General features: G+C 64.2%; 91 protein-coding genes, 1 tRNA gene and 1 pseudogene. 41 read left to right on the top strand and 52 right to left on the bottom strand.

Annotated features, from left to right (window positions below; genetic code table 11):
- Positions 1–283: 283 nt before the first annotated feature.
- The 3 genes from AC3WJM_RS11475 (at position 284) to AC3WJM_RS11465 (ending at position 3,817) form a co-directional block, all read left to right on the top strand.
- Complete coding sequence (locus tag AC3WJM_RS11475) at positions 284–1,579, top strand: MFS transporter (RefSeq protein ID WP_253257232.1); 1,296 nt, start codon at positions 284–286, stop codon at positions 1,577–1,579.
- A gap of 32 nt (positions 1,580–1,611) precedes the next feature.
- Entirely contained in the window at positions 1,612–2,868 is a 1,257-nt protein-coding gene (locus AC3WJM_RS11470) for an aminopeptidase P family protein (protein ID WP_492271924.1), read from the top strand.
- A gap of 121 nt (positions 2,869–2,989) precedes the next feature.
- A complete protein-coding gene (locus tag AC3WJM_RS11465; RefSeq protein WP_059388157.1) occupies positions 2,990–3,817 on the top strand; it encodes an IclR family transcriptional regulator in 828 nt (275 codons plus the stop codon).
- Positions 3,818–3,868: 51 nt separating this feature from the next.
- Here AC3WJM_RS11465 and AC3WJM_RS11460 read toward each other — a convergent pair whose 3' ends face one another.
- Positions 3,869–5,002 (bottom strand): LOG family protein, encoded by a 1,134-nt coding sequence (locus AC3WJM_RS11460; protein WP_492271923.1) that lies wholly within the window; start codon positions 5,000–5,002, stop codon positions 3,869–3,871.
- Between the two features lie 63 nt (positions 5,003–5,065).
- On the opposite strand from AC3WJM_RS11460, the gene AC3WJM_RS11455 reads away from it, so the two are divergent.
- From AC3WJM_RS11455 to iolB, 5 genes are all read left to right on the top strand, one after another.
- Entirely contained in the window at positions 5,066–5,845 is a 780-nt protein-coding gene (locus AC3WJM_RS11455) for a gamma-glutamyl-gamma-aminobutyrate hydrolase family protein (RefSeq protein WP_307052803.1), read from the top strand.
- A 127-nt stretch (positions 5,846–5,972) separates the two neighbouring features.
- Positions 5,973–6,377, top strand: coding sequence for a cupredoxin domain-containing protein (locus AC3WJM_RS11450; protein ID WP_216363150.1), 405 nt, complete (start codon positions 5,973–5,975; stop codon positions 6,375–6,377).
- Positions 6,378–6,387: 10 nt separating this feature from the next.
- Complete coding sequence (locus AC3WJM_RS11445) at positions 6,388–6,837, top strand: hypothetical protein (protein WP_492260194.1); 450 nt, start codon at positions 6,388–6,390, stop codon at positions 6,835–6,837.
- Between the two features lie 232 nt (positions 6,838–7,069).
- Entirely contained in the window at positions 7,070–7,810 is a 741-nt protein-coding gene (locus AC3WJM_RS11440) for a GntR family transcriptional regulator (protein WP_059388160.1), read from the top strand.
- A 17-nt stretch (positions 7,811–7,827) separates the two neighbouring features.
- Positions 7,828–8,721 (top strand): 5-deoxy-glucuronate isomerase, encoded by an 894-nt coding sequence (iolB, locus tag AC3WJM_RS11435; RefSeq protein WP_307052800.1) that lies wholly within the window; start codon positions 7,828–7,830, stop codon positions 8,719–8,721.
- A gap of 199 nt (positions 8,722–8,920) precedes the next feature.
- On the opposite strand, the gene AC3WJM_RS11430 is transcribed toward iolB, so the two are convergent.
- The 8 genes from AC3WJM_RS11430 to AC3WJM_RS11395 all read right to left on the bottom strand — a co-directional run bounded on the left by AC3WJM_RS11430 (position 8,921) and on the right by AC3WJM_RS11395 (position 17,146).
- Entirely contained in the window at positions 8,921–9,961 is a 1,041-nt protein-coding gene (locus AC3WJM_RS11430; RefSeq protein ID WP_492260193.1) for a Gfo/Idh/MocA family oxidoreductase, read from the bottom strand.
- Complete coding sequence (locus tag AC3WJM_RS11425) at positions 9,958–10,776, bottom strand: TIM barrel protein (protein ID WP_492271922.1); 819 nt, start codon at positions 10,774–10,776, stop codon at positions 9,958–9,960. Before AC3WJM_RS11425 ends, AC3WJM_RS11430 begins: the two co-directional genes overlap by 4 nt.
- Positions 10,776–11,879, bottom strand: a complete 1,104-nt coding sequence (locus AC3WJM_RS11420; RefSeq protein ID WP_492271921.1) for a Gfo/Idh/MocA family oxidoreductase — start codon at positions 11,877–11,879, stop codon at positions 10,776–10,778. Before AC3WJM_RS11420 ends, AC3WJM_RS11425 begins: the two co-directional genes overlap by 1 nt.
- A gap of 35 nt (positions 11,880–11,914) precedes the next feature.
- Positions 11,915–12,955 (bottom strand): Gfo/Idh/MocA family protein, encoded by a 1,041-nt coding sequence (locus AC3WJM_RS11415; protein ID WP_492271920.1) that lies wholly within the window; start codon positions 12,953–12,955, stop codon positions 11,915–11,917.
- Positions 12,955–13,950 (bottom strand): Gfo/Idh/MocA family oxidoreductase, encoded by a 996-nt coding sequence (locus AC3WJM_RS11410; protein ID WP_284989660.1) that lies wholly within the window; start codon positions 13,948–13,950, stop codon positions 12,955–12,957. Before AC3WJM_RS11410 ends, AC3WJM_RS11415 begins: the two co-directional genes overlap by 1 nt.
- 111 nt (positions 13,951–14,061) lie before the next feature.
- The gene (locus AC3WJM_RS11405; RefSeq protein WP_307052794.1) at positions 14,062–15,015 is read right to left on the bottom strand and encodes an ATP-binding cassette domain-containing protein; all 954 of its coding nucleotides are present in this window, start codon (positions 15,013–15,015) and stop codon (positions 14,062–14,064) included.
- Positions 15,016–15,030: 15 nt separating this feature from the next.
- The gene (locus tag AC3WJM_RS11400; RefSeq protein ID WP_492271919.1) at positions 15,031–16,080 is read right to left on the bottom strand and encodes an ABC transporter permease; all 1,050 of its coding nucleotides are present in this window, start codon (positions 16,078–16,080) and stop codon (positions 15,031–15,033) included.
- A 70-nt stretch (positions 16,081–16,150) separates the two neighbouring features.
- Complete coding sequence (locus AC3WJM_RS11395) at positions 16,151–17,146, bottom strand: substrate-binding domain-containing protein (protein WP_284754399.1); 996 nt, start codon at positions 17,144–17,146, stop codon at positions 16,151–16,153.
- Between the two features lie 259 nt (positions 17,147–17,405).
- On the opposite strand from AC3WJM_RS11395, the gene AC3WJM_RS11390 reads away from it, so the two are divergent.
- Positions 17,406–18,263: a sugar phosphate isomerase/epimerase family protein gene (locus tag AC3WJM_RS11390; protein WP_306964671.1), complete on the top strand. Its 858-nt coding sequence runs from the start codon at positions 17,406–17,408 to the stop codon at positions 18,261–18,263.
- A gap of 181 nt (positions 18,264–18,444) precedes the next feature.
- Positions 18,445–19,539 (top strand): FUSC family protein, encoded by a 1,095-nt coding sequence (locus AC3WJM_RS11385; protein WP_492271918.1) that lies wholly within the window; start codon positions 18,445–18,447, stop codon positions 19,537–19,539.
- On the opposite strand, the pseudogene AC3WJM_RS11380 reads toward AC3WJM_RS11385, so the two are convergent.
- A pseudogene (locus tag AC3WJM_RS11380) lies at positions 19,487–20,282 on the bottom strand (SDR family NAD(P)-dependent oxidoreductase). The gene AC3WJM_RS11385 and the pseudogene AC3WJM_RS11380 sit on opposite strands and share 53 nt — an antisense overlap.
- 171 nt (positions 20,283–20,453) lie before the next feature.
- Between AC3WJM_RS11380 and AC3WJM_RS11375 the strand changes: the two are divergent.
- Positions 20,454–20,792, top strand: coding sequence for a hypothetical protein (locus AC3WJM_RS11375; protein ID WP_306972645.1), 339 nt, complete (start codon positions 20,454–20,456; stop codon positions 20,790–20,792).
- Positions 20,793–21,000: 208 nt separating this feature from the next.
- On the opposite strand, the gene AC3WJM_RS11370 is transcribed toward AC3WJM_RS11375, so the two are convergent.
- The 4 genes from AC3WJM_RS11370 to AC3WJM_RS11355 all read right to left on the bottom strand — a co-directional run bounded on the left by AC3WJM_RS11370 (position 21,001) and on the right by AC3WJM_RS11355 (position 25,582).
- Positions 21,001–21,357 (bottom strand): GNAT family N-acetyltransferase, encoded by a 357-nt coding sequence (locus tag AC3WJM_RS11370; RefSeq protein WP_492271917.1) that lies wholly within the window; start codon positions 21,355–21,357, stop codon positions 21,001–21,003.
- Positions 21,354–22,700 (bottom strand): acyltransferase family protein, encoded by a 1,347-nt coding sequence (locus AC3WJM_RS11365; RefSeq protein WP_476910739.1) that lies wholly within the window; start codon positions 22,698–22,700, stop codon positions 21,354–21,356. Before AC3WJM_RS11365 ends, AC3WJM_RS11370 begins: the two co-directional genes overlap by 4 nt.
- A gap of 240 nt (positions 22,701–22,940) precedes the next feature.
- Positions 22,941–24,155 carry an amidohydrolase gene (locus AC3WJM_RS11360; protein WP_492271916.1) on the bottom strand — a complete coding sequence of 405 codons (1,215 nt, stop codon included), beginning with the start codon at positions 24,153–24,155 and terminating at the stop codon, positions 22,941–22,943.
- A complete protein-coding gene (locus tag AC3WJM_RS11355; protein ID WP_492271915.1) occupies positions 24,152–25,582 on the bottom strand; it encodes an MFS transporter in 1,431 nt (476 codons plus the stop codon). Before AC3WJM_RS11355 ends, AC3WJM_RS11360 begins: the two co-directional genes overlap by 4 nt.
- Before the next feature lie 147 nt (positions 25,583–25,729).
- Between AC3WJM_RS11355 and AC3WJM_RS11350 the strand changes: the two genes are divergently transcribed.
- Positions 25,730–26,731 carry an Lrp/AsnC family transcriptional regulator gene (locus tag AC3WJM_RS11350; RefSeq protein ID WP_492271914.1) on the top strand — a complete coding sequence of 334 codons (1,002 nt, stop codon included), beginning with the start codon at positions 25,730–25,732 and terminating at the stop codon, positions 26,729–26,731.
- Positions 26,732–26,936: 205 nt separating this feature from the next.
- Complete coding sequence (locus AC3WJM_RS11345; protein WP_492271913.1) at positions 26,937–29,819, top strand: aminotransferase class I/II-fold pyridoxal phosphate-dependent enzyme; 2,883 nt, start codon at positions 26,937–26,939, stop codon at positions 29,817–29,819.
- 136 nt (positions 29,820–29,955) lie between these two features.
- On the opposite strand, the gene AC3WJM_RS11340 is transcribed toward AC3WJM_RS11345, so the two are convergent.
- From AC3WJM_RS11340 to AC3WJM_RS11320, 5 genes are all read right to left on the bottom strand, one after another.
- A complete protein-coding gene (locus AC3WJM_RS11340) occupies positions 29,956–30,348 on the bottom strand; it encodes a DUF1304 domain-containing protein (protein WP_492259311.1) in 393 nt (130 codons plus the stop codon).
- A 65-nt stretch (positions 30,349–30,413) separates the two neighbouring features.
- Positions 30,414–31,289 (bottom strand): class II fructose-bisphosphate aldolase, encoded by an 876-nt coding sequence (locus AC3WJM_RS11335; RefSeq protein ID WP_492259312.1) that lies wholly within the window; start codon positions 31,287–31,289, stop codon positions 30,414–30,416.
- On the bottom strand, positions 31,289–32,755 hold the full coding sequence (locus tag AC3WJM_RS11330; RefSeq protein ID WP_059388381.1) for a GntP family transporter: 1,467 nt from the start codon (positions 32,753–32,755) through the stop codon (positions 31,289–31,291). Before AC3WJM_RS11330 ends, AC3WJM_RS11335 begins: the two co-directional genes overlap by 1 nt.
- 107 nt (positions 32,756–32,862) lie before the next feature.
- Positions 32,863–33,762, bottom strand: a complete 900-nt coding sequence (locus AC3WJM_RS11325) for an NAD(P)-dependent oxidoreductase (RefSeq protein WP_492271912.1) — start codon at positions 33,760–33,762, stop codon at positions 32,863–32,865.
- Positions 33,763–33,807: 45 nt separating this feature from the next.
- Entirely contained in the window at positions 33,808–35,295 is a 1,488-nt protein-coding gene (locus tag AC3WJM_RS11320; protein WP_492271911.1) for a four-carbon acid sugar kinase family protein, read from the bottom strand.
- 119 nt (positions 35,296–35,414) lie between these two features.
- On the opposite strand from AC3WJM_RS11320, the gene AC3WJM_RS11315 reads away from it, so the two are divergent.
- Both AC3WJM_RS11315 and AC3WJM_RS11310 read left to right on the top strand, forming a co-directional pair.
- On the top strand, positions 35,415–36,233 hold the full coding sequence (locus AC3WJM_RS11315) for an alpha/beta fold hydrolase (RefSeq protein WP_492271910.1): 819 nt from the start codon (positions 35,415–35,417) through the stop codon (positions 36,231–36,233).
- 28 nt (positions 36,234–36,261) lie between these two features.
- Positions 36,262–36,963 (top strand): FadR/GntR family transcriptional regulator, encoded by a 702-nt coding sequence (locus AC3WJM_RS11310; RefSeq protein WP_059388380.1) that lies wholly within the window; start codon positions 36,262–36,264, stop codon positions 36,961–36,963.
- Between the two features lie 138 nt (positions 36,964–37,101).
- On the opposite strand, the gene mmuM is transcribed toward AC3WJM_RS11310, so the two are convergent.
- Complete coding sequence (gene mmuM, locus AC3WJM_RS11305) at positions 37,102–38,052, bottom strand: homocysteine S-methyltransferase (protein WP_441438113.1); 951 nt, start codon at positions 38,050–38,052, stop codon at positions 37,102–37,104.
- Positions 38,053–38,244: 192 nt separating this feature from the next.
- Here mmuM and AC3WJM_RS11300 point away from each other — a divergent pair, with 192 nt between their 5' ends.
- The 3 genes from AC3WJM_RS11300 to AC3WJM_RS11290 are packed head-to-tail and all read left to right on the top strand — an operon-like array spanning position 38,245 to position 40,240.
- Positions 38,245–38,682, top strand: a complete 438-nt coding sequence (locus tag AC3WJM_RS11300; RefSeq protein WP_306972647.1) for a YqfO family protein — start codon at positions 38,245–38,247, stop codon at positions 38,680–38,682.
- Positions 38,679–39,431, top strand: coding sequence for a cyclase family protein (locus tag AC3WJM_RS11295; protein ID WP_332602606.1), 753 nt, complete (start codon positions 38,679–38,681; stop codon positions 39,429–39,431). Before AC3WJM_RS11300 ends, AC3WJM_RS11295 begins: the two co-directional genes overlap by 4 nt.
- Positions 39,432–39,463: 32 nt before the next feature.
- Positions 39,464–40,240 (top strand): IclR family transcriptional regulator, encoded by a 777-nt coding sequence (locus AC3WJM_RS11290; RefSeq protein ID WP_059388378.1) that lies wholly within the window; start codon positions 39,464–39,466, stop codon positions 40,238–40,240.
- On the opposite strand, the gene AC3WJM_RS11285 is transcribed toward AC3WJM_RS11290, so the two are convergent.
- From AC3WJM_RS11285 to AC3WJM_RS11275, 3 genes are all read right to left on the bottom strand, one after another.
- Complete coding sequence (locus AC3WJM_RS11285) at positions 40,237–41,037, bottom strand: IclR family transcriptional regulator (RefSeq protein WP_059388377.1); 801 nt, start codon at positions 41,035–41,037, stop codon at positions 40,237–40,239. The two genes, AC3WJM_RS11290 and AC3WJM_RS11285, sit on opposite strands and share 4 nt — an antisense overlap.
- A gap of 37 nt (positions 41,038–41,074) precedes the next feature.
- Positions 41,075–41,476, bottom strand: a complete 402-nt coding sequence (locus AC3WJM_RS11280) for an alanine racemase C-terminal domain-containing protein (RefSeq protein ID WP_284990820.1) — start codon at positions 41,474–41,476, stop codon at positions 41,075–41,077.
- A 96-nt stretch (positions 41,477–41,572) separates the two neighbouring features.
- Positions 41,573–43,024 carry an amino acid permease gene (locus AC3WJM_RS11275; protein WP_492271909.1) on the bottom strand — a complete coding sequence of 484 codons (1,452 nt, stop codon included), beginning with the start codon at positions 43,022–43,024 and terminating at the stop codon, positions 41,573–41,575.
- Between the two features lie 317 nt (positions 43,025–43,341).
- Here AC3WJM_RS11275 and AC3WJM_RS11270 point away from each other — a divergent pair, with 317 nt between their 5' ends.
- Genes AC3WJM_RS11270 through AC3WJM_RS11260 form a run of 3 tightly spaced genes read left to right on the top strand, consistent with a single transcriptional unit; the run spans position 43,342 to position 47,222 of the window.
- Positions 43,342–44,394 (top strand): homoserine dehydrogenase, encoded by a 1,053-nt coding sequence (locus AC3WJM_RS11270; protein ID WP_492271908.1) that lies wholly within the window; start codon positions 43,342–43,344, stop codon positions 44,392–44,394.
- Positions 44,387–45,808 (top strand): aldehyde dehydrogenase family protein, encoded by a 1,422-nt coding sequence (locus AC3WJM_RS11265; protein ID WP_492271907.1) that lies wholly within the window; start codon positions 44,387–44,389, stop codon positions 45,806–45,808. The genes AC3WJM_RS11270 and AC3WJM_RS11265 overlap by 8 nt, the downstream gene beginning before the upstream one ends.
- Positions 45,809–45,812: 4 nt before the next feature.
- The gene (locus tag AC3WJM_RS11260) at positions 45,813–47,222 is read left to right on the top strand and encodes an aspartate ammonia-lyase (RefSeq protein WP_492271906.1); all 1,410 of its coding nucleotides are present in this window, start codon (positions 45,813–45,815) and stop codon (positions 47,220–47,222) included.
- 11 nt (positions 47,223–47,233) lie between these two features.
- On the opposite strand, the gene AC3WJM_RS11255 is transcribed toward AC3WJM_RS11260, so the two are convergent.
- The gene (locus AC3WJM_RS11255; RefSeq protein ID WP_059388371.1) at positions 47,234–47,692 is read right to left on the bottom strand and encodes an Lrp/AsnC family transcriptional regulator; all 459 of its coding nucleotides are present in this window, start codon (positions 47,690–47,692) and stop codon (positions 47,234–47,236) included.
- A 74-nt stretch (positions 47,693–47,766) separates the two neighbouring features.
- On the opposite strand from AC3WJM_RS11255, the gene AC3WJM_RS11250 reads away from it, so the two are divergent.
- Positions 47,767–48,489: an HAD hydrolase-like protein gene (locus AC3WJM_RS11250; RefSeq protein WP_492271905.1), complete on the top strand. Its 723-nt coding sequence runs from the start codon at positions 47,767–47,769 to the stop codon at positions 48,487–48,489.
- A 146-nt stretch (positions 48,490–48,635) separates the two neighbouring features.
- Positions 48,636–48,845 carry a dodecin gene (locus AC3WJM_RS11245; RefSeq protein ID WP_059388369.1) on the top strand — a complete coding sequence of 70 codons (210 nt, stop codon included), beginning with the start codon at positions 48,636–48,638 and terminating at the stop codon, positions 48,843–48,845.
- Between the two features lie 82 nt (positions 48,846–48,927).
- Here the strand turns inward: AC3WJM_RS11245 and AC3WJM_RS11240 are convergent, their stop codons facing one another.
- The 3 genes from AC3WJM_RS11240 to AC3WJM_RS11230 form a co-directional block, all read right to left on the bottom strand.
- Positions 48,928–49,200, bottom strand: a complete 273-nt coding sequence (locus AC3WJM_RS11240; protein ID WP_492271904.1) for a hypothetical protein — start codon at positions 49,198–49,200, stop codon at positions 48,928–48,930.
- The gene (locus tag AC3WJM_RS11235; RefSeq protein ID WP_332602613.1) at positions 49,197–49,403 is read right to left on the bottom strand and encodes a hypothetical protein; all 207 of its coding nucleotides are present in this window, start codon (positions 49,401–49,403) and stop codon (positions 49,197–49,199) included. The genes AC3WJM_RS11240 and AC3WJM_RS11235 overlap by 4 nt, the downstream gene beginning before the upstream one ends.
- Before the next feature lie 145 nt (positions 49,404–49,548).
- A complete protein-coding gene (locus AC3WJM_RS11230) occupies positions 49,549–50,469 on the bottom strand; it encodes a helix-turn-helix transcriptional regulator (protein ID WP_284990830.1) in 921 nt (306 codons plus the stop codon).
- Positions 50,470–50,633: 164 nt separating this feature from the next.
- Here AC3WJM_RS11230 and AC3WJM_RS11225 point away from each other — a divergent pair, with 164 nt between their 5' ends.
- Genes AC3WJM_RS11225 through AC3WJM_RS11205 form a run of 5 tightly spaced genes read left to right on the top strand, consistent with a single transcriptional unit; the run spans position 50,634 to position 55,433 of the window.
- Positions 50,634–51,479: an aldo/keto reductase gene (locus AC3WJM_RS11225; protein ID WP_492271903.1), complete on the top strand. Its 846-nt coding sequence runs from the start codon at positions 50,634–50,636 to the stop codon at positions 51,477–51,479.
- A 28-nt stretch (positions 51,480–51,507) separates the two neighbouring features.
- Complete coding sequence (locus AC3WJM_RS11220; protein WP_441438117.1) at positions 51,508–52,479, top strand: aldo/keto reductase; 972 nt, start codon at positions 51,508–51,510, stop codon at positions 52,477–52,479.
- Positions 52,476–53,480, top strand: a complete 1,005-nt coding sequence (locus tag AC3WJM_RS11215) for an SDR family oxidoreductase (protein ID WP_492271902.1) — start codon at positions 52,476–52,478, stop codon at positions 53,478–53,480. The genes AC3WJM_RS11220 and AC3WJM_RS11215 overlap by 4 nt, the downstream gene beginning before the upstream one ends.
- 19 nt (positions 53,481–53,499) lie before the next feature.
- On the top strand, positions 53,500–54,330 hold the full coding sequence (locus tag AC3WJM_RS11210; protein WP_059388362.1) for an aldo/keto reductase: 831 nt from the start codon (positions 53,500–53,502) through the stop codon (positions 54,328–54,330).
- Positions 54,331–54,362: 32 nt separating this feature from the next.
- The gene (locus tag AC3WJM_RS11205) at positions 54,363–55,433 is read left to right on the top strand and encodes a lactonase family protein (RefSeq protein ID WP_492271901.1); all 1,071 of its coding nucleotides are present in this window, start codon (positions 54,363–54,365) and stop codon (positions 55,431–55,433) included.
- Between the two features lie 153 nt (positions 55,434–55,586).
- On the opposite strand, the gene malQ is transcribed toward AC3WJM_RS11205, so the two are convergent.
- Positions 55,587–57,779, bottom strand: coding sequence for a 4-alpha-glucanotransferase (gene malQ / locus AC3WJM_RS11200; RefSeq protein ID WP_492271900.1), 2,193 nt, complete (start codon positions 57,777–57,779; stop codon positions 55,587–55,589).
- Positions 57,780–58,103: 324 nt separating this feature from the next.
- On the opposite strand from malQ, the gene AC3WJM_RS11195 reads away from it, so the two are divergent.
- A complete protein-coding gene (locus AC3WJM_RS11195; protein ID WP_441433752.1) occupies positions 58,104–59,129 on the top strand; it encodes a PHP domain-containing protein in 1,026 nt (341 codons plus the stop codon).
- On the opposite strand, the gene AC3WJM_RS11190 is transcribed toward AC3WJM_RS11195, so the two are convergent.
- From AC3WJM_RS11190 to AC3WJM_RS11150, 9 genes are all read right to left on the bottom strand, one after another.
- Positions 59,126–60,169: a HoxN/HupN/NixA family nickel/cobalt transporter gene (locus AC3WJM_RS11190; protein ID WP_441438120.1), complete on the bottom strand. Its 1,044-nt coding sequence runs from the start codon at positions 60,167–60,169 to the stop codon at positions 59,126–59,128. The two genes, AC3WJM_RS11195 and AC3WJM_RS11190, sit on opposite strands and share 4 nt — an antisense overlap.
- A complete protein-coding gene (locus tag AC3WJM_RS11185; RefSeq protein ID WP_492271899.1) occupies positions 60,169–61,209 on the bottom strand; it encodes an urease accessory protein UreD in 1,041 nt (346 codons plus the stop codon). The genes AC3WJM_RS11190 and AC3WJM_RS11185 overlap by 1 nt, the downstream gene beginning before the upstream one ends.
- Entirely contained in the window at positions 61,206–61,823 is a 618-nt protein-coding gene (ureG, locus tag AC3WJM_RS11180) for an urease accessory protein UreG (protein WP_492271898.1), read from the bottom strand. The genes AC3WJM_RS11185 and ureG overlap by 4 nt, the downstream gene beginning before the upstream one ends.
- A gap of 16 nt (positions 61,824–61,839) precedes the next feature.
- A complete protein-coding gene (locus AC3WJM_RS11175) occupies positions 61,840–62,508 on the bottom strand; it encodes an urease accessory protein UreF (protein ID WP_492271897.1) in 669 nt (222 codons plus the stop codon).
- Between the two features lie 135 nt (positions 62,509–62,643).
- On the bottom strand, positions 62,644–63,129 hold the full coding sequence (gene ureE, locus AC3WJM_RS11170) for an urease accessory protein UreE (protein WP_306964211.1): 486 nt from the start codon (positions 63,127–63,129) through the stop codon (positions 62,644–62,646).
- A gap of 18 nt (positions 63,130–63,147) precedes the next feature.
- On the bottom strand, positions 63,148–64,893 hold the full coding sequence (gene ureC / locus AC3WJM_RS11165; protein ID WP_284990844.1) for an urease subunit alpha: 1,746 nt from the start codon (positions 64,891–64,893) through the stop codon (positions 63,148–63,150).
- The gene (locus tag AC3WJM_RS11160; protein ID WP_492271896.1) at positions 64,890–65,276 is read right to left on the bottom strand and encodes an urease subunit beta; all 387 of its coding nucleotides are present in this window, start codon (positions 65,274–65,276) and stop codon (positions 64,890–64,892) included. Before AC3WJM_RS11160 ends, ureC begins: the two co-directional genes overlap by 4 nt.
- 9 nt (positions 65,277–65,285) lie before the next feature.
- Positions 65,286–65,588: an urease subunit gamma gene (locus AC3WJM_RS11155; RefSeq protein ID WP_284990846.1), complete on the bottom strand. Its 303-nt coding sequence runs from the start codon at positions 65,586–65,588 to the stop codon at positions 65,286–65,288.
- Between the two features lie 204 nt (positions 65,589–65,792).
- On the bottom strand, positions 65,793–66,377 hold the full coding sequence (locus tag AC3WJM_RS11150; RefSeq protein WP_253257239.1) for a DedA family protein: 585 nt from the start codon (positions 66,375–66,377) through the stop codon (positions 65,793–65,795).
- A gap of 120 nt (positions 66,378–66,497) precedes the next feature.
- Between AC3WJM_RS11150 and AC3WJM_RS11145 the strand changes: the two genes are divergently transcribed.
- Complete coding sequence (locus AC3WJM_RS11145; protein WP_492271895.1) at positions 66,498–67,889, top strand: CoA transferase; 1,392 nt, start codon at positions 66,498–66,500, stop codon at positions 67,887–67,889.
- Positions 67,890–67,942: 53 nt separating this feature from the next.
- On the opposite strand, the gene AC3WJM_RS11140 is transcribed toward AC3WJM_RS11145, so the two are convergent.
- Positions 67,943–68,015: transfer RNA gene (locus AC3WJM_RS11140), tRNA-Lys, on the bottom strand.
- A 244-nt stretch (positions 68,016–68,259) separates the two neighbouring features.
- Between AC3WJM_RS11140 and AC3WJM_RS11135 the strand changes: the two genes are divergently transcribed.
- From AC3WJM_RS11135 to AC3WJM_RS11125, 3 genes are all read left to right on the top strand, one after another.
- A complete protein-coding gene (locus AC3WJM_RS11135; protein WP_078106945.1) occupies positions 68,260–68,919 on the top strand; it encodes a hypothetical protein in 660 nt (219 codons plus the stop codon).
- A 238-nt stretch (positions 68,920–69,157) separates the two neighbouring features.
- Positions 69,158–69,775 (top strand): DUF47 domain-containing protein, encoded by a 618-nt coding sequence (locus AC3WJM_RS11130; protein ID WP_234753923.1) that lies wholly within the window; start codon positions 69,158–69,160, stop codon positions 69,773–69,775.
- Between the two features lies 1 nt (position 69,776).
- Complete coding sequence (locus AC3WJM_RS11125; RefSeq protein WP_059388354.1) at positions 69,777–70,790, top strand: inorganic phosphate transporter; 1,014 nt, start codon at positions 69,777–69,779, stop codon at positions 70,788–70,790.
- A 108-nt stretch (positions 70,791–70,898) separates the two neighbouring features.
- Here the strand turns inward: AC3WJM_RS11125 and pstB are convergent, their stop codons facing one another.
- From pstB to pstS, 4 genes are all read right to left on the bottom strand, one after another.
- Positions 70,899–71,678 carry a phosphate ABC transporter ATP-binding protein PstB gene (gene pstB, locus AC3WJM_RS11120; protein ID WP_059388353.1) on the bottom strand — a complete coding sequence of 260 codons (780 nt, stop codon included), beginning with the start codon at positions 71,676–71,678 and terminating at the stop codon, positions 70,899–70,901.
- A gap of 48 nt (positions 71,679–71,726) precedes the next feature.
- On the bottom strand, positions 71,727–72,836 hold the full coding sequence (gene pstA, locus AC3WJM_RS11115; protein ID WP_059388352.1) for a phosphate ABC transporter permease PstA: 1,110 nt from the start codon (positions 72,834–72,836) through the stop codon (positions 71,727–71,729).
- Positions 72,836–73,768, bottom strand: a complete 933-nt coding sequence (gene pstC / locus AC3WJM_RS11110) for a phosphate ABC transporter permease subunit PstC (protein WP_284990886.1) — start codon at positions 73,766–73,768, stop codon at positions 72,836–72,838. Before pstC ends, pstA begins: the two co-directional genes overlap by 1 nt.
- Positions 73,769–73,908: 140 nt before the next feature.
- The gene (gene pstS / locus AC3WJM_RS11105; RefSeq protein WP_059388351.1) at positions 73,909–75,027 is read right to left on the bottom strand and encodes a phosphate ABC transporter substrate-binding protein PstS; all 1,119 of its coding nucleotides are present in this window, start codon (positions 75,025–75,027) and stop codon (positions 73,909–73,911) included.
- A 282-nt stretch (positions 75,028–75,309) separates the two neighbouring features.
- Here pstS and AC3WJM_RS11100 point away from each other — a divergent pair, with 282 nt between their 5' ends.
- Positions 75,310–76,440: an FUSC family protein gene (locus AC3WJM_RS11100; protein WP_492271894.1), complete on the top strand. Its 1,131-nt coding sequence runs from the start codon at positions 75,310–75,312 to the stop codon at positions 76,438–76,440.
- Positions 76,441–76,481: 41 nt separating this feature from the next.
- Positions 76,482–77,855 carry a DNA repair protein RadA gene (gene radA / locus AC3WJM_RS11095; protein WP_307053811.1) on the top strand — a complete coding sequence of 458 codons (1,374 nt, stop codon included), beginning with the start codon at positions 76,482–76,484 and terminating at the stop codon, positions 77,853–77,855.
- A 17-nt stretch (positions 77,856–77,872) separates the two neighbouring features.
- Here radA and AC3WJM_RS11090 read toward each other — a convergent pair whose 3' ends face one another.
- Complete coding sequence (locus tag AC3WJM_RS11090; protein WP_492271893.1) at positions 77,873–78,706, bottom strand: MerR family transcriptional regulator; 834 nt, start codon at positions 78,704–78,706, stop codon at positions 77,873–77,875.
- Between the two features lie 130 nt (positions 78,707–78,836).
- Here AC3WJM_RS11090 and AC3WJM_RS11085 point away from each other — a divergent pair, with 130 nt between their 5' ends.
- Together AC3WJM_RS11085 and AC3WJM_RS11080 are read left to right on the top strand one after the other, a co-directional pair.
- Positions 78,837–79,349: a YybH family protein gene (locus AC3WJM_RS11085; protein WP_492271892.1), complete on the top strand. Its 513-nt coding sequence runs from the start codon at positions 78,837–78,839 to the stop codon at positions 79,347–79,349.
- Positions 79,350–79,469: 120 nt separating this feature from the next.
- A complete protein-coding gene (locus AC3WJM_RS11080) occupies positions 79,470–80,093 on the top strand; it encodes a Pr6Pr family membrane protein (RefSeq protein ID WP_492271891.1) in 624 nt (207 codons plus the stop codon).
- Position 80,094: 1 nt separating this feature from the next.
- On the opposite strand, the gene AC3WJM_RS11075 is transcribed toward AC3WJM_RS11080, so the two are convergent.
- Positions 80,095–81,708 (bottom strand): peptide chain release factor 3, encoded by a 1,614-nt coding sequence (locus AC3WJM_RS11075; RefSeq protein ID WP_059388347.1) that lies wholly within the window; start codon positions 81,706–81,708, stop codon positions 80,095–80,097.
- Positions 81,709–82,042: 334 nt separating this feature from the next.
- Between AC3WJM_RS11075 and AC3WJM_RS11070 the strand changes: the two genes are divergently transcribed.
- Both AC3WJM_RS11070 and disA read left to right on the top strand, forming a co-directional pair.
- Entirely contained in the window at positions 82,043–82,327 is a 285-nt protein-coding gene (locus AC3WJM_RS11070; protein WP_441433761.1) for a hypothetical protein, read from the top strand.
- 235 nt (positions 82,328–82,562) lie between these two features.
- The gene (gene disA, locus AC3WJM_RS11065; protein WP_059388344.1) at positions 82,563–83,639 is read left to right on the top strand and encodes a DNA integrity scanning diadenylate cyclase DisA; all 1,077 of its coding nucleotides are present in this window, start codon (positions 82,563–82,565) and stop codon (positions 83,637–83,639) included.
- Here the strand turns inward: disA and AC3WJM_RS11060 are convergent.
- On the bottom strand, positions 83,636–84,208 hold the full coding sequence (locus AC3WJM_RS11060) for a hypothetical protein (protein ID WP_476910747.1): 573 nt from the start codon (positions 84,206–84,208) through the stop codon (positions 83,636–83,638). The two genes, disA and AC3WJM_RS11060, sit on opposite strands and share 4 nt — an antisense overlap.
- Positions 84,209–84,517: 309 nt before the next feature.
- Between AC3WJM_RS11060 and AC3WJM_RS11055 the strand changes: the two genes are divergently transcribed.
- Entirely contained in the window at positions 84,518–85,504 is a 987-nt protein-coding gene (locus AC3WJM_RS11055) for an HhH-GPD family protein (RefSeq protein ID WP_492271890.1), read from the top strand.
- A gap of 22 nt (positions 85,505–85,526) precedes the next feature.
- Here the strand turns inward: AC3WJM_RS11055 and AC3WJM_RS11050 are convergent, their stop codons facing one another.
- Both AC3WJM_RS11050 and AC3WJM_RS11045 read right to left on the bottom strand, forming a co-directional pair.
- Positions 85,527–86,195 carry a class I SAM-dependent methyltransferase gene (locus AC3WJM_RS11050; protein WP_492271889.1) on the bottom strand — a complete coding sequence of 223 codons (669 nt, stop codon included), beginning with the start codon at positions 86,193–86,195 and terminating at the stop codon, positions 85,527–85,529.
- A 10-nt stretch (positions 86,196–86,205) separates the two neighbouring features.
- Positions 86,206–86,487 carry a hypothetical protein gene (locus AC3WJM_RS11045; RefSeq protein WP_307053804.1) on the bottom strand — a complete coding sequence of 94 codons (282 nt, stop codon included), beginning with the start codon at positions 86,485–86,487 and terminating at the stop codon, positions 86,206–86,208.
- Between the two features lie 184 nt (positions 86,488–86,671).
- Here AC3WJM_RS11045 and AC3WJM_RS11040 point away from each other — a divergent pair, with 184 nt between their 5' ends.
- Complete coding sequence (locus AC3WJM_RS11040) at positions 86,672–86,854, top strand: hypothetical protein (RefSeq protein ID WP_306964184.1); 183 nt, start codon at positions 86,672–86,674, stop codon at positions 86,852–86,854.
- 59 nt (positions 86,855–86,913) lie between these two features.
- Here the strand turns inward: AC3WJM_RS11040 and dhaM are convergent, their stop codons facing one another.
- The 5 genes from dhaM to AC3WJM_RS11015 form a co-directional block, all read right to left on the bottom strand.
- Positions 86,914–87,609 (bottom strand): dihydroxyacetone kinase phosphoryl donor subunit DhaM, encoded by a 696-nt coding sequence (dhaM, locus tag AC3WJM_RS11035; protein WP_492271888.1) that lies wholly within the window; start codon positions 87,607–87,609, stop codon positions 86,914–86,916.
- Positions 87,606–88,256, bottom strand: coding sequence for a dihydroxyacetone kinase subunit DhaL (gene dhaL / locus AC3WJM_RS11030; RefSeq protein WP_284990896.1), 651 nt, complete (start codon positions 88,254–88,256; stop codon positions 87,606–87,608). The genes dhaM and dhaL overlap by 4 nt, the downstream gene beginning before the upstream one ends.
- Before the next feature lie 2 nt (positions 88,257–88,258).
- Positions 88,259–89,260 (bottom strand): dihydroxyacetone kinase subunit DhaK, encoded by a 1,002-nt coding sequence (gene dhaK, locus AC3WJM_RS11025; RefSeq protein ID WP_059388341.1) that lies wholly within the window; start codon positions 89,258–89,260, stop codon positions 88,259–88,261.
- A gap of 504 nt (positions 89,261–89,764) precedes the next feature.
- A complete protein-coding gene (locus AC3WJM_RS11020) occupies positions 89,765–90,274 on the bottom strand; it encodes an amino-acid N-acetyltransferase (RefSeq protein WP_059388339.1) in 510 nt (169 codons plus the stop codon).
- Positions 90,275–90,302: 28 nt separating this feature from the next.
- On the bottom strand, positions 90,303–92,405 hold the full coding sequence (locus AC3WJM_RS11015) for a S9 family peptidase (protein WP_492271887.1): 2,103 nt from the start codon (positions 92,403–92,405) through the stop codon (positions 90,303–90,305).
- Positions 92,406–92,567 lie beyond the last annotated feature (162 nt).

The following is a 92,567-nucleotide window of genomic DNA, read 5'->3' as shown; positions in this document are numbered from 1 at the left end:
CCACCCACCCTCCCAACTAGCTAGCACTTGTTGTCGTTTAGCGCCCTCAAAACGACAACAAGCGCGAGTCAGTTGGGCGACAGCCGAAGACTCTTGACGGTGACGCGCAACACATCTATTCTGGTGCAACAGCGTTGCGTTGAATGCAACCCCAAAAGTTCTTGGTGGATTCATGAAAAACGAAACATCCTCCGTGGCAGCCATCCCGGGAAGCGCTCCTGCCGGATCCAAAGGCGGATCCGGCGACCTTCCCGACGAAGCAGCCATCCAAGGCGGCACATCGATGCCAGCCAATAGCCACACAGTCAGCAAAGACACCCGGCGACGGGTCATCACTGCAAGCTTCATCGGCAATTTCGTCGAATGGTTCGACTACGCCGTCTACGGCTACCTTGCCGGGATCATCTCGACCGTCTTCTTCCCCGCATCGGACCGGCAGACCGCACTGCTCGCCACGTTTGGCGTCTTCGCCGTCTCCTTCTTTGTCCGTCCATTGGGCGGATTCATTTGGGGCCACATCGGTGACCGCCTCGGACGCAAACAAGCACTCTCCCTCTCGATCGTGCTCATGTCCGTGGCTACGTTCTGCATCGCCCTCATCCCCGGCTACAACACCATCGGCGTCATGGCGCCGGTCCTCCTGCTGCTCGTCCGGGTTGTCCAGGGCTTTTCGGCGGCCGGCGAATACGCAGGTGCCTCAGCCTTCCTGGTGGAGTACGCGCCGGCCAATCGGCGCGGACTCTATGCCGCCGTCGTACCTGCCAGCACGGCGGCAGGCCTGCTGCTCGGTTCCCTTCTGGCGGCACTTCTCAGTTCGGTACTGAGCGCCGAGCAGCTCGGCGAATGGGGCTGGCGATTGCCCTTCCTCCTGGCCGCCCCGATGGGCCTGATTGGCCGCTACATCCGTACCAAACTCGAGGACACCCCGGCCTTCCGCGAAATGGCCGCGAAGGACACCGCGGTCAAGGCTCCGGCCTTCGCGATGTTCAAGACGTACCGCAAGCAGCTGATCATCGCGACGGGCGCGGTGCTGCTCAACGCCGTCGGCTTCTACGTGATCCTCAGCTACATGCCGACGTACCTTTCCGAGGAGCTTCATTTCGGTGCAGCCGAATCGTTCCTGGCCACCACCATTGCCCTCCTCAGCTACATCGGATTCATCTTCCTGACGGGTATCGCCTCGGACAGGTTCGGCCGCAAGCGCATGCTCATCACGGCTTCCGTACTGTTCGTGGTGCTGACCGTTCCGGCGTTCATGCTCCTCGACACCGGAAATTTCCTGGTCATTGTCCTGGTCCAGATCCTGCTGGGCGCCATGCTCACCCTCAACGACGGCACCCTGCCCAGCTTCCTTGCCGAGCTCTTCCCCACGAGGGTCCGCTACAGCGGCTTCGCCGTCAGCTTCAATCTCTCCAACGCCCTGTTCGGCGGCACCGCCCCGTTCATGGCAACACTCCTCATCGGCCTGACCCACAACCAGCTGGCCCCCGGCTGGTACCTCGTAGCAGCCTCCGTCATTTCCCTCATCGCGGTCCTCTTCGCTGTGGAGACTTCCAAGAAGCCCCTCCAGCAGGACTGAAAACAACCCACCCATTGAAAGGAACACCACCCATGACCATCACCGAGAATGAAGCCGTAAGCGACGTCGCCAAGCTTGAGCGCCTCAAGGTCCTCAACAACGGAGAGAAAGTCTCCCTGACGTTCTCCGACACAGAGTTTGAACGACGCCTCGCGGGTCTTCGCCGGATCATGGCCGAGAAGGATCTGGACGCCGTTGTCCTGACCAGCTACCACTCCATCAAGTACTACTCCGACTTCCTGTTCACCTACTTCGGCCGTTCCTACGCCATGGTGGTCACGGCCGACGACACCGTCACCGTTACCGCCAACATCGACGCCGGAATGCCGTGGCGCCGCAGCTACGGGGACAACCTTGTCTACACGGACTGGCGCCGGGACAACTACATCTTCGGTATCCAGGAAGTGCTGCGAACCCGCGGGATCACCGTCCGCCGCCTGGGTGTCGAGGACGATTCCCTTCCCCTGGACAACCGCAACAAGATCCAGGCCGCCTTCTCCGGGGCGACGCTAGTGGACGTCGCCCAGGCCGCCATGCGCCAGCGCATGATCAAATCGGCCGAAGAGATCGAGGTCATCAAGCACGGCGCCCGGATCGGCGACCTCGGCGGCGAGGCCATTCGCAACGCCATCACGGCAGGAATCACCGAGTACGAGGTTGCCCTGATCGGCACCGAAGCCATGGTGCACGAGATCGCCCGGACGTTCCCGGACTCCGAGATCCGCGACACCTGGGTGTGGTTCCAGTCCGGCATCAACACGGACGGCGCCCACAACTGGGCCACCACCCGCAAGATCCAGGAACACGACATCCTGTCCCTGAACTGCTTCCCCATGACCTCGGGCTACTACACGGCCCTGGAGCGCACCCTGTTCTACGGCGAACCCGATGCCCGCTCCCTGGAACTGTGGAACATCAACGTGGAGGTCCACAAGCGCGGCCTCGAGCTCATCAAGCCCGGGGCGGTCTGCAAGGACATCGCGGCCGAGCTCAACGAGATCTACGTGGCGCATGGACTTCTCGCCAACCGCACCTTCGGCTACGGACACTCCTTCGGGGTCCTCTCGCACTATTACGGCCGTGAAGCCGGACTGGAACTGCGCGAGGACATCGACACGGTCCTGGAGCCCGGCATGGTGGTCTCCATGGAACCGATGATCACCGTCCTCGATGGCCAGCCGGGTGCAGGCGGGTACCGGGAGCACGACATCCTAGTGGTCGGTGAAGACGGTGCCGAGAACATCACCAAGTTCCCGTTCGGCCCGGAATACAACATCATCGGCGCCTAACCCCCACCTCCCGTGGACATGCCCAGCCTTGCGCCCGAGCAATGGACATATGACTCATATGCTCATTGCTCTCGGCCAAGGCTGGGCATGTCCCCATTAAAAGAGCCATATAGTGACCATCATGACCCCAGCAGAACCGCGTGCAGAACGGCGTGCAACCACCAGCGAAACCCCGGCCAACGGCGATTCCAAAGGCGCTTCGGTACTCGAGAATGCCATTGCCGTGCTCCGCAGCTTCACCGCCGAAGAACCCTTGCTGGGAGTCACCGAGATCGCCGGCAGGATCGGCTTGCACAAGAGCACCGTGTCCCGGATCCTGGCAACCTTCGAACAAGAACATCTGGTGGAGCGCGACCCCGAGTCCCGCCGCTTCCGGCTCGGCTTGGGGATGATCGCCCTTGCCGGCCCCCTCCTTGCCGAACTGGAAGAGCGCCGCGTGGCCTATCCCGTGCTGCGTGAGCTGAGCGAACGGACAGGCGAGACGAGCGCGCTCATGGTGTGGAACGGGAGCGAATCCATGTGCGTAGAGCAAATCGCCAGCCGCCACCAAGTCAAGCACCTCGCTCCGCTGGGTGCCCGCTACAACGAGGCGCTCAGCTCCTCGGTGCAGGTCTTCCTCGCCGCCGAAGACGCCGACCGTGTCCGCAAGCTCCTCCGCAGCGGCTCCATTACATTGCCCGGTCTCGACGAGGAAGCAATCGAGGCCTACCTTCTTCGGCTGCAGGAGTCCGTGACCCGGGGCTGGGCCTTCAATTTCGGCGAAACGTCCATCGAAGAAGTCGGCGTCGCATCGCCCGTCTTTGACCACCGCGGAGACATCGTTGCCTCCGTCCTGATCCCGGCGCCGAAGTTCAGGGTCTCGCAGGACACGCTCGCCAGCCTCGGCGAGGCATGCCAAGACGCAGCCCGCAAAGTCACCACGCGCCTGGGCGGCCGCGCCCCGCACTAACTCCCAAGTAGCTCGCATTTGTTGTCGTTACGAGCCGCCATCACCAAGCAGTTAGCCCGCGACCACGGCGAGCGCTTCCTCGACGCTGTCCACCAGGAAGATCCGGCCCTCCATCACCTTCCCGGCAGCAAGGCTCTGCAACATGGGCCACGCGGGATACTTGTGCTCCCAATGATCGCGCCCTACGAGCACCATGGGCGTGACGGTTTCCGGGGCGCCGTAGAAGTTCTCGCACGCGTCCTGGAAGATTTCCTGCACGGTGCCGGCTGAGCCCGGAAGGAACACGATCCCGCCGTTGCATAGCTCCAGCAGGATCGCTTCGCGCACGGAGTTGGCGAAGTACTTGGCGATGTGGGTCGCGAAGAGGTTGGGCGGCTCGTGTCCGTAGAACCAGGTGGGGATGCCCAGCGACGTCCTTCCGCTCGGATGGTGCCCGACGACGGCGGCCGCCGCCCGCGCCCACGCCGTCACCGAGGGACGGAAACCCGGCACCGCCGCGAGCGACTGCAGCGCGGAGGCGAAGTCGGCGTCGGGCAGTCCGCTCAAGTAGGCACCCAAATTGGCGGCTTCCATGGCACCGGGCCCACCCCCGGTGGCTACCGTGAAGCCGGACAAGGCCAAGAGCCTGCCCAGGAGCGCCGCGTCGTCGAAGTCCTGTGTTCCGCGTTGCGCGACGTGGCCGCCCATGACTCCCACGATCTTGTTCCCCGCGAAATCCCCGTTGCCCAGGAGCTCGTCCAAGGCGTCCCCGATAGCGTGGTCGTGCAGGGCTGCGGCGAGGGTGGCGTCCAGGCTGGTCCGTTGCCCCGGCATGATGCTCCAGTGGTAGACCTGGGCATCCAAGGTGGCTTCGTATTCCGTGGAGTCAATGTCCTCGTACAGTTCGGCGGCGCTGTAAAGGCTGCCCCGGTACGGGTTGAACGGCACCCCACGCAGCTTCGGAAAGATGAGTGCGCCGCGGCTCCGCAGGGAGTCCTCGACGCCGTCGTCGAAAGTACAGCCCAAGAAGATGGCGCCTTGGGGATCCAGCCGCTGCAGGTCCGCCCGTCGGCCCCGTAAGTCCAGCGACTGGGCGTGCCAACCGTGCATCGTTGCGGCACCGGAGCTCAGGAGCCTGTCGAAATGGGCCACGCTCTCAATGTCGAGCGTGCGGGGACTGGGAGTCAGTGCGCGCGACGGATTCATGGCATCAGCGTAAGCCCGCGGTTCCCGTTGCGCAGGAGTCTCCCGTCCAGTGCATCATGGAGCATGCAGACTTCCGAACAGCAGAGCAGCGTCCGGCCCCGGATCGGCATTCCCGTCCGCCTCAGCAGCTCTGAAAGCACGGATCCCCGCGTGGGAGAGGCGAATGAACTCTTCGACTTCATCGTCGAACTAGTGCGAGACGCCGGTGCGGAGCCTGTACTCCTGGACGCCTCCTTTACCGACGAAGCCGGTCCGCTGGCCGCCGAGCTTCGCTCCCTCAACGGGGTCCTGCTGCCCGGCGGCGGAGACCTGGATCCGCGACTCTACGGTGAAGAAGCGACTGACGCCTGCTACGACGTCAACCCTGACCAGGATCGCTTGGACTTGGCGGTGGCCCGTGGATCGCTCGACGCCGGCTTGCCCACCCTCGGAATCTGCCGCGGCCACCAACTCCTCAACGTGGTCTACGGCGGGACGCTCATCCAGGACATGCACCCCTCATCGGTCGAGCACAACGGCCTCAGCCCGGCGGAAGGCGAGCTCAGCGCCTGGGCGTGGCACGACGTCGAACTTTCACCGGAATCCAAAGTGGCTGGACTCTACAACGCACGGGGCTCGGTGCGGATTGCTTCGGGACATCACCAAGCCGTGGCCCGCATAGGCGATGGCCTGGTGGTGACGGCGGTCGCGGAGGACGGGACCGTGGAAGCCCTCGAGGATCCGCAGCGCTGGGTGGCATCCGTGCAATGGCATCCCGAGGCCTCGCAGCTGCCCGACGAGGAACGGCTCGCCCCGTTCAAGGCGTTCGTGGAGGTCTGCAGGACGCTGCGTCCGGTGGGGTGATCGAGCGGGACGCCCCCGCTCGCCGGAAACAATTTCCCGCGCCCGTGAACCTGACCGCTCCGGAATTCGTCTCATCAATGTGGCAAGCACCTTCGCGCCACCGGACACGAGAAGCGGGGAACCAAACATGAGGAGCAACCCCAAGGCCATGATGGTCATCGTTGGAGCGGCAGCCCTGATTGCCGTGAGCGGTTGCGGGGCGTCCGGAACCGGCTACCAGGGCGCATCGTCGAGCCCACCTTCCGCCGCGTCGTCGACTGCTCCGCCGTCGGGGACCTCGCAATCGCTCACTATCACCATCAAGGACTTCGGTTATCAAGGACCTGTCTCGGTCAGCCCGGGCGCCAAAATCACCGTGAAGAACGAGGACACGCAGGCCCACACGGTCACCTCGGACGACGGAAAGGCGTTCGACGCCGCCGTCGACGGCGCAGGCGGAACGGTCCAGTTCACGGCGCCCACCACACCGGGCAGCTACCCCTACCACTGCGCGTACCACTCCAACATGCACGGAACGCTGGTCGTGAAATGAGCACAGCAAAATGAGCACCCGTGAAGCGGCCCGCCGCAAGCCGGCGAGCCGCAAGCCAATGGACATTCTGTTGAGGCTGCTTGTGGCGGCAGCCCTGGTCGTCGACGCCGTGGTGCATTTCGACCTTGCCTCCGGTTACCAGTTGGGTGCCCCTGGCGGAATCGGTGAAGGCAATCTGTTCCGCCTTGAGGGCGCGGTCGCAATCCTCGTCGCCCTGTATGTCCTGGTCCGCGGCAGTCGGCCAGCCTACGCCGCCGCGGTGGTCGTCGCTGGAAGCGCCTTCATTGCGGTCCTCCTCTACCGCTATGTCGACATACCTGCCATCGGTCCGCTCCCGTCCATGTACGAGCCCGTATGGTTTTTCGAGAAGACCCTTAGCGCAGTCGCCGAGGGACTGGGCGCCGTGCTTGCCGCCGTCGGCTACGTCCGTCAACGCAGCAGCGCCCGACGCCGCCGCTGAAGGCGCGCGACGCCGAAAGGCGCACCCGCCGCTGAGGGCGCCAGACGCTCGTCCTGATGTCTGGACATGTCCCAAACAAGACCCCTGAAACGGCGCAATAAACGCGCCTCCAGCACCCTTGACCCGCGCAATGCTCCTGCTATCATCAGTAAAGCAGTATGTCCTATCAAGCGAACATGAACGGACATGCTTGCAACTTCCGGGACGGTCCTGGAATGCGAGGGAGCATGCAATGGCGAATCAACTTGGCCTCACTATCGACCGTTCTTCCCCTGTGCCTTTGTACCACCAGGTGGTCCAGGGCATCGAGGCCGCCATCCACAGCGGAGTGCTGGAGCCCGGAAGCCGTTTGGACAACGAGATAGACCTCGCCGCCCAGCTCAACCTGTCCCGGCCCACCATGCGCAAGGCCATGGACGAGCTCGTCCGCTCGGGCCTGTTGGTCCGCAAGCGCGGCGTCGGCACACAGGTGGTGTCGAGCCAGGTCCGCCGGCCCCTGGAGCTCTCCAGCCTCTACGACGACCTGACCAACAACGGCAAGAAGCCCACGACGCAGGTCCTCAGCTTCTCGCACATGGAGGCGGACGCTGCGACGCTGACTGCCCTCCAGCTTCCGGCCGGTTCCAAGGTGTACCACTTCACGCGCTTGCGCAAAGTGGGCGGCAAGCCCCTGGCGCTCATGGAGAACTGGGTCCGCGACGACATCGCCACCATGGACGAGGCCATGCTCGCGGAAGAAGGACTCTACGCCATCCTCCGCCGCGGCGGCGTCAATTTCCGGCTCGCTTCGCAGCGGATCGGCGCCATGATCGCCAATGACTACCAGGCACCGCTCTTGGAGGCGGAAGTCGGCTCGGCATTGGTCACCATGGAACGGACCGCCGTCGACGACACCGGACGCATGGTGGAAACCGGCCACCACGTGTACCGGGCCGATTCCTACAGCTTTGAAATGACACTCGTACAGCGCTAACGCAAGGACACAACTTCATGGCCAACTGGGTCTATCCACTGGGAACCGCCAACGACGGCGATTGGGACATCTCGCTCGGAACCTCCGATTCCGCGTTGACTGTGGACGGGTGGGCCCACACCGGGCTCAAGGTGGCCACGCTCGCCGCGGGCGCCGCCGTCGAACTCCCCGCCGCAGCTGAGGAGCGGATCATTGTGCCGCTCAACGGCGCCTTCACGGTGACGGTCGACGACGTCGAGTATCCCCTCGCGGGGCGGGCGTCGGTATTCCATGGCCCCAGCGATGTCCTGTATTCCGGCACGAACGCCGCGGTCACCATCAGTTCGCCCGACGGCGGCCGCGTCGCCGTCGCGACTGCCCCCGCCAACGCGTCGTACCCCACCAGGCTCGTGACCGCGGCCGAAACCCCTGTGGAGCTGCGCGGAGCAGGCAACTGCTCCCGCCAGGTCCACAACTTCGGCACTCCCGCCGCCCTTGAGGCCGACCGTTTCATCGTCTGCGAAGTGCTGACGCCCGCAGGCAACTGGTCCTCCTATCCTCCGCACAAGCATGACGAGGAAAAGGACGGCGAAACGGAGCTTGAGGAAATCTACTACTTCGAGACCCGCGTGGCTCAAGGGTCGGGTGCACCCGCCGACGCCGATGCAATCGGCTATCAGCGTGTCTACGCCTCAGATGAACGGCCGATCGATGTGGCCGCGGAGGTTCGCACGGGCGACGTCGTTCTTGTTCCCTACGGCTGGCACGGCCCCGCCATGGCCGCTCCGGGCTACGACTTGTACTACCTGAACGTCATGGCCGGCCCGGGACCTGTGCGGGAATGGCTCATCAGCGACGACCCCCACCACGGGTGGGTGCGGCAGAGCTGGGACGGACAGGACATCGACCCCCGCCTGCCGTTCGGCGCCTAAGGAGCCGCACACCCAATCCCCACCGCCACCCTCGCCTCGCAAGTCCCCGCCGGCTCCCAACCTTCGCAAGCTCAGGCTGGGGCCCTCGCCGGCGGGGCCCCACGGTCAGGGAACCCTGGCGGCGTGGGCCCAAGCAGTTGTTGTCGTTCTGGGCCGTCAAAACGACAACAACTGCGAGCTAGTTGGGACCTGTAATCGCCTAACTCGCCTTCGCCCCCACTAGCGCCACTCTGACGGGAACTCCGCTTGCCAGCGACTCCTGCGCGGCATCCGCCACACGGGAAGCTGCGACGGCGTCCTCGGGGGTGCACGGGTTTTCCCGTTGGCCCAGGACCAGTTCAACGAAGGCCGCCATTTCCGAGCGGTAGGCCTGGTCGAAGCGTTCGGCGAAGGTCTTGTGGGGTTCTCCGGACGGGAAGGCGATCCCGGCCTCGGCTGATTCCATGGCTGTCTTGTCGTCCAGGCCAACCATGATGGAACGCTTGGAGCCTTGGATTTCGAGGCGCACGTCATGCCCTGCACCGTTGTAGCGGGTTGCCGAGACTGTGCCGACCGTCCCGTCGTCGAAGGTGATCAGAGCCAAGGCGGTGTCCACATCGCCCACTTCTCCGATGGCGGGATCGCCGTTGTTGGAACCCTTGGCATAGACCTCTACGATCTCGCGGCCGGTCAGCCAGCGCAGGATGTCGAAGTCGTGGACCGAGCAATCGCGGAACAACCCGCCGGACGTTGCCAGGAACTCCACGGGCGGCGGTGCCATGTCGCAGGTCACGGCGCGCAGTGAGTGGATCCAGCCGAGCTCCCCCGCTTGGTACGCACGCCTGGCTTCAAGGTAGCCGGCATCGAAGCGACGCTGGTGGCCGATCTGCACCACGCCATCGTTGGCGCGGATATGTTCCAGGACAGGCAGCGAATCGGCCACATTCATGGCTACAGGCTTCTCGCAGAACACCGGGATACCGGCGTCCACCCCAGCTCGGATTAGTTCCGGGTGCGTACCCGTGCCGGTTGCGATCACCAGCCCATCCACGCCGGAGGCGATCAACGCCTCCACCGAGGGTAGGAACTCGGCGCCGAGACCAGCTGCGACTCGACGGGCATGGTCTTCAGCCACGTCCGTGAGCCGCAACTCCACGTTGATGCCTTGTCCATTCAATTCCCCGTTGAGGGCCGCGATGTTGCTGGCATGCATGACGCCGATCCGCCCGACTCCAACCAGCCCGAGAACGACGTCCTTCATAGTGCTACCTCCGTTGAAAAAGCTGAGCTGTTGCGGGATTCCGCGGCCTCAACCGTGAACGCCCGCCGGAATGCCTCGAGCGCCTCCATGTCGTCTCCGCTGGCCCATGCCTCCATGCCGACGGTGCCTTCGTAGCCCGCGGCGACGAGCGCCCGAGCCACAGCCAGGTAATTGATTTCGCCGGTGCCGGGTTCACAGCGGCCGGGGACGTCCGCCACCTGGATCTCGCCGATGTGCGGCAAGGCGGTACGCACCAGTTCAATGAGGTTCCCCTCCCCCAATTGAGCGTGGTACAGGTCCAGCATCATCTTCACGTTGGGATGTCCGGCCGCCTCCACGAGCGCCAAAGTGTCCTTGGCCCGTGCGAGCGGAATTCCGGGGTGGTCCAGCACGGTGTTGAGGTTTTCGAGGCAAAACGTCAGTCCGTGCTTTTCCCCGAGCGCGCCAAGGCGTTCAAGGGTCCGGGCACCCGTGATCCACATACTGCCGTTGGCCCGGTAGGCGGGACGGGCTGCTTTGCCGTCGATCAGCTCCGCCGAGTGCACCACCATGCGGCTGACGCCGAGTTCCAAGGCGGTCGGAATCAGCGTCTCGGCCGTCCTCACCACGTCATCGGCGGTGTCGGCGTCAACCAGGCTCCCGGAGGTGTACCCGGTCATGGAGGAAAAGACCGCGCCGCTCGCCTTAAGCGCCGCAATGTCCTTGTTCCTCGAGTCCCAGAGTTCGACGTCGAATCCTGCCTCATGGATCCGACGTACCCGCTCGGCGAACGGCAGTTCCGTGAAGACCATTTCGGCGCAGACAGCCAGCCGCATCAGACACCGGCCTTGCTGTTGCTCGAAACTGCAGGTACCGCCACCGGTCCGCCTTGCTGGACCGACTCGATGCAGGCCAAAGCCATCGCGAGGGCGCGGCGCGCGTCAGCAGCTCCCGGGGTGAGGGTGAAAGCGCCCGACGGCGGTTGCGTGCCATCGCGGCGCGCGCGGACTGCCGCCGCGAAGTCCACGAGCTCAGCGGTGTAGGCATCGCGGAACAGTTCCACGTTGAGCCTCGGAGTCTCAGCGGAAAGGCCCTCTGCCGTGTACCTCAGGGCAGCCGTTTCAGTGGGCCGTCCGGCCTGCACCATGCCCTTGGAACCGAAGACTTCGCCCCTGACGTCATAGCCGTACAGCGCACTGAAGTTGGCTTCCGCCACCGCCAGGGCGCCATTGCTGTAGCGGATGGTGACCACGGCGGTGTCCAGGAATCCCTGGTCACGAAGGCTCGGCTCAACCAGTGCGTCCGCGACGGCGTAGACCTCCACCGGTTCGGCGCCTTCGTTGAACCAGTTCAGAGTGTCGAAATCGTGGATGAGGGTTTCCAGGAAAATCGTCCAGGCCGGAATCCTGGCTGCATGTCCGATGCTCCCGGTACCCGGATCCCTTGTCAACGAGCGCAAGAGCTGCGGCTCCCCTACAATTCCTTCGGCCAGGTCCTTCTTCGCGGCTTGGAAGTCGGTGGCGTAACGGCGATTGAAGCCGATCTGGAAATGTACCCCGGCGGTTTCGACAGCGAGGAGGGCGGCGTCGAGCTCTTCGAGGCTCTGCGCGGCAGGCTTCTCGCAAAATACGTGCTTGCCGGCGGCCGCGGCCTGGGCGATCAGGGAAGCGTGAAAACGCGCCGGACTGGCGATGATGACGGCATCGATGTCAGGATCGGCCAGGATGTCCGCGGCGTCGGGAGTGACCTTCGCCGTACCAAGCTGGGAAGCCACGGACGCGGCGGAGTCCACGTTGGGATCGGCGACGGCGGCCAGGACCGCACCCGGAACCCTGCGAGCTATGCTTTCGCCGTGGAACGCTCCCATCCAGCCGGACCCTATGAGTCCAAGCCGCACAGGCGTGGGGAGACTGGAGGAGTGCTGTTCGATGTAGGCCATGGGCCCGTCCTTTCGATAGTCAGTACAACAATTGCTCAGGCGGCATTGCCTTCGCCCTGGAATTCAATGCCCACTTGGCGGCGGATTTCATCGGCAACATCCATCGTCCGGATGGAGGAGGCCAGGGGCCGTTGTTGGGTTTCCGTCTCACCCGCGGCGATGGCGCGGGCCACCGCTGCGGCTTCGAAGTGCAAGCCTTCCACATGCCCGCCCGCAGCCTCGTTGTGGCGAAGCCGCGTGCCGTCCGGGAAACGGAGCTCGAAACCGCCGGGCATATTGAAGGGGCCGTCGATGGTCAATGTGGCCTCGGAGCCAACGATCGTCGCCGCGGTGGGGGTGAAATTATGCAAGTGCGTATTCATCACGGCCTGGCCCCCGCCCGTGAATTGCATGATGGCGGAGAGTTGGGCGTTGACACCCGATTCGTGGGGCTCGCCGAAAGCGCTCAAGCGTTCCGGGGCGCCGAGGACTTCGGTGATGAGGGCCAGCGGGTAGGTGCCGAGGTCCAGCAATGGCCCGCCAGCCAGAGCGGGATCGAAGATGCGGTGGCCGCGTTCAAAGTGCTCACCGTATTCCGCCAGGACCGTCGTTACGGTACCCAGCGTCCCGGCGTCGAGCACTTGCCGGATCACGTCGAACTTCGGAAGGAAGAAGCTCCACATAGCCTCGGCGGCGAAAACGCCGGCTGCCTTGGCCCGCGCGGCGATATCCCGTGCCTGCGCGGCATTCAGGCCGATCGGTTTCTCGACCAGGACGTGTTTGCCGGCGTCGATGGCCATCAAAGCAGCCGCATGGTGGAAGTTGTGCGGAGTGCACACGTACACAATGTCTATGTCGGGAGCCGCGGCCAGCTCTTCGTAGCTTCCATAGGCGGCGGGCACGCCGAAAGCATCCGCGAACGCCTTGGAGCGGTCCAGGGAGCGGGAGCCGACGGCGGCGATCACTTGCGTTGAGTGGGCCTGCACCGATTCCGCGAAGCGTTCGGCAATCCACCCCGGACCCATGATCCCCCAGCGCAACGCCGGAGCGTCGCGCGAATCCGGCACCCTTGATACTGGCAGACCGGATGAAACCATCAGTAGATCACCTTTGTGTAGGCTCCGTCGCTGTGGAGCGAGCGGATCATCGCTTGTGCGAGCTGCGACGCGCGCAGGCCATCCTCACCCGTGGCGAGCGGCGCCGGCTCTCCCTTTTCGAGGGCGGAGATCCAGGCCTGAAGTTGCAGGCGGTACGCGTCGGCGAAACGTGGACGCCAGTCTGCGGGGATTTCGGAGCTGCGCTTCCCTTCCTGCCGGACATCGAGGGCGGCCGGTTCCGGGAGCGCGGCAGTGCCGAACTCCGAAACAACCTCGCACCGGGTGGTGTAACCGTACTGGGCGTTGAGGAAGAGTTCGAGCGTTGCCAGGGTGCCGTCGGCTGCGCGTAGGAGCATGAAGGCCGGGTCCCGCAGGTCACCCGTGCTGTACCGGGAGCTCCGCCCCGCTTGCCAGGACACCTCAGTGATGGGCGAATCCAACAGCCAGGGGATGATGTCCAGCTCGTGGATGGCCGAGTTGGTGATGGCGGACTCCGAGCTCGCGCCCGGTCCCGCGGATACGGTCCGGCTGGTGCAGTGGACCTGCAAAGGCTCGCCTTGCGTGCGTGCCCGGGTGGCTTCGCGCAAGGCGACATAGCCGGGATCGAAGCGCCTCATGAAGCCCATCGACAGCAGCCGCGCACCCGTTGCGGCCAAGAGGTCGGCTTCGGCCTCCACCACTTCGCGGCTTTCCAGGAGCGTGGGAGCCAACGGCTTTTCGCACAATACCGGGGTCATCGCTTCGAAGCATTCCAGCACCAGTCCCGCATGGGTGGAGTCATGGGAAGCGACGACGACGGCGTCAACGTCGCTGGAGTTGATCAGCTCGGAGGGGTCGGTGGTGATGCGTGCGGATGGCGGCGCCGCAGCTGCCGCACGTCCGGCGTCGAGGTCTGCCACGAAGGTGACTTCGGCCCCGCTGATGGTGGTGGAGAGGTTCCTGATGTGGTCTGCGCCCATGACACCGGCGCCAATAACGCCAACCCGGATCGGCATGCTGTCTTCCCGTCTACTACTTCGTGCACATTCCCGCAGTGGCATGGCGAGCGGGGGCCCGTCCGGTTTTCCGGCGGACCCCCGTCTCCGTCCGCGCTGTCTCCCCGCGCGCTAAGCGTGCCGCGGGCTGCTTTCCCTTGAATTGTCAGCTGCGCCCGCGACGTCGGTCACTTCGGATACCCCGGCGACTTCGGCTTGGACTTCCTTGAGGGCTTGGGTGTGTCCGCCGAGTTGTTCGAGTTCGTGGGCGAGTTCGGCCAGTTCCGCGCCGCCGGCCATCTGGGCGGTGAGTTCGTCCAGGGTGATGTCCTTCTTGTCGTAGTAGCCGATGGACTTGCCGCGCTTGAGCAGCAGGAAACGGTCCCCGACCGGGAAGGCGTGGTGCGGGTTGTGCGTGATGAAAATGACGCCCAGCCCGCGGTCGCGGGCCTGCAGGATGTAACGGAGCACGACGCCGGACTGCTTCACGCCCAGCGCGGCGGTGGGTTCGTCCAGGATCAGCACCTTCGCCCCGAAGTACACGGCCCTCGCGATCGCCACGCACTGGCGCTCCCCGCCGGAGAGCTGGCCGATGGGCTGTTCCACATCGCGCAGGTCGATGCCCATCTGGGCCAGTTCCTTGAGCGTGATGTCCTTCATTTTCTGGACATCCATGGACTTGAACGGGCCCCAGCCGGTGGTCAGTTCCGAGCCGAGGAAGAAGTTCCGCCAGATCGGCATCAACGGCACCACGGCCAGGTCCTGGTACACCGTGGCGATGCCCGCGTCCAGGGCGTCGCGCGGGGAGTTGAACTTCCGCTCCTCCCCCATGATCTTCAGCACCCCGGCGTCGTGCTGGTGCAGTCCGGCGATGATCTTGATCAGCGTGGACTTGCCCGCGCCGTTGTCCCCCAGCACACAGGTGACCCGGCCGTTGTCCACGGCCATGGTCACGTCCCGCAGGGCGATGATGTTCCCGTAGTGCTTGCCCACCCCGTCCAGGGAGAGCAGGTGCACGGGGGTGTGGGTCAGCGGGTCCTTCTCATCCTTGAGCAGGGTCTGCTGGTCGATCTGTTTGGCATTCATTCTCTTGCGCCCCTTCTACTTGAGCTCTGCGCGGCGTTTGACGATGAGGTTCACGATGGTGGCCAGCAGCAGCATCAGGCCCAGGAAGAACTTGAACCAGTCCGGGTTCCACTGCGCGTACACGATGCCCTTGTTCGCCATCCCGAAGATGAACGCACCGATCGCCCCGCCCACCGCGGAACCGTAACCGCCGGTGAGCAGGCAGCCGCCGATCACCGCGGCAATGATGTACAGGAACTCGTTGCCCACGCCCTCACCGGACTGCACCGCGTCGAACGCGAAGAGGTTGTGCATGCCCAGGACCCAGCCGCAGAACCCCACCGCCATGAACAAGCCGATCTTGGTCTTGGTCACCGGGACACCCACGGCGCGGGCAGCGTTCGCGTCACCGCCGGCGGCGAAGATCCAGTTGCCCACCTTCGTGCGCAGCAGCACCCAGGACGCGATGGCGACCAGGATGATCCAGAAGAACACCGTGATCTTCACCTCGACCCCGCCGATGCTGACCGAAGACGCGAACACCGCATGCGCCGACTCGAACCCGTCCAGCTTCGAAATCGACGGCGAGGACACGGACCCGCCGATCAGCCGGGTCAGGGCCAGGTTCAGGCCCGTGAGCATCAGGAACGTCGCCAGCGTCACGATGAAGGACGGCAGCTTCGTCTTGACCAGGATCCAGCCATTGATGAAGCCGATGCCGAGCGAAACGACGAGCGCCAGCACGACGCCGACCCACGCGTTCAGCGAGAAGTTCCAGCTGAACAGCGAGGCAGTCAGTGCCGAGGAGATCACGGCTACACCGGTGGAGAGGTCGAACTCGCCGCCGATCATCAACAGCGACACCCCCACCGCCATGATCCCGATCGTCGAAGAACCATACAGCACGGTCGCGAGCGCGTTCGGCTGCGTGAACGTCTGGGACACCGAAGCGAAGAAAATGAAGAGAACAACGGCCCCCACGAGGGCGCCGACTTCAGGACGGGCCATCAACTTGCTCAACGGGCTCCGCTTCGCGACCCGCTCATCCGCGGCAGTTTTGGGTGCCGGGGCAGTAACTAAAGCCATGAAATACCTTTCTTCTCGATCAGCTCGCGCGGCACGGAAATCGTGCCGCGCGAGCCGAGCGGTCATCGGATTAGCGGATGCCCTGCTGAACGAACTTCAGAACGTCGGAAATGTTGGACTTGTCCACGATCGTCGGGCCCGTGAGGACAGGCTGCCCGCCACCGACCTTGAAACCACCAAGCTTGTTCTGCCAGATCGAGTCAATGGACAAGTAGCCCTGGAGCCACGGCTGCTGGTCCACCGTGAACAGGACCTTGCCATCGTTGATCGCCTGCGCCAGTGCGGGGTTCAGGTCGAAGCTGGCCACCTTGATGGGGCTGTTGGCATCTGCCACGGCTTTGAGAATGGTCAAGGTGAAGGGAGCGCCCAACCCGATGATCACGTCTGCATCCTTGCTGGCCTGCAGTTTCGCCGTCGCAGTGGACTGCACTGCCGTCATATCGGCCCCGTTGACATAGAGGATCTCGGTCCCGGGCACCTTCGTCTTCACGCCTGCGCACCGCTGTTCGAGTTGCACCTGTCCCTGTGACATGATCACGCAGATGGGGTGCTTGTAGCCCTGTGAAGCCAGCTTGGCGCCCACCGCTTCGCCAGCCAGGGTCTCATTGGAACCGAAGTGGGTGAACGCGCCCATCTGCGCGGAGACGTCACCGCCGGCGTTGAAGCTCACCACCGGGATGCCGGCGTCGGTGGCCTTCTTCAGCACGTCCTTCATTGCGCCCGGGTTGGCGATGGTGACGGCGATGCCGTCAACCTTCTGGTCGATGGCCTGCTGCACCAACTGGGACTGGCGCCCCGCGTCGGCGTCGCTCGTATAAAGAACCTCGACGTTGTCCTTCGCGGCCGCCGCCTCCGCGCCTTTGCGGACGATGTCCCAGAACGTGTCCCCAGCCTCGGCGTGGGTGATGAGCGCTACCTTGATCCGGGGAGTGCTGGCGGCTTGTCCGCCGCCGGCGGCGTTGGCGGTGTCAGCCGGCTTCCCGCCTCCGCTGGAACATGCTGCCAGGGCCAGAAGCGGTACTACGGCCAGCGCCACTGCGCCCCGCCGCCAATTGAGCTTTGCCACGTGAAATCTCCTTTGATGTCGCGTACTTCGACCGTCGACCCCGTATCTGTGCCGTCGAAGGCAGGGGACGCCGGAACCATCGAGCTATGAACGGATGTGATCCACTTTTCGCAATGTGATTCAGATCGCTTTGTGGAACGCTCCAACGCTAAATCAAGGCTTGACCAATTGTCAATGGAGCGTTCCAATTAGATTGTGACTGGGTATCCACGCCCTCACCTGCCGTAACTAGCCGCGCACTGTCGCGAGGAGAACGATGATGTACTCAAGCACACCCGAACTAATCGCGACCTGCTGGACCAGCGCAGGAGACGTTGCGCCTTTGACCAACCCCGAGACAAGCCCGGTCCCCCTGGGCGAGCGACTGGAAGCCATCGCCTCCACCGGATGGGCAGGGTTCGGATTGGCGTACGACGACCTGGTGGCCGCAAGGGACACCATCGGCTTCTCCGGGCTCAGGAAACTCATCGATCAAGCAGGCCTCCGCCACGTTGAAGTCGAGCTTCTCAGCAACTGGTGGGACGAATCCCGCTCCCACGAATGGAAGCCGCAATTCGAACTGCTGCTCGAGGCGGCCGAAACACTGGGCGCGCGCTTCATCAAGATAGGAACGGCGTTCGGTGAGCCCCTGGATGATCTCGAATTCCTGGTGGAACCGCTGCGGCACCTGACAAAGGAAGCCTCGCACCGAGGGACCCGCATTGCGCTCGAGCCAATGCCGTTTTCGATGGTCGGTTCGATGCCGGCGGCGGCCGAGCTCATGCGATCTGTCGATATGCCGGACTGCGGTTTGGTGGTTGATTACTGGCATGTCTTCCGGGCGGGAACAAGCTTGGATGAACTGTCCCGCAGCCTCACCGCCGAACAGATTTTCGGCGTCGAGCTCAATGACGCTGATGCGGAAATCAAGGGGACGCTCTTCGAGGACACCCGCGACAATCGCCGCCTTTGCGGCGAGGGTGACCAAGACGTCGCGGGGTTCATCACAACGCTCCAGGCCATCGGCTTCAACGGGCCGTGGGGTGTGGAAATCCTCTCCGAACAACACCGCAAACGTCCCGTTCGCGAAGCGCTGGAATCCGCCCGCTCGACGGCGTTGCGATGCTTCCCGGCCTGACTCGCCTCCCGCCACACCCAACTGACTCGCAGTAGTTGTCGTTTCCGCGCCCCAAAACGACAACAACTGCGAGCTAGTTGGGTGGGGACGCACAAGGAAACGTTGTGACCCAGCTAATGGCGCGGATCCGGGGGTGCTGATAACTTCCCAATGATCGGCTGAGTTGATTGGTGGTGTCCCGTTGCGATCAATCATTGTCCATGCCCGTGCGCTTCATACCGTTCCACCGGCAAGCAACGATCACCTTGCTGCCGTCCGCGTCGCACTGAGCGTCGCCGTGCCGGCCCTTGTGCTTCTTGCGATTGGCCGGGCGGACCTCATCATCTACGCCGTGTTCGGCGCCCTGACCGGCATGTACGGTCGTGCCGAATCGCACCAACTGCGGCTCAAACACCAGGCCCAGGCCGCCGCCGTGCTCCTGGCCGGCGTTTCCGTGGGCACGTTCTTGTCCGTCTCCCATATCCATTCATGGGGATTGGTGGTGATCGAAGGGCTCCTGGCGGGTGTGGGCTCGCTGTTCTCGGACAAGGTGCGGCTCAAACCCAATGGCCCGTTCTTCGGAATCCTGGCCCTCGGAGCATGCGCTTCTGTTCCAGCGCACGTCCCGTTCCTTGCCGCGGTCCTGATCTGCGCGGCATCGGCAGCGTTTTCGATGGTGGTGGGTTTCGCCGGGTGGCTCCGGTACCGGGTGTGGGAACGTGGCGCCGTCCGGGACATTCCGGCATCCTCGGCGCGGCTGCGCCAAGCAGCCGGACTCCACGCAGCCCGGTATGTGCTCGCCGTCGGCGCGGCAGGTGCTTGCGGAGTGCTCACGGGCAGCGGGCATCCGCACTGGGCGATGGCCGCGGCCGCCGTTCCGCTGGCCGGAGCCGATGTGCCGAGCCGCCTGCACCGCGGCATTCACCGTATCGTGGGGACGTTCCTCGGATTGGCGATTGTCGCCGTCGTGCTCTTTCCAGGACCGCTGTCCCCGCTGCACTATTTCCCCGGGCAAACCACCCTCATCCTTGCCCTGCTGGTGATCGGGTTCCAGTTCCCCACCGAGTTGTTCATGGCCCGGCATTACGGCTGGGCCATGGTGTTCTTCACTCCGGTCATTTTGCTCATGACTCAGTTGGCGGCGCCCGCGGATCCCGGCGTGCTCGTCCTGGAACGCGGGGTGGAGACGTTCGTGGGAGCCGTGATCGGGATCGCGGTGGCGGTGCTGGTCCAGGCGCCCCGGCTTACTTCGCGGACCCGGATTGCTTCGCGGCGAGGCGGGGCGGACCCGACGTAAGCTTCGCCGGCAGGAAGCGCATGACGGCGGTGATCGCTTTGTAGCGCTTCGACGGAATGGAAATCCCTTTGCCCTTGGCGTTGTCTTCCAACCCTTCCCGGACAACGCGCTCGGCGTTAAGCCACAAAAAGCGCGGAGCCACCGATTTGTCCATGCCCATGCGATCGTGGAACTCCGTGTGGGTGAAGCCCGGGCACACCGCGGTGACTTTCACGCCGCTGCCGGCATACGCGGTGTTCGCCCAACGGCTGAAGCTGACCTGCCAAGCCTTGGCCGCCGAATAGCTTCCCCGGTTCGCGAATGCCGCAACGCTCGCAACGTTGATGATCCGGCCCGACTTGCGTGCCAACATCACCCCCAACGCCGCGTGGCACAGCTCCATGGGCGTCTGGACATGCAGCCGCAAATGCCGCTTTTCGTCGTCCACATCGTTCTTCTCGAAAGAATTCAGCAAACCGATTCCGGCATTGTTGACCAGCACGTCCACCGGCCGCGAAGCGTCCCGCAGCCTGGCCACGACAGCCGCAACCCCGACGTCGGAGGTCAAGTCGGCGGGCAGCACCTCCACAGAGATGCTGAAGTCCCGTTCAAGCACCTCGGCGCTTGACCTCAGCCGGGTTTCGTCGCGGGCCACGAGGACCAGGTGGTGGCCGGATTCGGCCAGCTGACGGGCGAATCCGGCCACCGAGCCCGGCAGTAGCACCGGTGACCAGGGCGGTGAGATCGTTGGCACGAGTTGTCATGCGCCCAGACTAGCGCCGTTGACGCTCCGTGTGGTGATGCACGTCCCGGCCGTCAAATGCCATCTCGACGGCGGTACTCGTACGTTTTCGGTGCTCGCGGTAGAGTGCCTCAAAAGTGCGCCTTTCGAGCCTCTGTGGGGGCCACGGCACACCAACCGGGAGGAACAGACCATGGACGAGGCTCATGGCAGGATTGAATTCCGCGAAATCGACGAGCACGGGAATGCGCTGGAGCATCACCTAGGCGCGGTCGAGGTACCTCAGCGGAGGGCCGCGGTGAATCCGTTCATCATCGGGCTATGGGTGCTCGAGCTGGCGCTCGTCATAGGCATCATGGTGATCATCAATGAGGCGATGGCCCCGCTCACCCCCACTCCGGGAAATACGATGCCGTTCCCGTTCATCCTGATGAACATGACCCCGCAGCTTCTCCAAGCCACCGCTCTGATCCTGGCGACGCTTCTGTTCTGGCACGCCTGGCAATGGCAGAAAAGGAAGGCACAAAAGTAGGCACCTACACCGCGACGGTGGCCCGCCCGGGGCGGCAGTTCGGCCCGATTACAGCAAAGACGGAAAGTGGCGTGCGGCTGGGGGGTGTGAATCGTGTCGCGAACTTCGCAAATTGTTTCCGAATCAGAGATCGGCTGGCTCAATGCCGGGCCATGACTTAGTCAGCAGGGTGGTCTTCCGGCGTTTTCTTGGGCAAAACCGCGTCTGACTAATCGTTGTCCGGTTCCCCTACGGGCGGTTCCGGCGGCCAATCGACGTCGAGCTCGTATCCCTCATGCCTGCGCAGATAGGCGGCGATGAATGGGCAATGCGGGATGATCCGCTTGCCGGAGGCGACGACGTCGTCCAAGGCAAAGTGCGCCAGGACCTTCGCCAGCCCGCGGCCCTTGAAGTGCGGGCGCGTCTCAGTGTGGAGGAAGTCGATGTGGCCGGGTTTGTCCATAAACTGCGAGATCACGGCTACTTCACCATCGACAAGAAGCTCGTAGCGGTGGAATTTGTCGTTCCTGACCGTTGTCACGTCCGGGCTGAACGACTCTGCGGTTGAATCCGTGAACTCAGTCATGAGTCGAGATTCGCACGTAAACCGGGCTCTGGCAATGGCCCCGCAGGGGCATCGGGAACGGCCGCGGACGGGAGTCCGGCGGGTATCCGTCCCAGGAGCAACACTCCCAGCGCGAAGCACGCCGCTCCCCCACCCAGAAGGGTCAGCGTGAGTCCGTTGAACGCGGCGTCCACCACCGGAATGAAGACCACGACGCCGGCAGTCACCACCGCGACGTGCGTCCTGCCGCGCGCGTGGCTGGCCGCCGTCGGGCGCTCTTCAAGCCTTCCGCACAGCAGCAGGACCGGAAGCAAGAGCAGGAGGACGCCCAGCAGCACCAGCGGGCGGGCCCACCACCATTCGGCCGTACCTGCCGCTGGCTTGGGGAAGTCCGTAAGCAGAAGCAGCCCGGACATGGCTGCGAGCAGCGGCAAATGCCACAAGTAGACCGTCATGGACCGTCGGCCCGCCACGGCCACCATCCAACGGATCCAGCGCACGCCGGCCGCCCAGGCAAGAGCGGGGCGGAGCAATTGGAGGGTTGCAGCCTGGGACAAACCCAGAAGCAGCATGCAGAAGTTGGGCGGGTTCAGGTCCACGATCATGTTTCCTGAGTAGACCCCGATTCCAGTCACGAACCCCAAGAGCAGGTTGCTGCCCACGATCAACCCCGCGAACCAGCCCCGGCTGCGTCCAGCGAAGATGCCGTCAGCGATGAAGAAGCCGAATTGCTGGACCGCGCACCACACGAAGAGCATGTTGACGAAGGCGAGCATCGGGAACGCCCCGCGCAAGGAGTCCAGGGTGATCACGGCGGCAACGAGCCCGCCGAGGGTCAACCACGGGGAATGTCCGTGCAGCCGGGCCAGCACGGGAACGCTCAGTTGGGTGGCGAGGTAGGCGGCCAGGAACCACAAGGGCATGCCCGCGCCGGTCGCGATGAGCTGGACCACTTCCGGGTCGACGCCAAGCAGGCTCGCGGCCCAGAGCCCCACGAACATCGACGCCAGCAGCGCAGTTGCCGGACGGATGAGGCGCAGGAGCCGCAGTTGCGCGTAGTCGATGCCGGATCCTCCGCGCGCACGCAAGCGACGCCACGATTCCAGTCCCGTGATCCCGCCAAGGACGAAGAACAGCGGCATCACCTGGAACACCCACAGGACAGGTTCAAACCAGTGCTGTTCCATGAGTGTGTTTTCGGTGGTGACGGTGCCGTCCGGGTGCAGGACCGGGCTGACCATCATGCAGTGCGAGAGCACCACCAGAACGAGGCAGAAGAACCGGGCGAGATCGATCACGGGATCACGAGGGCGGCCAAATGCGGCCATGCCCGGCGCCGTCTTCTGTTGCCTCGAGAATCCCATTGCACTCCTTCGCGAACTGCTGAGATCATTGTCCGCCCGCTCGCCGGCGGGAACCAGAGCGGGCGACGGGGTGAATTCGTGGGTGCGGCCCGCCCTCCCCGACGCTCGCTCACCTATGACCCGAATATCCCCGACGCTCGCTCACCTATGACTGAAAGCCCCGGGACCGTCGCTCAGATGATCTGAGCGAGGGATCCCGATTTTGGCATCATAAGTGAGCGAGCGTCCCTGCAGGGGAGTTCAGTTGGTTCGGCGGGTTAGCAGCCGTTCCCGTTGCCGCGGATCGCTGGCCGCCGCGCAGGCAGCCAAGGCCAGGCCGAACGCGCCGTCCAAGACCGCCCGGTCCGCGGAGGCCGACGAGCCGTGGGCAGCGAACTCGGCGGTGTGGTGGGCGGCCCCGCCGACGTCGTAGCCGAGCAGCGGATGGATGCTCGGGACCAGTTGCGAGACGTTGCCCATATCTGTGGAAGCTACTGGATCTTCGTTGAACTCAACAGCCCTCCCCCGGGTGGACATTGCTGTCCGGTACGCCTCGGAAAGGTACCGGTCCTGCCTGAGTTCAGCGTAGGCATTGCCCGTGGGGGTGACCTTGAGCGTGCTTCCGCTGGCAAGTGCACCCGCTTCCAGGCAGCGCCGCACGCGTTCCTCGATGACGCGAAGATTCTTGATGCTGGGTGAGCGCATTTCGACGCTCGCCCGTGCCCGCTCGGGTATGACGTTGACGGCGCTCCCGCCTTCGGTCACGATCAGCGAAACAACCGAGCCGGGCGGAAGTTGCTGCCGGGCCAAGGCAATCGCCGTCTGTGCGATCACGAGGGCGTCGAGGGCATTGACACCCTCTGACGGAGCGGCGGCGGCGTGCGCAGGCCGCCCTTCGTAAAGCACGTCCCACATTCCCATGGCCAAGGATGAGCCGCCGACGACGTCCTCGGCGCCGGCGTGGGCCATCATCGCCAGGGACACGTCCTCGAAGAAGCCCTCGCCAATGAGATCGACCTTGCCGCCGCTCGTCTCTTCTGCCGGAGTGCCGAGGACCTTGACTGTGATCCCGAGCTCGTCGGCGACGGAAGCGAGCGCGAGTGCGGCCCCCACGGCGCAGGCGGCGTTCACATTGTGTCCGCAGGCATGCCCGATGGTCGGCAAGGCGTCGTATTCGACGCACAGCGCGACCACCAGCTCACCCGTCCCGAACCTCGCGCTGAAAGAAGCCGGGAGCACAGGCTGCGGATCGTCAAAGCTGAAGCCCGCGCTCCGGAGCAGCCGGCTAACCCGCTTGGCGGCCCGGAACTCCTGCCCGCTGAGCTCGGGATCGGCGTGGATCGCGTGGCTCAGGCCGAGGATTTCCGGCTCCCAGCGTTCCAGCGCTGCGGAGATGGAGCGCCCGACGGCGGCCGAAGAGGTCGTGACGGGCGTTGCGGTTTCGAGGGAGGCGGCTTTCAGAGCCGCGGCTTTCATACGGCGACCCCTGCAGTTGTCGCCGCGGCTTTGCGCTTCGGGTAGCGGGCGGCAGCTGCCGCGGCGACCAAGGCCGCGATGGCCAGGGCAATCCAGATCGACAGGAGCCCGCCCTCGCTGATGTGCCCGGACTGGACTGAAGACGAGGAGATGAGCTTCACGACGGCGGCGCCCACCGCGATGCCAACGGACAGCGCCAGTTCGTTGAGGCCGGCCGCCGTCGAAGTTTCCTCCAGCGGAACGCCCTCAACAGACAGTGCCCGGGTTCCTGCCTGATACATGCCAAGGCTCAAGTTGAACATGGCGAATCCGGTGCAGTAGCCGGCCAGGGAGCCGTGCGCAGCCGCCATGACCAGGAAGCCGCCCGCCAGGAGGAGACCGGCGAACACCAGGGTGGCCCGTTCGCCAAACAGACTGAGCGCCTTTGAGGTCAGAAGCGAGGAGAACAGCGAGAGCACCGATGCGGCAGCCAGGACGATTGCGATGATGAGGGGGCTCAGCGCGAAGCCGTAGCCGGTCTTGTCCGGGTTTGAGTACAGGAAGATCCCGTTGGTGCCGAAGTAGCTGATGGAGGCAAAGCCGAAGAAGAAGGTGGCCAGCGAGACCGTCCGGATCCGCGGGATGGCAAGCATCCGCAGGTCCATGAAGCGCTTCCCGTTGACGCGTCGAGCGTCCAGGACCACCCAATAAGCCAACAGCGCGAACCCGATGATTCCGGATCCCAGGGTCTTGGTATCCAACCAGCCCCAGTCCGGGCCCATCGAAAGCGCCACCACGAAGCCGATGAGTCCCAGGGAACATGCCATGAGCGGCACCAGGGCGAGTCCCTCGCCCGTGGGGGTTCCGGCGTCGGGCAGGACGAAGGAGCAAAGCAGCCCGGCAACCGCGAACGGCACCGCAACCCAGAAACCGAGGGTGGGATCGTCGACGCCGATGATCCCGGCAAGCAGGCCGCCTGCGCCGACCATGATCATGAGCATGCCGATCATCACGCTGACCCCGGTGCGGGTCTGCGCCGGGCTGCTCACGCGCAGGATGCCCATCATTAGAGGGATGAAACCAACCACGCACGTGAGCATGACGACGCCGATCGTCACCGTCCACAGCGACGGCCACATCGCCATCATGACGACGCCGGCCGCGACTACCGCCGTCGACCAGCGCAGGACGAGCCTGTAGCCGTAGCTGTCGCCGAGCCGCGAGATGATCGGCGTGAGCACCGCGAAGCTCACGTTCGAGATGAGGAAAATTCCGTTGATGGTGGGGTCGTCGATCGAAAAGGCCGGCCCCAAGGCGGGGAGGATGGGGTTCAGGTATCCCTGGGTGACTCCGCTGAGGGATTCGATCAGGGCCATCGCCACGATCATGCCGGTGATCGTACGGCGGGCGACGGCCGCAGTCGCCGGAGGTGCTGTCTTGCTTGCCATGTGCTTCCTTGAGTGTTGGGGGGCTTCGTTGCCTGGGTCTTCGGATGCGAGCGGGTGATGCGAGTCACAACGTTAGGTCCGCCGTCTACACTGGCTAGGAATTTGTTTGAAATCATCTGAGAACCGTGAATTTTGAAGGAATCAGCCATGATCTCCGAAACTGACCTTGAAATCGTCAATGCCCTTCAGATCAATCCCCGTGCCGACTGGAGCCGCGTGGGGGATGTCCTGGGCTTGTCCGGGCCAACCGTCGCGCGCCGCTGGAACTCTCTTGCGGAGCAGGGACTGGCATGGATCACCCCGGCCCCGGGTCCGCGCTACCTGAGCGCGGGGTGGTCTGCGTTCATCAGCCTTTCGTCGCTGCCAAGCGAGAACGAAGCCCTGGTCCACAAGCTGTGCGCGGAGCCGGCCTTCGGCACCGTTTCGCTGGTGTCCGGCTCGCACGATCTCTTCATCGACTGCTTCGCCTCAAGCCACGAAGAGCTCATGGAGATCGTCACCGGCTCTTTTGCAGGCCTCCCCGGAGTGACCCACCGGGAGGTCGTTTTCGTCACCAAGCTGTACCGGCAGGCCTCCGACTGGCGCAGCGGCACCCTCGAACCGGCGCGGGCCCGGCTCATGTCGGCGGAACCCCTGCCCGCCCCGACCGCCTACGCTCCCGACCGGCTCGACGCATCCCTCTTGGAGGAACTAGCACGGGACGGGCGGGCCAGTTGGGCGGAACTGGGCGCCGCCTGCGGCGTCGCTCCGCAAACGGCACGACGGCGGGTGGAGCGCTTCCTCGCGTCCGGCTACATGACGCTGAGGTGCGATACGTCCGCTTCAGCCCAACAAGGACTCAGGGAAGTGAGCCTGATCCTCAACGTGCCCGCCCACCACGTTGACGCCGTCGGGCGCTATTTCGCGGCCCTTCCGAATTGCAGGCTCAGCGCCCAGGTTCTGGGCGCCCAGAATCTGCTCGTGACGCTGTGGGTGCGCGACTACCTCGAAGTCCAAAGCCACGAGCGCGAACTGGCGGAGCGAGCGCCAGGAAGCGCCGTCATCTCCCGGCAAGCCGTGGTCCGCAACTACAAACGCCTCGGGCACGTGTTGGAGGAGTCCGGACGCAGCCGCAGCGTGGTCCCCTTGCCCCTGTGGCGCGAAGGCTAGCCGCCCAACCCTCACTCACGTATGACGGCAAATCCCCCGACGCTCGCTCACGTATGACGGCAAATCCCCCAACGCTCGCTCACGTATGACGGGAAGTGCGGCTCCCATCTGGAAACCCAGACGGCAACCCGAACATTTGCCGTACACCGCGACGGCGCGCGGCGTTTAGTAGAGAGTGCTATCAATCCATGACAAAGGAGTCATCGTGGCACGCGCCGATTTCGCGACAGTGCAGTCAGCCCCATTTCCCTTCGCTCCAGCCGGCCTTGCCAGCGGTCAAGCGCTTGGCCCCGGTTCGGCGACGAGGCCAAACGCCGACGACGATTCCGGGTCCGGCGGCGAGGTCCCCAGCAGCGCGTGGCGGGTGCGCGCCGACGCTTGGGAGTTCCTTGGCTACGCCGTCAAACAGCTGGCCGCCGCCCGGTCTCTCACGGGCGCCGGCCGGCCGCCGCGGGAACTGCCAAGGGACGTCCGAAGGTTGTTGCCGCTGCTGGAATCCCTCGAAATGTATTGGGCGTCTCCGGGGCAGCAATATGTCACGGAAATGCGGCGAATCCTGGAGGCTGGAGAATACCTTGAGGCGCTAAGCCTCATCGAACCGGTCGCGCGACGAGTTGCCGGCCACAACCACCACGCCCAGGAACCCGCACAGGACCCGGAACGCGAATCGGAACGGGTGGAAGAACCCGCCGAGTCGCGCAAGCGGTTCGAGGTCCTCGTGATCGATGACGTCTCCAGCGCCGACCGTGAAGCCCTTCAAACAGAACTGCATAGCCAGCGCCGTCCCGCCGACTCCTTCAACTACGAGCTCGTGTTCGTGCCGAGCTTCGAGGACGCCATCGTAGCTGTCCTGCTCAACCCCGACATCCAGGCGTGCGTACTGCGGCCAGGCTTCGTCCCCAACACCAAGCAGCGCCTGGGCCGGGATGTGCGCAGCTTCCTGGACAGGTTCCTGGGGAAGTCGCTCCCCCAGCGACCCCTGGACCGCATCCTGAGCTTGGCGGAGAAGCTGGGCCAACTCCGGCCCGAGCTTGATCTCTACCTTGTGGCGGGCGTGGGGATCGAAGAACTCGCCGGTTCCTTGACCCGCCAATTCCGCCGGATCTTCCGCCGCCAGGATGGGCTGGAGCTCCATTTGTCCTTGCTCGCCGGCATCGCGGAACGGTATGAGGCGCCGTTCTTCCACGCGGTCCAGCAATACAGCCGCAAACCTGCCGGCGTTTTCCATGCCTTGCCCGTGTCCCGGGGCGGATCGGTCATCCATTCCAAGTGGATCAACGATCTGGGTGAGTTCTATGGCCTGAACCTGCTCCTCGCGGAAACCTCGGCCACGTCCGGCGGGCTCGATTCGCTCCTGGATCCGCACGGCTCCCTCAAGCAGGCCCAGAAGCTAGCGGCCCGGGCATTCGGTGCCCAGAAATCGCTCTTTGTCACCAATGGAACGTCAACAGCCAACAAGATCGTGCACCAATCGATCCTGGCTCCCGGCGACGTGGTTCTGGTGGACCGAAACTGCCACAAGTCGCACCACTACGCCCTCATGCTGGCCGGCGCGCAGGTCTCGTATTTGGACGCCTACCCTCTGGACGATTTCTCCTTCTACGGCGCCGTTCCTTTGGAAAGCATCAAGCGGATGCTCCTGGATTACCGCCGGGCAGGCCGGCTCCACGAGGTCAAGATGCTCGCCCTCACCAACTGCACGTTCGACGGCATCGTGTACGACGTCGAACGACTGATGGAGGAGTGCCTCGCCATCAAGCCGGACCTGGTGTTCCTGTGGGACGAGGCCTGGTTCGCCTTCGCGGGCTTCCACCACATCTACCGCCGCCGTACGGCCATGGCTTCGGCCCGGTCCCTCGAGGCAAAGTTCGCGGATCCGGCGTACGCCCGGCGGCACGCCGAACAGCTTCGCGCGCTGGGCGGTGGGGCGGCCGGCGGTTACGACGGCGGCGGCGAGCCCGACGACGGCGGGCCGGGTTCCGGCGTCGGGCACGTCAGCGATGAGCTGCTCCTGAAGACACGACTGCTGCCCGATCCGGCGAAGGCCCGCGTGAGGGTCTACTCAACGCAGTCGACGCACAAGACCCTGACGTCGCTCCGGCAGGGGTCCATGATCCATATCCATGACCAGGACTTCGGCCAGTTGAACGAGGAGAGCTTCCGGGAGGCGTACATGACGCACACCTCCACGTCCCCCAACTACCAGATCCTGGCTTCCTTGGACATGGGACGGCGGCAGGTCGAGTTCGAAGGATACGAACTGGTGCAACGGCAGGCAGATCTCGCGGTCAGCATCGCCCAGGCCGTGGCGAGGCATCCCTTGTTGAAGAAGTACTTCCGCGTCCTCGGCACCAAGGACCTCATACCGCCTCAGTACCGCGAAACGAGCCGGCAAATGCCGCTTCGCGACGGGCTCGCGGCCATGTCGGAAGCCTGGGAGCGCGACGAATTCGTTGTTGATCCGAGCCGTTTGACCCTGCATATCGGCCTCACCGGCGTGGACGGCGATACCTTCAAGCACGACTTCCTGATGGACAAGTACGGGATCCAGGTCAACAAGACGTCGAGGAACAGCGTTCTCTTCATGACCAACATCGGCACCTCGCGGAGTGCCGTCGCCTACCTCGTTGAGGTCCTGGTCAAGCTGGCCGAAACCTTTGAAGATGAGCAATCCGGCCTGAGCGGTCTGGGTCAGCGAGCGCGCCTTGCCCGTGTCGCTGCGCTGACCAGCACACCGCCACCCTTGCCGGACTTCAGCCGCTTCGCCGAACGATTCCGGGTAGATGCGCAGACGCCGGACGGCAACATGCGGGACGCCTACTTCGAGAGCTACAAAGCCGGATCCTGCGAATACTTCAGTGCGGCCGAACTTATGCGAAGGGTCGCCGCGGGAGAGGAAATGGTGTCTGCCTCCTTCGTCACCCCCTATCCGCCCGGATTCCCTGTCTTGGTTCCCGGGCAAGTGATCACGGAGGAGATCCTGGCTTTCATGTCGGCACTGGACACGCGGGAGATCCACGGATTCAATCCGGAACTGGGGTTCAGGGTTTTGACGGGTGAGCTAGCGTCACGCCAAAAGCCTGCATAAGTGAGCGAGCGACTGGCCTGGAGGGCACATATGTGTGCGAGCGTTTGCCTCGTAAGACGCTCGCTCACATCTCACGCCATTTTCGCCAACGCTCGCTCATATCTCACGCCATTTTTGCCAACGCTCGCTCATATCTTTAGCCGAGCGCCACGGCAAGGATGCCGAGCACGACGGCGAGCAGCGGAGTCGTGCCCTGAAGAACCGCGGGGCGGAGGTACTTCTTGCCGCTCAAGGCGAGCACGATTGCCGCCAGCAGCATGGAGCCGCACGAGCTGAAGACGAGGGTCCAGCCGACCTGCGGATGACCAAGAGCGACGATGACGATCCCGGCGATCGCCCCGATGGCAAGGAAGAGGTTGTAGAAACCCTGGTTGTAGGCGAGGCCCTTGGTGGTTTCCGCCTCGGACTGGGAAGCGACGCTAAAGCGCTTCCACGTGGCCGGACGGGTCCAGGTGATGGACTCCATGCTGAAGATGTAGACGTGCAGCAAGCCGGCAAGGAGGGCAAAAATCAGGGAGGCTACGATCATGTGCTGATCCTAGCCTCCCTGCGTTGCGCGGAGGCGCGGCGGCGTGGCCGCCCCGCGAGCCGCGCCTAGCGACTCAGCATGTCCAGTGTTGCTCCGGCGAAGGCCCCTGCCGAGGAACTCCAGCGCCCCAGCAGGCCCTGGAGGTTCTCGCCGTCGGCCCGGTGCGGGGTTGTCTCGGCTTCGAGCGTGGCGAGGATGCCGGTGCGGAGCTCCGTATTGAAGTTCACCTTGCCCACGCGCATTGACGTGGCCTTGACCAGGTCTGCCGCGGGAATGCCCGACGCGCCGTGGAGCACGAGCGGAAGCTCAGTGCGCGATGCAATGTCCTCCAGCACATCCCAGTGCAGCCTGGGCTCGCCGGCGTAACGGCCATGCGCATTCCCCACGGCAACGGCCAGGAGCTGGGCACCAGTGCGGTATACGAATTCCAGTACCTGGCCCGGGTCGGTCAGGCCCGCCGGATGGACACTGGCCGGATGAGCGTGAACGTCAGCACCGAAGGCCTTGTCCTCGTCGCCCGCCAGCCCGCCAAGTTCCGCTTCGATGACGATGTCCGAAGCACCGGCGTCTAGCACGACCTCATGTACGGAGCGGACCAAAGCGATGTTTTCCTCGAATGGGAGGGACGAACCGTCGGCCAGGACGGCGTCGGCACCGGCTGCCACCGAATCACGGATGACCTCGAGGTCCGAGGCGTGGTCCAGCTGCACCGAGACCGGCACGCGGGCGTCGTCGGCCAAGGCGCGCAATGCCCCAATGAGCCGCAAGCCGGACGGGGTGGCCGCGGTCTTCGGAGCAACCAGCAGAATGATTCCGCGGCCGGACTCCTCTGCTGCGGCCACCACCGCGAGGGCGGTGGTGAAGTCGTAGCAGGTGAAGGCCGGGACCGCGGCTCCTCGCTCCAGCGCGGAGCCTACAAGGTCGTCAAGGCGTACACGCATCAGTGGGCCAGGCCTCCCACCAGGATCCAGGCGACATAGCTGAGCAGGAAGCCCGCGACGCCCAGGATGGTGGTGAGCACGGTCCAGGTCTTGAGGCCGTCGGACACCGTGAGGCCGTAGTAGCGCACCACCACCCAGAAACCGGCGTCGGTCACGTGGGACAGGCCCAGTCCGCCGAAGCCGATCGCGATCACGATGACGGCGATCTGCGCGGGGGTGTAGCCGCCTTGGGCGACGGCAGCCGAGAGGAGGCCGGTGGTGGTGACGATGGCGACCGTGGCCGATCCCTGTGCGGCACGCAGTGCCAGGGAAATGATGAAGCCGAGGAGGATGATCGGCACGCCCAGGGAGTCCAGCGTCTGGGACAAGGCCGCGCCGATGCCGGAGACCTGCAGGACGCCGCCGAACACGCCGCCGGCAGCAACCACCATGAGGATCGAGGCGATGGGAGGCAGCGCGCCTTCGAAGATTTCGCCGGTTTCCTTGAGTGACCACTGGCGGCGGACCGCCAGAAGGAAGAACGCGAGCGCAACGGCCACCAGCAGGGCGAAGAACGGGTTGCCCACGAAAGACGCGACGCCGTACCAGTAGTCCTTCTTGTTGATCAGGAGGGTACCGGCTGTGCCGAGCAGGATCTGGACGATCGGGGCGGCGATGAGGAACATGATCAGGCCCGGGCGCGGCGGAGCGACTGCGCTGGCACCGGGACCGTCGTGGCCGACGCGCACCAGGGAATCGGAGCCGAATTCTTCGATCTGGTCGCGGACGCCCGGGAGCAGTTCGTAGTCCTTGCGGTTCATGATGCTGGCAACCCAGTAGGACAGGAAACCGAGCGGCACGCAGATGATGAGCGAAATCATCGCGATGAGTCCGATGTCGGCACCCATCACGCCTGCCCCGGCAACGATGCCCGGGTGGGGAGGAACGGCGACATGGATCGAGAGCATGATGCCGGCCATGGGAAGGCCGAACTTGATGGGGTGCAGCTTGGCGATCTTCGCGAAGGCGTAGACGATCGGCACCAGGACGATGATGCCTACTTCGAAGAACACCGGAATGGCAACGAGGAAGCCGACGGCGGTCAGTGCCACGGCGACGCGCTTGGCACCGAGCTTCTCGGTGAAGTGGTTGGCCAGCGATTGCACGCCGCCGGACACCTCGATCATGCGGCCCAACACGGCGCCGAGGGCAATCAGCAATGCGACTTTGCCCATGGTTCCGCCCACGCCGTTGGCCACGACGGTGAATACGTCCGCCAAGGGGATCTGCGCGGCAACGGCCACCAGGATGCTCACGGCCAGCAATGCCACGAAGGCCTGGATCTTGAAGCGGATGATCATGAGCAACAGCAGCGCGACGCCCGCAACTGCAATGGTCAGCAGCAGCGGGGTCCCAAGGGCTACGGACGGTTTGATGGCGGGGGCATCAGCTGCCCGGACCGCCAAGGAATTGATGAGGGGAATCATCAGGGGTGTCTCCTTTGACAGAGCCGGCCTGGACTCGAGGCCGGCGAGAGGGGCGACGACGGCGGAGGGGGGACCGCCGTCGTCGCACGTTTCTTTGGGGTGCTTTGCTAGACAGTGCGCCTGGTGGGCGCGACGACTTTGATGACTGCGGAGTCGTCGGCGGCGGCGAGGCCCTGGGCCTGGCCGAGGAGGTAGAGCTGTTCGGCAGCGGCGGCGACCGGGGCGGCGAGGCCGGCGGCACGCGTCGCCTTGCCGACGATGCCCATGTCCTTCACGAAGATGTCCAGACGGCTGAGGACCTCGGCGCCATCCTCGGTGTAAGCCTCGAGGATGCGTGGGCCGCGGTTGGACAGCATGAAGGAGCCAGCGGCACCTGCTTCCAGCGCCGCGAGGGTCTTCGCCTGGTCGAGTCCGAGGGCGTCCGCGAGTGCCATGGCTTCGGCTGCAGCGGCGATGTGCACGCCGCACAAGAGCTGATTGACGGTCTTGAGGGCCTGGCCGTCGCCGGGCTTGTCGCCAACAACGGTGAGCGTGGAGGCCAGCAGTTCGAGCGCGGGGCGGGCCTTTTCCTGGGCCGCCGGCGTCGCGCCAACCACGATCAGGAGGTCGCCTTCCCCGGCACGCTTGGGGCCGCCGGAGAGCGGCGCGTCCACGAGTTCGACGCCGTATTCGGCCAGGCGGCCCACGGTGGCCGGAATAGCCTCGGTACCGACTGTGCTACCGAGGATCACGACGGCGCCCGGCTTCAGTACCGAGGCAACGCCGTTCTCGCCGAAGAGGACGGCGTCGAGCTGTTCGCCGTTGCGCACGGCAAGGAGCAGGGCGTCGGCGCCTTCCGAGGCTTCGCGCGCCGAGGCGAAGGTGCGGATCCCGGCGTCGGCGGCGAGCTTCAGGCGCGGCTCGGCGATATCGAAGCCGTGGACGGTGAGCTGGGTCGCCAGGCGGGTAGCCATCGGCAGGCCCATGGCGCCCAGGCCGAGGACGGCGACGGTGTAATTGCTGGTCATGGTGGTCTCCATTGAATGCGGGGGTTGCGTTAGGAAGAGGATCGGCTAGAAGGTGTTGCTGAGCTTGCGCGTGACTTGAGTCAGGGATTCGTCGTCGCCCACGTTGCCGGCGAAGACGATGTACGGGATGCCCTTCGCGGGCCCGTCCACCGGCTCCCACAGCGAGACGATGCCGGGCAACATGGGGCCGCGGACTATCGCGTGGCGGATTTCCAGGCCGTGCGCGGCCACGTCCGAGGACGTGATGCCGCCCTTTGCGATGACGAAGCGCGGCGGGAAGGTCTTGAGCGTCCGGTTCACGATCGCGACGACGGCGGCAGAGACGGTGCGGGCAATCTTCAGGCTCGCCGCGGCGTCGTCCGTCTTGATGAGCAGGCGGCTCGTGTGGACGATGACGTCTCCATTGCGGAGGGCAATGACGACGGCGGCGACCGTCTCGTCCAAGTAGGCCTCCGCGCCGCTAGCGAGCAGTTTCTCGACGTCGATCTCGATGATCCGGGCGGCGCCATGCTGGGCCGTCAGGGCATTGAGCTGGCGCGTGGTGACGCCGACGTGCGAACCAACAACGATGAGGCCACCGGCTGTGGAGGGAGTGTTGCCTTCGTAGGCTTCCTCGCCGCTGAGCGCCTCACGGATTTCCTGGCCGATGCGGCCGCGGACGAAGGGCGGACCCACACGGTAGAGCAGCTTCTTGCCGCGGCGTTCGGCTTCTTCAAGCCCGAGGGCCAGTGCCCGGAAGTCATTCTCGGTGACGATGTCCGCGACGATCGGCGTGGAGTTCGTGGCGGGTTCGATCGCGTCTGCAATGGCCTTGGCGGAAATGGCAGGGTCCTGGGCTGAGGCCCCGGCACGGATGATGTTCAGGTCCAGGACGATCACATCGCTTGCCTGGAACCGGCCCTGCGACTTCTCCTCCACATACCTGGCCATCTCCGAGTTGGCGAAGCCGAAGCTCGCATCCTTGGCGAACTCGGTCTCCGCAACCCGGGTGAGCTTGCCGGCGTCGTGCCCGGTGCCACGCATGTAGTGCACGCCGCCAACGGTGACCCGCCCGGCGTCGGGAAACGCCGGGACGATCACGACGCCGTCGGTCGCCTCGCCGGTCACGTCCGCGACAGTGGCGGCAATGACGTCCGGTTCCAGCGGGTAGTGGCCACGGAGGGTGGAGTCGGAGCGGCTGACGAATCCCAAGCGCAGCTGGGAACCGGCGGCGGCGAGCGCGTTCCGCACGATTTCCTCGTTGCGGGCAGCGGCCTCAACCGGGTCCAGGCTGCGCGTGTTGGTCAGCACGTAGACCGCGGGCTGAGACCGGCTTTCCGCGATGTGGGCGAACGCCCACGTGAAATCGGCGACCTCCCAGCGGGTGAGGACCGGCAGGTTGGCGACTGACTGGGTGCCGGTGGGGTCGTCGTCGAGGACTACCAGGATGCGGGGCGAGGTTGCGGAAGACGCTGCTACGGCGTCGGCAACCAGCTGAGCGGGGATCTGGACTTCAGCCGGGAAGGCAGCCAGGACATCGGCTTCAAGGGTCACTGTGCACTCCATCGTGGTTTTGAAGGTAAATGTAAGATGTCAGACATCTAATATTTGAATGCTAGTGTGACACACCCGCTTTCGGCTGTGCAAGTGTCAGTCGTCACTATGCTTGGCGCATGCTTCAAGAGCCTCCCGCCGTCGCGGCATTACACGTGGACATGCGCCTCCCGGCGGTCGCCGTTAAGGCGGACTTTCCGTCCCAACCTCCCGTTCTGTTGCTGCACGGCTGGGCGTCGACGTCCGCCTATTGGGAGCCACTCGCCACCGAGTTGCTCGACGCCGGACGAACCGTCTGGATCGTCGATTTGCCTGGGTATCACCGCGGGGACATGTTGCCTCCGGGCTTCCAGTGGACTCTGGAATCAGCTGCCGATTCCGTCGCTGCCGTTGCTGCCAGGAACGCGGCACCGGTCCACATTGCGGGCCACTCGATGGGCGGAAGCGTGGCGCTGGCACTGGCCGCGCGGCACCCGGGGCTCGTGGCCAGCGTGGCCCTGATCGGCATGGTTCCGGCCCCGCCGAACGAAGGCTTCAAATCGATGCTCGAATCCCAGCTACGGCAAGGCCTCATTGACGACGCGACGCGCGCCAAGTGCATGAAGGCCTGGTTCGGGGCGTTGTCGCCGGAGGACAATCGCTTGCTGAGCCGAGGATTTGAGCTGCCTTTCGAGGTCCTTGGCCCCAGCGGCCTCGCGGCGATGGCCGGAGTGGCTGCCGATGTCCCCGAAAAGGTGACCGCACCGACGCTGGTGATTGCCGGCGTCGGGGACCGATTACGTTCGCTGGACCAAGCGGAAGCCTTCGTGGCAGCCAGCCCGCTGCGGAGGCTCGTGGCAATACCCGACGCCGGGCACAGCGTCCATTGGGAGCAGCCGCGTGCTTGCGCCCGCGCGCTCGGCGCGTTTTGGAACGAAAGCCGGCACCCGCCAGCGTAAGATGTCAGACATCTAGGAACGGAGCACCATGGCACGCAAGTCGCTGGTCGGCGTCGTCGCTGACGAGCTGCTGGACCGCATCGTCGCGGGCGAATTTCCGCCGGGCACAGTGGTTCCCGGCGAACTCGAACTGAGCGCCAAGCATGAAGTCAGCCGCATGACGGTCCGCGAGGCCATGAAGACCCTCGAGGCCCAGAGAATCCTGAGCGTGGAGCGCGGCCGGGGGACTTTCGTCAACCCACTGAACCGCTGGGCTTCCCTCGAAGCTGTGCTGCGTGCGGCTTCGGAAGGAAAGAACGACGCCGCAGCGGCCGTCCAGCTCATCGAGCTGCGCCGCATGCTCGAGACCGGCGCCTGCGAACTGGCCGCCTCACGGGTCTCCCCCGAAGAAATCGACCAGCTGCAGGTTCACGTGTCCGCCATGCAGAAGGCCCACGATTCCAACGATGTGAGCGCGTTCGTCGAGGCGGACCTGGGCTTCCACGATGTCATCCTCCACGCCTCCGGCAACGTCTTCGTCGCTGTGCTCTTCGAACCCCTGCACCGCGTCTTGGAAACCCGGCGCACCCAGACCTCGCAAATCCCCGATATCCAGCGGCACGCCATCGGACATCACCGGGCCATCCTCAAAGCCCTCGAAGCCGGCGACGCCCCCCGGGCCCGCGAGGCCATGGACGCGCACATGCAGCAGACCCTCGACGATCTCAGGACATACGTCCTGGAGGCCTAGGCAGGCCCGGCTCCCCCGCCCCCCGACTTCCAGGACGCCCGCTCACATATCAACGGTCGCGGGCGGACCCTCGCTCACATATCAACGGTCGCGGGCGGACCCTCGCTCACATATCAACGGTCGCGGGCGGACCCTCGCTCACATATATCGACCGATCCCAGCAATATCCTGCGGTGTCGTCCTGCAGCACCCTCCAATAAGCCGAGCGCCAAGTTCTTGCCAGATGCCGGCTCCTTCCGCAATGCTTGCAGGTTGCTTGCCATCAGCACCGCCCACGGCCGGGCCGGGCGTCCAGGTCTTGGTTAGAGCGTCATAGCTTTCGCCGGAATTCGGATACGCGATCAACGGGATTGAGGTGACTTTGCGGAGGGCTCGAAGCGACGGAGAGACCAGTTCCAGAGGCACGCAATTTACGCCGATCGCGACGACGCGCGGCTGCGTTGCACAGAGCCTTGCGACGTTGGCCAGCGTTGTGCCGTCGCTGATGTGCTCCCCGTCCCGTAGCGTGAAGGAGAACCATGCCTCGACGTTGAACTCTTCTACGAGTGCCAACAGTGCCTTCGTCTCCGAAACCGAAGGCAACGTCTCACATGCCAGCAGGTCCACTCCCGCCTCCACCAGCGCCGCGATCCGGGGCCTGTGGAATTCCATGAACTCGATCCGGCTGAGGGTGTAGTCCCCGCGGTATTCCGAACCGTCAGCGAGGTAGGCGCCATAAGGGCCTACTGATCCGGCAATCAGCAGGGGTCCCGCTTCCGGGTTTTCAGCCAAGTATTCGCGCCTCGCGTCGTCGGCCAGGCGTACGCTCAATGCCACCAGCCCCAAGGCTTCCGCTTCGCCGATGCCGCGCTGCCTGAAGCCTCGCGGCGTGGCCTGGTAGCTCGCAGTGATGGCTACCGTGGCTCCTGCATCGAAATAGTCGCGGTGCACTTGCTTGATCAGCTGCGGTTGTTCCAGAAGCACCTTGGCCGACCAAAGCGGGTCCTCCAGATTGCAGCCCCGCGCCTCGAGCTCAGTGGCGAGTGCGCCGTCCAGCGTCAGCTTCGAGCCGGCGTCGAGCATGCGGGACAGCGTGATCTTACTGGGCATCGTTCGGGGCTCCAAGCAGTTGGTCTTCATTCGTGCCTATGTGGGGACGAGATGGTCCAGCGTGACCACCCTCTCACTATATTGGTCATTATGAGCATTTGAAAATGCTTGTAATGATCAGGCCAGTTATGCCACCATGGCAGTCAAGCAATCGGCGCCAAGCGCAGGGAAGAGGACCCCTTGAAGATAGAAATGAAATCAGTGCGCAAGCTGCGCGTACATTGGCCTATCGCGTCCGAGACTTTCGCTGGGCTCGCTGAGGGCGAGGCCGGTGCGTTCCGGAATGACCACGGCATTACGGCACTGCTTCAGGCCTTGGCGGACTCCCCGGAGTTGGGGGACTTTGGAAACTACAGGCACGTTTTCGAGTCCGGCGTGGGATTCGAAGGATTCACCGTGGCTGAAGGCGCCAACCCCACCTTGGGGCAAGTGGGCCAGCGGACCATTTCGCCGACCTTTGTCTTCACGACGTACTTCGACGCCGCCCTGGACGACGAGCGGGTGGATCGGTTCATGCGTCACCTTGTGGAGATCCACCCTTGGGAAGTCCCTGTCATAGAGCTATCCGGCGTCGTGAGCGTCTCATCCACCGCACTGGCAGAGGCCCGCGAGAGCGGGGTCGCATCATGACCGACAACGCCACGACGGATTTTTGGGACGGGCTCCAGCCCCTCATAGCGGGCAGGACGTTCGCCGACTTGACGCATGCATTCCACCCAGGCCAACCGCACTTCCCCGCTTTCCCCGACGAGATCAGGGAAGCCGTGTTCGATCTGGAGAATGGCGACGGATTCACCGCGCACCGCTATTCGATCATCGGGCAATGGGGAACGCACGTTGATCCCCCCTCACATTTCATCCGCGGCGGCCGGTCTTTGGATCAGATCCCGGTAGGGGACATGATCCTTCCGCTGGTCATCCTGGACATTTCAGAACGGGTCAAGGCTGATCCCGATGCCACCCCCACGGTGGCGGACATCCACGCATGGGAAACCCGAAACGGCACTGTCCCGACGGGTAGCTTTGTGGCACTGCGGACCGGCTGGAGCCGACGTTGGCCCGATGCCGACGCCATGGCGAACAGGGACGACGAAGGCATCAGTCACAGTCCGGGCTGGTCGCAGGAGGCCCTCACCTTCCTGATTGAACGACGGTCGATTGCGGCTGTAGGTCATGAACAGACAGACACGGACCCGGGGCTGGCCACTTCCCGCAAGGACTTTAGCCTGGAGACATACGTGCTGGGACAGAACCGTTGGCAGATCGAGCTATTGGCGAACCTGGATGGTCTTCCGGAAAAGGGTGCCGCCCTGGTTGCGACGTGGCCAAAACCCCTTGAGGGCAGCGGCTTTCCCGCCCGGGTGTTTGCTATCCACTGAGTCACGCCCGTCCGGTGGCTAGAATCAGATCCATGCCTAAGACATCCAGCATGGGACGGGGAATCATGGCTGTCCTTGCAGTCGGCTCCCGTAACGCCGAAGGCCTCGCCGGCGGCACGGTCGCCGATATTGCAGCCGATTTAGGCAAGGATCGCAGCCAGGTCTCGCGGAGCCTGCGAGTCGCGGAACAAGAAGGGTTCCTGGAACGCGCCGAGCGGCGGTCCTACAACCTGAACTGGTCACTCTTTACCGACGCCCAGCTTTTGACCGAACAACGGCTGCAGACGGACGGGATCACTGCCCTGGAGGGCCTTGCCGGCGAAACGAACGAAGGATGCTTTCTCGGAGTGCTGAGCGGTGACAGCACGGTGACGGTCGGTGAGCGTATTCCGGCGAGCAGCAACATGGTCGGTTCGTGGTTGGGCCGGCCTTACCCGGCCTACTGCAGCGACGCCGGCCAGGCATTGTTGTGGGAGGCGTCCGACGCCGAGGTCCGAACCGTTTTCGCGTCCTCTGCATTTGTTCGCCACGGCCCCAATACTCCGGTCAATGTCGAGGACTTCCTGACGCGGCTGCATGAGGCTAGGGGGCGGGGGTATTCCATCGTGGATGAGGAAGCAGAACCAGGCTTGTATTCCCTAGCCGTTCCCGTACGGGATTTCAAACGCGAAGTGGTGGCTGCCCTGCAGGTCGTGGGTCCTAAGACACGGCTGGCAGCGCGGCGGGAACTCTGCGCCTCGGCTCTCGTGTCGTGGGGAAAGTGGCTCGAATCGACGATGGGTCAGGGACTGCCGCAGGCGCTGGCCTAGCTCGCAAGGCCCCTTCCTCCCGTATTGTCCCGAGTACTGCGACCGCATGATCCGAGCCGCGCGGCGGCTTCCGTGAGAACCTTCGCGATTTTCCCGGCCCTGGGCTCGATCTGGGGCCGGTTGCCCAGAACACTAAGTGAAGCAAGAATCGCTCCTTCCGGGTCACGGACAGGAACGGCCAATTCGTAGACGCCATGTTCGAATTCTTCGGCCGCCACTATGAAGCCCCGGTTCCGGTCCCTGTCCATCAGCTCGCAGACCTCCTCGGTCGAGTGGGCCGCGCCCGGACCGCCGACACCGATGAAGTTGGCGTCCTTGAGGAGATCCTGAATCGCGGCCTGCTCGTGATCCCACAAGAGTGCCCGGCCTGATCCCGTGCACCATGTCGGCGTCACCATTCCAGGTTTGACGAAGCTGCCAGGGAGCGCGTCATTGCTAGATGCGCGCAGGAGAATTACCCGGAAGCCCTCGCGGACAGAAACCCTGGATCGGAGGCCAAGCGTGGCCACCAGCGCCTCCAACTCGGTTCTTGATTGGCGAACCCAGCCAGTATTAAGCGACGCCGCGAGGCCGAAAAATTGCGGGCCTGTCCGGAACGGACCGCGTTCGACCCTTTCGAGAAGTCCCAGATCACACAATTCCTGGGTCAGCCGGGATACCCGGCTTTGCTCCATGTCCAGCTCGGAGGCGAGCTGGGAGACGCCGAGGAGCCGCCGGCCCCACTTCTCCCGGTCCGCGACCAAGCGCACAATACGAAGTCCTTGTGCCATGGACGACGCTTCCGAGGAAGAATCCATTGTCAATGCTCCTTCCGAGCTTCATCAGGCCCTATTCTCACACGTCCCCGTTGACCGGAACGCGGCTTCCTCTTGCCCACACGGTGTAGAGATCGGCGAGGATTGCCGAGTTCGCCGTCTCCATCTCCTCAACGGTGATTTCTTCGGCTCCTTGCTTTCCGAACAGCACAACTTCGTCGCCCGGAGAGGCGTCAGCGATGTCGGTTGCGTCAACAACCATGGAATTCATCGAAACAAGGTCGACGATGGCGACACGCCGGCCACGGACGAGCACATGGCCTCCACGGGCCAGCGCGCGGCGGTAGCCGTCGCCGTATCCTGCGGTCACCGCTGCCAACTTTGAGTCCCGGTCCAGCGTGTGGGCGAGGCCATACCCGACTTTGGTGCGGGCAGGATAGCTATCGATATGGCGGTTGTCATCTTTGGGGGAGTGGGTCATGATCCCGGCCAGCTGAAGCCTCGGATGGCTGACGATCCGTCGGACAGCCCTCGGCCAGGGACAGCAGTCCCCGGCCGAGAGCTGGGTGAACGATGGTCAGCGATCCAGCAAAGACGGCGCGGCCGTGCGCGCCTTGCGTCCGTACTTGAGATAGAACAAGGCGTAGCAGGCTCCTACGAAGGGGACCCCGAAGTAGAGGGCGGCTACCTGGTTCGGGTCAAACGCGATACCGATCAACGAAATAAAGCAGAGCGAGAACGCCAGGATCGGAACTAGGGGAAACAGCGGGGCCTTATAGGGAAGGGCGGCGACGTTGCCGCCATTCTTGACGAAAGTCCGCCTGTGGAAGAAATGCGATGCGGCGATGGACATCCACACGCCGACGACGGCGAACCCTGCGACGGACACAAGGGCCAAGTACACCGTCTCGGGCGCAACCACGCTGCTGATGAGCGATGCCAGGCCACCCACCATGCTCACGGAGAGCGCAACCATAGGGATGCCGCGGCGGGTCAGCTTTCGCAACACGCGAGGGGCATGTCCTTCGTCCGAGAGAGAGTACAGCATGCGGGCGCACGAGAAGAGACCGCTGTTGCCGGCGGAAAGGAGCGCGGTGATGATGACGAAATTCATGGCGTCGGCGGCAAACGGGATGCCGATGGAGGAAAAGACCGTCACGAACGGGCTCTGGTCCAGGCCGACCTGATCAAACGGGATGGTGGCGGCGATGACCGCGATGGCCCCGACGAAGAAGATCAGCAAGCGGACGACGGTACTGCGCATGGCCTTCGGAATGCTCTTGGCAGGATCCGCGGTTTCGCCTGCCGCTACGCCGATGAGCTCGGAACCGGAGAAGGCATAGAACACTGCAAGCGCGGTGACCAGAACGCCAGTGAATCCGTTGGGGAAGAGACCCCCGGTGGTGTTGAAGTTCTCGAGGAGGAAGGGATGGTTGCCGGTCTCGCTCAATGGGTGGAAACCAAATAGTGCGGCACCCCCGAGCACGATCAGGACGATGATGGCTCCGACCTTGATGATCGCGAACCAGAACTCCGACTCTCCGAAGAACCGCGAAGAGACGGCGTTGAGGCCGAAAAGAACGGCGGCAAAGATGACACACCAGACCCACACGTCGATGTTTGGAAACCATCGCTGCATGAGGAGGCCGGCCGCTGTGAATTCCGAGCCGATGGCCACGGCCCAGCAAAGCCAGTAGAGCCACGCCGTGGTGAATCCCGTGGCTGGTCCGATCGACCGCGATGCGTAGATGTGGAAGGCTCCCGAGACTGGGTACGCGATGGCAAGTTCGCCAAGGCATGCCATTACCAGGTAGACCACGAAGGAGCCAATCAGGTAGGCGATGACCGCGCCGAGCGGTCCGGCCCGGGAGATCGTGTAGCCGGAACTCAAGAAAAGTCCGGAGCCGATCACCCCGCCCATGGCGATCATGACGAGGTGCCTGGGCCCCATGGACCGGCGTAGCCCGGATTCAGACGACGGAGGGGATGAGAGCTGTGGTTCTAGCGCGACGGGTAATGAGGATTCCATGGTGCCTCCGGGGTCGGTGGTCAGGTTGGTGGTCGAATCGGTGCGAAGAATGCGCGTGATACCTCGGGGGTCGAGGGGTGATCCGGATTGCCGGAGGTGCGCAAGGGGATGGTGATGAAGATAACACAGCGTAGTCGAATTGGTCATTAAAAACATTTGGGCATGCACATGTTGCACGCATGTTACTTGCGGGCGCTGATGTCGAATCGCTATGCGGATGGTCGATTCGCCCTATTCTTCGGCCGGAATCACATGCCCTGGCTGACATGGAATCCGGTCAATATTGGAGGACCGATGTAACTGACTGAAGGAGCAGCATGACCACCTATGACATTGCCCTGATCGGCTTTGGCGGCGTCAACAGGACCCTGGCCGAACTGATCGCAACACGCAATGAGGCACTTCGTTCCGGGCTGGGCTTTGGCCTCCGGGTCGTGGCAATCACCGACCTTCGCCTCGGATCCCTGGTCCAGCCTGATGGTATCGACCTCTCCATGGCCCTGGGCCTTGGCGGCGGGAGCGAAACCTTCGCCGAACACGGGGGATCCGCGGACACCAACAATGAGTCGGTCATCCGCTCGTGCACAGCAGACATCATCTGCGAAGCCACCTTCACAAACCCCGACGACGGCGAACCTGCGGTCTCCCATGTGCGGTGGGCCCTCGAATCGGGCAAGAGCCTCTGCACCACGAACAAAGGACCGGTTGCCCTCCGTGGGGCCGAACTGAATTCCCTGGCCGCGCAAAATGGCGTCTACTTCGAATACGAAGGAGCCGTCATGAGTGGCACGCCGGTGATCCGTTTGGCGAAGAAGATGTTTTCAGGACTCCGGTTGAATGGTTTCGAAGGCATTCTCAACGGAACCAGCAATTACGTGCTCGGTCGGATGGAAGCCGGCCTGGACTTCGAAGCTGCCGTCAGCGAGGCACAGGAACTCGGTTACGCCGAGGCGAACCCAGCAGCAGACATCGAGGGCTACGATGTCCAGCTCAAGGTCCTCATCCTCGCCAACGAACTGCTTGACGCGGGCATCGAACTCAAGGACGTCCGGCGGCAAGGGATCTCGACGGTCACGGCGGAAGATGTCCGAACGGCATCCCGGAACGGACGCCGCTGGAAGCTCGTCGGTTCGGCACGACGGAATCCTGACGGGACCGTCACCGCAGGTGTAGCCCCGGTCGCGGTGCCCCTTGACCACGGACTTGCCGGCGTTTCGGGCGCTACGAACGCCGTCTCCTTCGATACCGATCTACTTGGCCCGGTTACCGTATCGGGACCTGGAGCAGGTCGCGTGGAGACCGCCTACGCCTTGCTCTCAGACATCATCGCCATCCACTCAGCAAAGACAGGGGCGGCAGCACATGTCTGAGTCCACACTCTGCGCCACGGAAATGGTGCTGCCACGATTCCGTGAAGTGACGAGCCCCTACGATGGCAGGATCGTCGGCACGGTCCCCCTGACCGACGCTTGTGCCGCCGACGCCGTGCTCGAAGTGGCCCGGGCCGGCGCGCGAAAAGCACGGGCACTGTCCCGCAACACCCGGGGGAAAATCCTCGACACTGCTGCCACCGACATCGAACGGCGAAGCGAAGAGTTCGCCCGGACCATTGTTGCCGAGTCAGGCAAGACCATCCGCCAGGCCCGAAAGGAAGTATTGCGAGCCGTCAATACCCTTCGCCTGTCCGCGGCCGAAGCGCGCCGGAACGCCGGAGAGGTCATTCCCTTTGACTCATACGAGGGCTCGGAAGACCGGACCGGATGGTACTCGCGCGAACCGCTTGGCATCATTGCAGCGATCACGCCCTTCAACGACCCCCTCAATCTCGTGGCGCACAAGATCGGTCCGGCCATTGCCGGAGGCAACGCAGTGGTCCTCAAGCCCTCCGCCCTGACTCCCCTGTCGGCCCAACTCCTCGCGGACGCCCTCGTGGATGCTGGGCTTTCGCCTGAAGTCCTGACTGTTGTTCACGGGGATCGGGAGGTAGCCGAAACCATCATCCGGTCCCGGGATGTGAGAATGGTGTCCTTTACCGGCGGGTTCTCCACTGGGGAAAGCATTGCCCGCGCCGCCGGCCTGAAGAAGCTTTCCATGGACCTGGGCGGAAACGCACCTGTCATCGTCCTGAGCGATGCTGACATTGACGACGCCGTGGAATCTTGCGTCTCCGGAGCGTTCTGGGCCGCTGGCCAGAACTGCGTGGGGGTGCAGCGAATCCTTGTAGCCACACCGTTGTACGCCGATTTCCGCCAGCGCTTCCTGGAAGCGACAGCCCGATTGGTATCCGGAGATCCGTCGGATGAGCGGACGGACGTCGGGCCGATGATCAGCCCCGCTGCGTTAGACGAACTCAAAGCCAAGCTCGATGAGTCCATCCATGACGGCGCTGCACTTCTCGCAGGCAACGTGACGGTAGGCAATGTGCTTGAGCCGACTGTGCTGGAAGCGGTCCCGGCGGACAGCAGGCTGTGGAGGGAAGAAGTGTTCGGGCCTGTTGTCATGCTGCATGCTTTCAATACGTTCGAAGAAGCCATTGAAGTAGCAAATGCCATCGAATTCAGCCTTCACGCCGGCATTTTCACGGACTCCCTGAGCAACGCCATGGACGCCGCGCGCCGGATCGACGCAGGCGGAGTCATGATCAATGATTCCTCGGACTATCGGTTCGACGGCATGCCGTTCGGGGGTTCCAAATACGGAAGCCTCGGCAGGGAAGGTGTCCATTTTGCTTACGAAGAGATGACCCAGCCCAAAGTCGTCTGCATCAAGAACCGCGGGACATAGGGCCATGGCGAGCCGCATCGAGACCGATTCGCTCGGGAACATTCCCGTACCCGCCAACGCCTACTGGGGAGCACACACTGCCCGGGCATTGGAAAACTTCACCATCAGCGGCATTCCGATCTCCAGGCATCCGCACTTGGTACGCTCCCTGGCAATGATCAAGAACGCCGCGGCGCAGGCCAACTGCGAACTTGGGGTGCTCTCGCCCCGGCAGGCGGCAGCAATCCGCGAATCGTGCCGGGAAATCCAGGAAGGGCATCACCTCGAACAGTTCTGCGTTGACGTCATCCAAGGAGGGGCCGGCACCAGCACGAATATGAACGCGAATGAAGTGATCGCGAACCTCGGGCTGGAAAAACTAGGCCAGCGCCTCGGCGACTACCAGCACCTGCACCCCATCGACCATGTCAATCGTTGCCAATCCACCAATGACGCTTATCCAACCGCCATCAAGCTGGCCCTCATTTTCGCCATCGCGGAACTCAACCAGGAATTGGACAAGCTTGCCGAAACCGCCAGAAACAAGGGTGCCGAATTTGCCGATGTCGTGAAGATGGGTAGGACCCAGCTTCAGGATGCTGTCCCGATGACCCTGGGGCAGGAGTTCAATGCCTTCGCCGCCACGTTGGAGGAAGATCGCTCCCGGCTCCTGGAGTCCACCGATCTGATGCGCGAATGCAGCCTGGGGGCCACCGCCATCGGCACCGGCATTACCGCCGAACCGGGTTATCAGCAACTGGTGCTGCGGGCACTCTCCGAAGTTTCCGGCGTCGACGTCCTTCCTGCCAACGATCTGGTTGAGGCGACGTCCGACGTCGGAGTTTTCATGCACGTGTCGGGCATGCTCAAACGGACCGCAATCAAGCTATCCAAGATCAGCAGTGACCTCCGATTGCTGTCCAGCGGACCGCAGAATGGCTTTGGCGAGATCACCTTGCCTCCCCGTCAAGCGGGGTCGTCCATCATGCCCGGAAAGGTGAACCCTGTCATCCCCGAGACCATGAATCAGATCGCTTTCGCGGTTGCCGGAGCGGACACCGCGGTAACGATGGCTGCAGACAATGGCCAACTCCAACTCAATGCCTTCGAACCTGTCATCGCTCACGTCCTGCTTCAAGCCGTTTCATGGCTCAAACAAGGAGCTCGCGTTCTCCGCACACACTGCATGGAAGGCATCGAAGCGAACACCGACCGCCTCGCCCGCCAGACGGCAGCTTCGGTGGGCCTTGCAACGGCACTGGTTCCGGCCATCGGCTACGCGGCCGCGGCGGCGGTCGCCAAGGAAGCCCTGCGGGACGGATCACCGGTTCTCGACGTCGTTACCGGCAAGAACCTCCTGGACCGTGCCACCGCTCAATCGATGCTTGAATCGGCTGCGCTTCCGGTCAGGGGTACCCGCATATCAGCGGTCTGATCGCCAACTCCTCACGCGGTCGGCACTGCGCCACGCCGGATGAGACTGGAAAGCGTCATGGCCGTCACGGTATCCGTGACGCCCGGAAGTGCGGCGATCTGCTCCCAGATCTCTTGGATTCTCTCCAAGGACCGGGCTTCAAGCCTCACGAGAAGATCAAAGTCCCCGCTGACGACGTCGCACAAAACCACTTCCGGAATGGACCGCAAAACAGCAATGACATCCGAACCACGCACCCGGTCCTTCCGGTAGACCATAAGGAAAGCCGAGACGGACCCTTGCCCGGGTAGGCCAGCAACCAGCGTATATCCCTGGATGTATCCTTGCCGTTCCATCCGGTCGACGCGCTGGCGCACAGCATTCCTTGAAAGCAGGACTTTGCTCGCCAGTTCGGCATGACTAATGCGTGCGTTTTTGGTGAGCTCCGCAAGGATCCTCTGGTCTATGTGATCGAGACTCACGCGGTCCATGCCCACCCTTCAAAAAGTAATCCCTGTGCACAACCCAAGCAGAACCCGATCCACAACCGAAAGCTCCAGAAAAGATGATACTTCCGCATCACAGCCATCCAACGTTCGGCGCCATCACCTGCGTCCTGTTCGACATGGACGGAACACTTATCGACTCTGCCCCAGGTGTTACCTCAAGTGCTGCCCGGGCTTTGGAATCCGTGGGAGCGCCGGTCCCGAGGCCGGACGAACTACTCAGGTTTGTCGGGCCACCGATGGTCGAATCGTTCAGGGCAGTCTCCGGGATTGACGAAGCGACAGCCCAGAGAGCCCTCCAACACTATCGCAAGGCATACGCGGATCACGGCGCTGAGCAATCGAGCCTCTACGAAGGAGTCAAAGAACTGCTGGAGCAACTACACTCAGCCGGTATCCCCATGGCTGTTGCCACGTCCAAAGTGGAAGATCAAGCACTACGACTCGCACGACGCTTTGGAATCGAAAGCAACTTCATCACCATATGCGGGGCATCGGACGTTGAAAGACGGGCGACCAAGGCGGAAGTCATCGGTGAAGCACTGCTCCGCCTTGCCTCCCTGGGCATCGATATCTCCAACCCGGCAATGGTCGGCGACAGAAGTTATGACGTCGCGGGAGCCGCTGAGCATGGAATTTCCACCTTTTTCGCGCTCTGGGGGTACGGGGGAAATGAGGAGGCGTTGCACGCTGCTGCCACTGCCATCTCACCCACAGTTTTGCTGCCGATGATCCTGGCCTCATCAGTGAGCGAGCGTTCCGCCGTTTGGCGTCATAGGTGAGCGAGCGTCCGCCGAAAGGGCCGTATATGTGAGCGAGCGTCGGAGGGGACCAGACCCCTAGTCCGCCGGCCCTGCGTCGGCTAGTCTGCTTTCACGGCCTGCCAGGCCCGCAGTTCAGGCATCAAGGACGATCATGAGGAGCAAGAATGGCTGACCACACATATAGCGTTTCCGAAATTGTTGGAACTTCGTCCGAGGGCGTCGACGCCGCCATCAGGAACGGCATTGCGGCCGCGAGCCAGACCCTCCGGAACCTCGACTGGTTCGAGGTCAAGGAAATCCGCGGCCATCTTAGCGAGGGCGCCGTTGCCGACTGGCAAGTAACCATCAAGCTCGGATTCCGCCTGGAGCGTTAAGAAGCCCCAAAACCCCCCAAAACGACGATGGCCGCCAGCCTTTCTGTGGAAAGGCTGGCGGCCATCAGTTGCGAGGCTGGACTCACCCGCGGGTCCAGACTTGGACGGGGTCACCGCCACAGAGGAGTCGCCGGCCACGGCCGGCAAATTCGATCCACAGGAATTCCTGGTCCGACGAAACTTCGTCCACAAGGCCGGCGTCGAAGCCCCATTTGTCCTCGTGGATCCAGACGGTTTCGCCGCGGCTGAGCTCCGACCATTTCGACGGCGGCAAGCGAAGTGCCGCTCCAGCGGGCCGTTGCGCCGACGTCGTCAAGTGGCTTGGGCCCCACGCCCCCAAGGTTTCGGGACTCATCGGGACTCGGCTACCAGGTACTGGCGGTGCCAGACCGTTGCCGCACCGTTATGGGCCGGGAAGACGTGGCCTTCGAAGAACGTGTGCACCACGTGGGGTTCACCTTCGGGGCTCCACTGACCGGATGCCGGGCAATGCGAGCCCGTGGATCCCGCGGACCCGGCGGTGGTTGCCCGTTCCCTCAGCAGCGCGATGCGTTTCATCGTTGAATTCCATCCTTGATATGCGAAAAGGTCTGGATTCAGCGTAAACGCGATTCAAAAGCCGCCCAATGGGCACATAGACAGAATCACGCTGATTCACTATGCAGCAGCACAGTGACGTGGAGCACTTTTGGCTGAAACTCCCTCAGCTCTCGTCCATCGCATGACGCTCGGACAACTCCGCGCCCGGCGCCGTTCCGGCAGCAAACGTCGTTCCGGCACCAAACGCCGTTCCCGCACCAAAGCTGCCCAGCAATTTCAAGGCATCATCCGACGGCGAACCCGCCTTCGCTGAATAGACCCGCAGGACCTGGTCCGGGTCCTCCGGCAGCGCCAGATTCTCGAAGTTCAGTTCCACGTCCCCCACCGTGGGGTGGTGCAAGCGGACCGTGCCGGCCGAGCGCGCGGCCACTCGATGCCCTGCCCACCATTGGCGGAAATGTTCGCTGTTCACGGCGAGTTCGCCCACGAGCTGGTTCGCTTGTGGATCGTCGGGGTGCCGCCCGGTATCCGCACGCAGGGAGCCGGCGGCTTCCGCGGCAACCGTCTTCCAGTCCCGGAACAGTTCGCGTGCCTGCGGGTCCAGGATCAGCCAGCGAGTGAGGTTCCGCTCGGCGGGAGGCATGGACGGGAAGTCGGCAAACAGCAAGACCGCCATGCGATTGGCTCCGAGCACGTCGCTGCGCCGGCCAAGCAGGAGCGCCGGAACGTCGCCCACGGCGTCCAGAAGTTGGCGCAAGGCCGGCCGCACCCGTGGTGCGGGAGTCGGCGCCTTGGCAGTCGACGCGCAGTGCTCAAGCAGGTCCATCATGTGGGTGTGCTCGCTTGAGTCCAAGCGAAGAGCCCGCGACACCGATTCGAGGACCGCCCGCGAAGGATGGATATGGCGGCCCTGTTCGAGGCGGGTGTAGTAGTCCGTGCTGACATCGGCCAAGCGGGCAATCTCTTCCCTGCGCAGCCCTGGAACGCGGCGCGCGCCGGACGCTTCCGGCAAACCGGCGTCCTCCGGCGACATCCGGGCACGCATGGCTTTGAGGAACTTTCCGAACTCGGCACTTTGACCCATGTGCCTATTCTTCCTTCCCTCAGGGCTTGTTTCTACGGCCAAGGTAGGACTCCGAGTCCTAGGAAAAACAGGGGGCGTCAAAACTACTGATTGTTGTGCCGAAAGTGCATAGGCTCGAAAAAGCCAGTCAGGCAATCCACCCACCAGTGACGAAAGGGCAAGACATGTCCAACGCTCAGAATTCCACCGTTCCCGGGCTCGTCCTGAACAACTCGGTCACCATCCCCCAGCTCGGCTTCGGCGTCTTCCAGGTCCCGCCTGCCGAGACCCAGAAGGCCGTGGAGGACGCTCTGGAGGCCGGTTACCGGCACATCGACACCGCCGCGGCCTACCGGAACGAATCCGGTGTCGGCGCGGCAATCAAGGCTTCCGGCATCGCCCGGGAAGAACTCTTCATCACCACCAAACTCCGCAACGGCGAACAGGGCCGGGCCGCGGCGGCATTCAACCACAGCCGCCGCGAACTCGGCCTGGACGTCATCGATCTCTACCTGATCCACTGGCCCGTCCCGTCTCAAGGCTTGTTCGTGGATGCGTGGAAGGCACTCGAAAAGATCCATGCCGACGGCGGCGCCAGGGCAATCGGCGTCTCCAACTTCTTGCAGGATCATCTCGACACCCTGCTCGAGTTCGCCGACGTCGTTCCCGCCGTCAACCAGATCGAGCTGCACCCGACCTTCCAACAGCGGGAACTGGCGGCGAAGAGCCGCTCGCGCGGAATCGCCGTCGAGGCGTATAGCCCGCTGGGGCAAGGAGCGGATCTGGGGTCGCCAACGGTCGCCGAACTTGCCGAAACGCACGGTGTCACCCCCGCACAGATCGTGCTGGCCTGGCACCTCGGAACCGGCAACATCGTCATCCCCAAGTCCGTCCACCCCGAGCGGATCCGCCAGAACCTCGCGGCGGCAGCGCTGCAGCTCACCCCGGACGAACTGGCAGCCATCAGCGCGCTCGACGCCGGTACGCGCCTCGGCGCGGACCCCGCCGTCGCGTCCTTCAGCCAAATGTAGAAACCACCAGCGTAAGGAACCCAAAACCATGCAGTACACCCACTTGGGCCGTTCAGGGCTCAGCGTCTCCCGCTTGTGCCTCGGAACCATGAATTTCGGCCCGCAGACGGAGGAATCCGCAGCGCATTCCATCATGGACTCGGCCCTGGACTCGGGCATCAACTTCTTCGACACCGCCAACGTCTACGGCGGCCACGACAACCGGGGTTGGACCGAGGAAATCCTGGGCCGCTGGTTCGCCAAGGGCGGCGAGCGCCGCGAGCGCGTCGTCCTCGCCACCAAGCTCTACGGAACCATGACTGACCGCCCCAACGAGTCCAAGCTCTCCGCCCTCAACATCCGGCGCGCCTTGGACGCCAGCCTCAAGCGCCTGCAGACCGACTACATCGACGTCTACCAGTTCCACCACGTGGACCGGAACACGCCGTGGGACGAGATCTGGCAGGCCATCGAGGTAGCGGTCCAGCAGGGCAAGATCCTGTATTCCGGAAGCAGCAACTTCGCTGGCTGGCACATCGCCCAGGCCCAGGAGGCTGCCGCACGGCGCAGCTACAACGGACTCGTGAGCGAGCAGTCCATCTACAACCTGCTCACCCGCAACGTCGAACTGGAAGTCATCCCGGCGGCCCAGCAGTACGGCCTCGGGCTCATCCCGTGGTCGCCGCTTCACGGCGGGCTCTTGGGCGGGGTGCTGAAGAAGGAACGCGACGGCGTCCGTCGCCTTGAGGGCCGCGCGGCGGAGACCCTGAAGAAGCATGAAGACCAGATCCGCCAGTACGAGGACCTCGCCGACGACCTTGGCTACGAACCCGGCGACGTTGGCTTGGCTTGGTTGCTCCACCAGCCGGCTGTAACCGCGCCGATCGTGGGTCCGCGCACGCAGGAGCAGTTGGAAGCCGCCATCAGGGCTTTGGATGTCACCCTCGACGCCGATGCCCTCAAGCGGCTCGACGACATCTTCCCGGGCCACCGGACCGCGCCGGAAGACTACGCGTGGTGACGTCGGCACCGTTGCGCCTGCTGTTCATCGGCGGGACCGGGACCATCAGCGCGGCGGCGGCGGAGCGCGCCGTCGCGCTGGGTCATCGGCTCACCGTGCTCAATCGCGGAGTGAGCTCGGAAAGGCCGGCCCCTCCGGGCACGGAATTGCTGCAGGCGGATATCCGCAACCCCGCCGAGGTGGCGGAGGTGCTGAACGGCCGCGAGTTCGACGTCGTCGCGGACTTCATCTCTTTCACGCCGGAGCATGTGGCCGCCGCGGTGGAGCTGTTCCGCGGCCGGACCGGTCAGTACGTGTTCATCAGTTCGGCCTCGGCCTACCAGAAGCCACCCGCACACTTGCCGATCCTCGAATCGACCCCGCTCAGGAACCCGTTCTGGAAGTACTCCCAGGACAAGATCGCGTGCGAAGACTTTCTCGTCCGCGCCTACCGCGACGAAGGATTCCCCGTGACCATCGTCCGGCCTTCGCACACCTACGACCGCACGCGGATCGCCCTCCTGGGCGGCTGGACGGACATCCATCGGATGCGGGAAGGCCTGCCCGTGATAGTCCACGGCGACGGTACCTCGCTGTGGACCCTCACGCACGCGGATGATTTTGCAGTCGCTTTCGTCGGCCTCCTCGGCCGGCCGCAGGCTGTGGGTGAAAGCTACACCATCACCTCGGACGAAGCACTCCCGTGGGACCAGGTATACCGGCTCTTCGCCACAGCGGCAGGGGTGCCGGAACCCGAACTGGTGCACATCGCCTCGGACACCATTGCAGCGCACTCCCCGGAGCTTGGCCCTGGGCTTCTCGGGGACAGGTCCCACTCCGTGGTCTTCGACAACACCAAGATCAAAACGCTGGTGCCCTGGTATCGGGCAGAAATTCCGTTCGCGGCGGGCGCACGGGAGATCGTCCGGTGGCATGATGAACATCCAGGCATCAAGCACGTGGACCAGGACTTCATGAAACTCAGCGATCAAATGGTCCAATGGGCACGGAGGCCGATCTAGCAACTGAAAGGACAGGACCATGGCACTTGCTCCGACTGTCAGGCTCAACGACGGTAATGCCATTCCGCAGATCGGCCTCGGAACCTGGCCCCTCGACGACGCCCAGGTCGCCACGGCGGTGGTGTCCGCCGTCGAGCTTGGCTACCGGCACGTCGACACGGCGTACCGCTACGGTAACGAGGCCGGCGTCGGGCAAGGCGTGCGGGACTGCGGGGTCCCGCGGGAGGAACTGTTCATCACCACCAAACTGGACGGCACCCACCAGGGCCGCGATCGCGCCGTCGAGGGCCTTGAAGGATCCCTCAAGCGCCTCGGGCTGGACTATGTGGACCTCTTGTTGATCCATTGGCCGCTCCCCCAACGGAATGAATTCGTATCCACTTGGGAGACATTCGAGCGGCTCCAGGCTGAGGGGAAGGTGCGTTCGATCGGCGTGTCCAACTTCAAGCCCTCGCACCTTGAGCGGCTCCTCGAGGAAACCTCGGTGGTGCCGGCCGTCAACCAAATCCAAATCTCGCCATCCATCACCCGAATCGATGAGCGTGCCTTCAACGGCAACCATGGCATCGCCACAGAATCGTACAGTCCGTTGGGGGCCGGCCGCGATCTCCTGAATGCCCCGGTGCTGGCCGCCATCGGGAAGAAACACGGAAAGACTCCCGGTCAGGTGGTGTTGCGCTGGCACGTCCAGGAGGGGCTCGTCGCCATCCCGAAGTCCGCCAACCCCGCGCGCATGAAGGAAAACCTGGACGTTTTCGGCTTCGCTTTGGATCATGACGACCTGTCCGCGATCGCCACTTTGGACGCGGGCGCCGATGCCGGTGTCGACTCTGACGTACAGGGACACTGATACAGGTTTCACTCACCAACACTGAGGACGGCATGGCAGAGAACATCGACGGAACGCTCATCTGGACGGGCGCGTACACCGCGGACAGCGACGGGAACGGATTGGGCATTGGGGCAGTCGCCGCGCGCGAAGATGGCAGCCTGAGTTGGCTGGGCACCGCCGTCGAAGCGCCGTCGCCGTCGTTCCTTGCCGTTCATCCCACGCTGCCAGTGGTCTATGCAGTGGCCGAGGCCGCGCAGACGGTCCGGGCGTACCGGCGGACCGGGCTGTTCGGCCTCGAGCCGCTCGGCGAGGCCTGGCCAGCCGGAGCTGCGGCCTGCCACGTCGCCGTCGACCCTTCCGCACGTTTCATCGTGGTCGCCTGTTGGGGCGACGGCAACGTTTTGCTGTACGGGCTCGACGACGACGGCGGCATCACCTCGCGCTTTGCCGCACCGCCGGCGAAAGACCCGCACGCCGGTGTCGAAGGCGGCCTCGACATCGCCACGGGCGGACCCCGGGTGAGCCGTGCCCATGCAAGCCTCATGCTCGAGGACGGCCGGATCATGACCACCGACCTCGGCTTCGACCTCGTACGGGTGTGGAATTACTTCCCCGACACCGGCCTCCTCAAGGACCACGAAGTCGCGCTCCCGATGGGCAGCGGCCCGCGACACTTGGTCCAGCACCCCTCCGTCGACGCAGTCTTCGTGGTGACCGAGTACTCCATCGAAGTGGTGGTGCTCCTGCCGGGCGCGGACGGCCGCTTTGCGCTCCACCGTCGCGGCCCTGCGACAGCCGGTGGAGCCGCCGACGGCGACGCGGCAGCGGAAATCGCGCTTTCCCCGGACCATCGCTTCGTCTACACGGGCATCCGCGGTTCCAACCGGATCTCGGTATTGGCTGTCGAAGGCAGCGGAACCCGGCTCCGGCCCGTGGCTGACGTGCCCGGCGGGGGAGACTGGCCCCGCCATCACCTGGTCCGCGACGGCTGGCTCCATGTGGCGCACGAGCGTTCCAACCAAGTCACAACCTTTGCACTGAACCCTGCCACGGGTATACCGGGGGATGTCCTCGAGCAGGTGGACGTGGGTTCCCCTACCGTTTTGGTCATCGCCCCCTGACGGGCCAAAACAGCGACGCTCGCTCACAAATGCGGCCAAAATCGGGAACGCTCGCTCACCAAGGTGAGCGAGCGTTCGAGGGAAAAGGCCCAAAGGTGAGCGAGCGTCGTGGGGAGGGCCAAAGAGGCGAGAACTCACGTCTCGATGCGTTGCCTATCCCCGCACAGCCTCGTCCACTGCCGCCAGCAGGGAGTTGAACCGCGGGTTCGCGTCAAGGTCATCGATCAGCACCGCGCGGCCGTGGTCGTCGGCCAGCGGTACTTGCCAATTGGGGTAGACCTCCGACGTCGTTCCCGGTTGGTTCTGCACACGCCGCTCCCCCACGGCGTCCACCAACGCAACGCCGAGCAGGACCGATGGCGCGAGGGCCAGCAAGCGATGGAGCGCCTCAATGACCTGTTCCTCGCCAAGCACCTTTCCGTCGGCCGGCAGCAGGCCGCGTTCCCGCAGCAACCCCATCATCTTGTCCAGGCTGGCCTCGTGCTCGGCCCGTTCCTCGGCCACGCTCCGTTCAAGCAAACCCAGTTGGCTGCGGAGTTCCACGTGATCGCCGGCGAGGTACCCCGCAGTCGGAGGGAGGTCGTGGGTGTTGACGCTGGCGAGGGCCTGCGTTCGGTAGCGTTCGGGCGGGAGCGGCGAGTCGCCGTCGTACTCGAACCAGAGGATCGAGGTGCCCAGGATGCCGCGGGCGGCAAGGTAGTCCCGCACCCACGGCTCAAAGACGCCCAGGTCTTCGCCGATGACCACGGCACCCGCGCGATGCGCTTCCAAAGCGAGGATGCCGATGAGGGCCTCGTGGTCGTAGCGGACATAGGCGCCGTCGCCGGCCGAGTTGCCGGCGGGCACCCACCACAGGCGGAACAGCCCCAAGATGTGGTCCACGCGGATTCCACCGGCATGGCGAAGGACGGTGGAGAGCATCGCGCGCAAGGGCGCGTAGCCCGCCTCTGCCAGACGGACCGGGTGCCACGGCGGCTGGTTCCAGTTCTGGCCCAGCTGGTTGTACATGTCCGGCGGTGCGCCCACGCTGACGCCCGGTGCGAAGCTGCTGCGCAGGGTCCAGGCGTCGGCGCTGCTCAAGTCCGCCCCGACGGCGAGATCGTGCACTACTCCCAACCGCATGCCGGATCGCTTCGCCGCGACCTGGGCCGACTCGAGTTGCTCATCGCAGATCCACTGAAGCCAGCGGTGGAAACCGATCCGGTCGGCCAAAGCCTGGCGCATCGACTCGACCTTGGGCGAACCGAGGGTGGCCGCGGGGTCCTGCCAGAAGGGGTCGTCCGGCGACCGGTCTTCACGGATCGCGCACCAAAGGGCGAAATCGTCCAGGCCGGGGCCGGACTCGCGGCAGAACTCCTCAAAGGCGCGTTGCCGGGCCGGAGAGAGCTTGACCGTGTGAAGGAGTTCCAAGGCAGCGAGCTTCGCGGCAAAGATCTGGTCCCGGTCCAGCCGTTCGGCGTCCTTGTTGAGCGCGTGGACGTGGTCCAACAGCCGGTCCACCGTGGCGCGCTTGCGAGGCTTAACGTATGCCAATTCGGGAATGGATTCGACCCGGATGTAGAGGGGGTTGAAGAATCGCCTGGTGGAGGGAGAGTACGGCGATGCTTGAATGGGAGGCACCGGATCTGCGGCATGCAGTGGGTTCACCAGGACGTAGTCGGCCCCTCGCGCGCCGGCTAACGATGCCAAATCGGCAAGGTCCGCGAAATCCCCGATACCCCATGAGCGCTTCGAGCGTACCGAGTACAGTTGCGTGGCGAGTCCCCAGCCCCGTCGTTCCTCAAGCCCTGCCGCCGTCTGCAACGAGGCTGGAACCACGGCGAGCGCGGCGGTGGCCGTCACGCCGTCGGACTCGGCCGTGAGCGAATGCCAGCCGAGCGGCAAACCGGCCGGAACCTCAAACGTTGCACGGCCTGTGGGCACTCCATCAACGTCGCGCGGCGGCGCCCAGTCCTCCTGTTGAACGGCGGCAAGTTCCGTTCCGTCCTCGAGCGAGATCGTCAGGCGGGCCGGCGAACCGTCGCGGACGTGGACGTGGACAGCCGCCGTCGTTCCTTCTTGGACGACGACGGCGGGCGGCAGCATCCGCCGCCACGGCGCCACTTCCGCGTCCGCAAGGGCCGCTTCGATCTGCTCGTCGGAATGGGCGGCGACCCCAAGGGCACCAAGCACCTGGATCAACGTGGTGGGCGAAACGTCGTGCTGCAGCCCATCCCAGCCATGGAACGACGTCCCGACGCCGTGAGCATCCGCGAGCCGGTGAAGCAGGTCCTCGTCAATGGCGGGGTTGGTAGCGGGTGGAATCGCCGTGGTGTCGGTGGCCTGCTGGATGGGAGTGTTGGTCATGTCCGCCTCGTCTGCGATGTGATTCGTCCGAAGGTGCATACCGCCCCGCGTGCAACTCAAGCGAGGCAACTGGTTCCGATTATTGCAGGGCGGTGATGGCCGTCCCACTTATTCCGGCAGCATGACGCCCCCATTCCGAAACCCTCGCTCACATGATCTGAGCGAGCGTCGGTCGAAACACCCGCATACGTGAGCGAGCGTCGGTCGAAACACCCGCATATCCGAGCGGGCGTCCGAAGTCCCGAACCCTCGCTCACAAACAACCACCAAAATCCGAACCCTCGCTCACATACGTATGGGCGCGGCGTGGTACATGATTGAGCCATGGACGCCATCGACGCGCTCAATGAAACCGCCTTCTGGCTGGAACGGGAACTCGCGGACAGCTTCAAGGTCCAGGCCTTCCGCCGGGCTGCGGGAGTCATCGCCGGACTGAGCCACGAGGAACTGACTGCCCGGCTCAAGGATGGCCGCCTCAAGCGGACCAAGGGAATCGGCAGCCGGACCTTCGAGGTGATCAGCCAGGCCCTGGGCGGCGCTGTTCCCGACTACCTTGAGAACCTCCGCCGTCGCGGCGCCGAACCTTTGGTCAACGGTGGACACGAGCTGAACGCCGAGCTCCGGGGCGATCTGCATAGCCACAGCAACTGGTCGGACGGCGGCTCGCCGATTGAGGTTATGGCCGACGCGGCTCGTATACTCGGTCGGGAATATATTGCATTAACCGATCACTCCCCCAACCTCACTATCGCCAACGGGCTCAGCCCCGAGCGCTTGATGGAGCAGCTCACCGTTGTGGATGGAATCAACGAACGGTACGGGCAAGAGTCGGGCTTTCGGCTATTGGCCGGCATCGAAGTGGACATCCTTGAAGACGGAGAGCTGGACCAGTCCGCGGAACTGCTGAGCCAACTGGACGTTGTAGTGGCCAGTGTCCACTCGAAGCTCAGGTCGGACAAACGGCCCATGACCCGGCGGATGCTCACTGCCATCGAAAACCCGCACACGAACGTCCTCGGGCACTGCACCGGCCGCTTGGTGAAGGGATCGCGAGGAACGCGACCCCCATCGGAGTTCGACGCCGAAGAGGTGTTCGCCTCGTGCGCGGAACACAGGGTCGCCGTCGAGATCAATTCGCGGCCCGAACGCCAGGACCCGCCGGACGAATTGATTCAAATTGCCCTCGATGCCGGCTGCCTCTTCAGCATCGACAGTGACGCACATGCCCCCGGCCAGCTCGACTTCCTGCAGTACGGTGCGGAGCGGGCGGAAGCCAACGGGGTACCCGCCGATCGCATCATCACGACGTGGCCGTTGGATCGCCTTCTGCAGTGGCTCCAGCCCGGCTAGCGGCGCCGCGCCGCCCGGAACCGCAGGGCCGCAACCACCCACACGACGGCGAACAGCCCAATCAGCACCAGCCCGGCGTCACCGAGGTCTATTTCGCCCAGCCACGTGGTGACCGGATCGCTCAGTCCAAAGGCCGCATTGAGGAAACCGCCCAGTGTGATGACCGAGATGAAGAGCGCCGAAAAGGCCGAGATACCGGTGATAATGGCGTTGAATCCAAGCTTGCGCTGGGGATCGTGGATGGCGGATTTGTACATCCGCATCATGGCCACACCGTTGATGGAATCGCAAAGGGTCATCGCCGCGGTGAAGGCCAGCGGCAGCGCCAGGAGGGCAAGAACAGACACGCCCGCGAGCGACGCCGCCGTCGTGAGCACCAGCAGCCCGATGGTGGTGGCGGTGTCGAATCCAAGCCCGAACAAGAACCCGATCACGTAGATGTTCCGCGGACGCTGGACCTTGGATAGCGGCTTGGCCAAGAGCCGCGCCATGAACCCTTTGGTTTCGAGGTCGTCGACGGCGATCGCGCCGCCGGCCTGGGCGGCGCGGTACAGCTGAATCGTACGGAGGAACGCCGACCCGTTGAAGATACCCATGGCCAGCAGGAACATCCCGGACACGCCGCTGCCGATCAGCCCCAGCACGAGGTGTCCGGTGGTGCCGTCCTCCATGAGCTGGCCCACAAGGCTGGCGCCCCCAACCACCATCACACCGGCCAGGATCACCACGGAGCTGTGGCCCAGGCTGAAGGCAAAGCCGACACTCACGGGGTCCTTGCGCTGTGCCACGAACTTTCGGGTGGAATTGTCGATCGCCGCGATGTGGTCCCAGTCGTAACTGTGCTTGATACCGGCCACATAAGCCGTCAGCACGAGACCCAGCGCCAGCGGCTGCCCGCCACTGGCGCCACCCACCAACAGGAGTACGACGGCGGCAAGGTGCAGGAGGACGACGGAGCCGAACATGAACGCGAGGCGGGACTTCATCGGGAGATGCTCACGCCACCGGTACATCGAGGCGAGTTCCGCGAGTGACGTCATCAGTACTTCCTGAGATTCAGCGGTGCCCTGCCGTACCAGCGTCCGCGCAGAAGGCCTGTACATGCACCGAGCAATCGATTCAGTTCCTCGGTGCTGTTCGAGAGGGACCGCAGGACCAGGCCCGTCGTGCCTGCAAGGGTTCGGCTCAACGACAAGCCCGAGTACGCCTCGTACCCCGCCGTCAGCCGGTGCAGTTCATCGGCGAGCGCCTGGTCAACCCGCGGATCCACCACAACGAGCGAACCCAGGTGGCTGTACCCCTCCATGAAGCCCATTCCGGTCACATCCCCCAGGGGTGGCCGGATCAGGAGGTTGTCGAGCGCAAGCAGCACGGCGCCGTCGTTGCCCTCCACCTGGATCTCGTTCCGGAGCCGGAGTTCCCGGTACTTGAAGGAAGCGCCGTCCGGGGACCAGCCCGGAGTGATGACTTCCGCCATGATGAGGCTCGACGTCGGATGCACACTGATGTGCGTATCCTGCCGATAGCTGGCCTCCCGGTAGGCGATGAGCTGGTCGGGCGCCAACTCCAGTTCCGCCCCCTCCCCCAGCCGGATGTTCATCCGCTGCTCAGCAAACGATCCCGGAGTCCGATAGATCTTCGTGGCCGACTGAGTGGTCAAAAGCAGCGAAGCCCAAGCCTCGACCTCCACATCCACAACATAGAGATCCGCCCCCAAATACGCCCCGCCCGGATTGACCATGACATAACAAACCTGCCCAGACCCATCCAAGTAGTGCGGCCTCAAAACCCGCAAGGCACCCTGATGAAACTGCTGCACGGCCACGGAACGACCAGCACGAAGGGCGACAACGAGGTCGAGGCGCCCCCGAGGTGAGACGACAGCAGCAGCGGAGCCGGATATAGAGGGCCGCGGCGTGGCGGGCACCGCGATGGGCCCACTGCCGCGAGGGCCCCGACTCGAGCTTGCGAGAGTTGGGAGCGGCTGGGGACGGGCACGGCCCTCTATATCCGGCGAAGCGCCGCAAGCAGCGCCAGCAAGCGGGTCCAGCGCCTCAGCCGCCGTCGCCGTCGTGCTCATGACGCCAGGTCGAGCATCAGGACATCGTGCCGCATCCATGCGATGACCTTGTCCAGCCCTTCGTCGGTCTTCAGGTTGGTGAAGCAGAAGGGCTTGTCGCCGCGGAATTCCTTGGAGTCCCGTTCCATGACGGACAGGTCTGCGCCGACGAATGGGGCGAGGTCGGTCTTGTTGATGATGAACAGGTCCGACTTGATCATGCCTTGGCCGGCTTTGCGGGGGATTTTCTCGCCCTGGGCGACGTCGATGATGTAGATCGAGAAGTCCACGAGTTCGGGGCTGAACGTGGCGGAGAGGTTGTCGCCGCCGGATTCGACGAAGATGACCTGCAGGTCGTGGTGGCGTCTCTTGAGTTCCTCGATGGCCGCCGTGTTCATGGAGGTGTCTTCGCGGATGGCGGTGTGCGGGCAGCCGCCGGTTTCGACGCCGATGATGCGGTCTTCGGGAAGGATGCCGTTGGCCGCGAGGATTTTGGCGTCTTCGATCGTGTAGATGTCGTTGGTGATGGCGGCCATAGAGATTTCCCGGCTCATGTGGCGGGTCAGGCGCTCAACGAGCTGCGTTTTGCCGGCACCTACCGGGCCGCCGATACCGATCTTGATGGGTTCAGACATGTGTCCTCCTATGGTTCTAGCTCATGAACATGCGTGCACGTTGCCATTCGTGCCGCATCTGCGAAATTTCCAGGCCGGGGCTGACGGCTCCGAAGTCGTCCCAACTGAGGCGCCGGACATGTTCGACGGCGGCAGAGACGTCGTCGTGCGCTTTGCGCAGCAGCCGCTGCCCGGAGTTCTGGCCGAGAGGGATGGCGCGCACGGCGTTCTGGGTCAGCGAGGTGACCGCCGCGAAAAGGTACGCGGCCAGCGCTTCTTCGAACGGCACGCCCAACGAGCGCGCGACGACGGCGAACGCCAGCGGCTGATGGCCGGCGGCCCCGCCGGTGGTCACCATAGCCCGGTATTCTTCCAGCTCGGCCGAGGGAAAGACTTCGGTCCCGATCTCGATCAGCCGCCCGCCCATTTTGGTACTCGCCTCCCGCAACTGCCGAGGCAAGAGCTGAGCACTCAAATGAGCATCCAACTCCCCCAAATCCACCCCTTCATAAAGGAACCGGATGGCCAGCCCATCGGAATAAGTCAACTGCTGCCCCACAAACGCAGACAGCCAAACCCCAAAACTCCCCTCATCAGCCACGACCCCACGGTCGATGTACGTCTCAAACCCCAAAGAATGAGCAAACGCCCCGGTAGGAAGAGCGGAGTCGCACAACTGCTGGAGGGCGAGCTGATAGGAGCTCACTGCTGCCCCCCGAAGGTGACGTGGACGGCGTAGGTGGGTGATAGGGGCCGCGGCGTGGCGGGCACCGCGGAGCGGGCACGGCCCCTATCACCCACCGGAGGCTTGCCGACCGGGTTAACCGCAGCCGAAGCTGGCTCAGTGCGTGTGTTCAGCATGGCGGAAAGGCACCGGCATTACGCGTTCCTGGCGGTCATAAGGCACGCCGACGTGTTTGAGGTAGTCCTCGACCGTGTGGTCGTACTGGCACACCATGACTTCGGCCCCGTATTCGGAGTCGCCGTCGAAGAACTGGGCCTGCAGGTGCCTGTTGCCGAGGGAGTGCGCCACTACGCCCATTTCGTAGATGCTGCGCGCGGCGATGACCAGGACGTCGCTCGGCAGCACGGAGACCACGATGAGGTTCGCCTCCTCGACGGCGAGGATGTCGCCGTCGCGCAGGTCCCCGGATCCGGCGGGGAGGCGGATGCCGAGCTCCTTCCCGTGGTCCGTGGTGACGCGTTGGATGCGTTTGACCAGCTGGGCGCTGGGTAAGACGACCTTCTCCTTGTGGAGTTTGGCCAACGCCGCGGCCTCGGCCTGCGGCAGCTCGTGCAGGTTGCCGAGGATCTTTTCGATGATCATGTGGTCTCCTCCTGCGATCTAGAAAAGGAAGTAGCGCTGGGCCATGGGCAGCACGTCGGAAGGCTCACAGGTGACGTCTTCGCCGTCGACCGTCACTTTGTAGGTTTCGGGGTCGACGGCGATATCGGGGGTTTCCCCGTTGAACTTGAGGTCCGCTTTGCTCAGGTTCCGGATTCCGGAGACCGCCCGGATGACGCGTTCAAGGCCAAGCTCTTCCGGAACGCCGGCGTCGATGGCCGCCTTGGACAGGAAGGTAATGGACGACTGCTGCAGCGCTTTGCCGTGGGTGGCGAACATCGGGCGCATGGTGCGTGGCTGCGGTGTGGGGATGGATCCGTTGGAATCGCCCATGAGCGCGTAGGCGATCTGCCCGCCTTTGAGGACCAGTTCAGGCTTCACACCGAAGAAGGCCGGATTCCAGAGGACGAGGTCGGCGAACTTTCCCACTTCCACGGAGCCGATGGAGTCTGCCATTCCCTGCGCGATCGCGGGGTTGATGGTGTATTTGGAGATGTAGCGCTTGATCCGGAAGTTGTCGCTCTCCGCGCCCAAGCCGTTCGGAGCGCCGTGGCTTGCACCTGACGCATCCTTGAGGACGCCCCGCTGCCGCTTCATGGCGTCGGCCACTTGCCAGGTGCGGATGACCACTTCGCCCACGCGGCCCATGGCCTGGGAATCCGATGAGGTCATGGAGAAGATGCCCAAGTCCTGGAGCACGTCTTCGGCGGCGATGGTTTCGGCCCGGATGCGGGAATCAGCGAACGCCACGTCTTCCGGGATGTCCGGGTTGAGGTGGTGGCACACCATGAGCATGTCCAGGTGCTCTTCGATGGTGTTCCGCGTGTACGGGAGCGTGGGGTTGGTGGATGCCGGGAGCACGTTGGGCAATCCGGCGATCTTGATGATGTCCGGAGCGTGGCCGCCGCCGGCGCCTTCGGTATGGAAGGTGTGGATCACTCGGCCGTCGATGGCCTTGATGGTGTCCTCCACGAATCCGCACTCGTTGAGGGTGTCCGTGTGGATGGCTACCTGTACGTCGTATTCGTCGGCTACCCGCAGCGACATGTCGATCGAAGATGTCGTGGCGCCCCAGTCCTCGTGGACTTTGAGGCCCACTGCTCCTGCGCGGATCTGTTCGGCGAGCGGCTCGATGGCGGACGCGTGGCCCTTGCCGAAGAGGCCGATATTGATCGGCAGCCCTTCCGCGGCTTGCAGCATCCGCGAAATGTGCCATTTGCCAGGCGTGATGGTGGTGGCCTTGGTACCTTCGGCTGGTCCCGTGCCACCGCCGACCATAGTGGTGATGCCGCTGCACAGGGCCGTGGGGACTTGGTCCGGGGAAATGTAGTGGATGTGGGTGTCGACGCCGCCTGCAGTGAGGATCTTGCCTTCCCCGGCGATCATCTCAGTACTGGCCCCGATCACGATGTCCACGCCGTCGGCGATCTGGGGGTTGCCGGCCTTGCCGATCTTGAAGATGTGGCCGTCTTTGAGCGCCACATCGGCCTTGTAGATTCCGGTGTAGTCGAGGACCACGACGTTCGAAATGACGGTGTCCGGGACGTCCTCATCCCGGGTCACTTGGCCGTTCTGCCCCATGCCGTCGCGGACCACTTTGCCTCCGCCGAACATGACCTCTTCGCCGTAGACCGTGTAGTCCTTCTCGATCTCAAGGAAAAGTTCGGTGTCCGCCAAGCGGATGGAGTCGCCCGTCGTCGGGCCGTAAAGGTCTGCGTACTGCTTGCGCGAAATTTCGAAGCTCACTGGGCTGTCCCTTCTGTGCTGGCACCGGGCCGGTCGGTGCCGGCGGCAGCGCCGCCGTCGTTCTTTCCGGCGTCGACGTCAAGGGGACCGTTGACGGCGTTCCGCAGGCCGTAGACTTCGCGGCGTCCCGCAAGTGCAATGAGTTTGACGGTCTTGGAATCGCCGGGTTCGAAGCGCGCAGCCGTTCCGGCAGGGATGTCCAGCCGGCGGCCGAAAGCGGCTTCGCGGTCAAAATCGAGCGCGGGATTCGACTCGGCAAAGTGGTAATGCGAGCCCACCTGGACCGGGCGGTCGCCACGGTTGACGACGTCGACGGCGATTGCCTCGCGTCCGCTGTTGCAGGCGATGGGGTCTGCTTGGAGACGGTACTCACCGGGAATCATGTTGGCCTCCTAGCGGATCGGGTCGTGGACGGTGACGAGCTTGGTGCCGTCGGGGAAAGTGGCCTCGATCTGGACGTCATGGATCATCTCTGGCACGCCCTCCATCACGTCTTCACGGCGAAGCAAGGTGGTCCCGTAGCTCATGAGTTCTGCGACGGTTTTGCCGTCGCGGGCGCCCTCGATCAGTTCGTAGCTGATGACGGCCACGGCTTCGGGAAAGTTGAGCTTCAAGCCACGGGATTGCCGACGGCGGGCGAGGTCGGCCGCGACCACGATCATGAGCTTTTCCTGCTCACGGGGCAAAAGATGCATCGGTTCTCCTTAAAAGTTCTGTGCTGCAGAAGCGGACATCAGATCACTCGAGGCTCAGATAAGCCGAGGACGTCGGGGCAGCTATTACGGTTATAACGCCAAACATCAGACATATCCAGTTGGACCATTCACCGCCCCTCCCGAACGAATTGTGACCAGCCTAAAGCCTTTAAGTTTCCGTCGGATTTCCGTGATCCCGCGGCATCAGGCCTTCTTGGCGCGGTGCTTCCTGACCTGCCAGACAAGCACAATCGCCACCACAATGACTGCCACCACGGCCGCTGCCCCCCGGCCCACCACACGGGCCACTTCTTCGTACGAATTTCCGGCCACAAAGCCGAGCGTCACGAACAAGGACCCCCAGATAATGCCGCCGCTGAAATTCCAGAACGCGAAGCGCCGGTAGGGCATGCGGCTTAGTCCGGCGAGCGCAGGCATCACGGCACGGAAGAAGGCGGTAAACCTGCCCAGGAGCACCGCGACGCCGCCTTTGTCCTTGAGGAAGTCTTCGGCCCTCTGCAATTGGGCGCGTCTCTTGTCCAGGATTTTCAAGGCCATCACCCGCGGACCGAAGTGTTTGCCTATTTCGTAACCCACGGTGTCCCCCGTGATCGCGGCCGTGACCACAATGGCGATCATGGCCCACAATTCGAAGAGCCCGCGGCTCGAAATCACCCCGCCGACCACTGCCGCCGTTTCACCGGGGATCACAAAGCCCACAAAAATTGCATCCTCAGCGAACACCAGGGCGAAAACGATGCACGCGATCACAAGCGGGCTGGTATTCAAGAGTCCGTCCAAAAGCGCTTGCATGAAGAACAGTCTGGCAGTTGGAGGCCCACTTGGGCAGGAGGCGTTAGATCCGGCTGCCTTTGCTCGTTTCGTGTGGCCCCGTCAAGAATGGTGAGTGTGAACGACAGCTTCGCTGATGTGACTTCCCGAGTGTGGCACGCAATCGGCGCCGATGATGCGGATTGGCCGGCCACCCAGCTAACGACAACAGGGCCGCGGGCCGTTCTCCCGGCCGCTTTCGACGTGACAGGACTGGCGACGGGGGCGGTTGTGGTCGCGACAGTGGCCGCTGAGCAGTTCCTCGCAGCCCGCCGCCAGTCAGGGCCGCGAGCGGTGACGGTAGACAGCCGGGAGTCCTGCGCCGCGTTCGCCTCCGAGCGGCTGTTCACCCCAATCGGCTGGACCCGGCCGCCACTGTGGGACCCCATCGCCGGGAACTATCGCACGGGGGACGCGTGGATCAGGCTGCACACCAACTACGCCAGCCACCGCGCCGCCGTCGAGCGGGTGCTTGGCGCCCATGACCGCGAAACAGTTCAGGCCGCAGTGGCTGGGTTGCCCGCCGAAGAATTGGAGACGGCCATCGTGGAGGCGGGCGGATGCGCCGCCGTCATGCGCAACCGCGGGCAATGGCTCGCCTCGGCTCCGGGGATGGCGACGGCGGACACGCCGCCGCTGACCGTCGTCGAACGCCGTTCAACCGGCGCCGGCCCACCGGACACTGTCGGCGAAATGCCCTTCCACGGGGTGCGTGTGCTCGACCTGACGCGGGTGATCGCAGGACCCGTGTGCACCAAGTTCCTCGCCGGTTATGGTGCCGACGTGCTGCGGATCGATCCGCCGGGCTTTGAAGAGGTGCCGTCGCTGCTGCCTGAGACGACGCTGGGCAAACGAACCGCCGCTTTGGATCTCGCTGCCCCGACCGACCGCGCGATATTCGAGGAACTGCTCGCGGGCGCCGATGTGCTCGTGTCGGGACTGCGGCCCGACGCCCTGAAACGCCTGGGCTACGACGACGGGTCCCTGATCGCCATGAACCCCGGCCTGATCATCGCCAGCTTGGACGCCTACGGCTGGGATGGTCCCTGGCGCAATCGGCGCGGGTTCGACAGCCTGGTCCAGATGAGCTGCGGAATCGCCGACGCCGGAGCCACCGCCAGGGGCCAAGCGGAGCCCACCCCGCTTCCCGTCCAGGCCCTCGACCACGCGACCGGCTGGCTATTGGCCGCGGCCGTCGCCCGTGCCCTGACCCGGCGCCTTAGCCACTCGGTGACGGCCCGCATCCAGGGCTCACTCATCGGTACGGCCAATTTGCTGTACTCGCTGACCCCGCCGACTGATCACATGGCTGTAGCTGCACCGAATGACTTCACCTTGGTGGAAACCAGCACCGACTGGGGACCGGCGCGACGCGTGCCACTTCCGGGGCGAATCGACGGCGTCGCCGCGCATTGGTCGCAGCAAGCCGGACCGCTCGGCCGTCACCCGGCCGCGTGGGCCACGCCGTAGTTTCGCCTGGCACAAGTAAACCCCCGGAACCGTGCGGTTCCGGGGGTTTTGGGTGGGCCCTGTGGGGATCGAACCCACGACCCACGGATTAAAAGTCCGATGCTCTACCAACTGAGCTAAAGGCCCCTGCCGACTGTAGAAACAGCCATAAATACTGTACCTCAAGCTCAAGGCCGTTTTGACACGCTCGGCCCCCACGCCGTCGTGACCTCTTTTGACCCCAACCCCGACGACGACACGCGGCAACTACGGCGTGTCGCGGCACCGGCGGAATCAAACAAGGTCAGGAAGGAACGCCCCGCGCCCGAGGGCCACCACAACAAGCCCAGTCAAGAGTGCACGAGCGAAAACACAGGAGTAGCGTTGGGGCATGAGCGAACAATCGGGACCTCCTGTGTACGGCGGAGCAAACAGGCATCACAAGCCGAAACCCTTCGCGCCGGTTGACTTCGAGCCGTTTGCCGGCGGAGCGGACCCCGCGCGCGTGTCCGAAGCCGCTCACCTTGCCGCCCAGGCGCTCGTGCGGCGAGGTCGGGACAGCGATGACCCCAAGATCACCAGGCGCCTCGTGAAGCTCGCTGACGAGCAAGGCCTCGAGGCCATCGCCGAAATGTGGGCCGAGAGCCCCGCCCGGTCTTTGCCCGGCGCATTGTGGCGGCTCTATGCATTGCGCGCGGCCACCATGCAGAACTCCGAGCGCATTTCCGTGTACTTCAAGGCCGGCCGGGACACCGCCCAGGTTTCCCATGTTGTGGCGGGGGCAGCCGAGCCGCCGGGAGCGGACGAAATGAAACAGATGGCGGATGCCATCCTTTCGGGAGCGTTCGACGGCGATTTCGATGTCGCGCTGGAACGCTCAGCCGCGTTTTGCCGCGTCGTCGCGTTGGGCCAAGCCACCCTGGCGGACAGTGCAGAGCATTCCAACGAAGGCCACGCAAGCAAGCTGACCCGGAACTCCCACCAGCTCGTGAAGACCGCGGAAGATCTCGAGCACGCGGCCAATGCTTGGCGCCTGGGCGAGCTGGACTGACGTGAAATATAAGGGTGCGGGACCGTCACAACCACCCCTGCCGCCAGCTGTCAAGATTGACTTAGCTCGGATGACGTAGAAAACTGAAACTGGTGTCGAACCGCGAAACCCCCGGGCTTCAACTTATAGCCGCTTCGAGCGGCCTACCGCCGAGAGGCGTATCCGGTTCGGCACCATTTTTATGCCCTTCGGCGAAGACGCCGCCCCACCCCTATCCCTCCCGCCTACCGGAAGCCAAATGAAGCTGCGTCTCTTCCCCCAAGAACCCGCCGGGTTGCAATTGTTGTCGCAAATGGCCCGCCAGATTCTTGAGGCAACCGGGACGCTTTCTGAGATCTTCGGAGCTCCCGTCGCGGAGCACGAACGGCTGGTGGAGGAGATGCACGAACACGAGGCGAAATCCACGGATCTGCATTTCGCCCTCTTGACCCACATGCGCACGAGCTTCGTGAACCCGCTCCCCCGCGAGGACATGTACGCCCTCTCCCGCTTCCTCAACGAGGCGATGGAAAAGCTGGATGCCGCGGGTGAGCTCGTGGCCCTCTACAAACTGGATCGGGTGCCCAAGCGCGCGGCGGACCAACTGGAGATCATCAGCCGCCAGGCGGAGCTCACGGTTGATGCCATGCGCCAGCTGGACGATCTGGACGAACTTGAGGATTACTGGATCGAGGTGCTGCGGCTGGCCAAGCGTGCGGAACGCAGCCACCGGACCTGGGTGGCCGAGATGCTCCGCGACATGAAGTCCACCCAGTTTTCGCGGAACCGTGACGTGGCCAATCAACTGGTTGAAGTCACCAAGGACATGCGGCGCGTCGCCACCCAGGTAGGCAGCATCATCGTCAAGGAAGCATGAGGTGGCAGTCGCGTTCTTCGCCCTTGTGGTGGTGCTGGCGGCTGGCTTCGCATTCCTGAATGGCTTCCGCGACGTCTCCACCGCCGTCGCGCTCTCCGTGCGGACCCGCGCCCTCACTCCGTCAGTCGCCGTTGTGTTGGCAGCGGTCTTCAATTTTGCCGGCGTGCTTCTCAGCGGCGGTTTCGCGCTGGTTTTCAGCCAGTCCTGGGTGGTTCTCCCCTCGGGAATGAACGGGCTGACCATGCTCGCCGCGGGGCTGTGCAGCGCCATCCTTTGGGGAATCTACGCTTGGTGGCGCGGTGTGCCGCTCTCGTCGACCCATGCCTTGGTAGGAGGCCTCGTGGGCGCCGGAGCCGCAAGCGCAGTGATGGGAGGCAGCTCCGTCAACGGGGTAGACGGTATTTTGCTGGCGCAAGTGGTCCTGCCGTTGCTGCTGTCCCCCGTGATTGCTTTCCTTGGTGCCTATCTTCTCGTGTGGCCTGTCACATGGGCCGCCCGCTACACCCAGCCCGATGTCGTGCATGGCCGCTTCCGCCACGCACAGTCCGTCTCGGCCGCTGCGGTCGCGCTCGGCCACGGCCTGCAGGACGGGCAACGAACCGTAGCGGTGATCCTGTTGGGCGCCGTGGCTGCCGGAGTGTCCGACTCCAGCGACCTCCCGTTGTGGGTCATCCTGCTGACGGCCGTCATGCTCACGGCGGGAACGCTTTGTGGTGGTTGGCGCATCTCGTACACCTTGGGTTACAAGCTGACGCGGGTAGACCCGATGCGGGGATTCATCGCCCAGAGCCTGACCTCACTGATGTTATTCATCGGTGCCATCGGCCTCCATTTGCCGCTTTCCACCACGCACACTGTGACGTCGGCAGTGCTTGGTGCGGGAACCAACCAGAACTTTTCCGTCACCAACCGCCGGATGGTGCTGCGGATCCTGGGGTTCTGGGTCGCGACGCCGATCGTTACCGCCGCCGTGGCGTTCGTCCTCGGACTGGCGCTCTCACCGCTTTCGCACTGAGTCCGGCGAGCCGCGCCAGGCACGCGAAAAGCCCGACGGCGGCAGCCACCTGGATAGGTGACGGTCGCCGTCGGGCTTTTCGCGTGGTTCCCAGGGAGCCGCTGGGGCCTATCCGAACCGGCCGGAGACGTAGTCTTCCGTGGCCTTCTGGGACGGGTTGTTGAAGATGGTGGTGGTGTCCGCGAACTCGATGAGCTTGCCCGGCTTGCCGGTGCCGGCGATGTTGAAGAACGCGGTCTTGTCGGAAACGCGTGCAGCCTGCTGCATGTTGTGGGTCACGATCACCACGGTGTACTCGTCCTTGAGCTCGTTGATGAGGTCTTCGACGGCCAAGGTGGAGATGGGGTCAAGCGCAGAGCAGGGCTCGTCCATGAGGATGACCTGCGGTTCCACGGCGATGGCACGGGCAATGCAGAGCCGCTGCTGCTGGCCGCCGGAGAGTCCGGAGCCGGGCTTCTCGAGGCGGTCCTTGACCTCGTTCCACAGGTTGGCGCCGCGCAGGGACTTCTCCACGAGTGCGTCGGCCGCGCCCTTGCTGATCCTCTTGTTGTTGAGCTTCACGCCGGCCAGCACGTTGTCGCGGATGGACATCGTGGGGAACGGGTTGGGCCGCTGGAAGACCATGCCAACCTGGGTGCGGACCGTCACGGGGTCCACGCCGGGGCCGTAGAGATTGTCGCCGTCGAGCAGGACTTCGCCCTCAACGCGGGCACCGGGAAGCACTTCGTGCATGCGGTTCAGGGTGCGCAGGAAGGTGGACTTGCCACAACCGGACGGGCCGATGAATGCCGTGACCGATTTGGCTTCAATGTTGATATTGACGCCCTCAACGGCCAGGAAGCTGCCGTAGTAGACGTTCAGATCCTTGACGTCGATCCGCTTAGACATGGTGTTCCTTCGGTGCTGTGGTTGGAAGTTTGCGTGTGGCCTGGCGGCTCAACGGCCGGCCTTGGGGGCGAAGATCCGGGCGATCAGCCTGGCGCCCAGGTTCAGGAGCATCACCAGGATGATCAGGACCAGCGCGGCACCCCACGCCCGCTGGCTCGACGGGTCCGGGTTGGACGGCGAGGTCGGGTTCAGGATCTGCGTGTAGATGAACGTAGGCAGCGAGGCCATCCAGCCGCCGAAAACGTTGTTGTTGATCGTCGTGGCGAAACCCGCGGTGACCAGGATCGGAGCGGTCTCGCCGATCACCCGGGCGATCGCCAAGGTGACGCCGGACGCGATGCCGGAAATCGCCGTCGGGATGACCACCTTGAGGATGGTGCGCCACTTGCGGACACCCAGTGCGTAAGCCGCCTCACGGAGCTCGTTCGGGACGATCTTGAGCATTTCCTCGCTCGAGCGGACCACCACCGGGATCATCAGGACCGAAAGCGCGACGGCGGCAACCGCACCGGTCTTGGTGCCGGGGCCCACCACGGCGAAGAAGAAGGCTGCGGAAAAGAGACCTGCGACGATCGACGGGATGCCGGTCATAACGTCGACGAAGAAGGTGATGGCACGGGCGAGGGCCCGGTCGTTGCCGTATTCCACCAGGTAGATTGCGGTCAGCAGACCCACAGGAACCGAGATGACCGTCGCAAGCAGGGTGATCTGCACGGTGCCCAGAAGCGCATGATAGATGCCGCCGAGGACCTTTGTGCCTTCATCGACGCTCTTGTTGTCGAGGGAACCTGTGACGCCGTTCATGGAAGTTGTCAGGAAGCCTGGGGTGATGATGCCCGGGATGCCGTTCACGAGGACGGTCCAGATCACCGAGATCAGGGGCAGCAGCGCCACAAGGAACGAGCCGACGATCAGGCAGGTGGCAAGCTTGTCGCTCGCCTTGCGGCCGCCTTCGACAACTGCGCTCCAGCCGACCAGGCCGATCGCGAACAGGATCGCGGACACGAGGCCCCAGCCGAAGGCGTTGAAGCCGATCAACGCAAGGATCGCAGCGCCGAGTACCAGGGCGACGGCCAGGACGACGTACGGTGCGAAAGCCGGCAACTGGCCCTTGGTCAGTGCGGAGCGTTTGCGCGCCACGGGGGCTGTGACAGTCATTAGTTGGCTCCCGAGAATTCTTTGTGCCTGGAGATGATCCAGCGTGCAATCATGTTGACACCCAGGGTGATGACGAACAATACCAAGCCCGCCGCGATCAACGTGCTGACCTTGAGCCCGCTGGCTTCAGGGAAGTTCAAGGCGATTTCAGCGGCGATGGTCTGGTTTCCGGTCTGGATCAGGCTTGCGGTCAGGACGCCGGAGGACAGGACCAGGGCGACGGCCATGGTCTCGCCAAGCGCGCGGCCCAGGCCCAGCATGATGGCGCTCACGATACCGGGGCGGCCGAACGGCAAGACAGCCATCTTGATCATTTCCCAGCGGGTCGCGCCGAGGGCCAGGGCGGCTTCCTCGTGGAGCTTCGGGGTCTGCAGGAAGATTTCACGCGAGAGTGAAGTGATGATCGGCAAAACCATGACGGAGAGGACGATACTCGCGGTCAGGATGGTCTTGCCGGTAGCGGAGGCCGGGCCTTGGAAAATCGGCAACCAGCCCATGTTGCTGGCCAGCCAGCCGTAGGCGGGCGAAATCTGGGGGGCAAGGAACGCCGCGCCCCATGCGCCGTAGACCACGGAGGGAATGGCCGCGAGGAGGTCCACCACGTAGCCGAGACCCGAGGCAAGCCTGCGGGGAGCGTAGTGGGAGATGAACAGCGCGACGCCGATGGCTACCGGAGTAGCGATCACAAGCGCGATGACGGCGGCAATCAGGGTCCCGACGACGATCGGCCCGATGTAGGCGAAGAAGCCGTGGCCGCCTTGGATGTCCGCGGGTGGAGCCACAAGGGCCGGAATGGCCTGGATGACAAGGAAAAGTGCGACGCCGAAGAGAACCGCGAGGATCAGGCATCCCGCGGCCAGGGTGGCTCCGGAGAAGACCTTGTCCCCGGCGCGTCCGGCACCTTGGGAAGTGGTCAAGGAGTTGGTGGTCACTTCACGATCCTTCAGATTCACTCAAAAATGGCCAAGTTCCCCGCCCCGTCCGGTGATGTTTCACCAGCGCGGGACGGGGAACGTTGATATTCAAGGGTAGTGGTGCCGCGGTCCGCGGTACCACTACTCCATTGTGGTCCTTAGGCCTTGGCCTTGATGGAGTCAACAGCGGCCTTTGCCTTGTCCTGCAGCGCCTTGGAGAGCGGAGCGGACTTGGCGGAGCCGGCAGCGGCCTGCTGGCCGGCGTCGGAGACTACGTAGCTCTCGAATGCCTTGACCAGGTCAGCGGTTTCCTTCTTGTCGTAGGTGGTGCAGACGACGTGGTAGGAAACCAGGACTACCGGGTAGGCGGAGGAATCCGTGGTGGTGCGGTCAAGCTTGATGGAAAGGTCTCCGGTCGGGCGGCCTGCAACGGGCTTGCCCAGTTCAACAGCCTTGGCGGCAGCGGCCGGGGAGATCTTGACGAAGTCCGAGCCAACCTTGATCTGTGCGGTGCCGAGCTTGCCGGAGACTGCGGAATCGTCAGCGTAGGTCACGGCACCCGGGGTGTCGGTGACGGTCTTGACGACGCCGGAGGTGCCCTTGGCGTTCTCGCCCTTCAGGGACGCGGGCCACAGTCCGGCAGCCTTGTCGGTCCAGACCGAGGGAGCAGCAGATGCCAGGTAGTCCGTGAAGTTCTGGGTGGTGCCGGAGTCGTCAGAGCGGTTGACCGGGGTGACCTTGAGGTCCGGAAGGGTGACTCCGGCGTTCAGGGCGGCGATTGCCGGGTCGTTCCAGTTGGTGATCTGGCCGCGGAAGATCTTCGCAACGGTGTCGGCGTCGAGCTTCAAGTCCTTGACGTTCGGGATGTTGAAGGCAACGGCGATCGGGGAGATGTACACCGGGATGTTGATGGCGCCGTCGGTGCCGCACTTGGTCTTGGAGGTGGCCAGTTCAGCGTCGCTCAGGTAGGCGTCGGAGCCTGCGAACTGCGCGGAGCCGTCAAGGATGGCCTTGCGGCCTGCGCCCGAGCCGTCCGGGGAGTACTGGACCGTGGCACCCGGGTTCGCGGAAGCGAAGTTGGTCTTCCAAGCGTCCATTGCGGCGCCCTGCGCCGAAGAGCCGATGCCGGTCAGGGTGCCGGTGACCTTGACGCCTGCGGCGCTCTGGGTGGCTGCCGGGGCGCCGGTTGCGTTGTCTGAACCACAAGCGGTCAGCGCAAGGGCGCCGACTGCGAGGACCGCGATTGCCGCGTTGCGGCCGAAGCGAGTTGCCTTCACTGGGATGTACCCCTTCCAGGGATTCTCTGATGCGTACCGAGGGAGAAAGTCGGCATACGAAAGATTTGCGTACGTGTTTGTACCTTTATCGACGGTAGGAGTCGCAGGTAAAGGGATCGGCGGTCCAAAGTGAACGGGAGGTGAACGGCTGTGGACCATTGGCTTACATGTGCAGCGTCACCCTTGCGCTTGGCGAGTCATAAGGGATTAAGTGACGCCCCTCACTTTGCGGTTCCTTCGGCGAGCCTCATTTACTAGGCAGCTCCTGAATAGACTTGAGCCATGACCGCTCCCCGAGGACTTTCAGCGAGCAAGAAATTCCTGCGGGCGCGGCTGCGAACTGGCTTCGTCCGCAGCCGGAACTCCTTGGTCCCGGCCGTCCAGATGACCGTGTGCGCCGTGGGCGCCTACGCGTTCGCTGAATACATCCTTGGGCACTCAGGACCCCTTTTCGCCGCGACTTCGTCGCTGATCGCGCTCGGCTTCTCGCGGGATCCGCGGCTTCGCCGGGTCGTGGAGGTCGGGCTTGGCTGCACCCTCGGGATCGTCATCGGCGATCTTCTGCTCCACTGGCTGGGTTCGGGAATCTGGCAAGCCGCCGTCGTGCTCCTTTTCTCCATCCTCCTGGCCCGGTTCCTGGACAGTGGCACCATCTTCACCACCCAACTGGGCCTGCAATCGCTTCTCGTGGTCTTGCTGCCCGCGCCGGCCGGGGGGCCGTTCACCCGAAGCATCGACGCCGTTGTGGGCGGGGTTTTCGCGCTGCTGGTTACCATGCTGGTCCCGAAGGACCCGCGCAGGGAGCCGCGCCAGGACGTCCGCAAACTCCTGCACGAACTCTCGGAGGTCCTCCGTGAATGTGCCGACGCATTGATCAACAGCGACTCCACCCAGGCCTGGCATGCCCTCATCCGGGGGCGGAATTGCCAGCCGCTCGTGGACCGGATGCGCCAATCCCTCAAGGCATCCGGTGAAGTGGCCACGCTCGCCCCGGCGTACCGGCGGCACCGCGACGAGCTGACCATGCTGGAGGAGTCATTGGATTCCATCGACCTCGCCCTCCGCAACAGCCGGGTGTTCGCGCGGCGGCTCACGAGCGCCATCAACCATGCAGCATTGACCGACGAGGCGACGGACAGCATTTCGGAGGTCTTGCAGGACACGTCCGCCGCCGTCGAGGAACTGTCGCTCGGCCTCGCGGAAGTGCACGACGGCGCCCGCCGGGCCCACCTGCGCGGCGCACGGCAGGACTTGGCCGATATTGCCACCCGGCTGCACCCCAAAATGCTTCACGTCCAGAAGCTCGAGGGCGAAACAGTGGTGATGCTCTTCCGCCCGCTCATGGTGGACCTGCTCGAAGCCGCGGGCATGGACCCCCGGGAAGCCCGGGACGTGCTTCCTCCCTTGCAGTGAGGCGCGCTTGACTGTCCTACCCCTCCACTAGCCTTGTACGCATGGCTTCCAAGACCTCACGCACCTCCAAGACACCCGCGTACAAATGTGCCGAATGCGGGTGGACCACTGTCAAGTGGGTGGGGCGCTGCGGCGAGTGCCAGGCGTGGGGCACTGTGGAGGAAACGGGCGCCACAGTAGCGCGTACGACGGCGGCCACAACGGTTTTGGAGCCGGCTCGCCGGATTGCCGAGGTAGACGGCACCACGGCCGCATTCCTGCCCACCGGAGTCGACGAACTGGACCGCGTCCTGGGCGGAGGACTGGTTCCCGGCGCGGTGATCCTTCTTGCCGGGGAACCCGGCGTCGGGAAATCCACCCTCCTGCTCGATGTCGCGGCGAAGTTCGCCCGCACCGGCCAGGACGTCCTGTACGTCACGGGTGAGGAATCGGCGGCCCAGGTCAAGCTCCGCGCGGAACGGATCGACGCGGTCGCTCATAGCCTCTATCTCTCGGCGGAAACCGACCTAGGGCAAGCTCTAGGTCAAGTGGAGAAGCTCGAGCCGAAACTGCTGATTGTGGACTCGGTACAGACCCTCAGCAGCGCCGACGTCGAAGGTAGCGCGGGCGGAGTCTCACAGGTCCGGGAAGTCGCAGCGTCCATTATCGCCGCCGCGAAGCGCCGCAACATGACAACCCTGCTGGTTGGCCACGTGACGAAGGACGGCTCCATTGCCGGTCCGCGCCTCCTGGAGCACTTGGTGGATGTGGTGTGCCAGTTCGAAGGCGAGCGCCATTCGCGATTGCGCTTGTTGCGCGCGGTCAAGAACCGCTATGGGGCCACGGACGACGTCGGCTGTTTCGACCTGAACGAAGCCGGCATCGAAGGCCTCGCCGATCCCAGTGGCCTTTTTGTATCGCGGACACGCGAGCCGGTGTCCGGCACCTGCATCACCGTGACCATGGAAGGCCGGCGCCCGCTGTTGGCCGAAGTGCAGTCGCTCCTGGCCGAAAGCGCCAGCTCACAGCCGCGCAGGGCCACGAGTGGCCTGGACAGCTCGCGCGTCGCCATGCTCCTGGCTGTCCTTCAACAACGGGCCGGTTGCATCCTGCACAAGGACGACTCCTACGTGGCCACAGTCGGAGGAGTGAAGCTGAGCGAGCCGGCCACCGACCTTGCGGTAGCGCTTGCCGTGGCCTCGGCGAAGGCGCGGAAGGCACTGCCTCAGCGGCTCATTGCCTTCGGCGAGGTTGGCCTGGCCGGCGAGGTCCGTCCCGTTCCAGGGATCAACCAGCGCATCCACGAGGCGCAGCGGCTTGGTTTCACCCACGCGGTGGTGCCCGCGAGTCCCAACGGACCGGGGCCCATCCCGGAGGGTTTCTCGGTCCGCGAAGTGGCACACCTGGCCGAGGCCTTGGAACTGCTGATCACCTAGCGCCGTGACCGCACAGGTTAACCGGGCGACGGTCCGGTGTGGAAGATCGGCCAGCAGATCTCGGTGCGCCACTCGGCCGCATCTGCGCTCTCGTGGCGCCCGACGGGGTAGTACTCGCGGATCGGGCCGTCCACGGCGAGGGCATGTTCAGCGACGTACGTGCCGAGGGCACCGTAAGCCAGGTCGATATTCGCGTGCGGGCCGCGGTGCACAATCGTCGCCAACTCGACCGCCGGGATGACCAGCGCGTCGACCCGACCCATGGGACGCAGCGGTCCGGCGCAAGGCACGAAGATCGTCGCCGCTCCGCGCCCGTGGGTGAACAGGTCTGTACTGAAGATCCCGCCAGCCGGCGCGTCGGCGGCCAGGCCCTGGGCGTCGAGCGTCGCGTAGATCTCACCGAGCGCACCCTGGTACCAGGTCAACGCCTCGGCGACGTCCACCGTCTCGGTGATCCCAGCCGCCGGGGTGGCCGGAACGCTCCGGCGCCCGATCTCGGCCCTGGTGCCGCCCGGCGGGCGGGTAAGCAGGTCGCGCAGCGAGGCGACCGCAGACTGGCTGCGCGCCAACTCCCGCTCCATCTGGTTCAAGTGCGCGGCCAGCAGCGCGTTGCGGGTGTCGAGGTCGGGAGCGGCCAGCACCTTGGCGATCTGCTCGACCGGCATGTCCAAGGCGCGAAAGCGGCGGATGATCTGCGCGGTCGGGATCTGCGCGGTGGTGTAGTACCGGTGGCCGGTATGCCGGTCCACCTCATCCGGTTCCAGCAGGCCCACCTGGTGGTAGTAGCGCAGCGTCTTCACGCTCAGGTGCGTGGCCCTTGCGAAGTCGCCGATCGGCAGTGTCGCGTCCATGCCTGCCACTATGCCACCTCCCCCAAGGGGAGATAAACGGGCGCGCGCGGGTCTTGCTCCTCCCCTGACGGCACGCCGCAGGGTTGTCCGTAGCGGCCGATCAGGGCCGCGAGATGAAGGGAGCAAAGTCATGACGACGACCGAGCAGGACAAGGAAGCCATCATCGCCATCGTCCGCGAGATGGCGTCGTCGATGACCGGTGCGCAGAGCACCCGGCACTGGGCGTCCGACGTGCTGTGGTTCGACATCCCCCCGTTCGCGTCCAGGGGCGTCCCCCCGGCGCGAAAGCTGTTCGACGACACCTTCGCCAACTTCGAGTCCTGCAACGTCGAGATCCTCGAACTGGACGCGAAGGTCAACGGGGACATGGGCATCGTCTGCACGGTGCAGAGCACGAACATCGTGCTCAAGAACGGCTCAACCAAGCACGTCATGGCCCGGCAGACCGACTGCTTCGAGCGGCGTGAGAACGGCTGGGAACTGATCCACCAGCACGCCTCCGTCCCGGCCGGCGGTGCGTGGGACGGCAAGATCACCACCGCTTGGGGCCCGATCTGCGACGCGACCGGCTCGACTGGCTTCCCGTGCGGGCCCAGTAGCTTGACGGGCCAACCCGGCGAACGCATTTGGTCACAGCACTAGCGGCCTCTTCACCCAGTCCACCACTGGACATCTGCGTGGATCACGCTGGCTGGCAGCTGACAGCTTGGTCTCGGAGTGTCGGGCGCATGGCTTGGCCGTGGCCACCGGAAGATTGTCCCCATGACCAAAAGAAATGTGCTCATTGGGGGACGCCTCTTCTTTGCCCTCCTGACCCTTGCAGCGGTCGGGACGCAGCTCACGGTCCACATCGGCCTGGGCTTCGATCCGTGGAACTTCTTCAGCTACTTCACCAACCTGTCCAACATCTTCGCGTCGGTGGTGCTGTTGATCAGCGGCTACCGCGTGCTGGTTGGCAAGCGGCCAAGCGAACTCGACGACGCCACCCGGGGCACTGCCACGATCGCCATGGCCGTCGTGGGACTCGTCTTCGGCGCGCTCCTCGCGGGACAGGACCTCGGCTCCCTGCTGCCGTGGGTCAACTTCGTAGTCCACTACCTCATGCCGGTTGTCATGGTGGCCGATTGGCTGTTCCAGCCTCCGCGCGCCAGGCTTACCGTCAAGCACCTTTGGTACTGGCTGCTCTACCCCGTTGCATACCTCGTCTACAGCCTGATCCGAGGTTCATTCGTCAACTGGTATGCCTATTGGTTCATCGACCCCGTGCGCGCCGGCGGTTGGGGCGGAGTGGCGGTCTTCGCCGTCGCGATCTCCATAGGATTCCTCGTGGTGAGCCTCGCCATGCTGGGGCTGGGAAACAAGCTCGAACGCCAAGTAAGCTACTGAACTATTTCGCGGGGTTGTGCGTGCCGATCGGGACCAGCGTGAGCTTCGGGTGGTTCTTCTCGATGCGGCGGAGAGCCCAGACATCGTTGAACAACGCGAGGTATTCGCCATCGGACCTCAACAGCACCTCAGCGCCCGGGACGTTGGCAAGCGCCGGCATGGCCTCCGCCGTCGAGATCCTCGCCATTGAGTATGGGAGGCGCTCCAAGCGCATCGGGGCGTTGAAGTCGTGGGCCATGCGGTCTTCAACCACTTCGAACTGCATGGGACCCACAGCGGCGAGCACGGGTGCCTGGTCGCCTCGGACGTCGGAACGGAGCACCTGGATGACGCCTTCATGCTCAAGCTGTTCGATGCCGCGGCGGAACTGCTTGAAGCGGCTGGGGTCCTGGGACCTGGCCACCTGGAAATGCTCGGGGGCGAAGAGCGGAATGGCGGGGAATTCCACGGGTTCTTCCAGGAACAGGCTGTCTCCAACGCGGAGTGAGGACGCGTTCACCAAGCCGACAACGTCCCCGGGGTAGGCCTCGTCGATGACTTCGCGTTCGCGCCCGAACACCTGCTGGGCGTACTTGGTGGCGAAGGACTTCCCGGTGCGGGTCTGCGTGACCACCATGCCGCGCTCAAAGACGCCGGAGCACACCCGGATGAAGGCAACGTGGTCGCGGTGGGCCTTGTTCATGCCGGCCTGGACCTTGAAGACAAACCCGGCAAAGGGAGCGTCAACGGAACGGGGCTCGCCGTCAACGTCGGGGCGGGGTGCTGCCGGGGGCGCGAAATCCACCAGGGCATCCAGGATCTCCTTGACCCCGAAGTTCAAGGCCGCCGAGCTGAAGAGGATGGGCGTTGCCGTTCCGGCGTGGAAGCTCTCCACGTTGAACTCGAGGTTTGATTCGATCACGAGTCCGGCTTCGTCGACGGCGTCGCTCCAGTTGTCGCCCTGGGTCTCGGCTGCTTCTTCCGGGGTGAAGTACTCGGTGATGGCGATGTTGGCGCCGGCGTTGTTGCGAGCGAACCGTGCGAAGCGGTCATTCCGCAGGTCCCAGACTCCACGGAAGTCGCCGGAAATGCCCACGGCCCAGGTCAAGGGCATGGGCTGGAGGCCGGTGCGTTCCGTGATCTCGTCCATCAGCGCGAGCGCGTCGAGGCCCGGGCGGTCCCATTTGTTGATGACCGTGATGATCGGCAGGTTGCGCTGCTTGCAGACCTCGAAGAGCTTCATGGTCTGTGTTTCCAGGCCCTTGGCGGCGTCCACCAGCATCACTGCGCAGTCGACGGCGGCCAGTACGCGGTAGGTGTCCTCGGAGAAGTCGGCGTGGCCCGGGGTGTCCAGCAGGTTGATCACGGTGTCCCGGTAGGAGAACTGCAACGCCGCGGAGCTGATGGAAATACCGCGGTCCTTTTCCATCTGCATCCAGTCGGAAACAGTTTCCTTGCGGTTGGCCTTGCCGCTCGACGCACCGGCGGTGCCGATGACCTTGGCATGCAGGGCGAGGGCTTCCGTGAGCGTGGACTTGCCGGCGTCCGGGTGCGAGATGACCGCGAAAGTCCGACGCCGGGAGGCCTCATGGTGAATTTCCTGGACTCGGGCGGGGCTCAGGACTTCTTGGGACACGGTGCTACTTTCGCTGCGATCTGGGCGTTGCCCGCACTGGAACGACGGGCCGAACGTGGAATGGAGGCTGGATACGGGCCCCGCGTGGGCCGGGGCCAACTCAGGGAGTGGCACGATTTGCGCGCCAGCCAAGATACCAAGTTTATCGCAGCCCGGGACCACGCCGGAGGCAGCGTCCCAACCCAGCGCTTAACAGGATCGAAACGAGGTGCACAAACCTCCGAAATCACCGGCCGATAGTTTGGAGCAATGGCGGACGCCTCCGGCCCGCGTTGGAGCCGTCCGCCCGGAAAAACTGAGCAGCCGACGATGGCATGAAAGGAACAGGGCATCAATGAAACCAGGGAATGGCTTGTTCTACGATCCCCTCGGCCCCTCCCCCGCGGCGAACTCCACAGGGTTCACGCCGGTGAACTCCACAGGATTCACGGAATCGAACTCCGCCGCGGCCAGGAGCTGGCCCCAGCAAGGACACCGCCCGGACGCGAGCACGGGCGGTACCCACTCTCCAGCGAGGCAAACGCATCCGGACACCGGAAGGGCGGCGGCCAGGGAAGCCGCGCTGCAGAGTGTGCGGCGCGACCTTGAGCGACTCGCGCGCCTTCGGACGGCTCCATGACGGTCCCGGGGACCGAGCCCAAAGCGGCGGTCCGGCGACCGCCGTCGAGCGCGTTTCCGGGGCCTCGTCACCTAACCTTCTTTGGGGCACTTTAAGGCTTGCCCGTGCGGTTGTTGCCGGTCTATACCTCTATCATTGAGCTTGCGGGAAACATGGCATTTTGATCCCGCCGACTTATTGCTGAAAACCGGCACACTTGCGGGCGCGCCTGCGTGCACCTTTGAAGGGAACACCTATGGCTCGGAGCCCCGAAGATTCGCTCAAGGCGACTCTGGGCAGGGTGGCCCCCGGAACACCGTTGCGCGACGGTCTGGAACGCATCCTCCGTGGGCGCACCGGTGCCCTGATTGTGTTGGGCACGGACCGGACCATCGAATCCATCTGTTCAGGCGGCTTTGAAATCGGCATCGATTTCTCCCCGACGCGACTGCGTGAGCTCGCGAAGATGGACGGTGCCATCATCTGCGACAAAGACGCCGGGAATATCCTTCGTGCAGCAGTACAGCTTGTGCCGGACTCCAGCATCGAGACCCAGGAATCAGGAACGCGTCACAGGACGGCCGAGCGCGTAGCCATCCAGACAGGTGTTCCGGTGATTTCGGTCAGCCAGTCCATGCAGATCATCGCCCTCTACGTCAACGGCCTGCGGCACGTGCTGGAGGGCTCCGAGAAGGTCCTGGCCCGCGCCAACCAGGCTCTCGCAACGCTCGAACGCTACAGCGCCCGATTGGACCAGGTCACCAGCGCCCTGTCGGCCCTCGAAATCGAGGCCATGGTCACCGTCCGGGATGTGGCGGTCACCCTCCAGCGCCAGGAAATGGTCCGGCGCATCGCCGAGGAAATCGCCCAGTATGTCCTGGAACTGGGTGAGGACGGCAGGCTGCTCTCGCTGCAGTTGGAAGAGCTCACCACCGGCCGCGGCCCGGGCAGCGACGTGATCATCCGGGACTACGCCGGTGCCGACGCTTCGCCCGAGGACATCGACGGCGCTGTGCAGGCCCTTTTGGATCTTGGCCCGGCGGAGCTGATCGATCTGGGCAAGATCGCGGGAATCATCGGATTCGCCGGAGGCATGGACGTGCTCGACGCCGGTGTGCAGCCGCGCGGCTACCGCCTCTTATCCGGGCTGAAGTCGGTTCCGAAAGCCGTGGCCGACCGTTTGGTGGAGCACTTCGGCGGACTCCAGTACCTCATGGCCGCCACTATCGACGATCTCATGACCGTGGACGGCATCGGCGACCAGCGTGCCCGGACCGTCCGTGAAGGACTCAGCCGCATGGCCGAAGCCAGCTTGCTGGACCGGTTCCTCTAGCCCAGCTGGAAGACCGCCTTCGTGCTCGCCTTGTTTCCCAAGACGGCTTTGAAGGTGTAGGTGCCGGTGGCCGGCTTGGCCGAGATGACGCCACAACCCTCCGTCGTCCGGTTGCGTTGCCAGGGGAAGTTGGCGATCTCGCTCTTGCCCGGATCGATCTGCTTCACGAGGTCATCGCCCTTCGCTTGGCAGTCCTTGGAGGAGAAGATCCGGTCCTCGCCGCTCATTACCAGGAACTCCATCTGCGACGTGCCGACGTTGACCTGGCACGGCGCTGCTCCGCCGTTGGTGATCTTCATGCTCAACACGGGGTTCTGTCCGGCCGCATAAGCGGGCTGGTCTGTAGACGCCGTTACCGTCACCAGGTTGAGGTCGCACACAGGGGTGGCCGGGGGTGTTGTGGTGGGCGCGATGGAATCCGTCGATGGCGTCTGGCTCGCAGGAGCGGCTCCCACGGCTTGGGTCTTGGCTGCGCCGGGATCAGCCTTGCCTGCAAGGGATGAACTCATGGCAACGACCCCGGCAACGAGCATCGCCAGGACCACCAGGAGGGCACCGAAGACAACCAACCTCCGACGCCGGTAAACGGCAGGGCTTGTCCGCCGCCTTTGGGGCCGGACCCCATTCGCGGAACGGCTTGCTCCTGCGGTCCGGGCAGGGCTTTTTGCCGACGGCGACGTGCGCGCCCTCGGCGGTTGCTTGCCCTTGTTGACCATGCTTCTAGGCTAGGCAACGCAAGGCCTGGATGGCACCGCACCACGCCGCCGGGGCCCGATCGGAGCCAGTATGACCTACGTCATTCCGGGCCGGCTCCACTAGAGTGGATGGCAGGAACCGGCCGCCAACAGGGCCCGCCACGAACCGCAGCAAGGATCTTCATGTCACTGCCCGGCTCCGCCGAGATTGCCAGCGCCGCTGAACTTGCCGGCACCCATCCCCTCACGGACTTGCACCTCTCCATGGACCGCTGGTTCTCCGAGGTGGCCCGCGTATTGCCGTGGAGGGCCCCGGACTGCAGTCCATGGGGGATCCTGGTCAGCGAGGTGATGCTGCAGCAGACTCCGGTGGTTCGCGTCCTGCCGGTGTGGGAAGACTGGATGAATCGCTGGCCGGAACCTGCGGACCTCGCGGAGCAGCCCTCGGGTGAGGCCGTGCGGCATTGGGGCAGGCTCGGTTATCCCCGCCGCGCGCTCAGGCTCCACGCGGCCGCCGTCGCGATCGTGGAACAGCATGGCGGCAAGGTGCCGGACACGCACGCATCGCTGTTGAGCCTTCCCGGCGTCGGCGACTACACGGCAGCGGCGGTGGCTGCTTTTGCGTTCGGGCGCCGCGAAACAGTGGTGGACACGAACATCCGGCGGGTGCACGCCCGGCTCGTTTCAGGACTCGCCCTGCCGGCGCCGTCGCTCACCGCGTCGGAGATGCGCCTTGCCGAATCGCTCATGCCCGACGACGTCACGCTCTCCGTCCGCTGGAACGCTTCCGTCATGGAACTCGGAGCGCTGGTGTGCACGGCCCGCTCCCCCAAGTGCTCAGACTGCCCCGTCCGCGACTCCTGCGCGTGGCTTGCCGCAGGTGAACCGCCCCCGACGTACACCCCCAAGGGCCAGGCGTGGCACGGCACGGACCGGCAGTTGCGGGGTGCCGTCATGGCCGTGTTGCGCGTGGCCGATTCGCCGGTAGCCCCTGAGCTGTTCGAACGCCCCGCAGCCGACCTCGGCTTCGACGCCGAGGGCACGGCCGTGCCGCTGGCTGCCCTGCACCGCTTGAATTCGGCCCCGGAGCAGTTGGAACGCGCTCTTGAGGGGCTCCTTCGCGACGGTTTGGCCGAGATGCACGACGGCGGACTGCGGCTCCCGGCCTAGGCTTCCGTTTGCGCCGCGTCCTTCACGCCGTGGCCGGCTTGCGGGCTGGCTTGCGGGCTAGAAGGTAGGCCTGCGGGGTCTTCTCGTACCTGTCGTCCGGTTCGCGGAGAAGCTGTGCCTCGACGACCAAGCCGGCCTGAAGGAGGAGTTCCGAGATGTGGTCCGGCGGCAAGCGGTAGGCATCGAGGTCGATCTCGTGGCCATACGCGAAGCCCAAGCGCCTGGGCTCGTCACCGGCTTGGAACGCGAGCAGCAACAAGCCGCCGTCCAGGAGGGTCCGGTGGAATTCCCCGAACACCCGCGGCAAACGGGCCGGCGGCGTGTGGATGATCGAATACCAGGCGACGATGCCGTCCAGGGTGCCGTCCGCCAACTCCAGTGCCTCCATCGACCCTTCACTGAACTGCAGGCTGGGGTGATCGCGGCGGGCTACAGCCACCATTTCCGGCGACAGGTCGATGCCGAAAGCCGCCAGGCCGAGTGAACGCAAGTGCGCCGTGATCCGTCCGGGCCCGCAACCAATGTCGGCAACTGCCTCGCCGCCCGAGGACTGCACAAGCTCGGCAAAGGTGCCGAGCATGGCCCGGTCATAAGGTTTGGTGTGGAGTTCGTTGCGCAGGAGTTCGGCGTAATCGACGGCTACCGTGTTGTATGCGGCGCGAGTGGCATGCACATCCGAGGGTTCAGTCATGGAAAGAACCCTATTCTTTGTGGCCGGCTTGCTCCTGGACTCCACGGAAAACCCGGCCGTTACTTAGCCCGAGGTCGCGGAGCCACAACGATCCGCAGATGTCGGTAACGATGTGCCTGCCAGTTGCGGGCATCCCGTTCCGGGCGTCGGCCGCGGGATTATTCTCAAGTATGCGCAGGTTGTGGGCCGCCATTGCATTGACCACGACGGCGGCGCTCTGGTCGGGATGCGAACCCCAAGTCACCGTTTGCCCGGCAATTGCGATGGCCCCCGTGGTCTCCCTGACAATCACGGCAGACTACGCGCCAACGGTCAAAACCGTCCATTTGAAGGCATGCCAGGACGGGAAATGCCGCGAGGGCGATGTGGATCTGCGCCCGGGCAGCGTGTCGCTCCCTCAATCCTGCGGGCCGGAACCTGAAGGGTCATGCTCTGCCGTCGCGTCACCGGATGGCACCCGCTACGGCTTCCTCAACATGGGAACGCTAACCTCCTCGCCCATCGATGCCGAAGTGACTGGCCTGGACACAAACGGCGGGACCTTGCCCACCAGGACGCTCAACTTCACGCCGAAAAGTACCAAACCGTGGGGCGAGCAGTGCCAGACCGCCATTACGGCGAGCCTCTTGCTCGATGCCCATGGTCTGCGGCAGTCCTGAACACCTCCGCGGCACGGCAAATCTCGGCGTGCGGCGACATATCGGCGTGCAGGGCGACGTCAGATCTCGCCGAATCCCTGTTCCACCAGCCGCCTGACGTAGTCCACGGCTTTCGATGAGTCTTTGCCCCAAGCCTCGACCCTGAGTTTGCCGCCCTGGCCCACGGCGAGGCTCATGAGTTCCATGATGGAGGTGCCATCGACGCCGTTTACCGTTGCCTCGACATCCATCCCGGCCAGTCCGCCCGCAATCTTCGCCGCAGGCCTGGCGTGCATTCCCATGGGGTTTATGAGCTCGAACTCGCCGCTTTCCGCCGGTTCGCCCCTTCCTTGGGATTCGGCTATCCCCGCGGACTCAAAAACAGGCTCCGGGCCGAATCGAACCGACTCCGCGGCGGCCTTCACTGCGGCGGCCATGGCACCACCCTGGGTGGCCACCGCTGCGGCGACCAGGCCCTCCACCAAGGGAGCGTCGGCGAGGAGCACTTTGTCCGGGTCGCTGCAGAACTCGGCCGCTGATTCTGCCGTCATGACCGCGGAACCCAGGTCCGTCAGAACCACCACGCCATCCCCTGAAGCCTCCCCAAGTCCTGCCTCGAATGCGGCGATCGCTTTCTCCAGGTCGGTGCCGATCCGGCCATCCTCCGTCCCGCCGACGGCGTAGAACCGCACATCGGGGGCCATTTGCGCGGCCAGTTCAACCGCGCCCTCCGCGATCTTCCGACTGTGCGAAACCACCACCAAGCCCACCGTCATTCAGCGGACCCTTCGGGGAATCCGGCGGCAGTCGCGGCGGCGCGCAACAGCAGCGCAGAAGACGCAGCCCCGGGATCTCGGTGACCGGCGCTGCGTTCACCGAGGTAGCTTGCGCGCCCCTTGCGGGCTACCAACGGATCAGTCGTCACGGCCCCGACCTCGGCAGCCTCGGCCGCCGCGGCCAGCACCGCCACAGCATCTCCTCCAGCCACGAGGACCTCGTCCGCCGCTTCGACGGCGGGAGACCAGGCATCCACCATGGTTTTGTCGCCCAGCTCCGCTTTTCCGCGGGCAACAATTCCGTCCCGAGCCGCAGTCAGTGCTCCTGCAAGCGCCGCTGCATCAACGTCCGCGCTTTCTCCCAGCGCCGTTGCCGCCCGAAGATACGCGGTTCCGTACAGCGGTCCGGCTGCCCCGCCCACCTTGGACATCAAGGCCATCGCCGCCAGCTTCAGCGCTGCACCGGGCGTTTCGGGTGGAGTCTGGGCAAGTTTCTCCATGACGGCCTGGAATCCCCGGTCCATGTTTTCACCGTGGTCGGAGTCGCCGATCGCGCGGTCCAGAGCAATCAACTCTTCCCGGTGCTCGGCCATGAGCCGTGCGGAGAGCGTCAACCATTCGACCGCCCATTCGACCCCCAGGCCCACTGTCACATCCCCCAACGCAGGGCCGGAGTATGGACGGGTGCGTCCCAAAGGGCCGTGAGTTCGTCATCAAGACGCAGTACCGAGATGGAGCAGCCCTGCATCTCGAGCGACGTGACGTAGTTGCCCACGAGGGAGCGTTCCACTTTGGCTCCTCTTTCCGCGAGGATCTGGGCGGCCCGGCGGTAGACGATGTACAACTCGCTAAGGGGCGTACCGCCCATGCCGTTGACGAAGAGCAGCACTTCTTCACCGGCCTTGATCCCAAGGTCCTCCAGGACAGGGTCCAAGAGGCGGCTGGTGATGGCGTCGGCGCCCTCCATGGCGATCCGGTGCCTGCCGGGTTCACCGTGAATGCCTATGCCGATTTCGATTTCATCCTCGGCGAGCTCGAAGCTGGGTACCCCGGCATGCGGCACGGTGCAGCCGGACAGGGCGACGCCCATGGTGCGCACGTTGCGGACAACTCCCTCCGCCACGCCCGCGACGGCTTCCAGCGAATCCCCACGTTCCGCTGCTGCGCCGGCAATCTTTTCGACCAGCACGGTGCCGCCCACGCCGCGGCGGCCTGCCGTATACAGGGAATCCTCCACCGCGACGTCGTCGTTGACGAGAACCGAGCGGACGCTGATTCCTTCAGCCTGGGCCATCTCTGCCGCGGTCTCGAAGTTCAGCACGTCACCGGTGTAGTTCTTCACGATGTGAATGACGCCGGCCCCGGAATCGACGGCCGCCGTGGCCGGAATGATTTGGTCAGGCGTGGGCGAGGTGAAGACGGCGCCCGGCACAGCGGCGTCGAGCATTCCGTGCCCCACAAAGCCGGCATGAAGCGGCTCATGGCCGCTCCCTCCTCCCGACACAAGCGCCACCTTGCCGGCTACGGGCGCTCCTTTTCGAACGACGAAGATGGGGTCCGTATGGACATCCACGAGATCGGCATGGGCCATGCCGAAACCCTCGACAGACTCGTCCACCACCGAGCGGGGATCGTTGATGAGCTTTTTCATGGCGCGCTCCTGGGGCGTTGCTGGTAGGTGATTTGACCCTACTACCAGCGCCCCGGGCACGGTAGGGGAACGGTCCGTATGTGGGAACGTGCAACACAGAACCCAGCGACGGAAAGGCAAAAGGGACAACCCCCAATGGTTGTCCCTTCTGAAGAACCTTCCGGTATCCGCCTGCTTAGTGGGGCGGTCCGCCCACCGTCAGACGGCCGATGCTGAAGTCTTGGGCTGTTGCGTCCTGGGCCATCGAGTCGGGCCAAAGATCGGTGCACGCGGACCGCATGCAACCCCCGGTCCCCTGCTTGCGCGACTCCGGTGTGGAGCCGGGACGCGGCATGTCGATTTGGAAACCTGAAAAGTCCGGAAACATAACCTGGTACTTCATTTCTCGCCTCCACAGTATGGTTGGCCCGCCGCAACCGAGCCTCAACTAGTTTATCCATCAAGTTGATATACGTAAAGACTCTGGGGACCGGCACATCCAAGATCCGGGGAGAAGAAACCGAGCTAAAGGACCTTGATCATGCGGGTGTTGCCCAGGGTATTGGGCTTCACCCGGGCAAGATCGAGGAACTCGGCCACGCCTTCGTCGTGGGAGCGCAGCAATTCCGAGTAGACCTGGGGGTCGACGGCGGTTTGGTCCGCCATGACTTCGAAGCCGTGACGCTTGAAGAAGTCCACTTCGAACGTCAGGCAGAAGACCCGCGCAACGCCCAAGGCCCGGGCGTCCTCCAGGAGTTGCTGGACAAGGACGTGACCCACGCCTTTGCCCCGCCAATTGTCGTCCGCCGCCAAAGTGCGCACCTCTGCCAGGTCCTCCCACATGACGTGCAGCGCACCGCAACCGATCACCTCGCCGTCGGACGATTCGGCAATCCGGAACTCCTGGAGGCTCTCGTAGTAGGCAACGGTCTCCTTGGCCATCAGGATTCGCTGCTCTGCCAGTGGCGCTACAAGCCTCTTGATCGCGGCAACATCGCCGGTGCGGGCAGGACGGATACTGAAGGTGGAAGTCACAGCCCCAATCTTACGAGGCGAAAGGCGCCTAGAGCCCCAGGTCCCCAGGAACAGGAACCTCCTGTCCAAGTACCTGCCTGGCAAGGAAGTGCTCCACGACGCCGTACCAGACCTTGGCGTGCTGCGGCTGCAGGATCCAATGGTTCTCGTCAGGGAAATACAGGAAGCGGTGCTGGGTTTCACCGCTCTCATCGGTGGGCAGCCCGGAACTGGAAAGAAGTTCGTACCAAAGCCTCAGGCCCTCGCCGATCGGCACCCGGTAGTCCTTGTCACCGTGGATCACCAGCATGGGCGTCTTGATTTTGGCGACATGGAGATGGGGCGAATTGTCCAGCGCCATCTCCGGAGTCATTTCCTTGAGCCAATACTGCGAAGCGTCCGTGGTGGGCCCGAACTGGTCCATTGCCCACAAACTGGCGTGCGTCACGATCGCCTTGAAACGGTCCGTGTGCCCGGCCACCCAGTTGGCCATGTAGCCGCCGAAGGAGCCGCCCATGGCGGCTGTCCGCGTCTGGTCAATGTCGGACCGCTGGACCACTGCCTCGGTGATGGACATGAGGTCCGTATACGGCGCCTTGCCCCATTCACCCCAGCCGCGCTGGATGAATTGCTGGCCATATCCGGTGGACAGTGCCGGGTCCGGTAGCAACACGGCATATCCCTTCGACACGAGCAGCCATGGATTCCATCGCCAGGTCCAGGCGTTCCACGAGCCCAACGGCCCGCCGTGGATCCACAACAGCAGGGGCGCCGGGTTCGCCTCCGACGCGCCCTCCGGGAGCGCGAGGTAAGCCGGAACCCTCGAACCATCTGCCGCACTCGTTTCCACCCGTTCCAACGAACCTTTGATCCGGGGACGTTCAGCCGGTGCGGGAAGCCGCTCGACGTCACCCGAAGCGAGATCGATCCGGACGGCTTCAGCCGGGAATTCATACGAGCTGCGCAGCGCAAACGCGCTCAGCCCATCGGGGGAAACCACGACGTCGGTGTACGCTGCCGCGTCCTGCGTCACCCGGGTAACCGTACCGTCGGCGACGGCGACCCGGAAAACCGGCGTCGCGCCGTCGTCGTCGGCCGTGACGAGGAGCGAACGCCCGTCCGGAAGCCAGGCCGCGGGGCTGCCCCAGCGGTCCCAAGAGGGCGCCAGCGGCTCAAGGTCAAGGGTTTCTCCAGCACCGACATTCAAGAGGTGGAGTTTGACCTGGGGCGCCTGCCGGGGAGTACTGTCGCTTTCACTGACTACGGAGAGCATCTTGCCGTCAGGGCTGACGGGGCCGGGGAAATAGCTCACTCCGTCATGGTCGAGGAGCACCTTGATCGAGCCGGAAGCGACGTCGACGGCGGCGAGCACAAAGCGTGTGTCAGCCTTCGCGAGCGGCTTGGCCATGCTCGTATAGATCGTCTTGCCGTCCGGACTGACCACTGCGTGCGTGTTGCGGAGGTTGCCGCCGACGTCGGGCGTGAGATTGCGCAGTTTCAGGGGTGCCGTAGCGTCAACGGTCGCCGGCTTGCCGGACCCGGCCGTATCTCCGTTTTCCACGGCAAACAGCCGGGGCTGGGCAGGCCCCAGATCCGCGTCCCAGTAGCGGACCGGGTAGCCGGTGTGCAAAATGGCCGCTACCTTGTTGTCCTTGCGGCTCTTGCGCCTCTCGTCGTCATTGTCCTCATCCGTGGAACCGGCGAGGACCGAGGCCGTGACGAAAGTTGCATCCGCGGCTGACGCGGCCATGACGCCGCCGACGCCGCCCGCGCGGGAATGGACCACCCGCGCCTCACCGCCGTCGGCGGGCAGGAGCCACAACGCGCTCACGGGGTCCGCTTCGGGGCTGTCCGGATCGGGCCGGGCTGAGGTGAAGTAGAGGTCGCCGTTGGCGGCGAACACCGCGCCGGTTTCTCCCTTGGCGCTGCGCGTGATGCGGCGGGCGTGCTTCTTTCTCGCAGGATCGAGCTCCCAGAGGGCAGTGACGTACTCAGTGCCCTTGGCGTTGAGGGTGGAAACCGTAGTGACCAGGCGGCTTCCGTCCGCGCTGAGAGCCAGGCCCCCGACCCGGGGGATGGCCAGGTAGTGGTCGAGATCGTGGAAAGGAGTTTCGGGTTGTGTGCTCGGGGCCTCTGGGGCATTCGAATCCATGCTCTGATTCAACACGCAATGTGCCGCAGATCACAGAAGGTTCACTGAGAGTGAAACACTTATTTCAGATATTGCGGCCTGGGGAATCGAGTAGGAGGGCCGGGTCTCCCGGCCCTCCTCTCACACCACCGTACGTGCGGGCCTCGCATACGGCGGTTCGCT

It is taken from the genome of Arthrobacter sp. FW306-1B-G06A (assembly GCF_058781765.1).
The sequence above is the reverse complement of the archived record's forward strand: the minus strand, read 5'-3'. Positions and strand labels throughout refer to the sequence as shown.

Coding starts and splice junctions, on each gene's coding strand:
- AC3WJM_RS11205 (WP_492271901.1), top strand. CDS start 54,363: ATGGCAGAGAACATCGACGGAACGCTCATCTGGACGGGCGCGTACACC.
- AC3WJM_RS11085 (WP_492271892.1), top strand. CDS start 78,837: ATGACGACGACCGAGCAGGACAAGGAAGCCATCATCGCCATCGTCCGC.
- AC3WJM_RS11225 (WP_492271903.1), top strand. CDS start 50,634: ATGTCCAACGCTCAGAATTCCACCGTTCCCGGGCTCGTCCTGAACAAC.
- AC3WJM_RS11420 (WP_492271921.1), bottom strand. CDS start 11,879: ATGGCCTACATCGAACAGCACTCCTCCAGTCTCCCCACGCCTGTGCGG.
- radA (WP_307053811.1), top strand. CDS start 76,482: ATGGCTTCCAAGACCTCACGCACCTCCAAGACACCCGCGTACAAATGT.
- AC3WJM_RS11280 (WP_284990820.1), bottom strand. CDS start 41,476: ATGACCCACTCCCCCAAAGATGACAACCGCCATATCGATAGCTATCCT.
- ureE (WP_306964211.1), bottom strand. CDS start 63,129: ATGATCATCGAAAAGATCCTCGGCAACCTGCACGAGCTGCCGCAGGCC.
- pstB (WP_059388353.1), bottom strand. CDS start 71,678: ATGTCTAAGCGGATCGACGTCAAGGATCTGAACGTCTACTACGGCAGC.
- AC3WJM_RS11355 (WP_492271915.1), bottom strand. CDS start 25,582: ATGGCAAGCAAGACAGCACCTCCGGCGACTGCGGCCGTCGCCCGCCGT.
- AC3WJM_RS11460 (WP_492271923.1), bottom strand. CDS start 5,002: ATGAATCCGTCGCGCGCACTGACTCCCAGTCCCCGCACGCTCGACATT.
- AC3WJM_RS11310 (WP_059388380.1), top strand. CDS start 36,262: ATGGCACGCAAGTCGCTGGTCGGCGTCGTCGCTGACGAGCTGCTGGAC.
- AC3WJM_RS11190 (WP_441438120.1), bottom strand. CDS start 60,169: ATGACGTCACTCGCGGAACTCGCCTCGATGTACCGGTGGCGTGAGCAT.
- AC3WJM_RS11390 (WP_306964671.1), top strand. CDS start 17,406: ATGTACTCAAGCACACCCGAACTAATCGCGACCTGCTGGACCAGCGCA.
- AC3WJM_RS11360 (WP_492271916.1), bottom strand. CDS start 24,155: ATGAAAGCCGCGGCTCTGAAAGCCGCCTCCCTCGAAACCGCAACGCCC.
- AC3WJM_RS11090 (WP_492271893.1), bottom strand. CDS start 78,706: ATGGACGCGACACTGCCGATCGGCGACTTCGCAAGGGCCACGCACCTG.
- AC3WJM_RS11425 (WP_492271922.1), bottom strand. CDS start 10,776: ATGCGGCTGGCTGTCTGCGCCGAAATGGTCTTCACGGAACTGCCGTTC.
- AC3WJM_RS11285 (WP_059388377.1), bottom strand. CDS start 41,037: ATGGATTCTTCCTCGGAAGCGTCGTCCATGGCACAAGGACTTCGTATT.
- AC3WJM_RS11240 (WP_492271904.1), bottom strand. CDS start 49,200: ATGAGTCCCGAAACCTTGGGGGCGTGGGGCCCAAGCCACTTGACGACG.
- AC3WJM_RS11475 (WP_253257232.1), top strand. CDS start 284: ATGCCAGCCAATAGCCACACAGTCAGCAAAGACACCCGGCGACGGGTC.
- dhaK (WP_059388341.1), bottom strand. CDS start 89,260: ATGAAAAAGCTCATCAACGATCCCCGCTCGGTGGTGGACGAGTCTGTC.
- AC3WJM_RS11255 (WP_059388371.1), bottom strand. CDS start 47,692: ATGGACCGCGTGAGTCTCGATCACATAGACCAGAGGATCCTTGCGGAG.
- AC3WJM_RS11250 (WP_492271905.1), top strand. CDS start 47,767: ATGATACTTCCGCATCACAGCCATCCAACGTTCGGCGCCATCACCTGC.
- AC3WJM_RS11340 (WP_492259311.1), bottom strand. CDS start 30,348: ATGATCGTAGCCTCCCTGATTTTTGCCCTCCTTGCCGGCTTGCTGCAC.
- AC3WJM_RS11015 (WP_492271887.1), bottom strand. CDS start 92,405: ATGGATTCGAATGCCCCAGAGGCCCCGAGCACACAACCCGAAACTCCT.
- AC3WJM_RS11220 (WP_441438117.1), top strand. CDS start 51,508: ATGCAGTACACCCACTTGGGCCGTTCAGGGCTCAGCGTCTCCCGCTTG.
- AC3WJM_RS11375 (WP_306972645.1), top strand. CDS start 20,454: ATGGACGAGGCTCATGGCAGGATTGAATTCCGCGAAATCGACGAGCAC.
- AC3WJM_RS11265 (WP_492271907.1), top strand. CDS start 44,387: ATGTCTGAGTCCACACTCTGCGCCACGGAAATGGTGCTGCCACGATTC.
- AC3WJM_RS11455 (WP_307052803.1), top strand. CDS start 5,066: ATGCAGACTTCCGAACAGCAGAGCAGCGTCCGGCCCCGGATCGGCATT.
- AC3WJM_RS11260 (WP_492271906.1), top strand. CDS start 45,813: ATGGCGAGCCGCATCGAGACCGATTCGCTCGGGAACATTCCCGTACCC.
- mmuM (WP_441438113.1), bottom strand. CDS start 38,052: ATGCCCAGTAAGATCACGCTGTCCCGCATGCTCGACGCCGGCTCGAAG.
- AC3WJM_RS11470 (WP_492271924.1), top strand. CDS start 1,612: ATGACCATCACCGAGAATGAAGCCGTAAGCGACGTCGCCAAGCTTGAG.
- AC3WJM_RS11080 (WP_492271891.1), top strand. CDS start 79,470: ATGACCAAAAGAAATGTGCTCATTGGGGGACGCCTCTTCTTTGCCCTC.
- AC3WJM_RS11325 (WP_492271912.1), bottom strand. CDS start 33,762: ATGACCAGCAATTACACCGTCGCCGTCCTCGGCCTGGGCGCCATGGGC.
- AC3WJM_RS11100 (WP_492271894.1), top strand. CDS start 75,310: ATGACCGCTCCCCGAGGACTTTCAGCGAGCAAGAAATTCCTGCGGGCG.
- AC3WJM_RS11040 (WP_306964184.1), top strand. CDS start 86,672: ATGGGAACGCTAACCTCCTCGCCCATCGATGCCGAAGTGACTGGCCTG.
- AC3WJM_RS11370 (WP_492271917.1), bottom strand. CDS start 21,357: ATGACTGAGTTCACGGATTCAACCGCAGAGTCGTTCAGCCCGGACGTG.
- AC3WJM_RS11405 (WP_307052794.1), bottom strand. CDS start 15,015: ATGAATGCCAAACAGATCGACCAGCAGACCCTGCTCAAGGATGAGAAG.
- disA (WP_059388344.1), top strand. CDS start 82,563: ATGGCTCGGAGCCCCGAAGATTCGCTCAAGGCGACTCTGGGCAGGGTG.
- AC3WJM_RS11290 (WP_059388378.1), top strand. CDS start 39,464: ATGCCTAAGACATCCAGCATGGGACGGGGAATCATGGCTGTCCTTGCA.
- AC3WJM_RS11465 (WP_059388157.1), top strand. CDS start 2,990: ATGACCCCAGCAGAACCGCGTGCAGAACGGCGTGCAACCACCAGCGAA.
- AC3WJM_RS11210 (WP_059388362.1), top strand. CDS start 53,500: ATGGCACTTGCTCCGACTGTCAGGCTCAACGACGGTAATGCCATTCCG.
- AC3WJM_RS11245 (WP_059388369.1), top strand. CDS start 48,636: ATGGCTGACCACACATATAGCGTTTCCGAAATTGTTGGAACTTCGTCC.
- AC3WJM_RS11195 (WP_441433752.1), top strand. CDS start 58,104: ATGGACGCCATCGACGCGCTCAATGAAACCGCCTTCTGGCTGGAACGG.
- AC3WJM_RS11430 (WP_492260193.1), bottom strand. CDS start 9,961: ATGAAGGACGTCGTTCTCGGGCTGGTTGGAGTCGGGCGGATCGGCGTC.
- AC3WJM_RS11300 (WP_306972647.1), top strand. CDS start 38,245: ATGAAATCAGTGCGCAAGCTGCGCGTACATTGGCCTATCGCGTCCGAG.
- AC3WJM_RS11275 (WP_492271909.1), bottom strand. CDS start 43,024: ATGGAATCCTCATTACCCGTCGCGCTAGAACCACAGCTCTCATCCCCT.
- AC3WJM_RS11270 (WP_492271908.1), top strand. CDS start 43,342: ATGACCACCTATGACATTGCCCTGATCGGCTTTGGCGGCGTCAACAGG.
- AC3WJM_RS11440 (WP_059388160.1), top strand. CDS start 7,070: ATGGCGAATCAACTTGGCCTCACTATCGACCGTTCTTCCCCTGTGCCT.
- AC3WJM_RS11330 (WP_059388381.1), bottom strand. CDS start 32,755: ATGATTCCCCTCATCAATTCCTTGGCGGTCCGGGCAGCTGATGCCCCC.
- iolB (WP_307052800.1), top strand. CDS start 7,828: ATGGCCAACTGGGTCTATCCACTGGGAACCGCCAACGACGGCGATTGG.
- AC3WJM_RS11350 (WP_492271914.1), top strand. CDS start 25,730: ATGATCTCCGAAACTGACCTTGAAATCGTCAATGCCCTTCAGATCAAT.
- AC3WJM_RS11415 (WP_492271920.1), bottom strand. CDS start 12,955: ATGGTTTCATCCGGTCTGCCAGTATCAAGGGTGCCGGATTCGCGCGAC.
- AC3WJM_RS11315 (WP_492271910.1), top strand. CDS start 35,415: ATGCTTCAAGAGCCTCCCGCCGTCGCGGCATTACACGTGGACATGCGC.
- AC3WJM_RS11445 (WP_492260194.1), top strand. CDS start 6,388: ATGAGCACCCGTGAAGCGGCCCGCCGCAAGCCGGCGAGCCGCAAGCCA.
- malQ (WP_492271900.1), bottom strand. CDS start 57,779: ATGACCAACACTCCCATCCAGCAGGCCACCGACACCACGGCGATTCCA.
- AC3WJM_RS11070 (WP_441433761.1), top strand. CDS start 82,043: ATGAAACCAGGGAATGGCTTGTTCTACGATCCCCTCGGCCCCTCCCCC.
- pstA (WP_059388352.1), bottom strand. CDS start 72,836: ATGACTGTCACAGCCCCCGTGGCGCGCAAACGCTCCGCACTGACCAAG.
- AC3WJM_RS11130 (WP_234753923.1), top strand. CDS start 69,158: ATGAAGCTGCGTCTCTTCCCCCAAGAACCCGCCGGGTTGCAATTGTTG.
- dhaM (WP_492271888.1), bottom strand. CDS start 87,609: ATGACGGTGGGCTTGGTGGTGGTTTCGCACAGTCGGAAGATCGCGGAG.
- AC3WJM_RS11335 (WP_492259312.1), bottom strand. CDS start 31,289: ATGCGTGTACGCCTTGACGACCTTGTAGGCTCCGCGCTGGAGCGAGGA.
- ureG (WP_492271898.1), bottom strand. CDS start 61,823: ATGTCTGAACCCATCAAGATCGGTATCGGCGGCCCGGTAGGTGCCGGC.
- AC3WJM_RS11295 (WP_332602606.1), top strand. CDS start 38,679: ATGACCGACAACGCCACGACGGATTTTTGGGACGGGCTCCAGCCCCTC.
- AC3WJM_RS11155 (WP_284990846.1), bottom strand. CDS start 65,588: ATGCATCTTTTGCCCCGTGAGCAGGAAAAGCTCATGATCGTGGTCGCG.
- AC3WJM_RS11160 (WP_492271896.1), bottom strand. CDS start 65,276: ATGATTCCCGGTGAGTACCGTCTCCAAGCAGACCCCATCGCCTGCAAC.
- AC3WJM_RS11050 (WP_492271889.1), bottom strand. CDS start 86,195: ATGACTGAACCCTCGGATGTGCATGCCACTCGCGCCGCATACAACACG.
- AC3WJM_RS11450 (WP_216363150.1), top strand. CDS start 5,973: ATGAGGAGCAACCCCAAGGCCATGATGGTCATCGTTGGAGCGGCAGCC.
- AC3WJM_RS11410 (WP_284989660.1), bottom strand. CDS start 13,950: ATGCCGATCCGGGTTGGCGTTATTGGCGCCGGTGTCATGGGCGCAGAC.
- AC3WJM_RS11235 (WP_332602613.1), bottom strand. CDS start 49,403: ATGAAACGCATCGCGCTGCTGAGGGAACGGGCAACCACCGCCGGGTCC.
- AC3WJM_RS11230 (WP_284990830.1), bottom strand. CDS start 50,469: ATGGGTCAAAGTGCCGAGTTCGGAAAGTTCCTCAAAGCCATGCGTGCC.
- AC3WJM_RS11400 (WP_492271919.1), bottom strand. CDS start 16,080: ATGGCTTTAGTTACTGCCCCGGCACCCAAAACTGCCGCGGATGAGCGG.
- AC3WJM_RS11185 (WP_492271899.1), bottom strand. CDS start 61,209: ATGAGCACGACGGCGACGGCGGCTGAGGCGCTGGACCCGCTTGCTGGC.
- AC3WJM_RS11135 (WP_078106945.1), top strand. CDS start 68,260: ATGAGCGAACAATCGGGACCTCCTGTGTACGGCGGAGCAAACAGGCAT.
- AC3WJM_RS11055 (WP_492271890.1), top strand. CDS start 84,518: ATGTCACTGCCCGGCTCCGCCGAGATTGCCAGCGCCGCTGAACTTGCC.
- AC3WJM_RS11365 (WP_476910739.1), bottom strand. CDS start 22,700: ATGGGATTCTCGAGGCAACAGAAGACGGCGCCGGGCATGGCCGCATTT.